This is a genomic window from Ferrimonas kyonanensis DSM 18153 (genome assembly GCF_000425405.1).
In the GTDB taxonomy this organism is placed as follows: domain Bacteria; phylum Pseudomonadota; class Gammaproteobacteria; order Enterobacterales; family Shewanellaceae; genus Ferrimonas; species Ferrimonas kyonanensis.
On the sequence record NZ_KE384364.1, the window covers coordinates 163,688 to 277,881 of the forward strand.

The following is a 114,194-nucleotide window of genomic DNA, read 5'->3' on the forward strand; positions in this document are numbered from 1 at the left end:
GCTGCGATGCCGACGTTATGGAGCGCTCCTCGAACACCGCCACAAAACTGCGCAACAATCGTACATCCATACAAAATTCCTATGTTAACCCTCAGTGATCAAGGACGAGTTTCGCCGCCGCAGCTGAACATCGCCCAGAATCAGGCCCCCCCGCGGCAAATCGGCTTGTCACCGATGATCGTCTTGCCATAAGTTTACCCTATGTCAGGCAGAGAAAATTAATATTTTAAGACTATGAATAGCCTCTCTATAGTAATCGCCATCGCAACGGCCATCGCCTTGCTACCCTTAGACACAGCTTTTATTGGAGAACCCCTATGTCTCAACCTCTGATCGTGATTACCGGCGCCAGCTCCGGCATCGGTGAAGCCACTGCCCGCACCCTGTCCGCCCAAGGCCATCCGCTGTTGCTGATCGCCCGCCGGGTCGACAAGCTGGAAGCCCTGAACCTGCCCAACACCCTGTGCCGCAAGGTGGACGTCACCGACCGTGACAGCTTTGCCGCCGCCATCGCCGACGCCGAAGCCCAGTACGGCCCGGTAGACTGCCTGGTCAACAACGCCGGCGTGATGCTGCTGGGCGACGCCGACTCCCAGGATCCGGCCGAGTGGCAGAAGATGCTGGACGTCAACGTGATGGGCCTGCTCAACGGCATTCACCTGGTGTTGGCCAAGATGCGTGAACGCAAGTGCGGCACCATCGTCAACATCAGCTCGGTGGCCGGTCGCAAGACCTTCCCCAACCACGTGGCCTACTGCGGCACCAAGTTTGCCGTTCACGGCCTGTCGGAAACCCTGCGCGAAGAGGTGTGTGGCGACGACGTACGGGTGATCACCATCGCCCCAGGCGCGGTGGAAACCGAACTGCTGGGTCACACCACCCGCCAGGACATCAAAGACGGTTACGGGGAGTGGAAAGACAGCATGGGCGGCGTGCTGGCCGCTCAGGACGTGGCCAACGCCATTGAATACGCCTATCGTCAGCCACAGAATGTGCACATTCGTGAAATCGTACTCACCACCACCCGCCAGCCGGCGTAACGTCCGCTCGCATTGGCGCCGCCGGCTGTTGGCGGCGCTGTTGCTGCTGTCACCGGGGTTGGCCTGCGCCGCCGGGGATCTGGACGCGGCTCGCCAACGCCTGACCCCGGCCCTGCAGCGCATGCCCGGCGGCCAGTTGCCACAACAACTGCTGCTGCTGGCGATTAAGCAGAGTTACCGACTGGAGCTGTGGGGCAGTGACGCCGACGGTCACTGGACCCGGCTGCGTACCTACCCGATCATGGCCTTCAGCGGCGGGCCTGGTCCCAAGCTACTCGAGGGTGACCTGCAGGTGCCCGAGGGCGTCTATCGGCCGGTGGCCTTCAACCCCAACAGCCGCTACCACCTGTCGCTGAAACTCAACTACCCCAACGCCTTCGACCGGCGCATGGCCCTGAACGATGGCCGCCGGGACCCCGGCAGCAACATCTTTATCCACGGCCAGGAGGCGTCCAGCGGCTGCCTGGCCATGGGCAATACCGTCATCGAAGAGCTGTACTGGCTGGTGTCGGTGGTGGGCCTTCGCGACACCCGAGTGGTGATCACCCCGGTGGATCCTCGCCGTACCCCACTGCGACGCTGGCCCTCCAGTCCGAGCTGGACCGACGACAAATACCGGCGCATCGAAGCGGCAGTGGCCGAACTGCAGCCACAAAAAAAGCAGCCATAGAGGCTGCTTCATTCCGCGGCAAGGCCGATCAGGCGGTGGTATCGACGCTGGGCTGCTCACTGCCTTTAGAGATCATCACCATCGCCGGGCGCAGCAGGCGGCCATTGAGTTCGTAGCCTTTCTGCATGACTGCCATCACGGTATTGGCGGCAAACTCTTCCGACGGTTGCATCGCCATCGCCTGGTGCTGATCTGGATTAAACGGCTGACCCAGTGGATCAATCTCTTTAATACCAAACTTATCCACGCTGCTCAGGAAACTCTTGCGAGTCAGTTCAACCCCTTCGATCAGAGGCTTAACCGCCTCATTGTCGCTATCGGCGGTCTGCAAGGCTCGCTCCAGGTTATCAATAACCGGCAGCAGTTCACCGGCAAACTTCTCCAGGGCAAATTTACGGGCTTTTTCCACATCCTGTGCACTGCGACGGCGAATGTTCTCCATTTCGGCATGGGCACGTACTACGCTGTCTTTCTGGCCATCGATGGTGGCTTTGGCGGCCGCCAGCTGTGATTCCAGTTCCTCAATGCGGGCGGCGTGTGGATCCTGCTCGGTTTCAACTTGCTCTTGTTCCAGTTCAACCTGTTCTGGCTGCTCCACTTTTTGCTGCTCGTCGCTCATTTCAACTCCGGCTAAAATACTCTGTTACCATTGGCTCTGAGCCTATTATGGGGACTGATTTTGTGACTTCAAGGGCTAACGGAGCAATATCCCGGTCGCGAAGGACAATCTGTGCCTGAGCGGCGGCCTCGGCAGTCCTGAGGTGACAAACCGGCAATCCCCGTATATCGTTGACCTAAGTAGAGTAACCCGTCCATGGGGCGCACCTGACCGCCCAATCCGACACGAGACCAACATGCAAACAGCATTTAAAACCATCGGCCTTATTGGCAAACCTCGCCACCAGGGCGCCAACCAGACTCTGGCGCAACTGTTTTACTGGCTAAATAAGCAAGGCTATGAAGTGCTGATCGAATCCGACATCTCCAGAGAGTTGGGCTGCGACAAGGCCGAAGCCGTGGAGATGACCGAGATTGGCGAGCGCTGCGATCTGGCCATCGTGGTCGGCGGTGACGGCAACATGCTGGGGGCGGCACGGGTACTGGCCCGCTATGACGTGGCGGTACTCGGGGTCAACCGCGGCAACCTGGGGTTTCTGACCGACGTCGACCCGGACCAGTTTAAAGAAACCCTGACCAAGGTCCTTGGCGGCGAGTTTGAGACCGAGCAGCGCTTTCTGCTGCACACCGAAGTCCATCGCCACGGCGAACAGAAGAGCCACAATGTGGCGGTCAACGAAGCGGTTCTGCACGCCGGTAAGGTGGCGCACATGATCGATTTCGAGGTCTACATCGACGGTCGTTTCATGTACAGCCAGCGCGCCGACGGCATGATTGTCGCCACCCCCACCGGTTCCACCGCCTACTCGCTGTCGGCGGGCGGCGCCATCCTGACCCCGAACCTCAACGCCAACATTCTGGTGCCGATGTTTCCCCACACCCTCTCCTGCCGCCCCATTGTGGTAGACGGCGACAGCGAGATTACCCTGCGCGCCTCCTGCAGCTCCAGCTCACCGGAGCTGGAGATCAGCTGCGACAGCCAGGTTACTCTGGCCTGCCTGCCCGGCGATGAGATTCGCATTCGCAAGTCCCCTTACGCCCTCAGGCTGATCCACCCCAAGGGCTATAACTACTTCGAAGTGCTGCGCAGCAAACTGGACTGGGGCAGCAAACTGTTCTGATCCCTCAAGCTCAAAACTCGATGGGCTGACCATCACGCAGGAAGGCGCCACTGGGGCCATGATCGTCCAGTGTCGCCGCCCAGGTGATCCAGCGGGCCGCGTCCGCCGGATCCCGGCTGGCCTGAGGCCCGCCCATGTCGGTACGGGCCCAGCCCGGACACACGGCATTGACCTTGATGCCGTCATCGGCGGTCTCTGCCGCCACCACCCGGGTCAAGGCATTCAAACCGGCCTTGGATACCCGGTAGGCGGCCTGATGCTGCCCCATCTCCGCCAGCGAGCCGTAACCGGAAGAGACATTGACGATGCGGCCATATTGGCTGGCTCGCATCAGCGGCAAAATCATCTGGCACATCAGCATCGCTCCGGTCAGGTTGGTGTCCAGAGTCCGCTGCCACTGTGACAAGGTAATGGCCGGCAATGGCAGCCCCTGATCCAGCATAATGCCGGCGTTATTGACCAGCACCTCGACCCCTCCGTACAGCTCGGTCAACCAGGCCGCCAACTCCTGCACCTGCTGTGGCCGGGTAACGTCGAGGGCAAACGGACTGGCCTCACCGCCCTGACCTCGAATCGACGCCGCCACCGCCATGGCGTCCTCATGCCGTCGGGCACAGGCCACCACATGGAACTCCTGATCGGCCAACTGATGGGCCACGTGCCAACCCAACCCCCGGTTACTGCCTGTCACCACCGCAATCATACGGACTCTCCCGTCAGTCACCGCCAGTGCGGCCCTTTGAAAACATAGGAAGAGTTACGGCGCTGTACAACTTTTTGCCATTGGTGCTTTACTGAACAGGGAAAATACATATACTGTTATTCCATACAGTATGTCTATTCATACAGGGCAGAGAGATGCTGACTCAACTTACGGTTTCCAATTTCGCCATCGTTAAATTCCTGGAGCTGGATTTTCGCCAGGGCATGACCACCATTACCGGGGAAACCGGTGCCGGTAAATCCATCGCCATCGATGCCCTGGGCCTGTGCCTGGGTGCGCGAGCCGAGGCGGCCATGGTTCGCCCCGGCGCCGGCAAAACCGAGATCAGCGCCTGCTTCGATGTTCGGCGCATCGATGCGGCCCGCCGCTGGCTGGCAGACAACGACCTCGATGACAACGACGAGTGCATTCTGCGTCGTAGCATCAGCAGCGAAGGCCGCTCCAAAGCCTGGATCAATGGCCAACCGGTCCCTCTGGCGCAGCTCAAAGCCCTGGGACAACGGCTGATCACCATCCACGGCCAGCACGCCCATCAGGGGCTGCTGCAGAGCCACACCCAGCTGTCACTGCTGGATCAATACGCTGGCCATCAGGCCTTGCTGCATAAGTGCAGCGACGGCTACCGGCGCTGGAAACACCTGGATAACGAGTTAGCTCGGCTGCAACAGGAGCAGCAGCAGCGCCAGGCCCGCCAACAGTTGCTGGAATATCAGGTACAGGAACTGGACGAGTTTGCCCTCGAACCCGGCGAGTTCGAAGCCATCGAATCTGAGCACCGTCGCCTGGCCAACTGCACCACGCTGATGGAACAAAGCCAGCGGGCGGTGTACCTGCTCAGCGAAGGCGAAGAGGTCAGTGCCGTCAGCTTGTTGCAGCAGGCCATTGCCGAGGTGGAAACCCTGGCCAGTGACGATAAGGCCCTGGAACCGGGGCTGGCGTTGTTGCACGAAGGCTTGATCCAGTTGCAGGAGGGCGCCAACGAACTGGCCCACTACCATCAATCGCTGGAGCTGGACCCACAACGTTTTGACGAACTGGAGCAGCGCCTGTCCAAAGCCATGACTCTGGCCCGCAAACATCAGGTCAAGGCCAGCGAACTGGCACAGCTGCATCAGACCCTGGCGGAAGAGCTGCAAAGCCTCAGCGCCAGCGAACAGCGGCTGGATGAACTCGACGGAGAGCGGCAACTGGCCATGGACGCCTATCTGCAGGCGGCCCAGCGCCTGAGCAAAAGCCGGCAACGCTACGCCAAAGAGCTGAACAAGTTGGTGACCGCCAACTTGCGTGAACTGGCCCTGCCCCACGCCAAATTCCAAATCGAGGTTCAGTTCGACGACGGCAGTGTGTCTCCTGCCGGTGGGGATCGCATTCAGTTTCAGGTCTCCACCAACCCGGGCCAACCACTGCAGCCTCTGGGTAAAGTGGCCTCCGGTGGTGAGCTGTCACGAATCAGCTTGGCGATTCAGGTGATCACCGCCAAGAAGGTCTCAACCCCGACCCTGATCTTTGACGAAGTGGACGTGGGGATCTCCGGCCCCACCGCCGCCGTGGTCGGTCGAATGCTGCGCACCCTGGGAGACGCCACTCAGGTGTTTTGCGTCACCCACCTGCCTCAGGTTGCGGGCAACGGCCATAATCACATGTTTGTCAGTAAGTCCACCAAGGGCCAGGTGACCGAAACTCAGATGGCGGCACTGTCGAACGACGATCGCCTCGACGAATTGGCACGCCTGCTGGGTGGGGACAGCATTACCGAAAATACCCTGGCCAATGCCCGCGAATTATTGATGGAACCTCAACCCCGGGCCTGAATGCCACTCGGCGCAACATCGTGCTGATCGAGCACTCACCCCGATCACACCCCATCCCGAAACCGCGATCCAGATCGCGGTATTTCCGCACGTTATTCTGAATTTTGCCACTCAAGTCGCCGATTTTGCTTCTTTTTTTACATAAGTAGTATTCTCGCCATTTTCTGTAATTTTCACACAAAAATAGGTGCCATATCACACAAAGCCTACCTATTTAGCGTTATTTTGGCCCCAGATAGAGATTTTATTTCACTTTGATAGGAGACTGGCCATGTCAGTTGCAAAGTTCTTCATCCCATCAGTTAACACTCTGGGCACCGGCGCGGTAGACTCCGCCGCCGACGATATCGCCGCACTGGGTTTTAAACGCGCTTTGGTCGTAACCGATAAGGTTCTGGTTGAAGTGGGCCTGGTTGCCAAGGTGACCGCCAAGTTGACTGCCAAAGGGGTGGAAACCGTAATTTTTGACGGTACTCAACCTAACCCAACCGTGGGCAACGTTAACGCCGGTCTGGCGCTGCTGAAAGAGCACGACTGTGATTTCGTTATCTCCCTGGGTGGCGGTTCCCCACACGACTGCGCCAAGGGCATCGCCCTGGTCGCCGCCAACGGTGGCAGCATTGCCGACTACGAAGGCGTGGATAAGTCTCCCAAGCCACAGATGCCTCTGGTAGCCATCAACACCACCGCCGGTACCGCCTCTGAAATGACTCGCTTCTGCATCATTACTGATGAAGAGCGTCACATTAAGATGGCCATCGTCGACAAGAACACCACTCCTCTGCTGTCGGTGAACGATCCTGAGCTGATGCTGGACAAGCCTAAGGCGCTGACCGCGGCAACCGGTATGGATGCACTGACTCACGCTGTGGAAGCCTACGTGTCCATCGCCGCCAACCCCATCACCGATGCCTGCGCGGAAAAAGCCTTTACCCTGATTTCCGACAACCTGCGTAATGCGGTTAATAACGGTCAGGACATCGCTGCCCGTGACCAGATGGCCTACGCCCAGTTCCTGGCCGGCATGGCCTTCAACAACGCCAGCCTGGGTTACGTGCACGCCATGGCGCACCAGTTGGGTGGATTCTACGACCTGCCACACGGTGTGTGTAACGCCATCCTGCTGCCTCACGTACAGGCATACAACGCTCAGGTTGTACCAGAGCGTCTGGCCAAAGTGGCTCAATTTATGGGTGTCGACATCAGCGGCATGACCGACGAGCAAGGCGCCGAAGCGGCCCTGGAAGCGATTCGCGCTCTGTCCAAGGACATCGGCATTCCAGCCAACCTGACCGAGCTGGGCGTGAAAGAGGAAGACATTCCGACTCTGGCAACCAACGCCCTGAACGACGCCTGTGGCCTGACTAACCCTAAGCAAGCCACCCACGAAGAGATTTCTGCCCTGTTTAAAGGCGCACTGTAATCCCACTCCCTCCTCATGAGTGAACCCAAGGGCCGGCATTGCCGGCCTTTTTTATATCTGTCTGCCGGCAACCAACGAACGGCAGGGAACCATAGCGACCTTTACGAGTCTCAGTTTGGTAACATTTTCCCTTTGTGCCACTTCAAGGCTGGGGTATCATCGGGGCTCACGTTTAGGGGACAAAAACAAACAGCATGAAGCAGTTCAAACACTTGTTACTGGCGGCAGTGGCCGCAGTAACCCTCAGCGGATGTTCGGTTTTCGACTGGATGGTGTACAAGATTGACATCCCGCAAGGCAACTTCATCGAAGACAATCAGGTTGAAAAACTGCGCATCGAAATGACCCGGGAGCAGGTTGAGTTCATTCTTGGCCGTCCGGTACTGCGCGACAGCTTTGCCGATGACACCTGGTACTATGTGTACCAATACAAAAATGGCCGCACCAACGAACTGACCCGCAAAGAGCTTGTGGTCAGCTTCCGCGACGACAAGGTGACCCAGATTACCGGTGACTACACCCTGTCGGAGCAATTCAATACGCCATTGAGCGACTCGGCGCTGACCACCCCAGAGGTCACCACGCCTTAACGAAAAAGCCGGCATCGCCGGCTTTTTTGATCCCGGTCTTTGCAATCCTTCGCCCAATTAATGAGAATAGTTCTCATGCTCAATTAATTGGACGCGATCATGACCCCCATCACCATCATTGGCTGCGGCTGGCTCGGCCTGCCTCTGGCCCGACATTTTGCCGATCTCGGCCACCCGGTGCTTGGCAGTACCACCCGCAGTGAAAAATTGCCCCTGCTGCGCCAGGCCGGCATCACTCCGCATCAACTGCAACTGACTCCAAGCAGCGACCTGGACGGGCACCCACTGCTCAATGCCCGAGTGGCGGTGATCACCATTCCCCCTTCCAAAGGGGATGGTAAACCTCAATTCTACCTGCGTCAGATGGCCCACCTGGCGGCCGCCATCGAGGCGTCGGCCATCGATAAGCTGGTGTTCATCAGTGCCACCTCGGTGTACCCGCAAAACAACAGCGAAGTCACCGAGGCGGATGCGGAGCGGATTGAGTCCCCCTTTAGCGACTGCCCCTGGCTGGACATCGAGGCCTGCTTTACCTCCCTTAAGCACGTCAGCACTACCGTGGTGCGGTTCTCGGGCCTGATTGGCGGCGAATACCAACCGGGGCGTTACTTTTCCGGGCGCGAACTCGGGGGGGCCGACGATCCGGTCAACATGATTCACCGCGATGACTGCATCGGCATCATCAGCGCCATCGTCGAACAGGGAGCCTGGGGCGAGGTGTTTAACGCCAGTGCCTGTGAACACCCCAGTCGCCGCGAGCTGTACAGCCGCTCCTGCGAACTGGCCGGACTGGCACCGCCAATCTTTATCGCCGATCCCCGCCCCTACCGGCTGGTGAACTGCGATAAGGTCAAGCGTCAACTCGGCTATCTGTTTCGCCACCCCAACCCGGTGGATGCCCTGGGACTGGACTGAGTCCCAAACACAAACAGGCTCCCGAGGGAGCCTGTTTTCATGCCATCGCAGCCAACCTAGCTGGCCTTGGGAGCTTTCGCCTGTTCGGCGCGACGTTTGCGCACCTCTTTAGGATCGGCAATCAGTGGCCGATAGATCTCGATGCGCTCACCGGGTTGTACCTGGTAATCGGCCTTAACCTGACGGCTGAACACCCCAAGCTTGTTCTTGGTTAAGTCGATTTCCGGATGACGAGCCAGCATGCCACTGTCACGCACTAATTGCTCGGCGCTGTTGTCCGCATGCGCCTGCACCGAAATCACCGTAGCCCCGTCCGGCAAGGCGTACACCACATCCACAGAAAACCCTTCAGCCACGGTAAACCTCCTTGGCACGTTCGGAAAACGCCATCACCATATTTTGAGCCAGGTCGTTAAAGATCTTACCAAAGGCTTTCTGCGCCACCGGATTGGCAAATTCAAACGACAGGCTCAACTCCACTTTGCAGGCGCTGTCGGTCAGCGCCTTAAAGCTCCAGTCGCCCTGCAGACTGCTGAACGGCCCCTCTTTTAACTTCATCGACACCTTTTCATTCAGGGTCAGGCTGTTAATGGTGGTAAAGCTCTGAGCGATGCCCGCTTTTTTCACCGCAACCGTGGCAACCATCTGCTCGGCTTCGTGGCTGTGTACCTCGCCCCCCACGCAACCGGGAAGAAACTGCGGGTAAGACGCCACGTCGTTGACCAGGTCGTACATCTGCTGCGCACTGAATCGAACCAGTGCGCTGCGGTTTATCTGCGGCATTCACTCAATCTCCCATCAATAATCTGCCGCCATTGTACCAATCCAACGTCTAAGGTCATACCAAATCTGTCTAAGACGGGTATAATGGTGCGCCTATGGCTAAGAAAAATTCAAAGAAATCCAAGCCCACCTCCTCAACCATCGCCCTGAACAAAAAGGCGCGACACGAGTACCACATTGAGGAGAAGATTGAGGCGGGTCTGTCCCTGCAGGGATGGGAAGTTAAGTCCCTTCGGATGGGCAAGGTAAACCTGACCGAAGGCTTCATTCAAATTAAAGATGGCGAGGCTTACCTTCACGCCTGCACCATCACGCCGCTGAACACCGCATCCACCCACGTGGTGGCGGATCCACTGCGCCTGCGCAAGCTGTTGCTCAAGCGCCGGGAACTGGATCGCCTCATGGGTCTGGTGGAACGTAAAGGCTACAGCATGATCCCGACCGCCATGTACTGGAAGAAGGCCTGGGTGAAGCTGGAGTTTGGTCTGGGCTTCGGTAAGAAGCAGCACGACAAGCGTGATGACGCCAAACAACGTGACTGGGACCGTGAAAAAGCCCGGGTCATGAAGGGTTCCAACCGCTAACCGCTTAAACCTTGCCCAGCCTGGGCTTGGAGCCAGCGCGCTTTCGGTGGTATACTGCAGTTTCCTGGGGTCGATTTTGGATTCGACGGGATTCTTGAAACCCAAGGTGCATGCCGAGGTGCGGTTGGCCTCGTAAAAAAGCCGCATTTAAATAGTCGCAAACGACGAAAACTACGCAATCGCCGCCTAAATAGCGGTTAGATCGCCTACCTCCAACCCCCCGCCTATTGGGTGAGGAATCAGGTAGTCAAGCCATATAGGATCGCGTGGCGTCTTCTCCAGTAGACAAAGCGTTAAAACTAATCTGGATCGCCCTAGCAAAGCCTGCCGCTCGGCGCTGCGAAGGGTTAACTAAAAGAGTCGGCTAAGCATGTAGTACCGAGGATGTAGGTTTTTCGGACGGGGGTTCAACTCCCCCCGACTCCACCAAACATCTGAAAAAGCCCACCGCAAGGTGGGCTTTTTTTATGTCAGATTCCCCCTATCCTGGCTGCCGTCACAGCGAAACAGCAGTGCATCCATCTCCATCCACGCCGCCAGCACCATCGGGCACTCAAACACCCGCTGCCCCTTTGGGTGACGCAAGCGGTGTTCGGTCAACAGGCCATAACTCAGTAACTCCTTCAAGGTGCCATCGGCCCGTTCGATGGGCCAGCGCTGCTGGCGCATCAGTTGCTGGTGAGTGGTGATCGGCTGCTGATACAGGGTAGCAATCAAGGTGGCGGCATCGGCACTGGGCAAGCGCATGGCCAACTGCTGTTGCACCTGACGGTGCGCGCTCAGCACACAGTCATCGAAACGCGCACTGATGGCCACGCTCCAGTCCAGCGCCCGCTGCCAGAAGGCAAATACCCCTTGCCACTGACCGTCTTCCAGAGCGGTAGTGGTGTCGAAATAGCCCTTATGACGCTGGCTGAGTCGATACAAAATCGGGCTGACAAACCGGCCCTCACTGGCCATCGACAACCGAAACAGGTGATCACACAGCACCCGGTTCACTCGCCCGTTGCCGTCGTTAAACGGGTGCAGGCAAATAAACTGTGTGGTGCAGGCGATGGCCTGACCGATGTTCCAGAGCGACACCTCTCGCACGTACTGGCACCAGTCCCCCACCAACCGATGTAGAGTTTCTGGCGACGGTGGCACCCAGTTAGCACTGTCCGGTGAATGACCACCAATCCAGTTTTGTACCTCACGAATGCGGCCGGAACGTGGGTGATGGGGATCCAGCGTATGGTGCAGCTGACACAGCAAGGTTTGAGAGAACGGCTGCCCCTGCAATAACTCGATGCCACGAAGGTAAGCCTCGGCCTGCTCATGCACCGATTCCGCCAGCGGATCGGCGGTGGCCAGCCCGGCGGCAATCAACCCCAACCGGCGTCGGGACACGGTGCGTCCCTGCTTCAGGCACACGCCGCCGCCCAGGTAACGGGCCAGAAAACGGCTGTAATCGAACGCCACCGGTAACGGCGCTTTGGCAAACATCGGCGCCTGGGGCGCCTGTTGAAACGGAATTCGTTGTTCACTCAATCCCGGCGGAATGAAGCACTGATACTCAGCGTGGGTTGCCGGCCAAATCTTGGTTAGGTACATAGTGTCTCAGGGTGCTAAAACGGGGCCGTGGTGGCGACCCCGTAAAGTGGTTATCCAATCACAGCGAGTAGCCCACCAGCCGACTCTCAAATCCGAACATCTGGTTGAAGGACTCGTAGCGACCGCCGGAGCCCCAACCGCCCTTGCCATACACCTGGGCATCGCTGTTCAGGCAGTAATGGCCGGCGCTGTTGCGACCCACCGAGTTGCGCACGTAATTCACATTCCAGGCACGATCCACCTCCACCACCATGCCGGCAACCGGCTTGGTGGGGTAGCTGTCGGTGATCACCTCATTGCGGGAGAAATCCGGTATTACCGTGTCGTTGCTAAAGCAGATCTGAGCACTGCGACTGCGTTTGCACGGGCCGATGGCACAGCCGCCCCGGGACACATCCAGGCGCACACTCTTGTACCTGGGGCCCTTGTAAGTGATGTGTTCGAGGCGATCCATGCACTGGCCGCCATTGATGCCATCGATGCAGGCCGAGTCGTTGGGCAGTTGGCACTTGCCCCACTCGCTCTGCTCGGCGCAGTAGCTGCTGTTCATCACCACCAGCGCCTTACCGGCATCGCACATGCCAGACTGGGTCTGGTTGTTGTAATAGAACTGCTCTCCCAGGGCATCGGCGGTCATCAGCGCCGGTTCGTCGCCCACGGTCTGGTTGTCCAGCATCCAGCAGCGTTCGCGAACCTGAGCATCCAGGCGACTCCAGGTGGCCAACTTGTCGCGGTAGACGGGATAATTGGCGAATACGTCGTAATGGCTGTCACCGCTAATGGGCGCCGGAATCGGGTATTCCCGGTCGGTACTCTTCACCACCACCAAATCGTTGTTGTCCGACTCGGAAAAGCGCTGCAAAACGTCCATCAAGGCGTTGGGGTGCTTGAGGTGCAAGATGTTGCTGCTGTCACTGCCCCCGAGCTGAGTCACCAGCACTTCGAAGCTGTACTTCTTGTACTCGTTGTTGATGCTGGTGCGCTCGCTGGTGTCAAAGTTACCGTCGGCGCCATAGGCGCTGAGCTTGGCTTTGAGGCCGGCGGTGGTGGTCTTGGTTTCGCTGTAGGTCTCGCTTTGATTGACGATGCGAATGGTCGCCAGCAGCTCCCGCCCAGTGGTAATGGAGTCGATGTAACGGTCACCGCAGCCTTTGCGGAACTCCAGCTTGCGGCCATCCACCAGCTGCTGCACATTGTGGCTGGCCATGCCCATCACCTGGGCTGGCTCGGCGCTGAATTGATTCTGATGATCGGTAAAGCGAGCCACAATCACCGAGGTTTCGGTAACCTTCTCGGTTTCCGAATACAGGGCTTTACGGCCTGAGGAACCAAAGCTAAAGCCGCCGAATTTCAGCCCCAGGCCACCGGACTTCTCCAGTCCCAGGCTGCGCTGCAGCTTCTCGTAGGTATCCACCTGGGTGAAACTGAAGTTCTGCTCATTGATGCGCAGCGGGTAGCCGTTAACCCGAGCGTCCCCCTGAGCCACCCAGCAGTTGCTGCTGACAATGGGCTCGCCCTTGAGGGCATCAATGCCCCGCCCCAACATACCTCGGGCCAGCGCCAGCTCACCGCCGCTGTAACCGGTACCGTTGGCGCTCTTCAGTCGCGTTTGCCTGGCCGCTATCGAGGCGCTGGCAAGCAATTGTCGGCTCAGCGCCACTGCCGGCAGCGTCTGAGTACTGCCACTGACGCTGGGGTTGACCACGTAATAGGGGCTGATCTGATCCCTAGAGCAACCGGCGCTGTTACAGGCTTCCACAATAAACCGCACCGGAGTGTCGCCATTCGGCCCCGGGTCACTGGTGCCGGTATCGGTGCTGGTGCTGGTGCTGGTGCTGGTGTCTTCGGCCGCCGCCAGTCGCTGCACCGAGGCAGCGCCCAGATTATGGCTAACACTGCCCGCCTGGCTGCGAGTGGCAATCAGTTGGCGCCCGTAGCCTTTGGACTGCTTATAGACTTTGTAGCTAAAGCCGTCACCAATGCCAACGCTGTTGGACGCTCCCCAGCTTAACGTCACCAGATCCGAGCTATCGGTCTGAGCCACATAGAGCTTTCGCGGCTCGCTGGGCGGCAGCGGATCCGGGTCCGGCTCGGGTTCATCACGAGTATCACTGTCGAGGCTGTACAAGCCGGCCTTGGAGGCCGGGCCCGACCAGCCCCAGCCCTGTTCGACGCCTTCGGCCAGTTGCTGAAAACCAGCCTGATCTTCATAAAAGCCGCTGTCGACGTCGCCGCCGTCGGGCAGCCCGGTTGCCTGAGCGCCGAGGCTGAGCCCCGCCAGAGCCAGGGCCAGTGCGTTCGTCCTAAACATAAATCCTGTCCTTGTGGTTGTTAGCGGCAGAAACCGTTCTGCCGACTCCCTTGGCGCACAGCGCCGGGCATTCAAAGACGAAACTTACCTGAGTGCCAGCGATGGCTGATGACAGCCCAGGCGCAGACCGCGGCCAAACCCAACCCGAATCCAATTCAATCGATACCGAAAGCACCGAGCTCCAGCCTCAGGGCAGTGTCTCACGACCACCGAAATAAATGTGGCACCTGGCGGTTAAAGGCAGTAGTTACAACCAGTTACATGCGATGGCGACTTTAAAGGTGGGAAAGAGACACAGCCCCTCTGCCAGGGGGCGGGGCACTGACAGTCAGCGATGTGAGCTAAAAACGAAGGTGCGGAACGGAAGATTGCCCTAGCAACAACGCTGCAATCGCTCCCGCCCAAGACGAAAAATGCCTACAGAATCGATGACCCATCGCTGCCACTGCGACACTGCCGATTCAATGCATCGAAAATTTCGTACCGACCAACGGCCAAAGAGAATGGAAATGCGGCCCAAAAACCGCAATAATGGATGCAAATGATAACTATTAGCGGAAGCAAATGTCGTCGTCGCTGAAAAAGTTGAAGAAGTTGGCCAAAGCCGGCCGCACTGCCACAGCCAAGCCAACTCGCATCTTGCCGGGCCCGTCGCCCCAGGTGCGCAGTGAACTGCTGGCCATCACCCAGGATGCCGGTCTTTCTGCCGCCCGGGAATTGATGAGCCCGCTAAATCCGCTGTTGTCGTGGTTTAATGAGGGCGGCAACCTCACCTTTCGACCGATGAACTCAACCGCCCAGGCGCCTCAATCCAGAGCCGTCACCAACAACCTGTCCCTGGCCCGCCTGCCACTGAAATCCCCGCCCTGCAAGCGCTGTCCAGCCAGGATGGGCGGCATCTGCAACTGCGCCCGTAAAAAATTCGCCCTGTAATCGGAAAATAGCGGTGAGAAAAAGGCATAGGCAGCGCCGGTCTACTGCCCGTCAATAGGAACAAGATCGACCTTTACGCCCCGGGGGCACAGCGATGCGACACTGAAGGTCGCAGGAAGAGTGACAATCAGGCAAACGCCAACGCGCGGACCATGGTGGGACCGATGGCTCGCTTCAGCGCCATCATTGCCACCCCTTTCACCAGGGTCTTAGAACCGTTTTTCACCGCATTTTCGACAAAGGCGCTGCGCTGCTGGCTGCGTAACCAGCCATGGCTCTCAACGGTCTCCAGTAATGAATCGGCATCGATCTCATTATGATCAAACACAATCGCCACCGAGCCAGCGTAACGCTTATGGGTTACACTCAGTACCGCGTCAATCTCTTTAAGTTGCTCAATCAGCTCAGCCACTTGCTCAGGGTGATTGAGAATGAACTCGGATCGAACCCGCAGGCGACGCTCTGTCTTGTGAATGTAGGTACTCATAACAACATCCTGAATGAGATTGATTACCATTTATACTAGCTTGTTTCTTACAGGAAAACAACGGAAATTCTTTGATCCAGGACAGGTTTTTGGATGCTTTTTCGTGTGAGAATCCGCTTTATTCTTCCTGCCACTAGTTGATTGATATTTATGACCGAATGGACTTCAGAAGTCTTAAAACTGAGACAGTGGGTGCACGTCGCCCACCACATCCCCGGGCGCATAAGACTGAAGTTCAACTCCACGCTGATCACCCAGATGGCGCGATTTAAAGCCGAAAAAGCGATGGAGCAGGCCACCCAGTTTCCGCCATTGAAACGCTACCAACTGAACACCAGCAGCAACAGCCTGATCCTGGAATACGATCACGGTGTGATTTGCCCTGATCTGCTGGATCAGCTGTTTAGCCCATGCGAGCAGCAGGCCAGCAATGCCTGCACCACACTGATCACCACCTTAACCCCAATTTATCAAGCCGGAGTCAATCACAATGAGTAACAAGGACGAGCAAAACATGGCGTACCCACCTTACGGTTACCCCCATATGCACCCCCATTATCAACACCCGGCGATGTACCCCTATCCGCCGCACATGCATCAGCCAATGTACCCACACATGCAGCAGCAGATGCCACCTCAAATGCAGCAGATGCACCAACAGATGCATCAGCAGCAGGTGCCCCACGGCCATCACCCCCACTACGCTCAACCGCCGCACCAGGGCCAGCAGCAAGACTCCGGCTTTGATCCACTGATGGCTCAAGGTCAGCAGATGCTGGAAGGACTGATGGGCGAACAAGCCGGTATTTTCAAAGACCTGATGCACAAGCTGGGTGTGGACGACAAAGAGTTCTGGAAAGGGGCGATGATCGGCGCGGCAGCGGCACTGATCCTCAGTAACGACAACGTCCGTGGCAACCTGATGAACCTGGTCAGCGGCGCCGGCGACATGCTGAAAACCGGTACCGATAAAGTCAAACAGACCGCCACTCAAACCGCCTCCAGCGTCAGCGACAACGTCTCCATGACCAGCGATGTGTTTAAGGATACTTTCGCCGCCGGTAAGGCCGGGTTCAAAGAATCCGTAGAGCGTCATCGTCAACCCGAGGCCGACAAGGCACCGCAAGCCGCCGCGCCACAGGCCGAGGCCCCGGTAGCCGAAGCGGACGCCGGTAATGAGTAATGGCTCCAACCAACTGAGCCCGGCCAGCCGCACCATGATTGCCAGCGCCTTGCTGGGAGGCACGGCATCGGCGGTATCACAGTGGTCTCAGTACCAGAATGGCGAACTGGCGGTGAACGACATGACCACCAAGGTGCTCAAGGACGCGGCCAAAGCCGGTCTGGCCGGTGGCGTGGCCACCGCCGTGGCCGGACAGATGGCCGGCAGGCCGGTGTTGTCTCTGGCCACCGTGCTGTGCGCCGGTGCCGCCAGCCTCTACCTTATTGACGAATTAATGGAAAATCGCAATGAACAAGACTCCTAATCCCTATTACTACCCTTACGCTCAGCAGCCTGTGCAGTCTCAGCCTGCGCCTTACCAGAGCCAGAACTCCCGCACCCACCTGCTGACCGGGTTGGTCGCCGGCGCGGCCGTGGCCTACCTGCTGTCCAACAAGAAAGTGCAGCAAGGCGTTGCCAACACCGGCACCAAGGTGTGGTCAACGGTTCGTGGTGAAGTGGAAGAGCTCAAGGAGCGCCTGGAAGACACCCAGGCCGAACTGGAGTACTACCGCAACCTGCATAAGGAAGACTGATGACTCACGTTGTGGTCAAACACCACATTCCCGGACGCGTTCGCTTCAGGCTCGGGGCTGCCCAGCCCTTAGAGGGTCTGTCGGAGTGGCTGCGACTGGGACTGCTGTCGGTGCAAGGCGTGCAATCGGTTCGGGTCAACGAAGCGGCCCAGTCACTGGTTGTGAGCTACGACGCCGACCTGATTCAATACCAGCAAATCAGCGAACGGCTGCAGCAACTGGACTGGCAACAGGCGGTTCAGGGCGACAGTGAGCACCAGTTTACCCGGGGTGACATTGCGCTCAATACCCTGGGTCTGCTGGCCGCCTGCTTCATTCCCAAAGGCTACGCCGCCGCCTCCACCCTGACCCTGATCGCACCGACCCTGAACGAAGGGGTCGAGCAGCTCAAGGACAAAAAGCTGGGCGTGGAGGTGCTGGATGCCATCGCCATTGGCCTGTCGGCCTGGCGCGGCGATTACAAGACCGCCATGCTGACCCAGACCCTGCTGTCCACCGGTGAGTACATGGAGCAGGAGACCAGTCGCAACAGCGATAACCTGCTGGCGGAGCTGATGCAGCCGAAGCACAGCACCGTATGGGTAGTCCGTGACGGCCAGGAGCAACAGATCAGTTCCGAGGCACTGGTGCTCAGCGACGAAGTGTTGCTGGGACCGGGTGACATGGTGCCCGCCGACGGTCACATTGTCGACGGCACGGCCCTGGTGAACCAGGCCAGCCTGACCGGTGAATCGGTCCCGGTGCGCCGGGAAGACGGCGCCTACCTCTATTCCGGCACCGCCATCCACGACGGTAAGGTCAGGATGCGCATCGACAAGGTCGGCAGTGAAACCACCACCGCCCAGATCGCCGCCATCATCGCCCAGTCCCTGGGCGAAAAGAGCCAAACCCAGCTGGCGACTCAGGAGATGGCCGAACGACGGGTGAAAATCACCCTGGCCATCGGTACCGCAGTCTTCGCCATGACCCGGGATCTGGAGCGACTGGCGTCGGTATTCCTGGTGGACTACTCCTGCGCCCTGAAGCTGTCCACACCGGTCACCTTCAAGTCGATGATGTACCGTGCCGCCAAGCAGGGGCTGCTGCTTAAAGGCGGCCGTGCCATGGAAAACCTGGCTCAGGTCGACACCTGTGTGTTCGATAAGACCGGTACCCTGACCTATGGCGATCTGGAAGTGACCGACGTGATCTGCCTGCGAGAGCAGGAGAACGCCAAGGAGTTGCTGGCCATGGCCGCCTCGGTGGAGGAGCACTGCAATCACCCGCTGGCCCAGGCCATCGTCAACGCCGCCAAGCACCACGCCCTGCCCCATATCGAGCACGGCGAAGTGGATTACGTCATCGCCCATGGACTGAAAAGCTCCATCAATGATCATCCGCTGGTGATTGGCAGCCGCCACTACCTGGAAGCCCATGAAGGGGTCGACTTCAGCAGCCTGGAGCAAACCATCGGCCAGTTGGAGTCGGAAGGGAAGCATCTGCTGTTCATGGCCAATGAACATCAGCCCATCGGGGTGATCGGTCTGCGGGATACCCTGCGCCAGGAGGTGCAGCAAACGCTGCAGCAACTTCGCGACAGTGGCATTCGCAACCTGGTGCTGCTCACCGGTGACACCGCCTCCAAGGCGCGTCAGTTGACCGAGGAACTGGGTTTCGACCTGTACTTCGCCGAAGCGACTCCGGACAGCAAAGCCGAAGTGGTGGACAAGCTGCAACAGCAGGGGCACAAGGTGCTGTTTGTCGGCGACGGCGTCAACGACGCCCCGGCCTTGTCTCAAGCGGACGTCGGCCTGGCCATGGCCACCGGTACCGACCTGGCCCACCTGGCGGCTGACGTGGTGCTGTTGCAGGACAACCTGTTGGGCATCGCCCAGGCACGGCAACTGGCACAGGAGGCGATGACGCTGATCAACAGCAACATTCGCCTGACCGAAGTGGTCAACAGCGGCATCATGCTGGCCGCCGCCATGGGCTGGCTCAATCCGGCAGCCAGTGCGCTGTTGCATAACGGCACCACCCTGGCGGTGCTGACCCGGGCCATGGCAGCCCGCAACGGCTAACCGAAAACCCGGATTCAAAAAGCGGCGCACAAGCGCCGCTTTTTTTTGCCGATTTTCCCCATCAGAACCGGCGCCGAGAAATTGCGCCATTCGAGCAATTTCCCACCACCCCTTCGGCGATGTGGCAGCGGGTTCTCGAGACGACTGGTCAGACCGCGAAAAACGCGAAATGTTGTTGCTTGATCATCTTTAAAATCCGGTTGTCGAGCACAAAAAGCCCGCCAAATGTCGCCACCATCACACAAACCTATGATTGAGAAGGGTAAAAGCGCTTATTCCTTAACAAATTGGATAAGCCGGCCACACTAATCTTGTAACTTTACAAGTAAAAACTTTCAATTTGAGTGCCAAAATGTGACATCTCTATCGGAAGTCTGTTCAAGTGTGATTTATCATTTTTCGTCCTATTTCTAACGGTTGATGTTTGCGATGGCGAGTTCCTCAGACCAGGTAAAAACAATAACGAAGGGCCTAGATGTGCCCATTGCCGGCCAGCCCCGGCAACTCATTGAATCCAGCCTGAGCCCATCCCACGTAGCCCTGCTTGGCGAAGAGTACGCCGGGCTCAAACCCACCATGATGGTGGAGGTGGGTGACGTGGTGAAGAAGGGCCAGCCTTTGTTCGAAGACAAAAAGAACAAAGGGGTGATCTACACTGCGCCCGCCAGTGGCGTGGTGACCGCCATCCACCGGGGGGCCCGCCGGGTGCTGCAGTCAGTGGTGATTCGCATCGAAGGCGACGAGGCGATGCAGTTCGATGCCTACGACGACCTGACCTCACTGTCCCGCACCCAGGCACAATCCAACCTGATTCGCAGTGGCCTGTGGACCGCCCTTCGCACGCGTCCGTTTTCCCGGGCTCCGCAGCCGGGCAGTGCCCCGGCGGGCATCTTTGTCACCGCCATGGACACCAACCCTCTGGCGGCGGATCCCCGAATCATCATCGACGAACAGGCACGCGCCTTTGCCGATGGCCTGGCGGTACTGACGGCACTCACCGACCACAGCGTTCATCTATGCCATGACGATCAAGGCAGCCTGCCTGGGCACGACCTGCCTCGGGTCGAGAGCCATCGTTTCGGTGGCGTCCACCCGGCCGGGCTGGTGGGCACCCACATTCACCATATCCTTCCGGTGAGCCTGGAGCGCCAGGTGTGGCACATCGGCTACCAGGACGTCATTGCCGTCGGCAAGCTGTTCACCACCGGTGAGCTGTACACCGACCGAGTGGTTTCCCTGGCCGGACCCAGCGTTGCCCAGCCGCGACTGGTTCGAGTACCTCAGGGGTCAGAGTTAACGCCACTGCTGCAGCAGGAATTGAAGCCGGGATTCTCCCGAGTGGTGTCCGGCTCACTGCTGTCTGGCCACACCGCCGCCGGCCCACGGGATTTTCTGGGGCGTTACCATAACCAGATTTCCGCCCTGACCGAGGACACTCAGCGCCAATTAATGCCCTGGGCCCGTCCCAGCCGTCAGCGGTTCTCCATCGCCCGGGCGGTTACCTCGCTGTTCACCCGCAACAAGAAGTTCGACCTGACCACCCACTCCGGCGGCTCCAAACGCGCCATCGTGGCCTATGGCCAGTTCGAAAAGGTGATGCCGCTGGACATTCTGCCGACCCTGCTGCTGCGTGACCTGATCTGTCAGGACACCGACGAAGCCCAGGCCCTGGGGGCATTGGAGCTGGACGAAGAAGATTTGGCCCTGTGCACCTTTATCTGCCCGAGTAAATACGACTTCGGCAAAGAGCTGCGCACCTGCCTGGACATTATTGAGAAGGAAGGGTAATGACTGATCACAACCAACGTGGCCAGGACGCCTACTACGCCCACGGTAACTCCATGAAGGATTACCTGCGCTCGCTGTTCATCACCTATGCCCGGCCGACGTCGGGTAAGGTGCACGTTCGCGATGGCATCGACGTAAAACGCACCATGCACGTGGTGATGCTGTGCCTGATGCCAGCGATGCTGTTTGGCATGTACAACCAGGGGCTGCAGGCTCAACTGGCGCTGCAAGCCGGTGCGACCGCCGCCGATGCCTGGCAACTGGGCGTGTTTAACGCCCTGTTCGGCCCCCTCGGCCAGGACAGCTCCGCCGTGGCACTGTTTGGCTACGGCGCCAGCTTCTACCTGCCCATCTACGCCACTGCACTTCTGGTTAACCTGTTCTGGGAAGTGGTGTTTGCCCGGGTCCGTAACCAGGAGCTGCACGAAGGCTTCTTCGTCACCTCCATGCTGTTCGCCCTGGTGGTGCCAATCTCCACCCCGTTGTGGATGGTCGCCATGGGCATCAGCTTTGGTGTGGTGATGGCCAAAGAGGTGTTTGGTGGCATGGGCTGCAACTTCCTCAACCCCACTCTGGCCGGCCTGGCGTTCCTGTACTTCGCCTACCCCACTGTCTTTGGTGCCAGCGGTCAACTGGTGGCCGTGGATGGCTTCAGCGGCGCCACCACTCTGGCCCAGGCGGCAGCGGGCAAAGTCCCCTTTGCCGACTACCCCTGGTATCAGGCTTTCAGTGACGCCGCCTGGTGGGATGCCTTCCTCGGCTTCACCCCCGGCGCCGTCGGTGAAACCAGCACCCTGGCCCTGCTGATTGGCGGCAGCCTGTTGATGCTGTCGAGCCTGGCCTCCTGGCGCATTGTCGGCGGGGTGTTCATCGGCATGGTCGCCACCGCCACCCTGTTCAACCTGATTGGCTCCACCACCAACCCCATGTTCGCCATGCCGTGGACCTGGCACCTGGTTAGCGGTGGTTTTGCCATCGGCATGCTGTTTATGGCCACCGACCCGGTCACCAGCACTTACACCCGTAAAGGCCGCTGGGCCTACGGTGTACTGATCGGGGTGATGGCGGTATTGATTCGGGTTATCAACCCCAAGATGGCCGAAGGCATGATGCTGGCGATCCTGTTCAGCAACCTGTGGGCACCGATTTTCGATTACCTGGTGGCGCGAGCCAACATCAAACGGAGGCAGGCACGCAATGGCCTTTAATAAAGATTCTGTGCTCGGCACCATGACCTTCAGTGTGGTGTTGTGCCTGCTGTGTTCCTTTATGATTACCGGCACCGCCGAAGTCTTGAAAGAGCGCAAGCTGGTCAAAAAACGCAGTGAGCTGAAGCGCTACGTACTGGTGGCCGCCAACATTGAGGGCGACGTCGAAGAGATGTTCGACAAGCACGTCACCCCGGTGCTGGTGAACCTGGACAGCGGCAAGGCCGCCGACCTGAGCGAAAAAGAGATTCTCGACTTCGATGACCGCATGGCAGCCATCAACCCGGATACCTCGATCAAACCCAAAAAAGATCTGGCCCGCATCAAGCGCCGCGCCAATCAGGCCCGAGTATTTAAAGTCGTCGACGATAACGGCCAGTTGACCAGCGTGGTAATGCCGATTCACGGCAAAGGGCTGTGGTCTGTGGTGTATGGCTTTGTGGCGATTCAGCCCGATCTCAACACCATCGAAGGGCTGGTGATCTCCGAGCATGGCGAAACCCCCGGCCTGACCGATTTCCTCAAGGATCCGCAGTGGCTTAAGGGCTGGCACGACAAGCAGATCTTCGACGACAGCGGCAAGCCGGTACTGGCAGTGGTCAAAGGCGGCGCCAAAGCCGGCGACAGCCACGGCATCGATGGCGTCAGTGGCGCCACCAAAACCGGACGCGGTTTGCAAAAAGCCGTGCGCTTCTGGTTCGGCCCCGAAGGCTACCAGACCTTCCTGAACACCTTGAACAAGGAGGCCTGAGGTGAGTAACGCAACCAAACAGGTTCTGACAACCCCGATTTTTGCCAACAACCCGGTCGCCATGCAGGTGCTGGGGGTGTGCTCCGCCCTGGCGGTCAGTAACTCCATGGAAACCGCCGTGGTAATGACCCTGGCGGTAACCTTTGTACTGGTGTTCTCCAACCTGATTATCTCGCTGATCCGCAAGATGATCCCCAACAGCGTGCGCATCATCGCCCAGATGACCGTCATCGCCTCGCTGGTGATTGTGGTCGACATGGTGATGCAGGATGTGGCCTATGAACTGTCGCAGAAACTGTCGGTGTTTGTTGGTCTGATCATCACCAACTGCATCGTCATGGGGCGGGCGGAAGCCTTCGCCATGAAACACGGCCCACTGATGTCAGTGGTGGACGCCCTGGGTAACTCCATGGGGTACGGCGTGATCCTGATCGGCGTCGGCTTTGTCCGCGAACTGCTGGGCAGCGGCACCCTGTTCGGCTACGAGGTGATCACCACCGCCGAAAACGGTGGCCTGTACCTGGCCAACGAGATGTTCAAGATGCCCCCCAGCGCCTTCTTCCTGATCGGACTGATGATCTGGGCCATCCACGTCATTCAGCGCAAAAAAGGCTAAGGAATCTCCATGGAACATTACATTAGCCTGTTTATGCAGGCGGTCTTCATCGACAACATGGCGCTGTCGTTCTTTATGGGCATGTGCACCTTCCTGGCCGTGTCCAAGAAGGTGTCCACCTCCTTTGGCCTTGGCGTCGCAGTCATCGTGGTTATGGCGCTGGCGGTGCCGGTAAACCAGCTGATCTACGTTAACTTTCTGAAACCAGGCGCCCTGGCCTGGGCCGGCCTGCCCAACCTGGATCTGAGCTACCTGAAGCTGATCACCTTCATCGGCGTGATTGCCGCCCTGGTGCAGATTCTGGAGATGGTACTGGATAAGTACGCGCCGGCCCTGTACCAGACCCTAGGGATCTTCCTGCCGCTGCTGACGGTCAACTGCGCCATCTTTGCCGGCGTGATCTTCATGGCCAACCGCGACTACAACATGACCGAATCGGTGGTGTTTGCCCTGGGTTCCGGCACCGGCTGGGCCATGGCCATTGTGCTGCTGGCGGGCTTGCGCGAGCGGATGAAGTTCTCTGCCATCCCTGAGGGGCTGCAGGGGATTGGCATCACCTTTATTTCCACCGGATTGATGGCGCTGGGCTTTATGGCCTTTGCCGGCGTCTCTCTGTAACCGAATCACCAGATTAAGAAGGTAACGCAATGGAAATGGCAATCGGCATCAGCATGTTCACCGTGGTGGTGTGCCTGCTGGTCGCGGTGATTCTGTTCGCCAAAAGCAAACTGGTCGCCAGTGGCGACGTCACCATCGGCATCAACGACGATCCGGACAAAACCGTCACCACCCCTGCCGGCGATAAACTGCTGGGCGCCTTGGCGGGCCAGGACATCTTTATCCCCTCCGCCTGTGGCGGCGGCGGTACCTGTGGTCAATGCCGGGTGCACGTGAAAAGTGGCGGTGGTGAGATTCTGCCCACCGAACGCGATCACATCACCAAGAAAGAGGCCAAAGAGGGCTGTCGTCTCGCCTGCCAGGTGGCCGTGAAAGGCGACATGGAGCTGGAGCTGGAGGAGGAGATCTTCGGCGTTAAGAAGTGGGAGTGCGAGGTGGTCTCCAACGACAACACCGCCACCTTCATCAAAGAGCTGCGTCTGAAGATTCCGGAAGGGGAAGAGGTGCCATTTAAAGCCGGTGGCTACATTCAGATTGAAGCCCCGGCGCACCACGTCAAGTACAGCGATTTCGACATTCCGGATGAGTACCGTGATGACTGGGACAAGTACAACCTGTTCGAGCTGGAGTCTCGGGTCGACGAAGACGTACTGCGAGCCTACTCCATGGCCAACTACCCGGATGAGAAAGGCCTGATCATGCTCAACGTGCGCATCGCTACGCCGCCGAGCAACGACCTGCCTCCGGGCAAGATGTCGTCGTTCATCTTTAACCTCAAGGCCGGCGACAAGGTCACCATCTCCGGACCCTTTGGCGAGTTCTTCGTGAAAGAGGACAGCGATGCAGAGATGATCTTCATCGGCGGCGGCGCCGGTATGGCACCGATGCGCTCGCACATCTTCGATCAACTCAAGGGCAAGCACACCAAGCGCAAAATGAGCTTCTGGTACGGTGCCCGCTCCACTCGGGAGATCTTCTATCAGGAGGATTTCGATACCCTGGCGGCCGAAAACGACAACTTCGAGTGGCATGTGGCGCTGTCGGATCCGCTGCCGACCGATAACTGGGACGGCTACACCGGCTTCATTCATACTGTGCTGCTGGAAAACTACCTGAAGAACCACAAAGCCCCCGAGGATTGTGAATTCTACATGTGTGGACCGCCAATCATGAACTCCTCGGTGATCACCATGCTTAAAGAGCTGGGTGTCGAGGATGAGAATATCCTGCTGGATGACTTCGGCGATTGATCTTCGTGGGCAGCCTTTTCGGCTGCCCCTTTGTCTGTTAAGGAGCAGTTATGACGGCCTTTATTGCCACCTTTTGTCTGATGTTGCTGGTGATTCTGATCATGTCGGTGGGGTACCTGTTTCGGCGCAAATCCATTGCGGGATCCTGCGGTGGCCTGGCCGGAGTCGGCATCGACAAAGCCTGCGACTGCCCCGAGCCCTGCGACAAGCGCAAAGCCAGGATGGCCGCCGAAGCGGAGCAGCAGCGCCGCCAACAGTACCTGCAACAACGAATTTTGTAACCCCTCGAGGGCTTGCATAAAGATTCAGTTAATTCAGCCGCTTGGCCTATACTCCCACGGGCCTTTTTTTGCTAACATTCCGGCCATCTTTGTTCGCTGTTGCTCACCCTGACGTCAACAGCGTTACCAGCCGGGAGTCGAAATGAAACCCTTGTTTGCCCTGATGCTGGCCGCCCTGGCCGCTCAGGCATCTGCCGCCACCGTTGATCTCAGCATCGAGCTGTCCCTGCCAGGCAGCGACCCTATGACCCTAAAGGTCAGCCCCGAAACCAACGAGTGGGCCCATTACCCACTGGGCGACTACCAACTCTCCATTCGCCCCAGTACCGATGCAGAACAGGCCGAAGACATCATTACCGTCGACGCCATCCTGACCCAGGGCGCGGGCAACAACACCAACCAACTGTTAATGCCAGCCATTACCGTGCTGTCTGGCGACAAGGGCGCCATCGAATTAGGCCAGCCTCCCCGCTCGGTCAATTTTGCCGTCAGCGCCACTCTGGCAGACTGAGCCCCCGTCTCTGTAGGAGCGCCGACCATGGCCAAACCCAACAAAAAGGCCCCGGGTCGCTCGGTCGACGTGGTGTGCAGCAACTGCAACCACAAGCTGTACCGCTACAAAAAGGGCGGCAATGGTGCCCTGGTAAAGTGCTTTAAAGAGCGCATCAGCGAGGACTACACGGTCACGCCCTGTGTGTGCCCGGGCTGCGGCGCTACTTTTGCCCGAGACACCCTGATCCGGGGGACCCCGGCGTTTAAGATGATCGGCGGCAAGGTACGAATGAAATAGGACGGCAAAGACGACTTTGCCATGGCTGAATCTCACTCAAGCAACCGCACCCCCTAATAATCACTTCCCCGTCTGCGCTGCCGCCGCCCTTGGCATAAACCATTGCCCCTTAATGACGACTGAGGACAATTCGAAGACAATGAGAGCCAGATCTCACTTCGCAACAATTGTTTTCATTTTATTACCTGATTGTATTTCTTTTTCTTGTTTACCTTTGCCTAAATGATTCATTGGTGATAGCGTTTCGCGTCCAATATTAACTTCATGGCGAAACTTTAGAGCCGACTAATTTACAAAAATATAATTGTAATAGGCCTAAAAAAGGTAAACACAATGAGAACTGGCTTACTTTTAGTCGCTCCCATTTTATGGGCTGCGTCTTTTTTGGTGCATGCCGAAAATATTCAGGACCGGTGGGTTACCCCTGAGAAAAGCCGCTGGTCTGGCTTTATTAGCTTCGACTACACACAAAACAAATACAGCGCAAACGCATATCTATCTGAGCGGATATATTCTGGAACCGCCATTATTAGATACGCGCTTAATAAAGACTCTCGGCTCCAGGCGGTAATCTCCGGCTATCATTCAGACGACGGTGACGACTACGGCAGCCAGGGTGACTTCTGGAATGACACCTCCCTGTCATGGTCAGAAAATAATGTATGGAATCCGACAGATAGCGTAACAATGAGCACCGAACTGCGGGCTATATTCCCCACTTCCAGGCTGTCGCAACGGCAGGATCTGGAGTTTTCTGTGCGGGGTGGAGTGCGATTCAGTTTCGATCTCAGCGAATACGTAAAGGGGCTTTATATAGGCAACAATATAAGGCTAAGAAAGAACTTCCATGAATACGAAAGCGCGGGTGGTCAGCCGATGACCGAATATCAACTCAGCGACTTAATCACCATGGATTACTTTTTTGCAAAACGATTCAATTTCAGTGCTTACATTATCGTTCGCCAGAGCTGGAATTACGACGGTGGAGATTTCTACCCTGACCTGATTCACGGGGAAGAGTTCGGTTATCAGTTATCCGACAACATCGACCTCGCTTTAGGTATGACCAATGGCATTACCTATTACAACCAAGCACGCGGCACGAATCCAATTCACGATCTGATCGACTTGGACAAAATGAACTTTTATTTCGTCGCCAACTACCAGTTTTAAATGAACAGGAACTCACTCATGTTTAAAAGGATAGCGATTGCCGTCGCCATCAGTGCCGCATTGGCGGGCTGTGGCACCGAAGAGCGGCCCTATGACGTCTATGAACGACCGGCGGAAGAGATCACCACCGCCTCTCTGGATACCGAATCACTGTGGCTGTTTATGCCCTCCACCGGCGCCGCCCCTCGCTACGCGATGACTCAGCGTGGCTTCTTCCAGGGCGACCCAAAACTGGTCACCCTACGTTTCGATGAAGACAATGGTATCTACGCCGAAGAGGTGGATCGCGATAAGCTGACCATGGATGGCAAAAGCCGCTGGGGTGACGACATCAACCTTGCCCCGGTGCTGAAGATTCCCGGAAAGTTCCGAAGCTATCGCTGTGCCCTCAACGCCTATGATGAGTGCACCAACAAGGAAGAGGTCAACGAGGACGAAAACGTCGAGTGGGACGAAAAAACCCACTTCGTTCCAAAATACTCACAAGTTAAGGCTTTAGCCCAGGACAGCCTGACCTGGTACACCTCCAGCAATGTGGAAGAGTCCGCTGACCCGCGCCTGATTTCCTACGAATACGATCCAGAAAAAGGCGTTATCAACATTGAAGTTGAGCGTACCTTTACCGCCGATCCTGAAGATCAGTATGAGTTTGGCTACGACTTAGAAAATCTGTCTTTCAAGACCCGCTTCTTCTACTCCCTGGTGAAGCTGGACAAGCTGATCACCCCGGATTACCAGCCAGTCTACTATCAGGGTCGGGATCGCGCCTACTACGGTTTTTTCAACGACGCCAAAGAGCAGCGTACCGACACCGGCGAGACCAATGTTCAGGGCAGCGTTTACAGCTTGCTGAACCGCTTCGCGCCTAACCAGGACAGCATCGACTACTACCTGAGTGACAACTACCACGAAGAGGGCAACGAGCTGTACAAGCGCGTTACCATGGAGAGCATTACTGACATCAATAAGTCGCTGGAAGGTACCGGTGTGCCACCCATCCGCATCGTTAACCCTAACAGCAAGGCTGGTATCCACACAGGCGATCTGCGCTACAACGTGCTGAACCTGATCACCGACCCGGTGGACAACGGTCTGCTGGGTTACGGCCCATCCGCCACCAACCCGCTGACCGGCGAAATTGTTCACGCCCACGTCAACCAGTACGCCGGTGTAATCCGCAGTGCCACTCGCTCTGTATGGACCCAGTTGGTGATGCGCTACAACCGCCAGGAGATTGTCCGTCCTGATGAGTACAAGCCAGAGCCAGAGACTTCAGAGGGCGGAACCGATACCTCAGGGATCACTCCAGAGATCGTAGCGCCTAAGATTGGTGATGACGTAGTGGTGCGCAGTGTTAGCACAGATGAGATCGAGCAGCTTCTGAATCGAGGTGATGATCACGGCCTGCACCTGCACGAGCACAAGCATGACTGGAACACTGCCAATCCGGATCTGGCCACTCAATCCTTTAACAAGCATCAAGAGCGTCTGCAGAAACTCTCCGAGCAAAACGCTTTTGCCGTCGAGTTTATGTGGCTGAGCACCCAACAGAAAGGCCTGATCAAGGGCATCAACTACCTGGAAGGTGGCTACTTTGCCAACGAAGAGAACACTCAGCTGAAAGCCTGGGACGATCTGACTTCCGCACAGCAGACCGAAGTCAGCGACGCCATTGCCGAGCACATGTTCCGCTCCACCCTGGTTCACGAGCTGGGTCACAACCTGGGTCTGCGCCATAACTTTATGGGCTCCGTAGATAAGGCCAACTTCTACTCTGAAGAGGAAGCCAAGGCCAAGGGCATGGACAAAGTCCCCGCTTACAGCTCCATCATGGACTATGCGGGCTCCGTTTTCGATGAACTGCCTACCTATGGTAAGTACGACATCGCAACCCTGCGCTTTGGCTATGGCCGTCAGGTAGAGACTGAACTGGCTACCACTGTCGACAACGAAGAGACCGGCCTTCCAGAAGTAAAAACTGAGAAGAAATACCTCTCTGTAGCAGACCTGGATGCCAACCTGGCTAAGGACTTCAACGCCTACCCAACCGGTATTGTTCAGCATATGCGGGACAACTACATGGAAACGGACCAGGTCAAAGATCTGGAGCTCGGCGATAACCAGACTCTGAAACTGGCTCAATTTAACTACTGTACCGACGAGCACACCACCACCTCAGTGCTGTGTAACCGCTTTGACGAAGGTACAGATATCAATGAGATAACCGAGTTTCGAATCCAGCGTTACCACGACAGCTATGACACCATGAACAAGCGTAATGGTCGTCAAAGTTTCCATCAGTTCCACCAGTACAACTATTTCCTCAGCCGCTGGGATCAGTTCCTGCAGATTCGTGATGTTATTGAAAACGTAGAAGAGATCGACTATCTGTTTGCACGTTATCTGGGCATCAGTGAAGAGCGTAACTCCCAGGGTCAGTCCATGAAACAGATCTACAACGCCAGCTGCCGTTGGAAGGACTTCGACACCCTGTCTCCTGGGCTGAAGAACCTCTGCACCACCTATGAGGCGTCTCGAACTGCGGCCCAGTTCTTCATCGATGTGATGACTGAAACCGACAAGGTGTGTGAGATCGAAGAGATTGCCACTGGCGTAGAAAACCGGGTGACCTTCCGGACTCTGTCAGATCTGTGGAAGGACTACCGTGGCCACCCCGCTGTCTCCAAGAACCGCGACATTCCTACCAGCTGTTTTGATCCTGAACTGGTGACTGCCCTCGAGGGTGAAAGCAACCCCATTAAGGTGCGCTCCGAAACCAAAGATGGTCGTATTGAAGCCAGCCTGCAGGCCAACAACCCTCACCAGAGCTCTGTGACCTCTGTTGATCTGCTGGGTACCTGGCCTGACAAGTTGCTGGCCGCCCAGATGCTGGTCCGTCGTGACAGCCCCTATGTGGATACAGAGAACTCCAGCCTGGCACTGCTGGATATCGACTATGACTCCCGTGATTCTTATGCTCAGCTGATCTACAACCACCTGTCTTACCTGACTGGTGCCGAGCAGTTCCATCCACCCAAGTTTATTGATAAAGATGGCAAAACCGTTGAAACCGTTCAGCGCTATGTGCCTAAGCTCACCAAGCTGATGGACAACTCGCCCTCCTACCTGTGGCCCATGAAGCGCTTCTTCCGCCTGACCGCTGGTGATGAGCTGCAACACTGGTTCGACCCATCCATGCCGGATGTACCGACTCCAGCATTCAATGCTCTGCTGAAGAACCTGAGTGACTATGGCCGCATGCCTGGCCTGGGCATCAACGACAGTGCCGAGCACCTGGTTGAATCCCTGGGCATCTATCAGGCATCTCCTGCCATTGACGACTCCAATACCATCAGCTTCTCCTGGAAAGCGAAGAAGTACGTGATCATTCCACGTCGTAATGAGCTGGCTAAAGCGATGGCTCGTCGTGCCCTCTATGGTGAACTTGAACCTAAAGAGCAGTACCTGAATGACGGGCTGCCGTCCGAGCTTGAAACTGCCATGAGAACCATGTTTAAGGACACCCAAAGCACAGCGGAAGCGTCTGTTGTCGCAGTTGGTGACAGCGACGCCTTGACCGCTTTGAAAGAAGATGGCCTGGACGCAATTGCCGGACGAACTACATGGACTGGTGCCGTAATCACCCCAGCCAGATTCCAGTCTTACAAGGAAAATGGCAGCACCTGTTACCGGGTCCTGGTTGATGGCGAAAGCGACGAGCAGCGCCTAACTCGCAAGTGCAACACCAATGGTGGTCTACGCTTGGCCAGTGCCGCCATGGATAACCTAGCAGACGACCGCGTTACTATGCTGTCCCAGTGGTCCGGTGTATATGGAGGCAACCTTGCCTTCTGCCGCGCCGATGACAAACTGAAGAACTACATCGATGTCTTTGACTACGAGCCCGAGGTTCTTCACTTGTGGGCTACCAAGAAGTACGAAGCTCTGCGCCCCGCATTCTTGCAGTTGCCAGTGCTTAACCCTTAAGAGTTAACACTCCAAGCCGGCCCCTCTGGGCCGGCTTTTTTTTGCTCAATGATCCGCGCTCGACTCAGCCCGACTTTGTTGCCCGCACCAATAGGTTTCTTGGGGTCATCTGCCTGTCGCAGAAGGTGCTGATGTCCACCTCATAGCCCTGCTCTTCCAGGAAACAGACCCGATCCAACACCAGCCACAGCTCCAGGGGACGGCGGAACAGCTGACGCACCGTCTCCATCTGCTCCAGCACAGGCAGCCGTGACTGCCCCTGGCTCAGATAAGGCTCGAGCTCAGGCCCCTCCATAGGCAACACCAGCCCTTTGCGCTGCGCCGCCCACTGGCAAAACGCCTCAAACCCCTCTCCGAGCAGCGACTTGGGCACGTTGGGCAATGGCAGGTATTGGTCCTGGCCCGTCAACTGACGCTGCAGGCAATCAAAGCCGAGGCGATAACTCAGCTCCAGCTGCCGCTGGCGCTTTACATGCCCCGGGGCGGTGACGGTTTCCTGCAACGGCATTTTCAGATCCAGCTTACTCAGGTTCAGATCCCGCGCCTGGGCCGCTTGCGATAACGGCCGATAACGATCGCTGCGGATCAGGTGATAACAGCAGGGGGAGAAGGAGATGGCTTCGGTTCCGGCCCTGGCTCCGTGGCGCAACAATGCCACATGAAGATCGCCGCAGGCGTGCAGCGCCACCGCATGCTGGTGTTGCTTAAGATGGTTGGCCGCCGAGTCGTCAAAGGCGTCGCCATTAACGAAGGTCATCGGCAAACCAAACCGGGTCGCCAGCGCCTGGCCCTCTTCACACAGACCGGCTTGCCACTCCAGGCTGACCACAGGCTGATCGCTGGTGGCGGCCAGGGCGCGGCCAAGATGGCCCTTGCCGGCACACCACTCCAGCCACGGCCGGTGACGTTCGGCCAAGGCATCGGAAAACGCGGTGATCTGCTGCCACTTGCGACCGGGGATCTGCCAGTCGAGACGGGCCGGATAGGCCTGGGCAGCCCCTTGAACCGGGTTGGCCTCAGCCAGCTCGGTCAGTTCCGCCAGCCAGGGTAGCACCGGCGATAGCTGAGCCTGCAACTGCGCGGCATCCTGACGCAGCGCCGTTAACTCCGACAACGAGTGCTGCTGCAACCATTGACACAATGCCGGCTCCTGCCAAGGCAGTTCCAGGCAATCGAAGGGCACAAATTGCCAATAGGGTTTAAGCTCCGCCAGCAGTTGGCTCAGGCGCGTAAAGCGATCAGAGTGAGACATATTCAGGGTTCGGTGACTAAGAGGGCGACGATTGTAATGGCTTAGGAGGCAAAGATCCCCTGTTACCTTCGCCGGTATTGAGCCGGGTCACCCTCAACCACCGACGGCTCAGGCCGCCTGACCGTAGCGCTGCTCCAGGTAGGCAATGATGTCACCGGACTCCAGCATCCACTGGCTTCCCTGGGCATCATCGATGCGCAGGCAGGGCACCTTGACCTTACCGGCGTTTTGCTCCAGCTCCTGACGGAACTGCGGGTGACGATTCACATCCCGGGTTTCGATGGGCAGGTTGAGGCGATGCATGGCCCGGCGCACCTTGATGCAGAAGGGGCAAGCATAAAACTGATACAGAGACAGCGACCGCAACTCTTCGGCAATTCGGGCCTGCTGCTCCTCGGAGCGTTTCATTTTACTGCCACGGGTAACGATGTCCCCAAGGGCAATGGCCCGTCCCAATCCTTCGCGTACAATCTTAACCAGCATGAATGAGTCCTATTCGGGTTTTAACTGGCGCCATTGTACCCCGAACCCAAACAAAAGGGCAGAGATCACAAAATCCATAAAAACCAAACGGGGCGCACAAGGCGCCCCGATTCTGATTTCGAACCTCACAATGCCGGCGGCCGCTCCGGCAATTGCTGAACATGCAGATCCATCTGCGGAAAGGGGATGCCGATGCCGGCGTCATCCAGCGCCTGCTTGATGTTGGCCATCAACTGGAAATAAGCGTCCCAGTAGTCTTCGCTCTTCACCCAGGGACGAACCACAAAGTTGACACTGGAATCCGCCAACTCAGACACCTCCACTCGATAGGCAGGGTCCTTGAGCACGTAGTCACTGGCTTCCACCACCTGACTCAGCACCTCTCGAGTCTGACGCAGGTCGGCGTCATAGGCCACCCCAATCACCAGGTCGATGCGGCGAGTGTCCTTGGCGCTGTAGTTGACGATGACCCCGTTAATCACCGCGGCGTTGGGAGCAATGATCTTCTTGTTGTCCGGAGTAATCAGAGTGGTGGAGAAGATGGAGATCTCCTCAACCACACCGGCAGCGCCAGCAGCCTCGACGTAATCGCCCGCCCGGCAGGGGCGGAACACCACCAGCAGTACTCCGGCGGCAAAGTTGGACAACGACCCCTGCAATGCCAGACCGACCGCCAGGCCGGCGGCACCCAATACCGCCACCAGCGACGCGGTCTGCACCCCGAGCTGCGCCAACGCGGCGATGAAGGTGAAGGCCATGATAATGGTGGACACCAGCGCACCGACAAAGCCAACCGCAGTGGCTTCCACCTTGCGCCTTTCCATCATCTTGCGAACCATCGAGGCCACTATTTTGCTGACCCAGCGACCCACCACCAGAATCAGCAGTGCTATCAGGATTCGCATCCCGTAGGCCATCGCCAGTGCCGGCAACTGCTCTAACCATTGTTCCATATCATCACTCTCCTTTGACTAATTGCAGCCGAATTGGCCGTGCCACCACTTCCACGCGGCGGTTCTCGGCCAAACCGGATTCGGTTTCCAATTGGGATACGGGGTCGGTCTCCCCCAGGGCATGAAGGGTCAGGCGGCGGCGACTGATGCTGTAACGCAGGGCCAGCACATTGGCCACCTCGTCGGCGCGGGCCTGGGACAGCGCCAGGTTAACCTCGCCACTGCCACGCTCATCGGCGTGGCCCTTGATCAGCAACTCATGGCCTTGCCACTTAGCCAGCCAGGGCTCCAGCTTTTGCAGCTGAGCGTCCGACAGACGTGCGGACTGGCTGTCGAACAACAGCACCAGGATTCGATCGGCAGACACGGCGTCGGAGGGGCAGCCATTGCCGCTGCCCAGAGTCGCAGGCTCACGCGGACAGGCATCCTTACCATCCGGGATGCCATCTTCGTCTCTGTCCGCCGCCCAGGCTCCGGCACTCAATACGAGGCCAAAACACAAGTATTTGAAATTGATTGTCATCTTTTCCTCCACGTCCCTGCAGAAAAGATAGCTCATGGTAACACTGTTTGGGTTAAAACAACCGCCTTTGAATGGGTTGGCCCTTGGGGTGGTAAGCACTGACCGAGATGGGATCCGCCAGTGGCGGCGGCATCTGCCCCTGCTGCAGCCAGTTGCGGGCGGCAGCGCCGCGAACCAACACCGGCATTCGATGGTGGTAGGCCTGCAAGGATTCGGTGGCAGCCTGAGTCACCAGCACCAGCGCCCCCTGTGGCCGAGTGGGGGTCACCGGCCACCACAGTCCGGCAAAACTGAACAGGGGTCGCCCGGTGGCAAAGCGATAGGGCTGCTTGCGGGCCCCTTCGGTTCGCCATTCATACCAACCTGAAGCCGGTACCAGGCAACGACGGTGGGCGTAGGCCTCTTTGAACAGCGGCTTCTGTGCCAGAGTTTCACTGCGAGCATTGATCACCGGTCGCGACAACGACGGGTGAGACAGGCCCCACTGCAGTTGCCGCAACTGCAGCCGGTCCTGGTCCAGAGTCACGCCTGCCAGCAACTGAGAGGGGCGAATGTCGTCGCGCGCATCCAGTTGGAAGCTCAGACCATCCATCCCCAACTGTTCGCGGCTGTCAAAGCCGGTGGCCTGACTGAAAAAGCGGCCACACATGAGGTTACTGACCGAACCTGGGGCCACCATCGGCCAGGTACAGAGATTCAGCGGCGGTGTTTTGCCGCTTCAGCACCCGGTTTCGATGGGGAAAGCGGCCAAAGCGTTCGATGATGTCCCGATGCAATTGCTGAAACTTCAGGGTGCCCTGAGCTTCCTGCAGCGCCACTCCCTCGAGCCCTTCACACATCGCCGTCAGCAGGGCTACGCCATCGGTTTGGTCCTGCAACGACTCGGAGTGTTGCAATGGCATATAGAAGAACTGTTTCTCGGACAACGCCAGGGCGCGATCCTGCCCGGCCTCGATTCCGCTTTTACACAGAGCCAACGCCATCTCGTCTCCGGCAAAGGCCAGTGACGAGCCGCGGTACAGGTTTCGGCTGAACTGATCCAGCAGGATGATCAACGCCAGCCGTCCTCGGGGCTCCTCGGCCCAATGGTCCAGTTCGCCCTGCAGGGCCCGAGCATGCAGATCGCCGAAATGGGTGCGAATCTCTTCGTCAATCACCTCGCCGGCACCAAACCAAAGCTTGCCTTTCGGCTGCTTCGGCAACCCCGCTTCCAACTCCCCAAACCAAAAAAACAGCACCTGACTGATCTCAGGATTCATGCGGCCTCCTTTGTTTGCCGTTCAATACTGCCTACTTTTAAAGCAAAAAACGGGCCGATTATCGCGGCCCGTTTTCGGAGTTACTTGTCTTTGCCCGGTGGGTAGCCTTCGAGGATCGCCATCACCACTTTGTTGACCTGCTCGGTACGTTTTTCCGGAGTCAGGTTCTTTTTCACCGTATCGGTACCACTGCCACGCCACAGCAACTGCTTACTCTTGGCGTCGATGATGTCGACGATCAGAGTGCCCTCTTTGTACTCCCGTACCCGAGTATCCGCCTGAACGCCGGTGCCCCAGTAAGAGCCGCGACCGTGGTAGTAAGGGTAATAGCCGAAGTTGGTGTAGAAGGTATCCACATCGATCTTCTTCTCCACCTGGGTCAGGTAGTTCACCAGCACCTGGGCATCACTGACCGCCACCTGCTGCAACCCAACACCACTCAGTTGATCCGCCAACGCCTTGCGAATGCGGCGGTCATTCAGGCCGTCCATCTGGTACTTAGCCGCACCGGTATCGGCACTGGCTTCCACCCAGGCCCAGCGGGTGTAATCGGCAAAATTCACCTGCTCATCGTAATCGTACTCTGTACTGACCGAGCTACAGCCCGCCAGAACCACGACCGCCAGCATCGCACTCAGTTTTTTCAGCATACAGGGCTCCGTTTCATTACTGTCCTATGTAACAGACCTTAACACACTCAATCCAGTTCCCTAAACCCGTCTCATTCAGCGGCAAGTTCAGGTTCAGCTTATTGCAACTACACTAAGCTGTAGTTGCTGATACGGCCACAGCAACGATGCCGCCAAACGGCGCCATTCAGTATGAATTCGATTAGTAATCAACACCATCGTTGGAGAGCCCACCATGACCCGACTCCTGATCTGGCTGACCGCCAGCCTGACTCTGATCTTCAGCCTGGGCGCCAGCGCCGCCTCCAAGACCGAAATTGACGCCAAGGTCGCCGGCGCCTTGCAACAGCTGTACGCCGACTCACCGGCCGCCAAGGAGCTGGCCGGCAAAGCCCATGGCATTCTGGTGATGCCAGAGGTATTAAAGGCGGGGTTTGGCATCGGTGGCGAGTATGGGGAAGGGGCGCTGCTGATCAACGGCAGCACCCACAGTTACTACTCCACCGCTGCCGCATCATTTGGGCTGCAGATTGGCGCCCAGATTAAGAGTCAGGTGGTGATGTTCATGACCGCCGATGCCCTGGCCGGCTTTCAGGACAGCAGCGGCTGGAAGGCCGGTGTCGATGGCAGCGTCGCCCTGGCCACCTTAGGAGCCGGGGGCACCTTTGACAGCAACACCCTGCGCCAACCGATTATCGGTTTCATCTTTTCCAACAAGGGCCTGATGTACAACCTGACCTTTGAGGGGGCCAAGTTTACCCGGATTGAACGCTAGTCCAGCAGTAACTGGTTCAGGTGCCTCGGCAGGTTCGCCACCAGCTCCGGCGTCAACAACAGCCGCTCCCGATCACCGCTCTCCGCCAGAATCCGGCTGACGGCGGCGGCCATTCCCCGGCCGGTGCGAGTCACCTCCGCGTGCAGGTAAACGCCATCGCTGGCCGGCACCAGGGCCAGCTCCATCTCCTCGATGCGACCGCTGAACTCGCCGCTGATAGGACGGTAATGAAGCATCTGCAGGTACGGAGCCGAAACCCGGGCCATGGAGGAGACCGCTTCGGTATGAACCAGCGTTTGCTCAAACCCCAGTTGTTCCACCTTATGCAGTAACTCTGCCGCCAGCGGCTGCGGCACCACCTGCAGGTAATCCCGATCTTTCGGGTCCACCGCCTGTCGAATATCCAGCCCGGTGGCCAACCACACCTTGGTCTTTCCCTGAGTCAGCGGAGTGAACTCCGGCAGCACAAACTCAATGGGCAACTCCCACTCTTCACCCGCCGCCACCTTATAGGCATCCGCCAGTTGAAAGTGAGCCAGTTCCACCTCCAGGGTTTGAGCCTGTCCCTCCTCCACCTGCTCATAACTGCAATGCAGAGAAAAATAGACACCGTGGATTCGTTGACCGACGTTTCCGGCCTTGATTCGAACCCGGGCGGACACGGTTTCGCCAGGAAAATACTGCGCTTTTTGCAGCAAGGTATCCACCTCGCAAGAGCCCATTCCAATGGCAGAGAGCAAACGATTGAACAACGACATGGGCGAGGTTTTTCCTTTTTTAGCAATGAATTTGTTAAACTGGCAGACCCGTAGCTGATAAGCCGCAAGATATGATCTCTAATCAAGACTCGCAACTGGTATATAGCACCGACATCGGCCGCATCGACCAGGAACAAACCAAAACCGCCCCACCCGCCGGCGATGGCTGGGTGCGCATTCACCTGGATCGCAAAGGCCGCAAGGGCAAAGGAATGATGATCGTAAAGGGACTAGGCTTAGAGGATAAAAAACTCAAGAAGCTGGCCGCGACTCTGAAGAAAAAGCTGGGTGTCGGCGGCGCCGTCAAGGAGTTCGATATCGAGATTCAGGGTGATAAACGGGAACAGTTGAAGCAGCTGCTGGAACAGCAGGGTTTCAAGGTCAAACTGGCCGGAGGTTAAGGAGCAGTCCATGAACAGTCTGAAAAACCACCTGTTGATCGCCATGCCTTCGCTGCAGGACAAGTATTTTAAGCGCTCGGTCACCTACCTGTGTGAGCACGATGAAGAGGGCGCCATGGGATTGATCATCAATCAGCCCATCGGCCTGGATCTGGATGACCTGCTGAAAAAGATGAAGCTGCAACAGGACGATTTCGTGTTGCCCACCAACCTGGCCAATCAGGTGCTGTTGGGGGGACCGGTCACCCCGGATCGAGGCTTTGTGCTTCACAGTGGCCCCACCCAATATGCCAACAGCCGCCGCATCAACGACCAGCTGACCGTTACCTGCTCCAAGGACGTCCTCGACAGCTTTGGCAGCGACCAGGCCCCCGAGCAATACCTGGTGGCGCTGGGCTACGCTGGCTGGGAAGCGGGCCAGCTGGAACAGGAGATTCAGCAAGGTTCGTGGCTGACCATTCCGGCGGAACCCGAATTGCTGTTTGAGGTGCCCCATAAGCAGCGCTGGGAGACCGCCACCAAGCGGCTGGGCATCGACATCTGGCAGCTGTCCGGGGAGATTGGCCACGCATGAATCAGACCATCCTCGGCTTCGATTTCGGCACCAAGGCCATCGGCCTGGCCATTGGCCAGAGCATTACCGGTACCGCCCAACCTCTGTGCGGCATCAAGGCCAACGACGGCATTCCCAACTGGGATGAGATCGGCAAGATCATCAAGGAGTGGCAACCACAGCTGATCGTGGTCGGCCTGCCGCTGAACATGGACGGCTCCGAGCAGGAGATGACCCTGAGGGCGCGCAAGTTTGCCAACCGCCTCCATGGCCGCTTCGGCATCGAAGTAGTGACTCAGGATGAACGCCTGACCACCACCGACGCCAAGGCGCACCTGTTTGAGCGTCGTGGCTTTAAAGGGCTGAAAAAAGACAGCATCGATGCCACCTCGGCGGCGCTGATCGTCGAAGACTATTTCGAGTCTCAGTACCAGTAACCGTCAACAGCAAAGGGGCCAAATGGCCCCTTTTCACATCTTAGCCTCAACCTTACTCGGGCTTGAGCAGATAGCTCCGTAGTTGACCATAGTCTGCCTCCATGGCATCACTCAGCAGCGGCTTCACCGCCGCCTCGGCCAGGGCCTGAGGCAACGGCAGCTCCAGACCCAGCAACTCGTCCACCGACTCTTTGAACTTGGCCGGATGGGCGGTGCCAAGGAACACGCCCACCTCGTCCCCCTTCAGCGAGCAAGACAACGCCCGGCTGGCGATGGCCGCGTGGGGCTCAGACAGATAACCCTGCTGATGCAGCGCCTGCAGCTGCAGTTCACACTCGCGCTCGGACACCGCCGCCCCCTCGATGGTCGCCAGCGGCCAGCTATTGGCGCGGCACAGCGCTTCGACCCGGGGCCAGTTATTGGGTGCCGATACGTCCATGGCGTTGGAGCGGGTAGCCACGGTGGGGTTCACCTGCCAGTGGCCGGAGCACAGATAGCGAGGCACGGTGTCGTTGCTGTTGGTGGCGGCGATAAAGCGCTTCACCGGCAAGCCCATGGACTTGGCCAGCAGACCGGCGGTGAGGTTGCCGAAGTTGCCACTGGGCACTGCCACTACCGCCTGGCGTCGTTTGGCGGCGGGCAACTGGGCGATGGCCTCGAAGTAGTAACAGATCTGCGCCAGCAACCGAGCGATGTTGATGGAGTTGGCGGAGTTCAGACCGATGGCCTGCTTGAGTTGTTCGTCCTCAAACGCCTGCTTCACCAACGCCTGACAATCATCGAAGCTGCCCTGCACCGCCACGGTACGAATGTTGCCACCCAGGGTACAGAACATCTTCTCCTGCAGCGGGCTGATGCGCCCCTGAGGATAGAGAATCACCACGTCGATGTTGTCCAGGCCGAAGAAGGCATCGGCCACCGCCGCGCCGGTGTCACCGGAGGTGGCGGTTAAGATGGTCAGTTTCTCATCACCGGCCAGCTGCGACAGCGCCCGGGCCAGGAAACGGGCCCCAAAATCCTTAAACGCCAGGGTCGGACCATGGTACAGCTCCAGGCAATACTGGTGGTCGCTGGCGGCCACCAGGGGGCAAGCAAAGGTAAAGGCGTCCCGCACCAGCGACTCGACATTCTCCTGGCCCAGTTCGTCCGCCAGCCAGGCGCTGAGAATGGCGACGCTGCGGTCGACAAAATCCATCTCCAGCACGGCGTCAATGTCATCAAACGCAGGCAACTGAGACGGGAAAAACAGCCCCCGGTCACGACCCAGCCCCTGGCGCACGGCCTGGGAAAAGCTGACCTTCTGCTGCGGGTGTTTCAGGTTATACAGTTCCATTTCAATTCTCGCTTGTGTAGATGACGCCATCGGATGCCAATCGGCACACATGGGCAAAACCCCGGGCATTGGCCAGGTAGCAGTGATTCAGGTAGTGGTGTGCCCGTTCGGCACTGTGGCGGTCGCGGCACACCGCGAACAGGGTCGGGCCGGAGCCGGAGATGCCCACCGCCTCGGCGCCCAGATCCGCCAGCGCCGCCTTAGCCGCCAGAAACCCGGGAATGTGTGGCGCCCGGTAGGGCTCAGCCAGTTCGTCCGTCAGCACCGACAGCGCCTGCTGCTCATCCTGCCGGTAACAGGCATCCACGAAGGCGGCCAGATTCTGGCCAAAGGCGATGCTGGTGGCCTTGTCGTACTGATCTGGCAGCAACGCCCGCATCTTGGCGGTCGACAGGCTGATGCCGGAGTAGGCCACCACCCAATACCAGTTGCTGAATTCCGGCAGCTTGCGAGCGTAGTCCGCCACCATCAGCTGCAGCCCGCCCAGGTAGCTGGGTGCCACGTTGTCGTAGTGCACCGAGCCGGAGATCTTGCCTTCCAGTTGCCCCATCAGATGCAGCAGCGCCTTGGGCTCGAGGGCATCGTCGAAATAGCGATTGAGGGCGGCACAGGCCGCCACCACCGAACTGGCACTGGAACCCAGCCCGCTGCCCACCGGCAGGTTCTTCTCCAGCGTCAGCTTCAGCGGCACCGGTGCCAGGCCACTGGCCTCGAAATAGGCGGCCATGGCCTGGTAGACGATGTTGTCCCGCTCATCGGCAGGCAAGACATCGGCGTAGGGGCCCCGACATTCCAGGCTGGCCTCCGCGGCCGCCTCGACACTGACCCGATCCCCCAGCACGCTGCCGTCCACCGGCAACAGCGCTGCCCCAAGCAGGTCAAAGCCGACGCTGACATTGCCCATGGAAGCCGGCGCGTATGCAGTGATTCTGGCCATATTACGCCTCCTTCTGCCAAGCTTGAGTGCGCAGGATGTCGGCAAACACCCCTGCGGCGGTCACCGCAGTACCGGCGCCGTAGCCACGGAGTACGAACGGCAGCGGCTGATAGTAGCGACTGTAGAACGCCAGCGCATTTTCCCCCCCCTTGATGGCATACAGCGGGTGCTCCGGCCCCACCGCCTGAACCGAGACCTTGCAGCCGCCGTCATCGTCGATGGCCCCCACGTAGCGCAGCACCTTGCCTTCGGCGCGGGCGGCAGCAACCCGGGCGGCCACATCGGCATCGGCCTTGGGCAGGTTAGCCATAAAGGTGTCGGTATCGCCGCTGGCATCGAACGCCGCCGGCAGCACACTGTCCACCTGTATCTGATCCATCTCCAGCTCAAGGCCGGCTTCCCGGGCCAGGATCAATACCTTTCTGGCCACATCCAGGCCGGAAAGGTCCTCGCGGGGATCCGGCTCGGTAAAGCCCTTGTCACGAGCCTGGGCCGTGGCCTGAGACAGGCTGATCCCCTCCTCCAGCAGTCCGAAGATGTAGGACAACGAGCCAGACAGGATGCCGCCGAAGCTGTGCAGCTGATCACCGGCCCGAATCAACCCCTGCAGGTTGTCGATCACCGGCAGACCGGCACCGACATTGGTTTCATACAGGAACTGGCGCCGCTGCTTGCGGGCCACCTGACGCAGTTGCTGGTAATACGCCATGGACGCGGTATTGGCTTTTTTGTTGGGGGTCACCACATGCAGTCCGGCGTTCATGGCATCCAGATAGCGCTCCGCCAGGGCGTCACTGGCACTGCAGTCCACCAACACCGGGTTAGTGAGTTTGGCGTGATGGGCAAAATCAAACAGCGCCTGCAGCGCCATCGGTTCGTCACAGCGACCCAGTTGATCGCGCCAATCCTTCAGATCCAGGCCTCGAGCATTGAGCAACATGGTGCGGGAGTTGGCGATGCCACAGACTCGCAGGGCCACATGCTGGTCACTGAGCACCTGCTGCTGTTGCTGAATCTGGCTCAGTAACTCGGCCCCCACCTGACCACAGCCCACCAGCAACACATCCACAAACAACCGGCTGTCGAAGAAGTTCTGATGACAGATGCGCATGGCAGCCGCCGCATCTTCATTGGCCACCACCGCCGAAATGGCTCGCTCGGAGCTGCCCTGAGCAATGGCGGCAATGTTGATGCTGGCCTGCGCCAGGGAGCGAAAGAACCGCGCCGCCACCCCTTTGCGGGTCTTCATGCCATCGCCCACCAGGGTAATGATGGCGTGGTGGGGCATCAGCTCCAGCGGATCGAGCATGTCGCTCTTCAGCTCCAGGGCAAAGGTCTCTTCCAGGGCCTGCACCGCCCGCTCTTGATCCGCCTGCTCGACGCAGAAGGAGATGGAATACTCGGATGAGCTCTGAGTGATCAGGCTCACGGACACTCCCGCCAGGCTCATGGCCTCAAACACTCGGGAAGCCATGCCAACCATGCCCTTCATCCCCGGGCCGGAGACGCTGATCATGGTCTGATCCGCCAAGTGGCTGACCGCCTTGACCGCATCACTGCCGGCGCCATCCTGATGGATCAGGGTGCCCGGAGCTTGAGGATTGAGGGTGTTGCGAATGCGACAGGGGATCTGATGTTGAGCGATGGGAGAAATGGTTCGGGGGTGAAGGACCTTGGCGCCGAAGTAGGACAGCTCCATCGCCTCCTTGTAACTCATTTCGGTGAGCAGGCGGGCATCGGGCACCAAGCGGGGATCGACGCTGTAGACACCGTCGACGTCGGTCCAGATCTCGCAACTGTCGGCGTGCAAACAGGCCGCCAGTGCCGCCGCAGAGTAATCGGAGCCGTTACGCCCCAGGGTTACGGTCTGCCCCAGCTCGTTGCAGGCGGTGAAGCCAGGCATCACCCAGAAGCGGTACTCCCCCACCGGCAACGACGCCAGTCGCTGACGGCTGGCTTCGATGTCCACCTGGGCATCCAGCGCCTCACCGCGGGCCACCAGGTAACGACGGGGCTCCAGCAGGGCACAGCGCTCACCGGCCCCCTCGAGCAGCGCCATCATCAGGTGCACCGACAGGCGTTCGCCCACCACCATCACCTCGGCGACCACCTCATCCGGGCAGCGACCCAGCAATGACACCCCCTGCAGCTTCTGCGCCACCAGCTCCAACTCCTGTTTCCACAGTTGCTGCAGTGCTTCACGGGCATCCAGGCTCAGTTCGGCTCCCTGGCTCAGCTGATTCAGTTTGTCCTCTACCGGTGCCAGCAACTGGTCATCAAAACCGGCTACCGCCTGACGAACCGCTTTCTCCAGGGCGTTGGTCACCCCCTGAGGAGCCGACAGCACCAATGCCAGGGAAAACCCTTCGACGCTGTCTCGTGCCAGTTGTGCCACTTGAGCAAACCGCTCTGCATTGGCCAGGGAGGAACCCCCAAACTTCATCACCTTCATCGTGCCTCTCCTGTATGCCCTAACCCTGAAACGAAGAAAGCCCGCTCAGGGAGCGGGCTTTCTAATATTCGGATGGTGTCTATCCAGATACTATCAGCCCGTCCCGCCACCGGTACCGGTGCCAGTAATCACAGTAATGGTTGTGATTAGAGCTGCGTGAATTAGCATAGTATTCTGAATAAACTCCTAAAACTTGTCCTTTTAACTTGGCTCAGATGGCCCCCTTGAGTCAAGGGTTATTTTTTCAGCGCCTTGTTGATGTCGCCGATCAAGGTGTGGGCCATGGCCACATCCCGTTGATTCGCCAGCCCCAGTGTGTCCTGAAGCCACAGCCGCAGTGGATCATCGTCATCGAGACTCAAGTCATTCATCAGGGTTATGGCCCGGCGTTTCAGTGCCGACAGTTGTGGCACTTCCGCCTGCCCCTGCGGCTCGGGCAGCGCCAGCTGAGAAAATTCATAGGCGTACAACATCGCCGCCTGGGCCAGGTTTAACGACGGATAGGTATTGACCAGCGGAATGGTGGTCAGGCGATCCGCCAGCGCCAGATCCGCATTGCTGAGGCCGGATTCCTCGCAGCCAAACACCAGCCCGACCCGGGATACTGCCGCTCCCAGTTGCTGCACCTGAGTGACCGCTTGGGCCGGGGCGTACAACGGCCGCTTATCCCCACGACGACGGGCAGTACTGGCGATCACCAGATCCAGATCCGCCACCGCCTCGGCCAGCGTTTGGTGCTGGGTGGCATTGCTCAGAATCTCCTGACTGCCATGGGCCACCCAACTGGCCTCGTCACTCAGGTGGGCCTGTGAGGCCACCACTCTCAGGCGCTCAAAGCCCATGGTTTTCATCGCCCGGGCCACCGCCCCGACGTTTTCGCCCCTGGCGGGCGCCACCAGAATAAAAGTCAGTTCCACAATCTCTCCTCGCGTTTGCCGCCAGAGTAGCGAAATCCTCACCATAGGCAAGCCCTAAGCTCGATGGCATCGCCACAAATACCCATCTGGCGCAGAGTACAGCCGAATAGTCATCAACGAATGAATGAGTTAGGTTAAAGAGTGGACGATGGACAGCGCCATCTTTGAGTGGGTTACAGGAGTACCAGCATGGATCAGGGAACGCCCAAACGGATCGCCTATCGAATTTTAACCGGCTTTGACCAGCATTACCGGCTGTTTTCCCGCATCAACGCCGGGGCACCGGAACGCTTTCTCAATGCCGACTGGCATGGGGTTCAGCGGGCTCAGAAAGAGCGAATACGCTACTACAGCCGCCGAGTCTCGGAAACCGTGGCGGTGCTGATGCGGCAGTTGGACAGCCCCACCATCTCCACCGAATTGTGGCGGGCCACCAAGACCGAATACAGCCAGCTGCTGCAGGGGCACCCACAAGCGGAACTGGCTGAGACCTTCTTTAACTCGGTGTTTGCCCGGCTGTTCCGGCACCGGGGCCTGGACAACCAACACCTGTATATCCACACCAGTTGCGCCCGCCGTGCCCCCTTCGCCCCCCACCTGCTGTGCTATCGGTTTGCCCTGCGCCACGACCCCACAGCCGCATTCAGAAAGGCCATTGGCTATGCCCGGCTGCAGCTGAAATTTGCCGATCTGGACGCCGATCTGACTCGACTCGAGCGACGGCTGGCGACCCTGCTGCAACGCATCGACGCCCACGACGTCGAGTTTCTGAAACCGGTGTTCTACCGCAACAAGGGCGCCTACCTGATTGGCCGTCTCATCGGTCGGCGCGGTGAATCGCCGCTGATTCTGCCGATTCGCCATGGCGACGGCGGTCTCAGCATCGATGCCGCCATTACGCGCCAGGACGACTGCTCGGTGATTTTCAGCTTCACCCGCGCCTACTTCATGGTCGACACCGATCGACCGGCGGCGCTGCTGCGCTACCTGCGCCACCTGATGCCCAACAAATCCTGGGCCGAACTGTACAGTGCCATCGGCCTGCAGAAACACGGCAAGACCGAGTTCTATCGGGACTTCCTCAGCCACCTCAATCACAGCAGTGATCAGTTTGTCATTGCCCCCGGGATCAAAGGGATGGTGATGAGCGTCTTCACCCTGCCCTCCTACGACGTGGTGTTCAAGCTGATCAAGGATCGGTTTGCCCCACCGAAGGAGAGCAACAAGGAGGAGGTGCAGCAGAAATACAACCTGGTTAAAGAGCACGACCGGGTCGGTCGCATGGCCGACACTCAGGAGTTTCGCAATTTTGCCTTTCCCCGCCACCGCTTCAGTCCGGCGCTGCTGGAGGAGTTGCTGGAAGTGGCGCCGTCCGAGGTGGAGCTCGATGGCGACCGGGTGATCATTCGCCACCTGTACATCGAGCGACGCATGACCCCTCTCAACCTGTTTCTGGACGGTGCCGAAGACCTGGAGATTCATCACGCCATTGGCGAGTACGGCCACGCCATCAAGCAACTGGCGGCGGCCAACATCTTTCCCGGTGACATGCTGTTTAAGAATTTCGGTGTCACCCGCCACGGCCGGGTGGTGTTCTACGATTACGATGAAATCGATTACATGACCGATTGCAACTTTCGAGTCATCCCCGAACCCCGCTACCCGGAAGATGAGATGGCGGCCGAACCCTGGTATTCCATCGGCCCCAAGGACATCTTTCCGGAGGAGTTCGGCCGCTTCCTTCTGGGGCGGCCAGCCATTCGCAAGAGCTTTATGGCCCAACACCGGGATCTGCTGGATGCCCGCTACTGGCAGACTCTGCAACAACAGATTCGCGACGGCCAATACCCGGAGATCCGCCCCTATCGAGAGTCCTGTCGACTGTAAATGCCAGCCACAGCGGGCTCAAAGGCAAAAATGTTGGCTCAATCATGGTGCCGGGACGGTGAAATCCGTATGATTTGGGCCTTTCACACCGAATTGTTTTGGAGACCCGGATGAAAATTGCTGCGAATACCGTAGTAACCATGCACTACCGCCTGCGTGATGGTGACGGTGAACTGATCGAAGATTCCTTTGATGGCCAGCCTATGCAGTACATGCACGGCACCAATAACCTGATCCCGGGTTTGGAAGCGGAACTCAACGACAAAGCCGCTGGCGACAAGATGAGCGTTAGCGTCGCCCCTGAACAAGCCTATGGTCCTTACCAGGACGGCCTGAAGCAGGAAGTGCCTATGGCCGCCTTTGCCGGTGTCGAAGACATCGCTCCTGGCATGCGCTTTATGGCAGAAACCGATCAGGGCCCGACTCCGGTCACCGTGACCGAAGTCAAGGACGACACCGTTGTGGTTGATGGTAACCACCCTCTGGCTGGCGTTACCCTGAACTTCGATGTCGAAGTGGTTGAGGTTCGCGCCGCCACCGAAGAGGAGATCGCTCACGGTCACCTGCACGCCGAAGGCGGTTGCTGTGGCGGTGGTTGCTCCGGTGAAGACAAGGGCGACGACCACGAATGCTGCGGCGGCACCGGCGAGTGCGGCGGCGAAGGCCATCACGGCAAGGGCGGTTGTGGCTGTCACTAAGCCCAACTGACCTGAAAAAAACGGCAGCCTCGGCTGCCGTTTTTTATGGCTGCTTCAGCGTCATTCAGCCCTCGGTACCGGGCACCACCAGCAGATGACTGCGCATGCGGTGCAAAATCGCTTCGGCGGTATTTCCGATAACAAATCCCAGCAAGCCCCGGCGCTGCCTGGCACCGATGGCAAAATAGCCGACGCCCAGTGTCGCCGCCAACTGCGGCAGACACTCACTGGCGTCCCCCACCTGCACATGAATCTGCTCCTTGGGCAATGCCAGGGACTCCAGCAGCAACCCATGCTTGCGATACACCTCCTTGAGCAGGTGGCGAGTGTCGATGATCTCCAGATCCCGAACCACCCTGGACAGGCGAATCACATAGGCCACGTGCAGTTTGCCGCCAGTCGCCTTAACCAACTCTCTGGCCGCATGCAATACCTGCTGATTCAGCCGTTGCTTGGCCTCACTCCCGGATCCCAAATCCAACGCCGCCAGCACATCCTGGCCCTGAGCCGGCTGGTGATCGGTCAGCAGCATCAGCGGCACCCGGGTTCGACGAATCAGGTGCCAATCGGTGGGCAGCAGATGGTCACTTTGCCGGTAGGCCTTCACCACCATGGTAAAGCCGTTGTTCACCAGCTCACAGATGTCATCGGCGATGCCCTTGGCCCAGCGCACCGTGGTCGGTACGCTCTGCCCCAGGGCGGTCACCCTGTGCCTGAGAGCGGCACTGCGGCTGGCCATCAATTCAGACTTAATGCCATTGACCACCTCTTCGGGCGTGCCTTCCATGACCGACAAAGGTTCATAGCAATAGCCCACCACCTCGGCCTTAGCGCTCAGGGCCTGGGCTAGCTCCAGCCCCTTGTTGATGGCATCAAACTGCTGTTCCTTTTCCGGTGCAACAATCAATAACTTCTGCATAGTGACCCCCCATTGATTCAGACCAAAAGAGCAATTCCCTCTCTTTAGCCTACATGGCTGGGTTTCAACTTGCAGAATTTTTGATGTTTTTTCCACCGAACGAGGTCTGGCACCAACTCAGAGGAGCATGACAAGGCGCCCCCGAAGCGGGGGCGCGCGCAGACGGCTTACTCGCCGCGAAGGGTTTTGGCAACCTTCTGCACCGCCTCGTGGGCGTGCTGTTCACTGGCTTGCTCACCGGGCTTCAACTCCAGATCGGCGCGCTTGTGCAGGCCGGTCATGTCTTCGGCAATGTGCAGCCAGTCCGGATGCCAGTACAGGGTGGTTTTCTCATCCACCTGCCAACGATGAACACCGCTGTCCTTACCCTGATAGTTGATGTTGCCCGGTTCATAATCCATGGTATTGCTCTCCGATTAAAAAGACTCGAAATAAGCGTAGCGCCATTTTTCGCCCTTAAGCCAGATCCAGCTCATGAATACCGATACCGCGGTCATCCGTGCACGGCCATAAAAACGACACAACCCGGCACCAGGGCCGGGTTGTGTGCAGACTCATCGCCGTTACGGGAAGGCGGGCAACATCCCCAGCAACGCCAACGATTCGCATACCATCACCAGCACCCCGAAGCCCAGTACTCCGTACAGACGGCCGTTGCCGCCTGCCACCCGGAATGACTGACTCTGGCCACGTCGACGCAGCACCAAAGCAATGGCGCAAGGCAGAATCAATACGAAGATGCTGGCCAGCAGAGAGGCATAGCCAATGGCGACAATAAAGCCATCGGGAATGGCCACCCCAAGAATCATTGGCGGCAAAAAGGTGATGGCACCGGCGATGGCGGTATCCCGACGGCTGTCCCCCAGGCCACACTGATCTTTAACGAAATCCAGCAGACCCAGAGCCACCCCGAGGAAGGAACTGGCCAGGGCAAACTTGGCGAAGAAACTCAGCAGGGTATCGATGAGGTTGCCATCGACCGCATCGCCCACGGCCGCAATCAGCGCACCGACGTTACCGCCATTGGACACCACTTCACCAAAGTCATCCCGGGAGACGGTCCCCAGAATCGCCAACTGCCACACCGCGTAGATGGACAAGGCCAGCACACTGCCCACCAGGATGGCAGAACGGGATTTGACGATGTCCTTGTTGTAGTGCTTCACAATGCTCGGCACGGTGCTGTGATAACCAAAGCTGATGGCCAGCACCGGAATGCCCAGCCAGATGTAGGGCAGAGTGTCTGCCATACCCGCCGCCGGAAACAGCTTGTCGGCGCTGACTTCGGAGGCCAGCATGCCGGTGGAGGTGATAAAGGCGATGACCATGGCCCCAATCATGATGGTGCTGACCCGGTCTACCGCCCGGGAACCCAGCAACACAATGCCACCGAGCACGATGCCGAAAATCAACCCCGCCTGCCAGTTGGCCAGAGACAAGCCAAAGCCGGCGTTGAGGCTGGAGGCCAGAACCGACGATCCGCCGGAGATGTAGGCGTAACAAAGGATGTAGCTGACGAACCCCACAGAGCACAGGGAGGCAATCACTCCGGGCTTACCCAGAGTATCCTGAGCCATGGTGGCGTAACTGGCACCACTGCGGTAGTTCATATTGGCCTCCGCCAGATACATGGCGGAGCTGTAAGAGCAGAAGCAACAGATGGCCAGGATGATCATCGACCAGCCAAACCACATGCCGGCACTCATCACTGGCAGGGACAGCATGCCTGCCCCAATCGCCGTACCGGCAATGATCATCGCCCCACCCAGAACACTGGGTGAAGCCGATTTCGTTGATGTCTCTAATACAACTTCTGACATCGGTTACTCCACTTCTTTAATTGTTATGGTGCCGAGAGAATCAGGCTTTGCAGCCTATCCCGCTCCGCGTCGGATAAATTTTTTAATGTGTTTGAGCAACGAGTGATGGTGGCAATGCTGACGTTCAATGTTGCGGCGATCTGACGTTGAGTCAACTCCCCGGCCAGTAATGCCCGGAACACCGCCAATCGGGCACCGATGGCTTCACGTTCATCCAGGGTTAACAGCAACAAAAACAACGGCGCCAGAGATTCCTTTCGGCCTTGCTCAGCGATAAGTTCCAGCGCCTTATCCCAATACTCAGATTCCATAAAATGTTTACTCCACATGTAATGCCGTAGCATTACACCGTTACAGCAGGACAAAAGCGAACGCCATTCCGAAAATCTGCGAAGTCGACGACACTTTCAGACACAAACGAGAACTTGGTCACGGGGGCGGTTTGGCGTTATTATTCACAGCGGAACAACATACTTAGGGAAAACATAACAATGACAAGATGTTCAATGCTGTTGGCCGCCCTGCTCGTCTCCACCAGTGGCAGCGCCATTGCCGAAGGTGCTTTTAACAGCGCCGACGACGCCATCGCCTACCGGCAACACGCCTTTGGGCTGATCAAAGAGAACTTTGGTGACATGTACGCCATGGTCAAAGGGAAAAAAGAGATGGACGCCGACGCGTTTCAGCGCCGGGCTCAGCACCTGTCTCTGTTGAGCCAGATCCCCTTTGAGGCGTTCAAAGTACCGGGATCCAACAAAGGGGATACCGAAGCCCTGGCCTCCGTCTGGAGCGACAGCGCCAAGTTCGATCAGATCGCCAAAGAGTTCCAGAGCGCGTCTGCCAACCTGGCCAAAGTCAGTGGCAGCGGCGACGCCAAGGCGATCAAACAAGCCTTTGGCGCCACCGGCAAGGCCTGTAAAAGCTGCCACGATCAGTTCAAGCAGGACTGATAACCACAAAGGGCTGCCCATGGCAGCCCTTTGTCGGTAAGTGATTGCTTCACCATAACGGCAGTATCAGCCAATACAGCACGGTTCCCCCCACCAACACCAAGGGCACCAGCCAACAGATGGGCGCCACCGCATTCGAGCGTCGACCGCCGGCGGTCATGCCGTAACCGGTGATCATCGCCTCCACCAGATTGACCCCATTGATTCGATAAAACACGATGGCACACAGGTGCATCAGCACGGTCACCACAATCAGGTCAAAGAACCAGTGATGCAGGCTGGTCATGGTCCCGGCCAACGCGCCACTGACCGATGACGACAACGGCCCCTCCGCCAGAATGTCATCGGTGGCGAACAAACCGGTCATCACCTGTGCCATCAGCAACAGCATCATCACCACCACCATATAGCCTCCGGCCGGATTATGACCAAAGTAGGGGCGTTCATGGGCATGCCAATTAAAGAGGTAGTGCAGAACCGCGCCAGGACGGCGGACGAAATGATTGAATCGGGCAGTGGTGGTACCGATGAATCCCCACAACAGGCGCACCATCAACAGCACCATCAGCAGGTATGCACAGGTCATGTGCCACTCCATCATCCCCTGTTCGGCAGTGAACCAACACAGAGGCAGGAGCGCAACCGAGCCCCAGTGGAACAGCCTAACCATGCCATCCCAGATCTTAACCTTCACCATAAACTCCTTGGAATCCGGTCAGGCAAGGAGATTCAAAAATGCGGTCAATTAACAGTCAAACCGCGGCACTCCTTCGCCCTAAATCCCACCCATAATGCGCTTGTTTCGGTTATCCCTCAAGCAGAAAAGTGGGTTTTTTTAACCTAAGTTGAACCGGTTGGATAAGTTTGCAGCATTCACCAAAAAGGTGATCGAGATCACTTTACCCGCGCCCAGTGGTAGGGGTAGTCTGAAGTTGAACCTGATTTTGGGTTAACAGAAGGGGAACTCTATGAGAATTGAAATTACCAGCAAACACCTCACCGTTACCGACCCCATTCGTGAGCGCATCGAGAGCCGGTTTGAGAAACTGGAGCGTCATGAAGTCAACCTGATTACCCCCCATGTCATCATCACCCAAGAAGGACCCGAGTTTCAGATTGAAGCCTCTATGGGCATTCCCAGCGGTAAACTGTTTGCCAAAGCGTCTCATGAGAACCTGTACAACGCCATCAACCAGATGGGACAACGCCTGGAACGTCAACTGAATCGACACACTCACAAAGACCAGTCCAAGCGTCATATCAAGCCTGCCGCCATCGAAATCGAGGTAGAGGCAGAAGAGGCGGAATCCGCCGCCTGAACGACCCCGGGTTGAGGTTTCGACCCACATAGGAAAGGAGTGGCGCCGGCAAACAGCTGGCGCTTTTGGTTTATTGACAACCGCACCAACAAGCCGCTAGTGTAAGCCCATGCAAACTCTGCCACAGCACGACCTGTTTATTTTCTTTTTTACACCCCCCAAATAGGGAGGCGGGACTCGGGTGTCAAAAAGAAAGTAACCAACCCAAGCAAGCCTCCCCAGCCGGGGAGGCTTTTTTGTATCAGCCGCGCCATGGGCTCACTAAACCGAGGATGAGATGGACCTAAATAAAATCAGAACCGACATCAACAACGTCGATGGCGAACTGCTGTCCCTGTTGGCCAAGCGTCGCCAGCTGACACTGAATGTGGCCCGCAGCAAAGAGATTGACCTGAAACCGGTACGGGATCAGGAGCGGGAGCAACAACTGCTGGAGAAACTGGTCGCCCTGGGCAAAGAGCAGGGGCTGGACGCCCAGTACGTAGTGCGGCTATTTCAAACCATTATTGAAGACTCGGTATTGCGCCAACAAGCCTGGTTGCAGGGACAACAGAACACCTCTCAGGATCTGGTCACCGTCGCCTACCTTGGGGCCAAAGGCAGCTACAGCTACATTGCCGCCCACGGCTATTTTGCCCGCCGCGACCATTCACTGGTGGAGCTGGGCTGCCCCAACTTTGATGACGTTGTGCAAGCGGTGGAGCGCGGCAATGCGGACTACGGCATTCTGCCCATCGAAAACACCTCTTCCGGCTCCATCAACGAGGTCTATGACCTGCTCCAGCAGACCCACCTGCAGATCGTCGGCGAAACCACCGAAACCATCGGCCACTGTCTGCTGACCCTGCCTGGCGCCGATCTGTCGGCCATCTCCACCATCTATGCCCACCCCCAGGTGATCTCCCAGTGCAGCAATCACCTGCGGCAGTATCATGGCGTCAAGCTGGAGTACTGCGCCAGCTCCGCCCACGCCATGGCGCAGGTGAAAGACAGCCAGGACCCCACCCGCGCCGCCATTGCCAGCAAGGCCGGCGGCGAACTGTATGGCCTGGAACCCCGCCAGGAGAAACTGGCCAACCAGGCGGAAAATGAGAGTCGCTTCATTCTGGTGTCCCGTAAAGCCAAAGACGTACCGGTTCAGGTACCGGCTAAAACCACCCTGATTATGGCCACCGGCCAGAAAGCCGGTGCCCTGGTGGACGCGCTGCTGGTGCTGAAAAACAACGGCCTGATCATGAGCAAACTCACCAGCCGGCCGATTCCTGGCAACCCCTGGGAGGAGATGTTCTACCTGGACATTGAGGCCAACATCAACAGCGACAATATGAAGCAAGCCCTGGCAGAGCTGGTGCCCATCACCCGCTTCATCAAGATTCTCGGCTGTTATCAGAGCGAGCGCATCATGCCCACCGAGCTGGAGTGACTCAGCATGTAAACACAGGCCGCCATCTGGCGGCTTTTTTTATTCAAAACATTCATTTCAATGAAATAGCCAGCCCAGGTTACCGGTCTATTCAACACTGACAGTTTTCCAAGGACGGCATGCCATGTTTGCTCTGGCCGAGCGCCTGATGGCGCAACTTACCTTTCGATTCAAGATCCTGCTACTGACTCTACTGCTGCTGCTGCCGTTACTGGCACTGCTGCTGCCCTTTGCCACCCAAAAACTGGCTCAGCTTGAGCACATTCAACAAGCACAGAGCACCCGCCAACAGCTGTTGGCACTGCAGCCGTACTGGCAGCAGCGGTGGCGGTTCGATGAGGCTCGCCAACTGGCGCGCTTCGGTGACGCCCCTCTGCCCGCCACACCCGCCGCAGCCGCGTCGATGCCTGAGCCGCTTAACACCGAGCTCAGCAGTGACCAGATCACCGACGTGGACACCGTCGTTCAATGGCTGTCTGGCCAGACCAACCAAGCCGGCCTCGCCACCTTTATCGACGACCCCATGGCCCTGGCACTGTGGTCCCACGGCCACGTTAGCTGGCAACTGGAGTTGGCGCAGCTGAACGGTCTGATACGGGCACTGCAGCAACAGGGGCGCTTTACCCCAGAGCTGTACCTGGCTCTCAGTGCCCAGCTCGAACGCCTGAACCGCAAGTTCAAAGGACTGAACGGCGCCATGGTGTTCGCCGCCGAGGCCAGGCCCGATCGCTGGCAACACCTGGATCCCTCGGTGCAGATACGCCAATACCTGGACTGGGTGCAACGCCATTTCATCGATGCCGATGAAGTTGACCCCAGCCTATCGGCGCCGCAACAACAAACGGCGTTACTGCAACGCCTGAGTGCCACCCACGAGCAGCTCGATGGCCTTATCGCACGGCAATTAACCGACGCCAGAGCTGCCATTCAACACAGCCTGTGGCTGCAATCCGGCCTGCTGGCGCTGTCACTGCTGATGGCGGTATGGCTGATGACAGGCTTCTATCGACAGATGACCGCCATGGTGGAGGCCACCCGTGACGCCGCCACCGAGTTCGCCCAGGGCAACCTCAGCGCCCGCATCACGCTGAGCGGTCGGGATGAACTCAACGAAATTGGCCGTCAGTTTAACGCCCTGGCACAGGCCACCCGAACCCTGGTGACCGACACCCATCACGCCACCGGCGCCGTTCGTCAGCAGAGTGAGCAGATGCAGCAAGCCGCGACCGATGCCTGTCAGGCTACCGGCCGCCAGGATGCGATGCTGGCCAACATTCAGGATGCCAATGGCCACCTGGCGCACCACGCCCGGCAGATGGCCGATGAGACTCGTCACGATGTGGATCGAGTCCAGACGTTGAAACATCAGATGCAACAGGGGCTGTCGCTGATGACCGATGCCCGTCTCGAGGTCGAGGGAGTGAGTGCGCGTATCCATCAGGCTCACAGCATCACCGACCAGCTGGATAAGACCACCGAACAGATCGACTCGGTGGTCAGTGAGATTGCCCAAATTGCCGAACAAACCAATCTATTGGCCCTCAATGCCGCCATCGAAGCCGCCCGGGCCGGCGAACAGGGGCGAGGATTTGCGGTGGTCGCCGATGAGGTTCGCACCCTGGCCACTCGCACCGCCGGCTCAACCTCGGAGATTCGGCGGATGATCGAAAACGTCACCTCCACCACTGCCGAGGTGGTCACCGCCATGGGACTGTCTACCGCTCAGGCCAACAGCGCCGATGAGCGGGTTCGGCGATTGGCCGACGCCCTGCAAAGCCTGGAGCAGGGCCTGACCGGCATTCTCAACAGCAGCGATCGAGTGGCGGAGCGCTGCCGGAGCCAAGTCAGTCTCACCGAGCAGGTGCAGCAATTGGTGAACGACAGCCAGCAGCAGTTGCACAGCGCCATCGCCGCCGGTGAGCAAAGCAGTGACAATAGCCGCTCGCTGCAGCAATTGGCCGCGGCGCTGGATCAGCAGCTGCGGCACTACCGGCTGTAACGGCAGAAACAAAAACACCGGGCCAGGGCCCGGTGTTGATTCGGTGACTTTGGATCTTTTGGGCCTCAGCCCTCGGAGCGGTTGTCGTTGGCGCTGAGCAACATGTTGCCACTTTCACTCTGAAACTGATTGGCGAAGTCACCAAACCAGTCGGCGATGTCGTTGAACTGAGCCTCAAAGCCGGCTTTATCGCCATGCTCCAGCATCTTCAACGCCTCCTGATAGCGGTCCATATAGTGCCGGGCCCGGGCCAGGGTATCTGGCTGAGAGAAGATGATGTCGCCATACAGCTTGGCGTCCTGTGCAAACAAGCGACCGACCATCGCCAGCTCCAGGCGGTAGATCGGCGAACTGAATTGCAACAGCTGATCCAGATCCGCCCGCTCCCGGCGCAGGTGAGCGCCATACACAAAGGCGGTAAAGTGGCGCATCGCCTGCACCAGTTGCATCGCCTGATCGTGTTCCGCCGCCGACGCTTCATGGATGCGGGCGCCCCAGATGCGAATCTGCTCCAGCAACCACTGATAGCGGGCTTCGTCGCGGCCATGACAAACCACCACCACCTGTTTGGCCAGGCTGGACAAGTCCGGGCCAAACATCGGGTGTAAGCCGACCACCGGCCCCTGATGCTTACCGAGCATGGCCGCCAGCGGCGCTTGTTTGATGCTGGTGAGATCCAGCAGCACGCACTCCGGTGGCAATTCAGGCAATTGTGCAATCACCGCATTGGTATGGTGAATCGGCACACTGACCACCACCACTCCGGCACCATCGAGAATGGCATCGGCGTTGGGCCAGTCGTCCTTATCCAGAATCCGCACTTCGTAGCCGGACAGGCGGAACAGCTGGCTGAACAGGGTTCCCAGCTTACCGGCACCGCCGACGATGACGATGGGGCCGACATCGGGGTTGATGCATTTAAAGCCGACGTCATTCTCGCTGGCATAAGACTCGCGCATGATGCGCCGCAGCAGATCTTCGATCAACTGCGGAGGCACCCCCATCAGGGTGGCCTCCTCACGACGCTTCATCAACATCGCCGCTTCCCGCTTCGGCGCGTAGATGGGCAGGCCCTGCTCGTGCTTGATGCTGCCCACCTCGCCCACCAGATCGAGGCGGCGACGCAACAACGTCAGCAGCTCTTTATCGACCTCGTCGATGCGGTCCCGCAACCGGTCCAGTTCCTGACTGCTTCGTTCTGCCATCATTGACCTCCAAAGCGCGTCGGCAAGATTGGCGCCAGTTCCCGGGCCCCTTGGCGCAGCAGCTGCTCGGTGTCGTCCCAATCGATGCAGGCATCGGTAATGGATACCCCATATTCCATCTCCTCCTTCGGCAGCTCCGAGGATTGATTGCCCGCCTTCAGGTGGCTCTCCAGCATGATGCCGATGATCGAGGTATTGCCCTCTTGAATCTGGTTGAAGACGTTTTGTGCCACCAAGGGCTGGCGACGGTGATCTTTGGAAGAGTTACCGTGACTGCAATCCACCATCAGGCGGGAAGTGAGCCCCGCCTCATGCAGTTGGCGGGTACACAGCTCGACATTGACCGAGTCGTAATTCGGCTGTTTGCCGCCCCGCAGAATCACGTGACCGTCCGGGTTGCCCTGAGTCTGCATCAATGCCACCTGCCCGGCCTGGTTGATGCCCATAAAACGGTGGCCGCTGGCGGCGGACTGCAACGCATTCATGGCCACGTCCAGCTTGCCGTCGGTGCCATTTTTAAAGCCCACCGGCATCGACAGCCCCGAGGCCATCTCCCGGTGAGTCTGAGATTCGGTGGTGCGGGCACCAATGGCCGACCAGGAGAACAACTCCCCCAGGTACTGAGGGCTGATGGGATCCAGGGCTTCGGTGGCCACCGGCAATCCCAGCTCCGCCAGCCAGATCAGCAATTCACGAGCATTGCGCAGCCCCTTCTCGACATCGAAGGAGTTGTCCATGTCCGGATCGTTGATCAGCCCTTTCCAACCCACGGTGGTACGCGGCTTTTCGAAATACACTCGCATCAGGATGTACATCTGATCGCTGAGCTCGTCGTGCAGGGTCTTCAGCTTCAGGGCGTACTCTTTGGCCGAGGCCACATCGTGAATGGAACAGGGGCCGGTTACCACCAGCAGTCGGTTGTCCCGCTTGTGTACGATGTCGGCGACCTTGGCGCGGGCGCCGTTAATATATCGATAAGCCTGCTCGGAGAGGGGCAGCTGCTGTTTCAACTGCTCAGGGGTAGTCAGGACCTGTTCGGACTGAATGTGGATATTGTAAATACTGTCCTTTTGCATTACTGCTTCTCCAAGTAGTACCTATCTGTGGCTTATTAACGATAGGTTTGTGAACCCAACCGGTGCTGCCGGCCTGAGTTCAATGTGCCTTGTCTACTGTGAAGATGCAAGTAAATGCTCATCTGTGAGCAAATTCGTGTTCAAAGGGTTATAAAACGAAAAAAGCCCGCCATAAAGGCGGGCTTTTCCTGCTTCGAGACTAAATAAAATTTAGCCCAGACGCTCGCGGATACGAGCCGCCTTACCAGTACGTGTACGCAAGTAGTACAGTTTGGCACGACGAACGCGACCACGACGCTCCAGTTTGATGCTTTCTACCAGCGGAGAGTGAGTCTGGAACGCACGCTCTACGCCTTCACCATTAGAGATTTTGCGAACTGTGAACGCAGAGTGCAGGCCACGGTTACGCTTAGCGATAACTACGCCCTGGAAAGCCTGAAGACGGGTTTTGTTACCTTCGGTTACGCGAACCTGTACGGTAACGGTGTCACCAGGGCCAAATGCAGGTACGTCCTGCTTCATCTGCTCTTGTTCAAGCTGCTTGATGATATTGCTCATAATGTCTCTCTTCCTAGATTAAACTGAAAACTCTAACGCTCGTCCTGCCCCTGTTGGGCGGCAAACTCTGCAAGCAACTGGGCTTGCTCGTCAGTCAGAGCTAGGTTGTCAAGTAACTCGGGTCGTCGCTGCCAAGTGCGTCCAAGGGACTGCTGCAGGCGCCAACGCCGAATTGATTCATGATTGCCGCTTAATAACACTTGCGGAACCTGCTGACCGTCCAGAACTTCCGGACGGGTGTAATGAGGGCAATCCAGCAGACCTTCCGAAAAAGAGTCCTGCTCTGCCGAAGCTTGCTTGCCCAACACCCCAGGCACCAGCCTGGATACGGCGTCGATCAAGTTCATCGCCGGCAGCTCACCACCACTGAGAACGTAGTCACCAACGGACCACTCCTCATCAACTTCCGATTGGATGATGCGTTCATCGACACCTTCGTATCGACCACACACCAGCACCAGACGTTTGTTGCCGGCCAACTCCTCTACACCCGACTGGGTAAGGGGGCGACCCTGAGGCGACAGGTAGATCACCTTGGCCTCATCACCCGCTTCGGCTTTCGCCGCACGGATGGCATCACGCAGGGGCTGCACCATCATCAACATCCCAGGACCACCGCCGTAAGGCCGGTCATCCACAGTGCGATGTTTATCATGGGTGAAATCGCGAGGATTCCACGTCTGCACTCCAAGCAAGCCGTTTTTCACGGCGCGACCAGTAACACCAAACTCGGTTACGGCACGAAACATCTCGGGAAACAGGGTCACGACCCCTAACCACAGTGCGTTCGGTTGTGCCATTAAAAGTTGGGATCCCAGTCAACGGTAATGTGTTTTTCGGATGTGTTCACCTCAATGATGAACTGTTCCGGGACAAAGGGGACCATACGTTCCCGTTTGCCAAAGGCGTCTTTTGCGTTCGCCTTGATCTCCAGCACGTCATTGGCGCCGGTTTCCAGAATGCCGGAAACGGTTCCCATGTCGTAGCCTTGCTGGTTAACAACTTTACAGCCAATCAGATCGCGCCAGTAGAACTCGTCTTCCGGCAGCTCAGCCAATTGGTGAGCGAAGATAGAGACGTCGTTGTTGGTGTACAACGCGGCCGCATCGCGGTCTTCAATCCCTTCCAAGCGGACAATCAGGCCGTTATTCTGACGACGCCAATCCACCACTTTTACTTCTTGTTGTTGACCACCATGGTTGATCAACCAAGGACGGTACTCAAAGATACCCTCTTTATCATCGGTAAAGGAGGTGATCTTCAACCAGCCCCGAATGCCATGAGGTGCGCCAAGGCGCCCGACTAACATTAGTTCTTGCTGACTCATCAACTTACCCTACCAATACCCATTAAGCCGCAGCTTTACGGGCGTCCTTAACCAGAGTAGCAACACGGTCAGACAGAGACGCGCCCTGTGCAACCCAGTGATCTACACGGGCCAGGTCCAGACGCAGCTTTTCAGCTTGGCCGGTTGCAACTGGGTTGAAGAAACCAACTTTCTCGATGAAGCGGCCATCGCGCTTCATACGGCTGTCGGCAACAACCACTTGGTAAAACGGACGCTTTTTGGCGCCGCCACGAGCTAAACGAATGGTTACCATACGGTAATTCCTCTAATGGTGTTTATAGCAATAGAATTGGGGCCGCAGGGGCCCCAAGGTAGAAAGCCCGCCGATTTTACCTGAATGCATCCGCAATGCAACCATTTCGACGGGTTTGTAGCCACCACACTGGAGTGTAGCAGCTGTTAAGACGGCAATTATCAGCGAGGCATCTTCATTCCAGGGGGCAACATGCCGCCCATACCGCGCATCATCTTCTTCAGGCCGCCGCCTTTCATCTTCTTCATCATCTTCTGCATCTGGGTAAACTGCTTCAGCAACCGGTTGACGTCCTGCAACTGAGTGCCAGAGCCGGCGGCGATGCGACGCTTACGGGATCCCTTGATGATATCGGGGCGAGCGCGCTCCCCCGGCGTCATGGAGTTGATGATCGCCTCCATCCGCTTGGTCATCTTGTCGTCCTGCACCTGAGACAGGGCTTCGGTAGGCAGTTGGCCGACACCGGGCATCTTCTCGAGCATGCCCATCATGCCACCCATGTTGTGCATCTGGCGCAGTTGATCACGAAAATCAGTCAGGTCAAAACCCTCCCCTTTCTTGATCTTCTTGGCCAGTTTTTCTGCCTGGGATTTATCAACCTTACGCTCCACCTCTTCGATCAGAGACAGCACGTCCCCCATCCCCAAGATGCGCGAAGCCACCCGGTCCGGGTGGAAAGGTTCCAGAGCGTCGGTCTTTTCACCCACCCCGAGGAATTTAATCGGCTTGCCGGTAATGTGGCGAATGGACAAGGCCGCACCGCCACGGGCGTCACCGTCCACCTTGGTGAGGATCACCCCGGTCAACGGCAGCGCTTCATCAAACGCCTTGGCAGTGTTGGCCGCATCCTGACCGGTCATGGAATCAACCGTAAACAGGGTCTCCACCGGATCGATGGCAGCATGCAACGCCTTGATCTCGTCCATCATGTCGGCATCGACGTGCAGACGACCAGCGGTATCGACGATCACCACGTCGATGAATTTCTTACGGGCGTGATCCACCGCGGCATTGGCGATGGCGACCGGCTTCTGGCTGACGTCGGACGGGAAGAATTCCACCCCGATGTCGGTGGCCAGAGTCTCCAACTGTTTGATCGCCGCCGGACGATAGACGTCGGCACTGACCACCAGTACCGATTTCTTTTCCCGCTCTTTCAGCAGCTTGGCCAGTTTACCCACGCTGGTGGTTTTACCGGCACCCTGCAGGCCTGCCATCATTACCACCGCCGGTGGCTGACTGGCCAGGTTGAGGGCTTCGTTGGACTGGCCCATGGCCGCTTCCAGTTCACCCTGAACAATTTTAATGAAAGCCTGGCCTGGACTCAGGCTCTTGGACACCTCGGTGCCCACGGCCCGTTCGCGCACCTTGGCAACGAAATCGCGGACCACGGGCAGGGCCACGTCGGCCTCCAGCAACGCCATGCGCACTTCGCGCAGGGTGTCTTTAATGTTGTCTTCGGTAAGACGACCACGGCCGCTGATATTTTTCAGCGTCTGGCCTAAGCGTTCGGATAGATTCTGGAACATCGCCTGCTGCATCGGTTAATGGGGAGTCACCGCATTATAACGGCGTGCCGATTACAAACACAAACCCACCCCGGCGCACGGGTCTACCACTCACCGAGGTCAGGGCCGAGTTTGATCCGGGCCAAACAAAATGCAATTCAGCACCGAAAATGCGATTTCAACCGCTGCCCAAACTTAATAGTGCATGATAAGCTTGAGAAAATAGGGTAATTACCCACTGAATTAACGATGCAATAGGTGAGGAACAAGGCATTATGGAGTTTTTTGCCATCAGCGCGATTTTGGGTTACGGCGTGGCCTTTTATCTGGTTGCCAGCAAGCTGCTGCACTCAGACGGCCCCAACCGTAAGCTGGCAACCATTGCCGGCGCCGTCGGGGTCCTCAGTCATGGCGCCGCCCTGACGCCCATGATTCTCGAGAGCGGCGGCCAACACTACAGCTTGGTGAACACCGCCTCTCTGGTGATGCTGATGATCACAACCGCCATTACCCTGATGCTGCCACGCATCAAGGTGATTGTGGTGGTGCCTGCAGTATACATCTGTGGCATTTTCGGGGCCGCCGGCATGGTGCTGCTGCCGCAAAATGAAGGCTACCTGTTTAACGATCCGGCGCTGTTCACTCACGTGGGCACCTCGTTGTTGTCCTACGCGGTGTTCTTCATCGCCGCCCTGTACGCCATTCAGCTGGCCAGCATCAACCGCCGCCTCAAGGATCGTAAGCTGATGCTGGAGTCACCACTGCCGCCGCTAATGACGGTAGAGAAGCAGCTGTATCACCTGATCATGATCGGCTTTGCCTTGCTGACCTTCGCCCTGGCCACCGGGTTTATCTTCCTGGAGGGGTTCTTCGGCAGCGGTCAGGCCCACAAAGCGGTGTTCGCCTCGGCGGCCTGGCTGGTGTACGGCACCATGCTGTATCGCCACCGTACCCGCGGCATGCGCATCCGTAGCGCCATCATCTACAGCATGACCGGCGTGGTCCTGCTGACCCTGGCCTACTTCGGCAACCGCCTGGTGCGAGAACTGCTCATCGGTTAATGCCCGCGGCCGCCCTTGACACGGGGCGGCCATTTCCTAATTCTAGGACCTTAACCGACATAAAGGATTGCCACCTCTTGGACGACATATCCACCGACAGCCTGCTGATAGTGCTGGCTGTCCTACTCTTCCTCTCCGCCTTCTTCTCGGGCACCGAAACGGCGATGATGTCGCTGAATCGGTACCGGCTGCGACACCTGAGCCAACAGGGGCACAAGGGAGCCCGACGGGCAGAACGTCTACTGGAAAGGCCGGATCGACTCATCGGCCTGATCCTGATCGGCAACAACATCGTCAACCTGGCCGCGGCCTCGCTGGCCACCATCGTATGTCAGCGCTGGTTCGGTGCCTGGGGCCCAGCGGTCGCCACCGGGGCCCTGACCTTCATCGTACTGATCTTCGCCGAAGTCACCCCCAAGACCCTGGCAGCCCTGTACCCGGAAAAACTGGCCTACCCCAACAGTGTGATACTGCGGCCATTGATGACCCTGTTCTACCCTCTGGTGTGGTTGGTGAACAGCATCAGCAATGCCCTGCTCTCCGTCGCCGGGGTCCGCACCCTGCGTGGCGATGGCGACGACCTGTCTGCCGACGAGTTGCGCTCGGTCCTCAATGAAGCCAGCGCCATGATCCCACGCCGCCACCGGGAGATGCTGGTGTCGATTCTGGATCTGGAAAAAGTCACCGTCGAGGATGTGATGGTGCCGCGCAATGAGCTGTATGCCATCGACATCAACGATGACTTTAAGACCATGATGAAGCAACTGACCCACAGCCCCCACAGCAAGGTGTTGCTGTATCGGGATAACATCGACGATGTGGTCGGGTTCCTGCATCTGTCCGATCTGTTGCGACTGATGGCCAGGGAGCAGGGGGTAACGGACAAGGCCACCCTGCTGCGAGAAGTACGAGAGATCTATTACGTCCCCGAAGGTACGCCGCTGAATGTACAACTGCTGAAGTTTCAGCGTGCCAAGGAGCGACTGGGGCTGGTGGTGGATGAGTACGGTGACATTCAGGGGCTGGTATCGCTGGAGGACATTCTCGAAGAGATCGTCGGTGACTTCACCACCGGTCTGCAGCCCGCCATCAGCGATGAGATCAGCAAACAGGACGACGGCAGCTACCAGGTGGACGCCAGCATCAACATTCGTGACATGAACCGGGAAATGAACTGGCACTTCCCTACCGATGGCCCTAAGACCCTCAATGGCCTGGTGCTGGAAGCACTGGAAGACATCCCTAAAGAGCACACCAGCCTGTCCATCGGCCCCTACCAAATCGAGGTACTGGAGGCCAACGAGAGTATGGTCACCACAGTCCGAATAGAACCTAAATAGCCATTAGGGCAAGACCCTCAAAAATCTGAACTATACTAAAAGGCCGGCGTCCCGAAAGACGCCGGCCTTTTGACTGTCAGGGAGGATAGGCGATGCAAGGGTGTTTATGGTTGGGCCGCTGTGGCCTGCTCGGGCTGGCACTGATGACAGCACCGCTGCACGCCGACAGCCAATGGGTCACGGCGCCGACCCTGGCCTACCAGGATCCCAATTTCACTCAAATTCCCCTGACTCTTGAGCAGCGCTGGGGCGGCGGGCCCTGGTATACCCAAACCTCGGTCAGCCTGACCGAATCCCACCTGCCCCAACTGAATCAGCCCACCGAAAACGGCCTCGGCGCTCGCATCGGCGGCGGCCTCAAACTGGGACCCGTCAACATCTCTGTCGACCTTCAGTACCAGCAACAACGGCAGCAAAGCCTGACCGTATTGGGGTTTCGAACCGAAGTGAATTTCTAACCCGCGCCCCGGCTAACTGAGCACCACCGTTGCCACCGCATAGCGGCGCTCATCCGCCAGGCTGATGTGGGCATCGGTCGCCCCCAACGCCTGCATCCGAGCCAGGGCACCGCCGCTCAGGTGCAGCTTTGGCGCACCATCGTCGTTGTGTCCCAGCTCGATGTGCTGAAACGATACGCCTCGTCCAATGCCGGTACCCAGCGCCTTACCCACCGCTTCCTTGACCGCAAAGCGTTTGGCCAACAACCGAGCCGGCGCCTTGCTGGCCGCCAGTTCGCCCCGCTCGTTGGCGGTAAGAATGCGATCGGCAAAACGCTGACCGAGGCGCTGAAATTGCGCCTCGACCCGCTCGATTTCGACAATGTCGGTGCCCAGCCCCTTAATGGTCATCAGATCCCCTGACGGCCTTCAAGCATCAACCGGCGCATGTCTCGCACCGCGATCTCCAGGCCGTCGATGGCCGCCCGGGCGATGATGGCATGGCCGATATTCAGCTCATAGATCTCGGCAATGGCGGCGATCGGCTTCACATTGTGGTAGTTCAGGCCATGACCGGCGTTCACCACCAGCCCCTGGGCGGCGGCATAGCGGGCGCCTTCGGCAATGCGGGCCAGTTCCTGCTGCTGGGCCTCTTCGCTTTCTGCATCGGCATAGGCGCCGGTATGAATCTCAATGTAAGGCGCCCCCACCTTAACCGCCGCATCGATCTGCGCTTTGTCGGCATCGATGAACAGCGACACCTTGATGCCCGCGGCTTTAAGACGCGATACCGCGTCCAGCATCTTATCCAGCTGACCGGCCACATCCAGGCCACCTTCGGTGGTCAGCTCTTCCCGTTTCTCTGGCACCAGGCACACGTAGACCGGCTGTACACCGATGGCGATGTCCAGCATCTCCTCGGTCACCGCCATCTCCAGATTCATGCGGGTCTTCAGGGTCTGAGCCAACACCTGCACATCGCGATCGACAATGTGACGGCGGTCTTCTCGAAGATGGATGGTGATGCCGTCGGCACCGGCGTGCTCCGCCACCGCCGCCGCATGCACAGGATCGGGGTAGTCGGTGCCCCGAGCCTGACGCAGAGTCGCAATGTGGTCGATATTGACACCCAGTAAAATGCTCATGATGTGCTTGTCCTTGGTCTGGTTTTTCTTTGAAACAATTCCCGGCTGCGCAGTGGTTTGTTGCCCAGCAGTGGCTTCAGCAGGGTACGCGCCAGATGCTTGGCTTGGTGCAGGTGCTGGGAATCACTCAGTTGCTGCTGCTGCAGTGCCAGCAACATCGCCCCCAAATAGCCGCGGTCGCCCGCCACCGGCATAAAGCCGTGCTCAGCCACCAGGCTGTAGCGACCTTCGGCCTGCAGCGGCTCGCCACAGGCATCCTGGCTCAGCAAGGGAGCCACCCCGAGGTAGTCCAGTAGCATCCATTCAAAATACCGCAGCACCGCTTCGTTGCTGTCGGTGGTGGCCAGAGTTAACAGGCTCTGATGGTAACCTTGGTACAACGACGGGCACGCTTGTAACTCAGACAGTAACCGGACTGTCAGCTCGTTACAATACAAGCCGCAAAACAACTTCTGCCCCTGCAGTGGTACAGGCAGGCTCAGGGTTTCGACACTTTTAAGAGTTTTCAGTGACCCGGTGCCGGAAAGAAGAATTTTGAGAGGTTGAAACGGTTGCAGGGCGGCTTTGGTCAGGCCGCCCTGTTTTCCGCTGCTGCGAGCCACCGCCGCCACCTTGCCATCCTGCTCGGTCAGCAAGGTGATCAGCTGGCTGCGCTCACGATAAGGGCGGGCGTGCAGCAGATAGGCAGACTGCCAACCCGCGTCCAATCAGTCGTCCCCGTACCCCAGGCTGCGCAGCGCCCGTTCGTCGTCCGCCCAACCGGATTTCACCTTGACCCAGGTCTCCAGGTACACCTTGGTCTCGAACATGTTTTCCATCTCGATCCGCGCTTCGCGGCCGATGGTACGCAGCTTGTCGCCCTTGTTGCCGATCACCATCCGTTTCTGGCCTTCCCGCTCCACCAGAATCAACGCGTGAATGTGGAAGGTGCCCTTTTCGTCGACCTTGAACTGCTCGATCTCCACCGTGGCGGCATAGGGCAGTTCATCGCCAAGGAATCGCATCAGCTTTTCACGCAGAATCTCCGAGGCCATAAAGCGCTGGCTGCGATCGGTGACGTAATCTTCAGGGAAGTAATGAATCGACTCCTGGATGCTGTCCAGAGACAGCGCCATGATCGGATCCACATTACCGCCCTTGCCGGCGGCCACCGGGAACACCGCATCAAAGTCAAACTTGCTCTGCAACTCCTGCAGGTGCGGCAACAGCTCCTCTTTGTCTTTGATCTGATCAACCTTGTTGATCACCAGGGCCACTTTGCGCCCCTCGTTGCCTTCCCGGCCAAGCTTCTTCAGCACCATCTCGTCGTCCGGGGTCCACTTGGTGCCCTCGACCACAAACAGCACCAACTCGACGTCGGCCAGCGAGGTGGCCGCCGCCCGGTTCATCAACCGGTTGATGGTGCGCTTCTCTTCGATGTGCAGCCCGGGGGTGTCCACAAAGATCACCTGGCGAGGGCCTTCGGTGTGAATGCCCATGATTCGGTGCCGGGTGGTCTGCGGCTTACGGGAGGTAATGCTGATCTTCTGCTTCAGCAGACGATTCAGCAGGGTCGACTTGCCCACATTGGGGCGGCCGACGATGGCAACGAAACCGCAGTAGGTGGTATCGGTCATACTTTCAATAACTCCAGGACCTTACCGGCTGCGTCCTGCTCCGCCTTGCGTCGCGAGCTGCCTTTGCCCAGTACCGGGTCGGTCACCTCGCTTACCAGGCAATGCACGGTAAACTGTTGGTTGTGGGCATCACCGGTTACGGTGACCACTTCGTAGTTAGGCAGCGGCTTCTTACGCGCCTGCAGCCACTCCTGCAATCGGGTCTTAGGATCTTTCTGCCCGGCACCGGGCACAATGGTATCCAGTCGCTGCTTCCACAGGCTCAGCAGCAGCGGCTTGCACACCTCAATGCCGTCGTCGAGGAACACCGCCCCGAGAATGGCCTCCACTGCGTCGGCCAGGATAGAATCCCGACGGAATCCGCCGGATTTCAGTTCACCGGCACCGAGGCGAATGTAATCGCCCAGGTTCAGCTCACGGGCGATTTCGGCCAGGGTTACCCCCCGTACCAGCGTAGCCCGCATGCGGGTCATGTCGCCTTCCGCCGCTTGCGGAAAACGATGGTACAACTCCTCGGCAATCACCATGGACAGCACGGCATCACCCAGGTACTCCAGTCGTTCATTATGACGACTGCCGGCGCTACGATGCGTCAGAGCCTGTTGCAACAATTGAGGCTGCTTGAACTCATAGCCAAGCAGTCTCTGTAAACGATTTAAATCAGCCACAGCTAACCTTTATTGTAATCCGCCGATGCGATTAAAGCGCACGCCGGTAGGCACCCATCCGGGCAGGACACTGCTGCTATCGCGGTCAAACTCAAAGGAGATCCAGATTCCGGTGGCCTGGCCAACCAGGTTTTCCTCGGGCACAAAGCCCCAGAAACGGCCATCGGTACTGTTGTCTCGGTTATCACCCATCACAAAGTAGTGGCCTTCAGGCACTACCCACTCGCCGGTGCGGCGACCCTGCTGCTGATAATAGTAGCGCAGCGGTTCCGGCCGGCGGGGATTGATCAGAGTATCGTGGGTAATGCCCATCAGATCTTCTTTCAGGCGCAGCAACGGCGTGCCGTTTTGCGAAAACTCACCACTGTTGACCTTGGCACTATTGATGGCGGTCAACTCGGGACAAGGAGACACCCCAGCCTCACATTTAGGCTGGACGAACAACTGCTTGTTGCGATACACCACCTTGTCGCCCGGCAAGCCGATCACCCGCTTGATGTAATCAATGCGAGTGTCTTTCGGGTATTTGAACACCACAATGTCGCCGCGTTGCGGCTCATTGTTGTCCCAGAACTTGTAGCGGAAAACCGGATCGCGCAGACCGTATTCGTGCTTGTTCACCAGAATGAAGTCCCCCACCAGCAGCGTCGGCATCATCGAGCCGGACGGAATCTGGAAGGGTTCCCACAGGAACGAACGCAAAATCAGCACGAAGGCGATAACCGGGAAAATGGACTTGGAAGTTTCCACCAACCAAGGTTCCTGGACCAGCTTTTCCTGGGCGTCCTCCGGCAGTTCGCCAGAAGTTTGCTGGCTGGCAAAAGCCAGTTTTTCCTGGCGCTTTGGCGCCAGGTAAAAATGATCGAGTAGCCAAACCAGACCAGACCCGAGGGTGATCAACACCAGGATCAGTGAAAACATTGCCGCCATCTGCGCTTATTCTCCTACTTTCAGTACGGCCAGGAAGGCCTCCTGGGGAACCTCTACGTTACCCAGTTGCTTCATCCGCTTCTTGCCCTCTTTCTGCTTCTGCAGCAGCTTCTTCTTACGGCTCACGTCACCGCCATAACACTTGGCGGTCACGTCTTTGCGCAGCGCTTTCACGTTGCTGCGAGCCACAATCATGCTGCCGATGGAAGCCTGAATGGCAATGTCGAACATCTGCCGCGGAATCAGTTCCCGCATCTTTTCCACCAGCTGGCGGCCGCGGAACTGGGCGTTCTCTTTATGGGTGATCATCGCCAACGCATCGATACGCTCGCCGTTGATCATCACATCCAGACGCACCATCTCCTCTTCCTGGAAGCGGGTGAAGTTGTAATCCAGCGAGGCAAAGCCACGGCTGGTGGACTTGAGTCGATCGAAGAAGTCCAATACCACTTCCGCCATCGGCAGTTCATAGGTCACTGCCACCTGGTTACCGTGGTAGGCCATCTTAGTCTGAACCCCGCGCTTTTCGATACACAGGGTTATCACATTACCGAGATATTCCTGTGGAACCAGAATGTTGGCTTCGACAATCGGCTCGGCAATGGTTTCAATGTTGTTCAGTGGTGGCAACTCAGAGGGGTTATCCACCAACAGGGTTTCTCCCTTGGTGGTCGTCACCTTGTACACCACCGTCGGCGCGGTGGTGATCAGATCCAGGTTGTACTCCCGCTCCAGCCGCTCCTGAATGATCTCCATGTGCAGCATACCCAGGAAGCCGACCCGGAAGCCGAAGCCCAGTGCCGATGAAGTTTCTGGCTCGAAGAACAGCGATGCGTCATTCAGTGACAGCTTGTTCAGGGCGTCACGGAAAGACTCATAATCCTCACTGGAGATCGGAAACAGACCGGCGTACACCTGCGGTTTCACTTTCTGGAAGCCCGGCAACACCTCTTCGGTGCCGTGCTTGGCGGTGGTCAAGGTATCGCCCACCGGCGCACCGTGAATCTCTTTGATGCCACACACCACCCAGCCTACCTCGCCGGTATTGAGGACGGTGGTGTCTTTCTGCTTCGGGGTAAAGATGCCGAGACGATCGACGCCCCACACCTGGCCGGTACTCATCACCTTGATCTTGTCGTTCTTCTTCAGAACGCCATTTTTAATCCGCACCAGCGACACCACCCCCAGGTAGTTGTCGAACCAGGAGTCGATGATCAGCGCCTGCAGCGGCGCCTCCGGATCCCCTTCCGGTGGTGGAATCTTGTCGACGATGCACTCGAGCACCTCATCGACACCGATGCCGGTCTTGGCCGAACAGCGCACCGCTTCGATGGCGTCGATGCCGACGATGTCTTCAATCTCTTCCGCGACCCGCTCCGGATCCGCCTGCGGCAGATCGATCTTGTTGAGGATCGGCTGCACCTCAAGATCCATCTCGATGGCGGTGTAGCAGTTCGCCAGAGTCTGGGCTTCTACCCCCTGACCGGCGTCCACCACCAGCAGGGCGCCTTCACAAGCCGCCAGCGACCGCGATACTTCATAGCTGAAGTCCACGTGCCCGGGAGTGTCGATGAAGTTCAGCTGATAGGTTTCACCGTCCTTCGCCGTGTAATCCAGAGTCACACTCTGTGCTTTAATGGTAATGCCGCGCTCACGCTCAATGTCCATGGAATCGAGCACCTGGGCTGCCATCTCACGCTCTGACAAACCACCGCAAACCTGGATCAATCGATCGGAAAGGGTCGATTTACCGTGGTCGATGTGGGCGATGATACTGAAATTTCGAATATGCTTCATCTAGTCCGCTTCTTGCAAAAACTACAGGAATAAATTATCTACGATAGCTATAGGGGGGGGATTTTAACGGATTTTGTGCCCGGCGGCTATGCATCCGGGCATTGCAGGCACAGCGCAGCGGAAAAACCGTCACCGAGCACGGGGTCGCAGACTAACCGGGCGTTGTCGACACCCCCAGCACCCTGAGAATCCGCGGGGTCGGCGTGAAACGATGCGACAATCCCCGGGCCAGCAAAAAGCCTCCGATGGCCAGTCCGATCCCGGCTAACAGCGACAGCCACTCAGGCCCGCCCCACACGGCCCCCAACCCGGCCCCTAACAATAAGCCTAGCAGGGGCAGCAGATACACCAAGGCGGCGGCCGTAATCAGTTGCTGCTCAGGAATACCGAGGCTGACCTGAGTGCCCACCGACAGCGGTTTGCCGTACGTCAGGGTCAGGCGCTGGGCTTTCGCGGCCACCGCTTTGGCCACCACACCGGAGCCACAGGTGTCCGCTTCGTGGCAGTGGCCACAGGCACTCTGACTCTGCCAACTGACGGTTACCCGGCCATCGGCACAGGCTTCCACCCGGGCCAGAGCCTCGATCATTGCTCCCCCTTGGCGGGGTAGATGGAGTTGGCCACGTTACTGAGGCTTTCCACCGGTAGCTTGCCCACCGCCACCACTTCAACCTCACCATGACGGGCCGACGCCAGGGATAAGCCGCTGCCGGTCGACAGGTTTTCCGGCATCTCAATCTGGCCGGCCAGGCCGATGTACACCGACATTTCAGTCAGACCATCGCTGAGGGACAAGTATTGAACCGGATCATTGACGCCAAACAGCCGGTGCTGATCCACATGGGTGACTTCGAAACCTTGAGGCAACCAACCGAAACGCCACTGGGGTGCGTCTGTCGCCGATGCCGATGCCAGTACTGGTGGCCACACCTGTCCCGCCAGCTCCGACAAAATCGGCGGTGGCTCACTGAAGGTCACCAGTTCGATCACCAGATACTGCTCCAGCAACTGGCCGTCGGCATTGATGGTGTCGATACGCAGTGGCAGACCGGATTTCACATCCAGCCACAATTGATAGCTGTAACGAAAACGGTCGGTAGAAACAATCCGAATCACCTGAGAGGTGCGACCGGCAATGCGATCACGACCGCCCATGGCCAGTTGATAGAACGGCGTAAACGCTTCCACGCCGGTACCAAAGGCCGGTGGAATAAAACCACTGATGCGGGCGCTGCGCACCGAATAGGGTTTGACTTCATGCTCGAGGTAAGTCACCTGGTCGTCCACCCGCACCACGTTTTTCAGCGGGCCGTTGAGGTGCTCCAGGTAAGCCACCTGATGATCATCCACCACCCCATGCAAGTAACGCAGGGGCCGGATGTGATCCATCTGCAGGTGAATAAGAGAGTATTGAAAATGGGATTGAGAGAGTGCTTGCTGCATCCGCTGCAGCCAGCTAATGGCGGAGTCGCCAGTCGCGGCATGGGCTGGCAGTACCAGCAACCATGCCATCAGGAACCATATTTTACGCAAGCCTTGCCTCGTTACTGTTGGCCTTGGTCATTATCCGCCACATTATGCCCTTTCAGGCGCTGCTGCAACAGGTGGTCACGCAGATAGGCATTGACCCGGCGACGCTGTTCCTGTGCCTGCTGCTCCGTGCTTTGAGCCTGACGGGCGGATGGGGTATTCGCCTGGTAGCTGGCCGGAGTCGGCGCTCCCATTACCGGCAGAGTATTTAGTACCGGCAGCGGGTTGTTTTGCTGCTCTGCACCGTACTGCTGCACCCCAACGACGGCAATGGCTGCCACGGTGGCGGCAATGGCGTACTGACCGAAACGACGGGACAGCTCCACCACCTTGCCCTGCAGGGCCTGAGTCCGCTTAGTCTTGGATTTCGGAGCCAATACCGTTGGCTCCTGCTCCAGAGCCGCGGCCACATTGGCGGCGATGTTCAGATCCATTTGCTGAGGCAGTTCGTTTCGCATCGCATCCCCGATGAGATGGTAACGATCCCAGCTCTGTTGCATCGGTTCATCGTTCAGCCATTGCTCAAGTTCCCGATCGCTTCCCTGACCGTCCACCCAAGCCGATACTGCTTCTTTACGTTCTGTACCCATGGTTCACCCTGATTGATGCTACCGTTCTAATAACGGTTGAATACGCTTATCAATTGCTTCCCGCGCCCTGAAGATTCGGCTTCGCACCGTCCCCACGGGACACTCCATTACAGTGGCAATCTCTTCGTAACTCATCCCTTCGAGCTCCCGAAGGGTAATCGCCACTCTTAACTCTTCAGGCAGTGTTTCGATGGTATTGAACACTACCTTCTTAATCTCTTCTGACAGCAGCTGGCGTTCTGGCGACGCGTCTTCTCGCAGTGCATCGGCACCGTCATAGAACTCCGCTTCCTCGGCATCCACATCACTCGCTGGTGGACGCCGCCCCTGGGATACCAGATAATTTTTAGCGGTGTTGACCGCAATCCGGTACAGCCAGGTGTAAAACGCACTCTCGCCACGAAAATTGGGCAAAGCCCGATACGCCTTAATAAACGCTTCTTGTGCTACGTCGGCGACATCGCCCTGATTCTTCACGTAGCGGCTTATTAAGTTGGCCACCTTATGCTGATACTTCATTACCAGCAGGTTAAAAGCTTGCTTATCACCTTGTTGAACGCGTTCGACTAGCTGCTGGTCGCTGTTTGGCTCACTCACTTAAGAGCTCTCTCCCATAACTAAACTGCTGATTTTGCTTTTACTCGTCTCCGCGCACTTTAATAGACTGCGTCTTTTGGTAAAAGTTCGTAAAAAATTGTGATCCATTTTAAATTTACACTCTCTGGGACCGATTCTTTGGCCCTGGCCCCCGAAACGAGTAACATAGTGGCCAAATTTCCAAACCCCATGATACCTAATGAAAGCCGGGATTGAACACAGCACAGACGTTTTGGTAATTGGCAGCGGCGCCGCCGGACTGACGCTGGCCCTGAAACTGGCCAAGCAATGCCAGGTAACGGTCGTTGCCAAAGGCAACCTCGCCGAGGGCTCCACTTATTACGCCCAGGGTGGAATCGCTGCCGTATTTGACGAAGATGATACCGTTGAATCCCATGTAGAAGATACCCTTATTGCCGGTGCGGGGTTATGCGACCGGCAGGCGGTGCAGTTTACCGCCCAAGAAGCGCGGGCGGCCCTGGAATGGTTGATTCGCAAAGGCGTCGACTTCGACGAAGAGGAACACGACGGTGAATCCCGTTACCACCTGACCCGCGAAGGGGGCCACAGCCACCGCCGAATTCTGCATGCCGCCGATGCCACCGGCAAAGAGGTGCAGTTGACGCTGGAGGAGCAGGCCCATCGCCATCCCAACATTTCGCTGCTGGAACGCTACAACGCCGTCGACCTGATCACCACCACCAAGTTAGGGCTGGCCGGCGACACGCGAGTGGTGGGCGCCTATGTCTGGAATCGCCAGCAGGAACACGTCGAAACCATTCGTGCCCGTTTCGTGGTGCTGGCCACCGGTGGTGCCTCCAAGGTTTATCAGTATACCTCCAATCCGGACGTCGCCTCCGGGGACGGCATCGCCATGGCCTGGCGCGCCGGCTGCCGAGTGGCCAACATGGAGTTTAACCAGTTTCACCCCACCTGCCTGTACCACACCGAAGCGCGCAATTTTCTGCTGACCGAAGCGCTGCGCGGAGAAGGCGCGCTATTGAAGCGCCCCGATGGCAGCCGCTTTATGCCCGACTTTGATCCCCGAGAAGAGTTGGCCCCGCGGGATGTGGTGGCCAGGGCCATCGACTTCGAGATGAAGCGACTGGGCGCCGACTGCATGTTCCTGGACATCAGCCACAAAGACCCCGCCTTCGTCACCAAGCATTTTCCGACCATTTACCAACGCTGCCTGGACCTGGGCATTGACATCACCCGCCAACCGATCCCCGTGGTTCCGGCGGCGCACTACACGTGCGGCGGCGTGATGACCGATCTGGATGGCAAAACCGATATCGACGGCCTGTATGCCGTTGGTGAAGTGGCTTACACCGGCCTGCACGGCGCCAACCGCATGGCCAGCAACTCCCTGTTGGAATGCCTGGTGTTTGCCCGTGCCGCCGCCCGGTCAATCTTTGCGAAACTGGACAGCACCGACCTGCTGGACAACATTCCCCACTGGGATGAAAGCCAGGTCACGGACTCCGATGAGCACGTGGTCATCGCCCACAACTGGCATGAGCTGCGACTGTTTATGTGGGATTACGTCGGCATCGTTCGAACCGACAAACGACTGCAGCGGGCGCTGCGCCGGGTGGAGATGCTCAAAACCGAGATTCACGATTACTACTCGGACTTTAAGATCAGTAACGATCTGTTGGAACTGCGCAACCTGGTGCAGATTGCCGAGTTGATCATCCGCTGTGCCATGAGCCGCAAAGAGAGTCGCGGTCTGCATTACACCCTGGATTACCCCGAGCAACAATCGCAACCGACGCCCTCTATTCTGACTCCGGACGCCTGAGCCGGGACGCCAACACAATGCGACACAACCGGCGCCAGTCGGTTGTGTCCAACTGCGACCGCCGCAGCCACCACAGCCGGCGGTCCGGGCCAATCACCAGCATCACCGCTCCGGGTAACACCAGGCTCCAGCTGCTGACGACGATGGCCTCACCGTTATCCAGCCGGACGCCCTGCCCCAGTTCATTCAACGCAAAGCTCGGCGGTCGCTCTTTGGGTTTGAACAGCGGCAACGCCAGCGCCAGCATGGCCACCAGCCCCTGCCACAGGATCTGGGCCGGCAGGCGGTTGTCCGGCCACCAGAACAGGCTGAGCAGCACCAACAAACTCAGGCACCACGGCAGCGGCGCCCATTGGTAACCGGGGGCGGGAAACAGATAGCGGGGAAGGTCGTCCATGACCGGCTCGTCGCTGAGAACCCGGACTGCACACAGGCCGGGGCCAGGGATCAGCGTAGCAGTTCGCGGTTACGCTCAAGGATCAGCGCCACCATGGCGGCCAACGCCGGATCGTCACAGCGTTCGTGGCCCATGAACCAGGCAAACAGCTCGGGATCATCACAGGTCAGCAGCCGTTCGAAATCCGCCTGCTGCTGCGGCGCCAAGTCACTAAAATGCTGTTCAACAAAGGGTTCCAGCAACACATCCAGCTCCAACATGCCCCGGCGACAGGCCCATTTCAGGCGCGCCACGTATTCCCTGTTCTCGGTCATTTTTTATCCTTAACGGCTTTGGGTACCACATTTAATGTGTACCAATAATACCCCAAGGCCGCCAGTGAACATACCGCCATGCCGATCAACATCGGCATCGGCGATTGCGGATGACTCAGGCTAAGCAACACACCGGACAGGGCCCCTGAAATAAAGCGAATGGCGCCTCCCAGGGCCGACACCGATCCGGCCGCACCGTCAAAGGAGTCCAGTGACAACGAGGTGGCGTTGGCCGACACCATCCCCAGAGGACCGACCATCAACATCACCGGCAGCACCACCAACCACAGTGGCGGGGCGCTGAGCGACGCCGCCAGCAGCGCCAGCACCGCGCCAACACCACTGATGGACAAACCGGTGGCCAGCATCTTCAGGGTGCCAAACCGGGCCACGTAACGGGCATTGAAAGAAGTCAGCAGCATCATCAGGATGATATTGAGTCCGAACAGGTAGCCAAAGTGCTCCGGTGCCACGTCGAAATAACGAATGTAGACGTAGGAAGAGCCGGTGATAAATACGAACAACGAACCGGACACCAGGGCGCCGATCCCCAGGTACATCATGGTTTGTCGGGTCAGGATGATGCGCCGATACAGCCCCAGTGCCGAACTCAGATTGAGGCGGTGGCGCTTCGATGCCGGCAGGGTTTCGCCGATGCGGGTGGCGATCAACACCACCAGCAACAGTGACAACAGCGCCAGCAAATAGAAAATCGCCCGCCAGCCACTGTGGGCCAGCAGGTAACCGCCAACGATGGGCGCCGCCAGCGGCGCCAGGTTCATCACCAGCATGACGAAAGACATGGCCCGAGCGAACTGTTCCCGCTGAAACAGATCCCTCAGGATGGCCATCACCACCACCGACCCGCCGGCGCCTCCCAAGGCCTGCAGCACCCGAGCGGCGATCAGTCCCTCCACCGAACTGGTAAAGGTGGCCAGTATGCTGGCCAGGGCAAACACCCCCAGGCCCCCAATCAGCACCGGAATGCGCCCCAGCGCATCGGTGACCGGACCATAGAACAGCTGACCGACGGCAAAGCCCACCAGAAAGAAGCTGACACTCATCTGGGTCAGGGACACGGTGGCATGGAGTTCATCGGCAATGGCCGGGATGGCCGGCAGGTACATGTCGATGGCCAGCGGAGTCATGCCGGCCAGGGCGCCCAGCAGTACAATCAAGGCCAGGCCGGTGGTTTTAGAAGTTTGGGTCATCGATACAGTCTTAGGGCCGGGCCCGGGGAGGGCCCGGCCATCATTTAAAACGGCTGAAGGCAGGCTCTTTGCCGGAGAACAGCGCGGTAAAGTCGGTTTCCAGGATCCGCTTCACCGCCGGATGCTGAATCATCCGTTCGGCAAACATCACGTGGTATTGTTCGGTGACATCGACCGTCTCGCCGATCAACTTGACTCCCTGGGCCAGGATCTCTTCCCGGTACAGCGTCGGTGCGACGAAAATCCCCTGACGGTACATGCCAAAGGCCTTCATCATGGCAGCATCGTCGAACTCGCCCAGAATCACCGGTGACACCCCTACCTCGTCGAACCAGCGCAGCAACTGCTGACCCAGAGCGGTTTTACGATGGGGCATCAGAATGCGGGATCCATCCAGGTTGGCCGGGAAGCGGCCCTCGACTTCGTCGACGGAGAAGAAGCTAATGCCGGTTTCCCCTAACTTCTTACTGAGGATTTCCGGGTACTTCAGCGACTCAGAGTCACTGCCGGACACCACCATATCGAGCTTGTGCTGCGACAAGCGCTCCATCAGGTTCTCATCGGTGGACTCGTAACAGCACAGATGGATGGAACCGTCATCGGGGATCACCGACAACAACAGTCGGCTGGCCAACGCCTTCGACAGGGCATCGGAGTTGCCCACCTCAAACAAAATGGAGCTGTCCTGATTGTAATTCAGCAGGTCCAGCATCTCGTAGCTGAGGCTGAACATCTTGTCCGCATAACGAAACACCAACTCACCGAGGTCTGAGGCCACCAGTTGACGCCCCTGACGGCGAAACAGCTTGCCCCCCAGGCGGTGCTCCAGGTGACGGATCTGGCCGGTAACGGTCTGCGGCGTCAAAAACAGCGCCTCGGCGGCTTTAGTGACCGAGCCCTTCTTGCGGACCATCCAGAAGTAGTACAAGTGGTTGTAATTAAGATGCGCCATAACAATCGATTCTGCCCCAACAGGGAGAATCACTCCTTAAATAGAAAAACATGTCGAGGAAACGACTCTATATCCAGGCCAGGTACCGTCGGGCACCATGGTAAATCAGGCAGCCTTAACCGGGAGTTAAGGACTCATTAATGCGTACGTCAGCCTAACACAAAGCCTGAAGCAACAAAGAGCTAAATTTGTAAGTTCCGGTTATCAATCGATACTCGAATACACCAGAGTCTGGCACAGATTCAGCGTCCCAAAAGCCGGGCAGATAAAAAAACGCCCGGCTAGGCCAAGCCGGGCGTCGCGCTGTAACTGGGACTATACCGAGAACGGATAGGCGATGGGGTCGTGGTGCTGATAGCCCTCAACCTGAAAGTCATCCAGGGTGACCCAGGTTTCCAGATCCTCCAGCGACTGAATCGCCGGGTTGATGATCAGCCGGGGCGAATCGTAGGGCTGACGTTTCAACTGCACGTCGGTCATCGGTCCCAACTGATCCTCATAGATGTGGGCATTGACGATCTTGTGGTAGGCCTTACCCGGCTTATGGCCGGTGATTTGCGCCACCAGCGCCAACAGGGTAAACACCTGCACCTGGTTGAAATTCAACCCCAGCGGCACATCGCAGGAGCGCTGATAGGACGTCAGGAACAGCCGATCTCCCACCAGTGAAAAGGTGTGGGTATGCATGCAGGGACGAAGGCAGCCGAGGTGAAACTCACCCGGGTTATAAAACGTCAGAATCTCACCGCGATCGTCCACACCTCGACGCAGATCATCGATGATCTTGCGCAGCTGATCGATGCTGCGACCGTCCGGCCCCTGCCAGGCCCGGCCTTGAACGCCATAGACCCGGCCCATGTCGTCCTCGCCTTGGCGATGCGGATTAGCCAGCCAGTCCGCATTGTCATTGGCGTTGGCGTTCCAGGTATTGCAGCCGATGGCCCGAAACTCGGCGGCGCTGCTGTAGCCTCTCAGATAACCCAGAAGTTCGGCGATGGCCGCCTTCCAGTAGCTCTTCCTGGTGGTGATCAGTGGAAAGGCATTGCCACCGACGTCGTACTCCAGATCGGCATTAATCAGCGTCAGACACCGTTTGCCGGTACGGGCGTTTTCCACCCAGGTGCCCTCATCGACTATTCGCTGACACAATTGCAGATACTGCTTCATGAATCGACTCGCCCCTCGTGGTTGTATGGGTCAAAAAAGATGGAGATCACTGGCTTTGCTTTACTGGCCGAAGAATCAGGTACAGGCCATAGGCCAACATCGGCAGCGTCAGCAGTTGCCCCATGGAGAAGCCCCAATACAGGCTCATATGGGCATCGGGCTGGCGAACGTACTCGATCAGGAAGCGAGCACAACCATAACCGATGAGGAACATCCCGGCGACCGCGCCCGGCTTGTCGGTACGACGCTTATACCAGGCCAACAGCAGGAACAGCACCAGTCCTTCCAGAATCGCTTCATACAGCTGCGACGGGTGCCGCGGCAGCGGTCCGGCCCCGGGGAAGATCATCGCCCAGGGCACATCGGTCACCCGGCCCCACAGCTCGCCGTTGATGAAGTTGCCGATCCGACCCGCTCCCAAGCCGATGGGAATGGTGGGCGCCACCAAATCCGCCACCTGCCAGAAGGTACGCTTCTGGCGCTTGGCGATGAAGATCATCGCCGCAATGACCCCCAACAGGCCACCGTGGAACGACATGCCCCCTTCGGTAATGCGGAACAGGTACAACGGGTCTTCCAGCAGCCATTGCCAGCCATAGAAGAATACGTAACCCAGCCGGCCCCCGAGCACCACCCCCAGAAACGCGTAAAACAGCAGGTCGGAGACCTGATCGCGGCTCCAGGTGGAACCGGGTTTGTCGGCATGGCGGTTCAACATCGCCATGGCCCCTAAAAAACCCACCAGGTACATCAGACCGTACCAGCGCAACGCCAGCGGGCCGATCTCAACGATCACCGGATCGATGTGGGGGAAAATGAAGTAAGACTCAGTCATGATGGGTTCTTCTGTTCGTTCGTCGCCCGGCTAAACCGGAAAAGTGGTCGTTAGAATAAAGGGATGTGCCGGACTTTGCCATGCCCGGCCTGAAAAACAGCGCCCAGAGGCCGGCGCTCGTCAGAGGTCCTGATACAGCTCCGCCAGGCCGTGGTCGTCCATCCATTGACGGGCCAGCAGTCTCACTTCGGTGCACTCTCTGGCCTGCAACAGGGCCACTTTCAGCGACTCCAACTGCGGCGCGTGCAGATGCCGAACCAGGTGGTGAATGCGCCCCAGGCTGCGGCGGTTCATGCTTAACTGACGCAGCCCCAGAGCCATCAGAATCAAGGCTCCCTCCGGCTCACCGGCCATCTCGCCACAGACACTGAGCTCACTGTCGCCCACATTGATCGCCACCTGCGCCAATGCCTGAATCACCGCCGGATGGTAGTGGCTGAACCGATCTGCTACCTGGGCGTTGTTTCTATCCACCGCCAGCAGGTATTGGGTCAAATCGTTGCTGCCAACGGAGAAAAAGTCCACCAGCGGCCGCAGTTGTGGCAGCAAATAGATGCTGGCCGGAACCTCAATCATCACTCCCACCTGCACCGGTGTCAGGGATCGATCCAGCTCCTCCTCCAGCTCCTGTCGCGCCTGCTCAATCAGCTTGCGACTCTGGATGACCTCATCCAGGTTCGACACCATCGGCAGCAAAATGCGCAGATTGTTGGTGCCGACGTTGGCCCGTTGCATCGCCTTGACCTGCACCAGGAACAATTCGGGATGATCCAGGGTCAGCCGAATGCCGCGCCAGCCCAGAAACGGGTTGTCCTCACGAATGGGGAAATAGGGCAACGGCTTGTCACCACCGATGTCCAGGGTGCGAATGGTCACCGGCTTATTGCCCAGCGCCCGTAGCACCCGCTGATACGCCCGCTCCTGGGTCTGCTCGGTAGGGAAATGGTTTTGCACCATAAACAGAGTTTCGGAGCGATACAGGCCGATTCCACCGACGTAGGCGGGGTCCAGCTGCTCTCCTTCCGCCACCAGGCCAGCATTGACCTGCAGGCAGACCGCGATGCCGTCCTGAGTCTGACAGGGCTGGCTGAGGCCACGCTCATAGCGAGCGTCTTTCTTAGCCAGAGACGACTGAAAACGGTGAAACTCCTGCACCACGGTCTCCGCCGGCTCCACCAACAGTTGACCCCGGACCGCATCGAGGATGGCCCGTTTGCCCGCCAATGCCTGCATCGGCAGGCCCTCGAGACCAAACAGGGCTGGAATCGACATCGCCCGCGCCAAAATGGCAGCGTGAGAACTGGCCCCCCCCTCGACGCTGATGATGCCGGCAAGCTTACTGCGCGGAACCTCTGCCAGCATGGTAGCGGTGATCTCATTGGCCATCAGAATCACCGGCTTCACCGGCGGCTTGCCGCTCTGGCCGGGGCGGGCCAACTGGCCAAGAATGCGCTGACCGAGATCCTTGAGATCCGAGGCCCGCTCTTTCAGGTAGTGATCGGTCATGGCCTCGAATCGAGCCACGTAGCTGACAAAGGTATTGGCCACCACGGTTTCTGCCGACCAGCCCTCGTCACAGCCGGCCATCAGATCCTGCTGCAGCACCGGGTCGGCGATCAAATACTGGTAGATATCGAAGATGGCGCTGATCTGAGACTCCATTTCGCCGCTGAGGCGCCCACTCAGCGCGGTCATGTCATCCTGAGTGGCCAACAGCGCCCGCTCCAGACGCAACCACTCTTTGTCACTGCCCTGGCCCTGCATGGGTTTGACGTCCAGTGACAGCCGCGGCCTGGCCAGCAAAATCTCGGCATCGGCGATACCGGGACTGGCGACGGTCGCCCCCCAGCGTTTGGGGGTGGAACTGGCCAACTCCGTGGCTTCGCGGCTTTGGCGCAACTCAGGCACCAACTGCGAAGCCAGGGTCACCAGAAACGCCTCTTCCTCTTCATTGAACTGGCGGGCCACCTTCTGCTGCACCACCAACACCCCCAGCACCTTGCTGCGATGGGTAATGGGCGTGGCCAGAAAAGCACGAAACTCGTCCTCTTCGACCTCGGGCAGGCGCTTAAAAGCAGGGTGGGAGGGCGCATCCGCCAGGTTGATGGGTTCCTCTCTGCGCATCACCATGCCGACGATGCCTTCACCGGCATTGAGGCGGGCACGACCAATGGCCTGGGCCGCCAGTCCATCGCTGGCTTGCAGGATCAATCCTTCGCCGTCCACCAGATACAGGGAGCAACAATCGGTGTTCATGGCACCACGGGTCTGCCGAACCAGTTCCGCCATCGATTGCTCGATGGAGTCGGCATCCGCTACCCGCTGCACGATAGTACGCAGAGTGGTTATCATCGGTTTCTTCTTCGCCGTCTTGCCCTAAAATTTCCATCCCGGTTGCGCTTAGTATGGTCGCTGCGCTCCTGAAATGGCATGGCGACAGGTGAAAATTCCTTCATCACCTTTCTGTACACGTCTCGCTTGAAAGAGACAACCTGCCGTACTGGATACCAATAGCTTACCCAGCGCCAGTCATCAAATTCCGGGTGGCCGCTGCGACGCAAGTCAATGCGCTTTTCATCGGCAACCAACTGCAAAAGGAACCATTTCTGTTTCTGGCCAATGCACACAGGCTTGGAGTCCTGCCGCACCAGGCGCTTGGGTAGCCGATACCTTAACCAGGAACGGCTGCTTGCCAGCACCTTTACATCCTCTTTCTGCAACCCGACCTCTTCAAAAAGTTCCCGGTACATTGCTTGTTCCGGAGACTCTCCCTGGTCGACTCCTCCCTGAGGAAATTGCCACGAATGTTGGCCAAAACGACGAGCCCACAAAACCTGACCACGTCGGTTGCAGATGATGATCCCGACATTGGCCCTGTAGCCTTCATTGTCGATCACGTTGTCATCCGATTGAATTTTAACTTGATGTGATTGTTCCACAGATTACCCCATGGGAGCAAACCGGAAGCCGCCAGCACTGACAGTGGGTAACTTGTAAAATTATTCACAGTTATAAACAACCCAAACCAGTGAGCAAGCCGACAGACAAAAGTTATCAACCGCATCTGTGGATAAAGCTGTTTGTAAATCGGTATGCGGTGGAGATATCCTCGAAAGACGCACAAATCTTGCACCAGCGATTTGGATTGAATTAAATTTATTCCATTTAAAAACAAACGCTTACGCACCATCAAAAACGATCCCACGGTAATTGGCGAACGATCGCTTAAAATTTGCACCGCCGCACTATTGACGGCAGTTACCCGATTATGGGTCGGCTTTCGATCCTCAAAGCGGCCCTGCCTCGCCAGTTCATTCCACTGCCTGTGGATCAATCTTGGAAAGTTATCCCACCAATCTGTGCATAACTCTGTTAAGAAAAAACGAGTAACTCAGGGATAACCTGAATAACTTGATTCATAAGCCCTCGAACCTCCTTGCTATTATTTTTTATTTTCATGAACTTAGCCTCATTTGCCGCGAGTTTGTGGCCCCGGTATTGGTAACCCCAAAAAATCTGTACAAAAAGTCACCAGCCACAATTATCCACACCATCAACCTCAATTGAGAGCCTCTGCCATTAAGGGTACAATCCGGCCATGATTACCGTTCCCTTTGTTCCCGAAACCGAATCCCAACTGCTGGAGCGCGCCGAAGCCATTGCCGGCTGGTCCCTGGGTGAACTTGCCGACGCCCTCGGTGTGGCGGTTCCCGCCAACTTGCTGCACCACAAAGGCTGGGGCGGGCAGCTGCTGGAGCGCTACCTGGGGGCCGATGCGGGCTCAAAGCCAGAGCCGGATTTCTCCCACCTGGCCATTGAGCTGAAAACCATTCCGGTCAACAGCAGTGGCAAACCGCTGGAAACCACCTTCATCAGCGTCTGTCCACTGACCCGCCTGCAGGGCTTGCGTTGGCAACAGAGTCCAGTTTTCCACAAGCTGCAGGCCATTCTGTGGATACCCATCCTGGGGGAGCGGCAGATTCCGGTGGCCAACCGCTTGATCGGCATGCCGGTACTGTGGCGCCCCTCGCCGTCTGAATGGCAACTGCTGCAGCAGGACTGGGAGGAGATCATCGAGCGGGTCGCACTCGGCGAAGTGGAATCGATCACCGCCCGCCACGGCGAAGTGCTGCAGCTGCGCCCCAAGGCCGCCAACAGCAAGGTACTGACCCAGGCCATCGGTCCGGGCGGCAGCCGCATAGAGACCCTGCCACGGGGCTTCTACCTTAAGATTCCCTTTACCCACGCACTGCTGCAACGGCACTTTTCTGAACCGGAATGAAAAAGCAGCGGGAAAGTTGACACAGGTTTGGGTTAAAGGGGTAAAACTTGTATAATGTCTCGTTATTACAAATATAAACAGTTTTGCTGGGAACCTTTCGGCAAGGCCATCTCGTTTTTACACAGAGTAAATTGAGCTAGAGTGCAGTCGCGGCAACAACTTCAAAAACTGATCTTTGCAATCATCGCCTGGTCACTGGCGATGATGGCTTACGTCACTTTCCGCTATGCCCAGGGCGATGAACGCCCCTATTGGGCCATCACTGCGGCCGATCTGACCACACTTTCCATCTACATGGGATTGATTTTCGGCTGCCTGCACTGGCTGTCGAACCTGATCACCGACGTCAGTGGCATCCGCCGCCTGCCCTACGCCTTTATTGTCGCCTTCAAAGGCCTGTTTCTGCTACTTGGCGCCCTGACCCTGGCCTACATCACCAACTGGTTGAACTCCTGGGACAACTCGGAACAGTTCGCCGCCACCAGCCAGATTCTGACCGCCCATGTGCTTAACGCCCCGTCCGCGCAAACGCTGATCGCCTACCTGGTGCTGGTGCGCACCGGGCTGGCCTTCATCGAGCAGATGGGACTGTTGGTGGGTCCCCGGGTACTGCTGAACATCGGCATGGGCAAATACCACAAGCCGCGTTACGAAGACCGAACCTTTCTGTTTCTCGACATGGTGGGTTCCACCGCCCACGCCGAAGCACTGGGCGACTACCGTTTCAGCCGCCTGATTCAGGATTGCTTCGATCTGCTGTCCGATGTGGTGACTAAAAACCAGGGCGAGATCTACCGCTACGTCGGCGACGCCGTGCTGATCAGTTGGCCGCAGCGTCATCGCTCTCGCGCCCGCCTGTGTCTGAATGTGTATTTTGACTTCGTCCAGACCCTGTACTGGAACCGGCACTATTTCCAAAAAGAGTACGGCTTTATGCCCAGGTTCAAAGCCGCGGCCCACGGTGGGCAAGTGGTGGCAGCGCTGGTTGGGGTGTACAAGCAGGAGATCAGTTTCTTCTCCGACGTAATCAACACCCTGGCACGGCTGCAGGATCAGTGCGGTCCCCTCGGCTGCCAGATGCTGATCTCGGATCAGGTCAAAGAGTCTCTCGATGACGAACACAGCTATGAACTGCTGTCGCTGGGGCCGATTCGCCTCAAAGGCAAACAGCACGAAGTGGAGGTGTTCTCGGTGACTCGAACGTACGCCACCGACGACTCAGACTGCCCATCCGAGCAGTTCTGAGTCCCGGTTCAGGCACCCAAGGGGCGCCCTTGCCTAATGGTTACTCGCCCTTGCTGGGCAGCAGATCCCCGATCATCTCTCCCAGGGTGCGGAACGTTTTCAGACGGCTGGTGGTCTGTCGCCACACCAGGCCAATTTCCCGAAACGCCTGCTGATCCTCCAGGGCATAGGTCGCCAGTTCCGTTCCCTTAAGAATGCCGGAGTCGATGGCCATCTGTGGCAGGAAGGTACTGCCCAGACCGGAGTCCACCATCTGCACCAGAGTATGCAGACTGGTCGCAGCAAACGGATTGATCTTTTCCCGGTTCTGCAGGTTGCAGGCGCTGATAGCATGACCAGTAATGCAATGTTCCCGCTGCAGCAGGAAGATGCTTTCATCGGGCCAGTCTTCGTATTCCAGCTTAACCTGATCGGCAGCGTCTTTGTGAATCACCACCTGAAAGGGATCGATGCCCACCGCCATGGTATGGAAGCCCGAGGTGTCCACCGGCAATGCCAATAGCAGCAAATCCAGTTCGCCATTACCCAGCATCGACAACAGGTTCTCGGTGGTGTCTTCCCGCAACAACAGGGTCAGATCCGGGTACCGCTGCTGCGATTCCTTGACCACCCGGTTAAGCAGAAACGGGGCAATGGTGGGGATGCAGCCCAGCCTCAAGGTCCCGCTCATCGCCTCACCGGCACTCTGAGCCAGATCCGTCAGTTCCTGAACCTGAGCCAGCAACTCACGGGCACGGCCCACCACCTCTTCACCGGTGGCGGTGAACAGGAAGGACTTGTGGTCCCGCTCAATCAGCTGGCACCCCATCTGCTCCTCCAGGTTCTGGATTCCGCTACTTAGGGTGGATTGACTGACATGGCACGCCTTGGCGGCACGATTAAAGTTCTGGGCCTTGTGCAGGTGAACCAGATAATATAGGTTTTTAAGACTCGGCAGTCTGCGCATCGTTCGCTCCGGAACAATCGATTGGTTTAATCTATTTTATTCGATTCTATTATGGAACACACCCCTTATAATGTGCTCAGTTTCACACGACAACCGCATTAAAACTGGGTGGCATCGAGACACTTAGCACTGATTGCCGTCCAATTTAACCGTTTTAAAAAGGAAAGAAACCATGTCTGTATTAGTTGGCCGTCCTGCTCCTGACTTTACCGCCGCCGCTGTTCTGGGTAACGGTGAAATCGTTGAGAACTTCAACCTGAAAACCGAAATCGAAGGCTCTGCAGCCGTGGTGTTCTTCTACCCACTGGACTTCACTTTTGTATGCCCATCCGAACTGATCGCCTTCGACAAGCGTTTTGAAGAGTTCCAGAAGCGCGGCGTGAAGGTGATTGGTGTGTCCATCGACTCTCAGTTCAGCCACAACGCCTGGCGTAACACCGCCATCGAAGACGGCGGCATCGGCCAGGTGAAGTACCCACTGATCGCCGACGTTAAGCATGAAATCTGCCAGGCCTACGACGTAGAGCACCCAGAAGCCGGTGTGGCCTTCCGCGGTTCTTTCCTGATTGATACCCAGGGTGTGGTTCGTCACCAAGTCATCAACGACCTGCCTCTGGGTCGTAACATCGACGAGATGCTGCGCATGGTCGACGCCCTGAACTTCCACGAGACCCACGGCGAAGTGTGCCCGGCTCAATGGGAAGAAGGCAAGAAAGGCATGGACGCATCACCGAAAGGGGTAGCCGCGTTCCTGTCCGAGAATGCCGACGACTTGTAAGCTGATGCCTTAGTCGCACCTCTAAGCGCGACCTAAGACAGAAACGGGGCCCTCAATGAGGGCCCCGTTGTCGTTTCTTCACCATCACGCAATGACTAATCGGCGTCCCCCACTAAGGCGGCATCCACCAGGTCGTCGATGGTCATCTGAAACGCCGGTACACACTGCTCCATAAACCAGGACACCTCGGGCATGGTGTCGATAAAGGGCGCTAAAGCGGCCAACACCTTGCGCTCGGTCCCTTCAAACTCCATATTGCCGGCCCGCAATTCCGCCAACGCCTTGGTGTACGCCGACAGCAGGTCCGCCGCCTTGACGAAACGGGCGGTCTCGGCATCGTCTTCGTGCTCGATAAGCCCCTTGTAGGTGGACTGAAGCGGCTTGGGCACCGTCGTCACCAGCATGTGCGAGGCGATGGCTTCCATCTCCCGACACAGTGCCAGCATCCGTTTGTCGCTGTATTTGATGCCGCTGTTAACGTCCTCGGTCAGCACCTCCGCCGAGTCGTGAAACATCGCCACCACCGCCAGGTGGTTGGCATCCACCTTAGGCTGCTCGGTAAACACCTGGTTACGAACCTCCCCCAGGGCGTGAGCAAACATCGCCACCTGAAAGCTGTGTTCTGCCACGTTCTCCGCCCGGGTCGGATTAGACTTACCCCAGCGGTGAACGTTCTGCATGCGTGACATCAACGCAAAAAAGACCGGCTGCACAGTGACTCTCCCTCACAAAAAAGGCCATTCCCTGCCCATGCTAGGGGCGGCTACCCACGGGCGCAAGTATTTCCCGATTCAGCGAGGGACCGCTCCCCCACATCATCGGCATCGTACAGGGTAAAACGGCATCGAATCTGACCGCCTCCCAGCAACTGACTGCGGCCAATACTCAGCTCTCCCTGATACTTACTGACGATGCTTCGGACGATCAATAGGCCCATGCCCACTTCGAAGCGATTGCTCTTGGCGACGGTGGCCGCGTCGTTGAACTTGTCCCGATCCAACCCCGGCCCGGAGTCGGCCACGGTCAATGACACCTTGCCCGGTCCAGCTTCCCGAACGGAAACGATGATTTCACCGTCGTCTGGGCTGGCTTTTAAGGCATTGTCGATCAAGTTGTCCAACAGCGCCTCGACCATGGTGCAAGGCAGAGCCACCACCCCTTCACGGGACAGGCCCCGGAGTGTCAGACTCTGACCGCGGGCCACCGCCGCCTGATAGTGGCGCGCACAACTGAGGGCAGCCTCCCGGTAGAGGTTGCTGTACGCCACCTCCGCTTCCAGCGGTCGATCCAGATCGTTCAGGGCACTGCCATTGGCCATCAGTCGCTCGGCTCGCTTGAGCTGCACTCTGGCCTGATGGTTTTCCTGACCGGTACCGGCCAGATGATCCTGAATCGAATGCAGATATTGAATCATTCTCTGCGACAGCTGGGCAATGGTGGAATGGCGCTGCAACTCAGCCTGTACCAGCGACGTCTGACTCTTAGTCAGTGCGGTAACGGTGGAGTGCAGTTCCTTAGGCATGCTGGAGGTGGCTGGCAGGGTAATGTTCGGCCAGCTCTGTAAACGTCGACTAAAGCGCCTCAGCGGGCTCATGTTGATGCCGACCACCACACTGCACATCAGAATAGTCAATGGCGTCAGCAGCATCATCTGCGTGCCCCAACTGGCCCACATGGCACTTTGCAACACATCCCTGCCGAGGGAGTTGGGGTAGCCGACCGTCAGATACAGCTGCTGCTTGACGCTGTAGATGGTAAAGGTCCGCCACTGTTCCTGATGATAACTTTGATCGGAAAACCCGGCATTGATGTTGTGAAACGCTCCGCCATCCTCACAGGGAAGGCCGTTAACACTGACGCACTGACCCTGTTGCCAGACCTGATACTGAACCAGGGGGGTATCTGCGTAGTCACTGTGCTCCGATAACAACCAGCCCTGGCGCGCGGTCAAGTCGAGCTGTACGAAGCGCTCTCGAGCTTGACGCACAGTAGCCTGCACGTCTCCGGATGGGGTCTCGTTGATCAACTGCAGCATGATTCTGGCCCGCTGCGCCAGGTTGCCATCATAGACTTTCTGGTAGTAGCCCTTGGCGGTCCACAGGGCATTGATAAACCCCAGGCCGTTGGTGACCAACAGCAATATAGCCAACCAGACAATCAGGTTACTGCGAATTGAATTCATCCTTGACCACTTTAGTTAGGTTCCCCGCTAAGGGTAAACGGTAACGCACCAACTTTCTGTTGATAAGCGGCGCATTCTGCCAGTAATTGATGCAGAAATCGTCGAAATAGATCACAAATCACCGCTTTGTGTGAATTGGGTTCAGAAAACTTTTCCTAATTCCTGGCTCTACTGAGAGCAAAAAAAATTTGCTCCCGTTCAAACCCTTTGCCAACTTACGCCTGTCTTACTTATCACTACTCACTCAATTCAAGGAGCGCCGGTGAACCAAACAGCCCCCACGCTTGATGCGGCCACAGACAGCCTGAACCAGGATGTTCGTCTGGCCCAGCAAGGCGACAAGCGCGCGTTTGCCAGGCTGTACCAGCAACTGAGCCCCAGGGTCTATGCCCTGTGTTTACGACTCAGCGGCCGGGTAGCCTGTGCCGAAGAGGCAACCCAGGAGGTGTTTATCCGCCTGTGGCAAAAACTGCCTCAATATCGGTTCGAAGCCCGCTTTACCACCTGGTTGCACCGGCTGACTCTGAACCACACCCTCAACTACCTGAAGGCCCAGCCTCAGCTCACCGAGCTGACCGAAGCCGAACAGGAAGACCATCAGGGGATGGAATCACTGAACCTGGTGGACCGGCTGCTACCCCGGCTGCCGGCCCGCGCCCGACAAGTGTTTGTGCTCCACGCCATCGAAGGCTACCACCACCATGAGGTCGCCGAACTGCTGGAGATCAAACCGGGCACCAGCAAAGCCCAATACCACCGGGCCCGCCAACTGTTACAGGAGATGCTGTCATGAGCCACAAACTGGATGACTTGCTGGACGATCTGCAACCGGAGATCACGCCGCAGCGCGACTTGTGGGCCGGTATCGAGCGACAGCTGGACCGGGCACCACTGGAACCGAAGGCCCCGAAGCCGACCGCCCGACCATGGCTGCCCTGGGCCATGGCGGCCAGCTTGCTGGTGACCAGCCTCGGCAGCTTCTGGCTGGGCCAACAGCAGGGCGGCAATCAGGATCAGCAGTTTCAGATGATGCTGCAATTAATGGCCAATCAGCATCAGCAGCAGCGGCAACGACTGCAAAGCCGGTTTGAGCTGAGTCAGTTCGAAACCGTCAACGACAGCCAGTCCGATGCCGAAGGTTCTGGCATTCAAACCCTGAGAGACGCCGCAGAACAACTGATCGCTGCCCTCAAACAAGACCCCTACAACCCCGACCTGCTGGAGCTGTGGCTCTGGGTACAACAGCGGGAACTGGAACTGATGCAAAAACAGCAGCAGCGCCAACAACGACTTCACCACCTTTAGGAGAACTCCATGAAACACATTATTTTGGGTGCCACCCTGTTCGCCACCTCAGTCTCCGCTCTGGCTGGGGAAGCCATTGATAGCCGCATGGATGCAGACGGAATCCGCACCCTGAACCTGATCGTTCCCCGCGGCGACGTGACCCTGACCGGAGGCGACCACAACCAGATCAGCATTCGCGGTGAACTGGATGACCAAGCCGAGCATTGGGTGTTTGAGCGAGACGGCGACACCCTGGTGGCTGAGGTCAAAATGCCACGCAACTGGCGGGGCAACAACGACGGCAGCCGCCTGACCGTGACACTGCCCAGTTCCATTCGCTTCAAAGGCGAAGGGGTCAGTACCGACTTCAATCTCGCCAATCTGCAGCGCGGCCTCAAGATCAACAACGTCAGCGGTGATATCTCTCTGGAACGCATCCAGGGCGAGATCGACGTCGAGGTGGTCAGCGGTGACATCAAGGCGCACGAACTCTCCGGCGAAATTGAGCTGGAAACCGTCAGCGGCGACATCGATGCCAGTGGCCATCAAGGCAGCGGCAGTTACGAATCGGTCAGCGGTAACGTCACCCTGGCGCGCGGCGGCCACGAAGTGGAAGTGGAAAACGTTTCCGGCGACATTCAACTGAGCCTGGACCGGGTTCGCGAGTTGGACGTGACCAGCGTCAGCGGTGACATTCAGGTCACCGTCGCCGCTCTCGACACCGGTGCCGAACTGGAGTTTGAGACCGTCAATGGTGACACCTCCCTGGCCTTGCCCGGCGATGCCTCGGTACGAGTACGCCTGGAAACCGGCCCAGGTGGCGACATCAGCAACAGCCTGACCCAGGACCAGCCAAACCGCGGCAAGCACGTGGCCACGGAGAAATTGCACTTTGACCACAACGGCGGCAACGCCAAGGTGGAGATGCAAACCGTCAATGGCAGCCTGAGCCTGTCGCCACTGTCCCTGAAATAACCCACAAAAATCGGTGATGGCGGCAGAATCTGGTATTCTTGCCGCCATGAACCTATCCCCCCCTGACACCGCCGCTCCACGGCCAGATTGGACCAAGCTGGCTGCTCAGATTAAATCCTGGGCCCGGGAACTGGGCTTTGCCGATGTCGGCATCACCCGCCTGGACCTGGCCGATCAGCAGCCCGCCCTGTCCTCCTGGCTCAACAACCACTATCACGGCGACATGGAATACATGGCCCGCAACGTGGCGATGCGCACTCAGCCTGAGTTATTGCATCCCGGCAGCATCACCGCCATTGTGGTCCGCCTCGATTACCTGCCCCCCAACGCCGGTTTTGCCGATGCACTCAGGGAGGGGGAGCGAGCTTACATCAGCCGCTACGCCGGCGGTCGCGACTATCACAAGCTGATGCGCAATCGTCTCAAGCAGTTAGGCAACCGCATTCGCGAGCAGATTCAGGACTACGATGGTCGCCCCTTCGTGGACTCGGCGCCGATCCTGGAGCGACCGCTGGCCAACCAGGCCGGGCTTGGCTGGGTCGGTAAGCACTCACTGCTGTTGAGTCAGGGCGCGGGCAGTTGGTTCTTCATCGGTGAGTTATTGACCAACCTGCCGCTGCCTGAAGATGCCCCTCATCAGGGCGACTGTGGCAACTGCAAAGCCTGCATGACCCTGTGCCCCACCCATGCCATCGTCGAGCCCTATGTGGTGGATGCCAAGCGCTGCATCTCCTACCTGACCATCGAATCGGACTCGGCCATTCCCGAACCCTTGCGCCCGGCGCTGGGCAACCGCATCTACGGCTGCGACGACTGTCAGCTGGCCTGTCCCTATAACCGCGACGCTCCGCTGACCCAAGAACCGGACTTCCACACCCGTGGCCCGCTGACGCACCCTAAATTGCTGACCTTGTGGCACTGGAGCGAAAGTGAGTTTCTCAGCGCCACCGAAGGCTCTCCCATCCGCCGCATCGGTTATCGACGCTGGCAGCGCAATCTGGCCGTGGCACTGGGCAACGCCCCGGCAGCAACGACCATCATCGAGGCGCTGACTCAAGGCTTGGGGCGGGTAGACAGCCTGGTGGATGAACACATTCGCTGGGCCATCGATCGTCAACAGCAGCAACTGGGGCAATTAAGCAAACAGCAACAACGGTTAATTCGAGTGGTGGAAAAAGGCTTGCCCCGCGACGCCTGAACGCAAGCCGTCGGCTCGGCTATGCTAGAGTGTTCAATCAGTTTCGACTGAAATCCGCTGAATCGGGACCCCATTATGAATGCCCTGAATGACCACCCTCGCCTGCTGGTGCAGCAGGTGCACGAATTGGCAGAGTTCATCGGCTTCGAAAGCCGCAACAAGTATCAGATTCTGACCGGCGATCAACAGCCGTTGGCCTACGCTGCCGAGCAGAGCAGCGGTTTGCTGGGAACCCTGGCCCGCCAGGCGTTGGGCCACTGGCGCCGCTTCGACCTGGTCTTTTTCGATAGCCGACGTCAGCCTTTCATGCGTGCCCATCACCCCTTTCGCTGGCTGTTTCAGCGGCTGGAGATCAGCGACCATCAGGGGGTCTTCCTCGGGGCGATTCAGCAACGCTTCTCGCTGCTGCATAAAAAGTTTGATCTGCTGGATGCCCAGGGTCAGGTGGTGTTACAGGTGGCGTCGCCGCTGTGGAAGCTGTGGACCTTCCCCTTTATGGATGGCCAGCAGCGACAACAAGCCCAGGTGGCCAAACGCTGGTCCGGCGCATTCTCGGAACTGATGACCGACAGAGACAACTTTCTGGTGGAGTATGAGGCCAGCCTGCCGCTACATCTGCGCCAACTGGTACTGGCGGCGGCGCTGTTCATTGACCTGCAGTATTTTGAGGCCAAGGCGGGAAACTGACCCTAACGGCTACAACAGCATGCTGTCACCGATGGGCACAAACTCAGACGCCGACTCCATCAGAGAGTGGGCGGTCAGAGACGGCACCCCGAACACCATGGCCTGCACCCCGTAATCTTTGCGGATCTTGTTCAGCAGCATGTCAAAATCGCCATCACCGGAAAGCAACACCACGGTATCGACCTTGGGCGCAGTTTCCATCACATCGATGGTAATGCCCACGTCCCAGTCTCCCTTGGCCGACCCGTCGGCACGCTGAATAAAGGGCTTGAGTTTGACATCAAAACCGATGTGTTTGAGGGCATCCTGAAATTTGCGCTGACCGTCGTCCCCCTTATGGGTCGCGTACGCCGTCGCCGATACGATGTTGCCCAACTGGCTCAGGTGTTGCCACAGTCCACGGTAGTTAAACTGACGACCAAATGCCTGACGACAGGTGTAGTAGATGTTTTGTACATCCACGAAAACAGCGATGCGGTTCAAAGGCGCTCTCAACGATTCAGGAGATAAGTCACTAGACTAACGAATATTCTCCATTGGTGACAGCACCCTTGGGCAAAATTCAGACACCACCACGACAAATGGCCCCCGGCACTGCTTAAACTCTGTCCAAACAGTGCTTCGGGGGGGTTGCCGTTTCGGCAATGGCGATAAATACTGGTTCGGTGCAATACCAAATTGACTGCCCACTGTTGCCGCAATGGCCACGGCTCAGTGCGCAATCACATTGGCATTCAAAGGAGGCCCCCGTGGAGATGAACCTGACCCTCAATGAGACTCGCATCATTGGCTGTTTATTGGAAAAAGAGACCACCACCCCAGACCTCTACCCGCTGTCATTAAACGCCCTCAAAGGCGCCTGCAACCAGAAAAGCAATCGCGATCCGGTGCTGTCCCTCAGCGACAGTGAAGTCAGCCAGACCCTGAATCAACTGATGGATCGCCGCCTGGTCAGTGAAGAGGGTGGCAGCCGCACCAGTAAATACAAACACCGATTCTGCAACACCGCCTTTGGCGGCCTGTCACTGACCGATAAGGAGCGGGCATTGGTGTGCGTGCTGCTGCTGCGGGGGCCACAAACGCCGGGTGAACTGCGCAGTCGTACCAACCGCTTGGCGAGCTTCAACGACGTCAACGACGCCGACGCCGTATTAAAAGGGCTGGCGGAAAAACAGATGGTGGTGCAACTGCCCAGAGAAGCCGGCAAACGGGAAGCCCGCTATGCCCACCTGTTCTCTGGCGACGTCTCGATGACCACCACCGCCGAGGTGATTGCCGACGACAAGGCTCGCATTGACGATCTGGAGCATCAGGTGATGGTACTCAAGGCCGAGATCGAACGGCTCAATGGCGAACTGGCCCGGCGCTGATGGCAGCGCCGACAGATTAATCCAGTACCGAGTGGCGCCCCCAGGGAATTCGGCGCCGCTTCTGATCCCGAGTCAGTAACCACAGCACCCAGCCAATCAACACCACATTGGACAAGGGCACCGCCAACCACACCCCCTGTACGCCCAGCCACAGCGGCAGCAACAGCAAGAAGGGCAGCTGAATCCCCATGTTGGCGAAGGTCACCCAACTGGCCCGACGGCCGTCGTTCACCGACTGAAAGTACGCCGCAATCACAAAGATCACCCCATCGAGGTACAGTGCCCAGGTGTGCCACCTCAGCCCCTGTGTCGTGGCCTGCAGCAACGTCTGGTCATCGCGGTTAAAGGCATGGGTAAACAGCGCCGGGAACAACAGAAAGCCGATGGAAAACACCAGGCCACTGAACAGCGTCAGGGCCAGCGCCCACACCAGCGCCCGTTGCATCTGTTTCAGCCGACCGGCCCCGAACAGGTAACTGAGCAGAGGCTGAACGCCGTTGGCCACCCCCTCCGCCAGCAGGTAATACAGGGTGCACAGGTAACCGACAATGGCGAACGCCCCCAGTTCGGTGGCTCCGCCATAGCTCAGAAACTGGCTGTTGTGCACGGCGGTGATAAAACTGAAATAGAGGTACATGGCCCAGCTTGCCAGCCCCAGGCCCAGAATCTGTTTGGTCTCCCGCCAGCTGAGGCTCAGCCGGGTCAACGACAACCGCACTCGACACAGCGGCGAGTGAAAATAGCCCAGTCCCAGCACCAACACCACCGCCTGAGCCAGGGCGGTTGCCAGCGCGGCGCCGGTTAACTGCCAGCCCCACAGAACGATAAACAGATAATCCAGGCCGATGTTGATCAGCGCACCGACACCGATCAGCACCGTGGCCAGGTTGGGAGCATCGTCATTACGAATCAAAAACGGTAAGGCAATGCCACCCAGCGCCACCGGGCTGGCCCAGATCAGCACCTGCAGGTAGTCTTCGGCCAGGGCCAGCACCGGCCCCTGAGCTTGCTGGAGCCGAAACAGCGCCTCCCCCAACCCGGCCAGCATCACCCCGCAGGCGATCCCCATGAGCAGCAATAACCACACCCCCGCGGCCAGCCACTGGCTGGCGGCGGGCAGATCGCCTTCGCCACGAGCAATGGAGCTCAGGGCACCGGCGCCAATGCCCACCATGATGGCCACCCCATAGGTAATGCCGATCACCGGCCAGGCGATGTTGATGGCACCGAGGCCGTCGGCACCGATGATCTGGCCGACAAAGATGCCGTCCACCAGTTGATAGAGGCCACTCACCAGCATGGCGGCGACCGTAGGAATAACAAACCGCCAGAACTGGCGGCCTAATGCATGGGTCATCAAGGACTCAATGGTGTGGCGCTAGGGTGGCACCAGTCTACCAGTCGACGCCTTTACGTGCCTTAATTCCCGCCTCAAACGCGTGTTTCACCGGTCGCACTTCAGACACCGTGTCCGCCAACTCCTCCAAACGACGGTGCACCGCCCGGCCGGTAATGACCACGCTCTGCTCCGGCGGCCGGTTGGCAATGGCCTCCACCACCTCGTCCAGATCCAGGTAATCGTAATTGGTCATGTAGGTCAGCTCATCCAGCAGCACCAGATCGACGCTGGCATCGGCCAGGGCCGGTTTCAGTTGTTGCCACACCGCCTGGGCCGCCTTCGTGTCCGCTTCCCGATCCTGCGTCTCCCAGGTGAAGCCGGTGGCCATCACATGGAAATCCACGCCATGCTGCTCCAGCAGTGACCGCTCACCGCAGTCCCAGGTACCCTTAATGAACTGGCCAACGACGCAGCGTTGGCCGTGGCCCACTGCGCGGGCGACGGTGCCAAATCCGGCGGTCGACTTGCCTTTACCGTTACCGGTCAGCACCAGTACGATGCCTCGCTCCTCCTGAGCACTCTCCACCTTGGCATCGACTTTCTGCTTCACTTTCTGCTGTCGCTGCTGGTGACGTTCGTCTTTGGTGGTCATCCTTTCTCTCGCATAATCTAGGGGAACAGGCCCGTCAGTGTGGCGCGAACCTGTCGGGGTTTCAAGGTAGGTTCCCACAGTCATTTCCAGCGAATTGATCGATGGGCTACAGGGTGCAGCACTCCGCCTTCAGGTAGTCGATCACTTCATCCAGGGCATCCATGTCCACCTGACAACGCAGGATTCGACCTTCACGGGTCTGCTGCACCAACCCGGCCTGGATCAACCGGCTCAGGTGGTGACTCAGTGTTGAACCGGGAATGCCCAGCTGCTGTTGAACATCACCGACGGTCATGCCGGTCTTACTGCCTTTGACCAACAACCGATACACCGCCAACCGAGTCGGGTGCCCCAGCTCCGACAACCGTTGAGCCACCGCTTCATCACTGATCATATTTGCTCTCCTGTGGTTTTGAACAATTCTATAGTCGTCGAAATTGATAGCCAAGTCCCCAGTGAACGATTTACTTGCCCGGTCATCGCTATCGGCTATGAATCGATAACAGCGGCCAAAAAAGTTGCAACAGGGGCTATTCAGTGGCCGCCGCCTTAGCTAAGATAGACGTCTAAACGGATAAATGTCTATTTGAAGTAAATAGGGACGGCATCATGGCGACAACACTGCAACACCTCCTCGAGCAACGCATTCTGATTCTCGATGGCGCCATGGGGACCATGATTCAGGGCCATCAACTCGAGGAGGACGACTTCCGGGGCGATCGCTTCGCCCAGTGGCCCTGTCAGCTGAAGGGCAACAACGATCTGTTGTCACTGACCCAACCGGAGATTATTCACGGCATTCATCGCCAGTACTTGCTGGCCGGCGCCGACATCATCGAAACCAACACCTTCAACAGCACCACCATCGCCATGGCCGATTACCAGATGGAATCGCTGTCGAAGGAGATCAACTACGAATCTGCCAGGCTGGCGCGCCGAGCCGCCGATGAGGTGGCCGCCGAGACCGGCCAGCCTCGCTTCGTGGCCGGGGTACTGGGCCCCACCAACCGAACCTGCTCCATCAGCCCGGACGTCAACGACCCCGGCTACCGCAACGTCAGCTTCGATCAACTGGTGGACGCCTTCAGCGAGTCCGCCCGGGCGCTGATCGACGGCGGCGCCGACCTGCTGCTGGTGGAGACCGTGTTCGACACCCTCAATGCCAAGGCGGCCCTGTTTGCCATCGATACGCTGTTTGAGTCACTGGGACGCTCCCTGCCGGTAATGATCTCCGGCACCATTACCGATGCCTCCGGCCGCACCCTGACCGGCCAAACCACCGAGGCGTTCTATAACTCCCTGAATCACATAAAGCCCGTCGCCATCGGTCTCAACTGTGCCCTGGGCCCCAAGGAGCTGACCCCCTACGTCGAAGAGCTGTCCCGCATCGCCGACTGCCCGGTATCGGCCCACCCTAACGCCGGCTTGCCCAACGAGTTTGGCGAGTACGATGAAACGCCGCAGCAGATGGCCGACATCATTGGACAATGGGCTGCGGAAGGTTGGCTCAACATCGTCGGTGGCTGCTGTGGTACCACGCCGGAGCACATTCGAGCGATTCGCGACGCGGTGTCGGCACATCCGCCCCGGGCATTGCCGCAGATTCCGGTAGCCTGTCGGCTGGCGGGGCTGGAGCCCTGCACCATCGGCGCCGACTCGCTGTTCGTCAACGTGGGCGAGCGTACCAATGTCACCGGCTCGGCCCGGTTCCTGCGGCTGATCAAGGAGGGGGACTACGAAACCGCCCTGTCGGTCGCTCGCCAACAGGTAGAGAACGGCGCCCAGATCATCGACATCAATATGGACGAAGGGATGCTGGATGGCGTCGCCGCCATGGAGCGTTTCCTGAAATTGATCGCATCGGAACCGGAGATCGCCCGAGTACCGATCATGATCGACTCTTCCAAGTGGGAGGTACTGGAAGCGGGACTCAAGTGCATTCAGGGCAAGGGGGTCGTCAACTCCATCTCCATGAAAGAGGGGGAAGCGGAGTTTATTCGCCAGGCGACGCTGATTCGCCGCTATGGTGCCGCCGCCATCGTGATGGCCTTTGATGAACAGGGCCAGGCCGACACCTACCAGCGAAAAGTGGAGATCTGCACCCGCGCCTACCGAGTGCTGACCGAACAGGTGGGGTTCCCCCCTCAGGACATCATCTTCGATCCCAACATCTTTGCCATCGCCACCGGCATCGAGGAGCACGACAACTACGCCGTCGACTTCATCGAAGCCTGTCGTACCATCAAGCAGACCCTGCCTCATGCCCTGCTGTCTGGCGGCGTCTCCAACGTGTCGTTCTCTTTCAGGGGCAACAACCCGGTCAGGGAAGCGATTCATGCGGTGTTCCTCTATCACGCCATCCACGCCGGGCTGACCATGGGCATCGTCAACGCCGGTCAGTTGGCGATCTTCGACGACATTCCCGAAGCGCTGCGACAGCGGGTGGAAGACATCGTCCTCAACCGGCGCCCCGATGGTACCGAGCGGCTGCTGGCGGTGGCCGATGACTACCGCGGCGACGGCAAGCAGCAGCAGGACCCCAAGGATGCTCAGTGGCGCAGCCTGCCGGTGAATAAGCGGCTGGAACATGCCCTGGTTAAGGGCATCACCGAGTTCATCATCGAGGACACCGAACAGGCACGGCTGCAGGCCAAAGAGCCCATCGAAGTCATTGAGGGCCCGCTGATGGACGGCATGAATGTGGTGGGGGATCTGTTCGGCGACGGCCGCATGTTTCTGCCTCAGGTGGTTAAATCTGCCCGAGTGATGAAGCAGGCAGTGGCCCACCTGACGCCCTTCATTGAAGCCTCCAAGAAAGAGGTCAGTTCCGCCGGCAAGGTGGTGATGGCCACGGTCAAAGGGGACGTGCACGACATTGGCAAGAACATCGTTGCGGTGGTGCTGCAATGTAATGGCTACGAGGTGGTGGACTTAGGGGTGATGGTGCCGGTGGAAAAGATCATCGAAACCGCCATCGCCGAAAACGCCGACGCCATCGGCATGTCCGGGCTGATCACCCCGTCCCTGGACGAGATGATTCACAACGTCAAAGCCTATCAGAAGGCCGGGCTGGATATTCCCTGCTTTATTGGCGGGGCCACCACCTCCAAGATCCATACCGCGGTAAAAATTCATCAGCACTACCCGGCCGGGGCGGTGTACGTCCCTGACGCCTCCCGAACGGTGCCGGTGGTGGCCAAACTGATCGACCAGAGCCAGCGCCGGGCCTTCGTGGAGGAGGTCTATGCCGATTACGCCGAGCTGAAGGCCAAACGCGAGGCCCAGGGACGACGCAAAACCCTGGTCAGCCTGCAGCAGGCCAGGGACAACCGCAATCAGATTGACTGGGATAAGTACACCCCGTTTGCCCCTCAGCAAACCGGCATTCGCGTCTTTAAGGACTACCCGCTGGAGGATCTGATTGAGCGCATCGACTGGACACCGTTTTTCCGCAGCTGGGGCCTGCATGGCCGTTACCCCGAGATCTTTGATCACCCCAAGGTGGGTCAGGAAGCCCGGGAGTTGTACGACAACGGCCGCACCATGCTGACGAGCCTGATGGAGGAGAAGTGGCTGAGCGCCGCCGCGGTCATCGGCCTGTTCCCAGCCAACAGCGTCGATCACGATGACATCGAGATCTATGAGGATGAATCGCGGCAATCCACCCTGACCACCCTGCATATGCTGCGCCAGCAGATCGAACGGGCAGGCAACAACAACTTTGCCCTGTCCGACTTTGTGGCCCCCAAAACCAGCGGCAAACGGGACTTCATGGGCGCCTTTGCCGTCACCGCCGGCATTGGCATCGAGCCTCACATCGCCCGCTTTGAAGCCGCCGGCGACGACTACAGTGCCATCATGCTCAAGGCGCTGGCGGATCGGCTGGCCGAGGCCTTTGCCGAGCGAATGCACGAGCGGGTCCGCAAAGAGTTCTGGGGCTATGCCGCCGACGAGCAGTTGGACAACGGCGATCTGATCCGTGAGCGTTACAAGGGCATCCGTCCGGCGCCCGGCTACGCCGCCTGCCCGGATCACACCGAAAAAGGGCTATTGTGGCAATTATTGCAACCGGAGCAGCGCATCGGCTTGGCGATCACCGAAAGCTACGCCATGTACCCGACGGCAGCGGTGTCAGGCTGGTACTTCGCCCATCCTGAATCCCGCTATTTTGGCGTCACCGACATCGGCGAGGATCAGCTCGAAGACTACGCCCGCCGCAAAGGCTGGAGTCTGGAGCAGGCTAAAAAATGGCTGGCGCCGCTGCTGCATGGCTAGAATCGGTTTTGCCTCAGCGCCAAACTGTCCAGGTAGAAGTCGAGGGGGCCATTCAGGTCCTCCAGGCTGAGACCTTCAGGACCGGCATGCAGCGCCAAGGCAAAACCATGCAGGTAATCCACCAACAGACACAGCGCCTGCTGTTGCTGGTCTGGCGTCAGTGCCAATGGGGCCAACGCCTGCTCAAAGCGCTCACCAAAGACCTGTGCCGGACCGGTACTGGTCATGGACAGCAGGGTCTGCAGCAGGCCACTGTGATCGGCAAGCAGCTGCAGATAACTTTGGCTCAGGCGGGTCAACTCCTGCCGCCAGTTCTGGCCCTGTTCGGGTTGATAGACACTCGACACCAGAGTGCAACACAACGACTCCAGCAGCGCTGCCTTGTTGGGAAAGTAATGGTATAACGCCATGACATCCACCTGAAGCTGCGCCGCCAAGGCGCGCAGACTGGGGACCTTGCCCTCGCTCAACAACAGCCGGTGTGCCTGTTCGATGATCCGCTCTGCCGACAACCCCGACTGACTCGACAGCGGCCGGCCGCGCCGTTTGCCCTTGACAACCATTGATGCTCCTCTCTATGCTTCACCCAACAATTCTACATTGTAGAATTAGTGTCATTGAGTTGCAAATGGGTAAGGAGCATTTATGAATACCGTCTATCTCGGAGTCAGCCTCGATGGTTACATCGCCGATCGTCAGGGAGGCCTGGAGTGGCTGCACAGCCCCCCTAATCCGAATCACGATGACTTCGGCTTTGCCGACTTCATGGCCCGTGTGGACGCGCTGGTGATGGGCCGAAACACCTTTGATACGGTGCTTGGATTTAACTGCCCCTGGCCATACAACAAACCGGTCTTCGTCGTCAGCCGCACCCTGACCTCGGTGCCTGACCACCTCAGCGACCGGGTGCAGTTGATTCAGGGGGAGCCGGTTCAGATCTGCAACGAACTCAAAACGCTGGGATACAGCAACCTCTATATCGATGGCGGCGTCACCGTACAGCGCTTCCTGCAGGCGGGGCTGATCGATGAGCTGATTCTGACTCAGGTGCCGGTGTTGCTTGGAGGCGGCGTGCCCCTGTTCAATGAACTGGAAACGCCACAGCAGTTTGAGTTGGTCGACTCCGAAGTGCTGCTCAATGCCCTGGTAAAAAGCCACTATCGACGCAAACAGCCCCCTGTTGACACCAGCACCGAATAACCTCGGCACAGCAAGCGCTACGACTTCGGCAACAGCCCTTCCAGCAGGGCCGCCGCCGGAATCGCCCGACAGCCACTGGCATTCTGCCCACACCACAAGGGTGAAAAATCGCTGCTGTGCTGAGCTTCAGCCAGTTGCCTCAGGGCAGTAATGGCCCCACTGGCATGGGGAAACGCCGGCACTCCCTCCGGTCGGGGCCCCAATTCCCGAATCACCCGATTGACAATGCCGCGGGCCGGGCGACCGGAAAACAGCGTAGTCAACGTGGTATGACCGGCCGCTGGGCTCTGCAGGGCCTGACGGTGGAGTTCACTGGTTTTCGCTTCATCACAGAGCAAAAATGCGGTGCCTACCTGCACCGCCGAGGCCCCCAGCTTCAGGGCAGCAGCCACACCCTGGCGATCGGCAATGCCACCGGCGGCGATCACCGGCAGTGACACCGCCGCCACCACCTGAGGCAGCAGCGCCATCAAACCGGATTGCAGGCTGAGATCTGAGCGAAGGAAGTGGCCCCGGTGACCTCCGGCTTCCAGTCCCTGAACAATGATGCCATCGGCACCGTGAGCCTGCAGCCACAGCGCCTCCTCCACCGTGGTGGCTGACGCGATGACCTTGGTGCCCCAGCTCTGCACCCGCGACAACAGCGCCTCATTCGGTAGCCCGAAATGAAAACTGACCACCGCCGGTCGGTACTCGGCTATCACCGCCGCCATCTCGGCACTGAACGGCTGCCTGGCGGGTCCCGCGGCAAGCCCGTCGGTGCTGCCGCCAAACTGCTCAAAATAAGGTTGCAATCGATGGCGCCAACGCCGCTCGGCCGAAGCCGACGCTGCCGACGGTGAGTGGCAGAAAAAATTCAGATTGACCGGCGCGTCGCAGACCTCGGCCAGGCGTGCCAACTGCTCACTCAATGCGGCAGGCGTTAACATGGCACACGGCAGAGACCCCAAGCCACCGGCGTTGCTGACCGCCGCCGCCAGTTGGTAATCCTGAACACCGGCCATCGGCGCCTGAATGATGGGATAACGGGTGTGAAACAATGCAGCGCTCGACATACTCACTCCTTGTTGTCGACAAAGCGAAGGGCCTTCCTGCCCCAGCGGGTGCACCACCAGAAAACGGTGCACGCAATCTAGAGTGATGGAATTGCAGGAAAAATTCACTAAATCAGGAAAAAAAGTCCGCGTTGGTGCCAATGTTGCTGAATTTGTCAGCCCGGTCGGCAATAGGTTGCAGCAGTGTTTTTTAAAATCTGCTAGTCTGCGGCAAGAATCATTTCAAGGACACCCCTATGCGAAGCAAGCTTGCCCTCGCCGCCATGGCGCTGCTAATGGCCATCAGCGCTCAGGCCGCCGATCAAATTCTGACTCTTGAGGATGGCCGCCAGGTCATTCTGCGAGACGACTTTACCTGGCAATACCTGGCCCCGGCCAAAGAGCCTCAGCTCGACAGCCCCCCGAAGGCCGGCAACAGCGCCCCCGTGGCGGCCATTCCGGTGAGCAGCGCGCCGCCTAAAGTCGCCACCAGCATACCGGCTAAACCCATGTCCAGTGGCGTAAAGGTGGTACCAGGGCAAGACAAAGACGTGATGCAGCTGTCGGACTCAGGCGCAGACATCCTCCTGGGCCACGCCAGCTACGAAGGCGGTGAACTGGTGATCTTCACTGCCATTACCAACCAAGGGCGGCAATCGATCGTTGAGATTGACCTCAGCATTCGAGTCATGGATGAACATGGCCAGATTCTGGCCGATGATACGGTTCCGGTATGGCGCTCCATCAAACGGATGGCCGATACCTACCTGCGTCCTGGCAGCAGCAAACCCGGGCTGGTGATTCGAATTCCGGTGGAACAACGGGAAGTCTACCAACTGAAAGTGGAAGTGGACGATCTGTCCACCCGCTAACCCGCCATCGCAACAACGGCGCCTCGGGCGCCGTTGTTGCTGTCCTTTAGCAAGATCAAAACCGCTTCACCACGCTGAAGGCACCCCGAACCTGTCCCAGCTCATAGCCTCGAGCGTGGTCATCGGGATAGAGGCTGTCGATGGCCTCTGCCAGCTGCGGTGCCACATTGGCGCCATGACACGTCAGGCAAGGCCCCTGAATGGCGATGGCTTTCATCAGCCGATACTGCTGTTCATCGTACTGGCTGGCCAGTAATTCAGATACCGGTTCACCGTCGGCATGGCGCCGTTCAAACGCGAGCAGACTCTGACGCTCCCAGCCATCGGCCGCGCCCGCCTGCGGGTTTCTCGGCTTCAGGCTGAGGCGTTTAATCTGCCAGCCGCTGCGCGCCTCCAGTTCGGCGGCCATCTGCGGCGCCTGCTCCGCGCACACCGACACCGCGGCAACCGGCCCTCCTTGCTGCATCGCTTGCATCAGTGCCGGTTTCAGGGTGCCGGCAAACTCGGCAATCAGTGCCAGGCCTTTCTCCTGCAATGCCTGCTGTTCCAGCGGCTCTGCCTGCCCCTGCAGTGGCAGCAGGGTTGCAGCCAACACTACCCAGGCGCACCTTACACATTCCTTCGCTGTCATCGTCCCTTTCCTTGGTCATTGGCTCACAGAGCCTGTTTAATTAATTTAGATATATCTTATCAAGAAATTTCTAATTAACAATCTTCACCGGGAGGATATCGATGCCAGAGAATCAGCGCCGCTGCCAGCAACAACTGGTCTTTCAGAATAAACACCCCGGTTCCATTCAGCAGCGGAAACTGATCCTCCGGGTTCCAGCCTGGCACGGAAAACAGAAAACTGAGCGTCCCCAAGGCCGTCGCGGCGATGCCAGCCACGCCGAGACACCCCAGCACCCGACTGACGGGGAAGCAAACAATCAACCCCATAAACAGTAACTCCACGCTGCCAATGAAATTGGAGGCCCCCTGGACATCCCACAGATCGTAGGTCCAACTGAACAACAGATTCGACTCCATCAGTCGAACGATGCCCTCCGCTTCGTAGCTGTGAAATTTAAGAAAGCCGATCCACCCCATCACCAGCACAATGCCCATCATGGCCAGGTGGGTCATCAGCCCTTTGCCAGCTTCAACCCAGGCGAACCGTCCGGACTGATGCCCCAGATCCACAAACAGATACCCAGCCACCGCCAACATCGACAGGTATTTGATCAGCCCCTGACCGGCCCCAAGGTAGGGAAAGCCCCAGCCCTCGACAAAAATCGGATTGGTAAACAGATACAGCAGATTCAAGCCAAAAATCACCATCGCCATCGCTGCCCCAAGGAAGGCCTGACGCCCGCCCCACAATCCCGTCAACACCAGCACGCCTGCCAGCACCTCCGCCACCATCATCAACAGCGCCAGAGTCTTCAGCGGCAGCCACTGCAACAACGGCGCAAACAGGCTGCTGTTGGACAACCAGTAGTCGCTCATTTTCAGCTCGGAGGGGGTCAACTTCAGCCCCCCCAGCCAGATTAAATACACAGACAGCACCAGTACCAGGTAGCGCCGAAGGGCCTGCTCACTCAGGCGGAGACGGGAAAACGCAGCAATCACATTCATCAATATCAGTCCATGGGTCACAATTTCAGCGCGCCAGCGGCCCGCTCGTTGCGATAACAGACCGCACTCGAACCGCGGCCATTTCATCGCTGCCGCGGCTTTTTTTGCTGCGGGTCAGAGCGACGAAATGAAAACCGTTCAACTTCAGTGTAACAATCTGAAAATTAAGCTAATTAAGCGTTTATCTCCTTGAGGAAAAATGCCGATTAATTGAGCATTATAAAAACCAGCGCGGGTGACATGCTTTTTTCTTATCCGAGTAGCATTTTCGTATCCTCCCGTTTGAAAAACCGATACAAAGAGAGTAAAACCAAAACCGAAAACAACAGAAGTGACCACCACAGAGTCACTCAGCAAGATAAAAACCCAAATATTCCAACATTTTCGCAACAAAGGTGTTACCCGTGCAAAAGACGAAAGGCCTGTTAGGCAACATTGGCATTCAGGTGGTCATCGCCATGATCATCGGTACCCTGGTGGGTATCGCCATGGGAGAAAGTGCAGCGGTATTTGCCCCGCTGGGTAGTATCTTTATTCATCTGATCAAGATGCTGGTGATCCCCCTGGTGGCCGTGGCCATCATCAGTGGCGCCGCCGGACTGGGTAACAGCCACGCCGCCGGTCGCGTCGGCCTGACCACCCTGGGCTTCTTCGGCCTCACCTCCGCCGTGGCGGTAGCCCTGGCCCTGGCCATGGGTGAGATCTTTCAGCCGGGCATCGGCATCGACTTCTCCTCCGTCAGTGCCATGTACGAAGGCAACCTGGCTGCGAAGGGTGAACTGCCGACCTTCTGGGCCACCATGGTGGGCATGATTCCCACCAACGTCTTCTCCTCCCTCAATGACGGCAACATCCTGCAGATTCTGGTGTTCTGCCTGTTCTTCGGCATTGGCCTGTCTAAAGTGGAAGCCGACCGCTCCCAGCCGCTGATCGACGGCATCAATACTGTTGTCGATGCCTTCGTATGGATGATCAACGTGGTCATGAAGATCGCTCCCATCGGCGTCTTTGGCCTAATGGCAGAAGCGGTAGGCACGTTCGGCTTTGCCGCCTTGAGCACGGTCATGAACCTATTCCTGGTGTACGTGGCCACCATCCTGATTTACGGCTTCCTGTTCTACCCGGCAATGATCAAAACCCTGACCCGAATCCCGGTCAACAAGTTCATCTCCGCCATGAAGAAGCCACAGGCCGTGGCTCTGTCCACCGCGTCCTCCATGGCAACGCTACCGGTCACCATGGATGTGTGTGAAAAAGAGCTGGGCATTCGCAACTCGACATCCAGCTTCGTGCTGCCTCTGGGCGCCACCATCAACATGAGCGGCAATGCCATCTACTACGGCTTGGTGGCGGTATTCTTCGCCCAGGCATTCCATGTCGACCTGGGCTTGGGGGCGTATGTCGCCATCATCCTGACCTCCACCCTGGGTGCGGTCGGTCAAGCCGGTGTACCTGGCCCCTCCTTCCTGGTGGTGGCCGTACTGCTGGCTGCCGGCATTCCAATCGAAGGCCTGCCGCTGCTGTTCGCCCTGGATCGTATCTTTGACATGATCCGTACCGCCCTCAACATCACCGGCGATGCGGTCTGTGCCGCCATTGTCGATGAGATGGCCGGTGAAGCCCCCCAGAGTCAGCAACAGGATGCCATCGACCTGAGGTAATCCAACTACCGGTTAGACTCTGTTCAGGCCACCCTTGCGGTGGCCTGTTTGTTTTTTATGCGAGCGATGATAAAGTGAAACACTCATTCTAAACAGGTGTTTTAAAAGTATGGACGCTTTCAAACGGGACTTTCCCATTCACACCCCCATTCGCGTTGCCTGGGGTGAAATGGACGCCCTTCAGCACGTCAACAACGTGGTCTACTTCCGCTATTTCGAAACTGCACGTATCGATTTTTTTCATCAAATCGGCCTGATGAAAGAGATGCAGGCGACCGGCATCGGTCCCATTCTGGCCCAGACCCAGTGTCGCTTTAAGCGCCCGGTGACCTTCCCCGACACCCTGCACGTTGGCACCCTGATCAAGGATCTTCAGGATGACCGTTTCACCATGGAGTACCACATCTTCAGTGAATCGCAGCAATGCATCACCACCATCGGCAGTGCCGAGGTAGTGGTGTTCGACTTCAAAAACCAGTGCAAAGCCACGCTGCCCGCCGCCATTCGGGCGCAACTGGAACAATACAGCGCCGGCTGACCCGGCCCAGTCAGGTGGCCGCCGGCTGCCTGACTGCCCAGCGACGACTCCAGCTCCTCGGTCTCCCTCCCCTCGGCAGCCAAGTATTTCCGTCATCGACTTCATCATTGGCCGCTGGCGGTCGCCTTACACTATTCCTGCATCGAAAAAACATGTTAACCAGTTGAAATACAGCAAAAAAATACCAATAAATTGGTGGTAAGCCGCGTCATAGTTGATACCATTCATCGCGCAAATTCACCTCGCCGTATCGACATTGAGCCAGCAGGGACTCCATGAAGCAGTTTGATAAACAGATCCTTATACCTCTCTCTCCCACCCAGCCCGCCAGCCTCAAAGCCGCCCTTGAGCGCTATCAGGAACTGCTGGCGTCCGAACAGGCATTTCGGCAAGAGATGGGGTTGATGCACAACGTCGAATTTGTGGCCAGTCAACCGCAGGGCCATCGACGCTTACAACCGGACGATGCCGGCAAGATGGAGCGGCTGCTGGCCTACGCCATGACCTGCGTGCGGGGCGGGATGCCTGCCCTGGTGAGCGACGACGACGAGGTTTATTTCAGCGAGGCGATCCTGTTTGCCGCCGCCCTGGGCCACCCGGAGCTCAAACCAACCCTGATAGCCACCGCCGAGGCGATGGTGGCCTTTGCCCGCCGCCGTAACGACAGCAGCGACATGTGGCTGGACGACTGCCACCTGTTCGGCCTGGAAGCCCTGTACATGCTGGCGGTGGAGCACGACGAATGCGCCTGGCTGCTGGCCGGCTTCTTCATCCCCTACTGGGACAGCGAACATGAGGACTCCCACGACACCCTGATGGCCCTGCTGGTTCAGGCCTGCGGCTGGAGCCGCGACCTGCTCAACGCCTATATCTACTGTGACAACCCCCAGGTGCGCCGCTCCTTCAACCAGCCGGATAACCATGGGGATCTGGCCGATTACCTGCAACAACATCCGCAGGAGTACCAGTGGTTCTGCGACCAGTTGAGTCAACGCCTGATCACCCGGCCACTGCTGGCCTATCATGACGAACACAGCCTGGATGAGACCCAGCCGGTATTGGGCTTCTTCCATACCATGAGGGCCGAGTGGCCGGTGGCGGCCGACCCCTACGACCAGGACCAGTGGCAGGATGAGGTCAACCTGCAACCCTTTTTGAACGGCAACATTGAAACGGCGGCGCTGGCCCTGCATCAGAACATCGAGCAGAACGCCAACGGCCCGTTGGTGGTGGTGGCCGAGGCGCACCAGGACAACGGTGATGACAGCAGTCAAGGCCCACTGTTTGATGACCAGTTTGGCAATGCCCTCAACTTTATCGGCGGCCTCGACCAGGGACCGATGCTGCGCGCCTATGTTCAGGGCGAGTTGGATCAGGACAGCGGCGAGCGCTTGCTGGCACAAGTGCCTGAATTCGATTTTGGCCGCATCGGCCGCTATGAGTACGGCGGCGCCGAGGCCTTTCAGGAAAACCTGGCCCTGTGGCTGAGCCGCCCCTTCGCTCAGGACGATGTGGTACCGACGTTCCCCTACTACTTCGAACGGTTGCTGAGTGAACGGCGCGGTGTCGACAACGAACTGCGTTTGTTGGATCTGTTTTGGCGGCTGCTGGGGCGGCCGCAATTCCCCCGGCGAATGGCAGATACCCTGATTCAGGAGTTCGGTCACCTCAGCGAAACCGAGTATTGCGACCGTTACCGGCAGGATCTCAATAGCGAACAACAGCAGCACCAGGCACTCCACGAAGACCTCGAGTGCCTGTGGTGCGACGAGCTGGAACTGAGCGAGTTTACCGCGCTGGACCAACGCACTCGAGCTCACCCCAGCCTGCTGGCGCCGGAACAATGGCCACAGACCCTGGGTGCCGCCACCTATGCCGCCTGGTGTGCCCAGGACATTGCCGTCGCCGACGGCGCCGCCGGCCGAATGACCGCCTGGCTGGATCAGCAGTTGATGCCGCTGCTGTGCCAACAGTTAGCCGAATACAGCAAAGACGACACCCTGCCAGCGGAACTGCAACTCTACCTCACCGACAACGAGCCACAGCCGTTTGACCCGGCTCGACACACCCTAATGGCAGAACGGCTGGCCGCCATTCTGCACCATGACGGCGGCACCCTCGGAGATCGAATCACCGATCGGCAGCCCGCCTACGCCCTGCTAATGCACGATGACGGCTTTCAGTTTGGCCTCCATTGCCTATTCTGGCTGCAAATTGCCAGCTGGCTGGACCGAGTCCCGCTTCGGCTCGAACGCCTGAGCCAACGACTGCTGCAACTGCTGCTGACCCTGGCGCCGCAAAAAGTCATCGGCCTGCTCAGCAAACCCCACTCCGACTACCCCCTCTACCAGGGCATCAACGATGTCGAAGAGGAGCACACGCTGCACCGTCAGCTGAGCAAGTGTGGCGTCAGTGACTGCGAGCTGGAGGTGTTCCGTCTGTGCAGTGACCAGCAGCTGGCCTGCTACCGGCCGGCCGATGCGCGCTTCTGGCAACGCTATGTGGCGATGCTGGACCACTATGGTGAGGCACGCCCCGATGACAGTTCCATGCTGGGCGCCAGTGCCTGGAACCAGTATCAACAGATGCTGCAGGTACTGCGCAGGCGCGAGGATCGGGAGCGACTGCAGTTCTACCAGGACCTGATGAGCCGCCACCCCGAGGCGGTTCTGCCCCAATGGCTGGAGGAGGAGTTCACCCAGGCCCTCAACGGCTACCTGATCAGCAACACCGAGGTGGAGGAGGATCTGGACTGGCTGGAGCAACCGGCCCGTCGTCGCCAGATCGCCAACGACACTGCCGTAGAGGTGCTGGCCTACCTCAATGGCGACCGGGAGCGACAACAGGTGCAGGCAAAACTGGCCGCCACCCTCAGCCGGGAACTCAACGCCAGGACCGATGCCGAGAGCCGGCTGGGGCCGCAGTTCTATTTATGGGGGCTGCTGGACCAGGATCGCAGCGACCGCCTATTGACCCTGCTACTCAACCACCATGTCTCTGCCCTGAAGCTGCTGGCACCAGAGCCGCTGACCGACCTGTACGTGGCCCAGTTGATCCGTCAGGGCGAGCTGCCCCTGGAGCAGCGCTGGCAGCATCCGCAGGTGGGCCACATCACCATCCGTGACCCTCAGGCTCGCAAGGCGTTGATCCACAGGGCCGCCGAATGGGCACTGCAACGGTTGTCCACGCTGGATATCCCCGAAGGGGTGCGAGTGGCCTTTGCCTTCCAGTACCAGGTCGATGACTACCTGAAGACGATCGCCAGCCAACAGGCTCTGCCGCCAATGAGCCCCTACCTGTGCGGCAAAGATCGGCTGGCTCTGGCTGAGCGACTCGGGCAGCTGGGTCACTCCCGCCCTGGAATCAAGGGGCTGCTTCAAGACACCTCGGTGCGGGTTCGGGCGCTGGCCCAACGCCTGCTGGACAAAGAATGACAGGACCATCAATGACATCCCCTGTGATTGCCATTTATCGAGATGGCGGCTGCAACCAGCTGCGGGTGCTGACGCCGGTCGATCACAACCGCCAGCGGCTCATTTGGCAGGCGGAGCTGCTTGGTTCCGAGCACAAGGTCCTGCTCGCCGAGCTGCTGGACACCGATCATCTCGTAGTGGCCGACGAATCCGGACGGCTGTTTTTCGGCGATATGAGAACTCAGCAACTAAAACCAGTTCAGGCCCTGCCGGTTCGGGGCCTGAGCGGTGGCTGCTGGCTGGATCGCGACCAACGGCAGTTGTGGTATGCCGCCGATATGGAGCGGGAGCCGGACGCGTTTGAGTCGCCGCGATTAATGGGCTGGTCGCTGCCCGACTGGCAGCTGATCGCCGATCTGCCTCTGCCGGACTACATCAATACTCAAAGCCTGACTCGGCGCAATGACGGCCGTTTTCTGTTCTACAACCGCGGCCGTGGCGGCGATCCGGCTCGCCGCCACGGTTTCTACTGCTGCAACCCCGACAGTGGCGACACCGAGTTTCACCCTCTGGATTCCCGCCCCTTTCCCGAGGTGATGTATCACCACCGGGTGATGACCGTCCATCCGGGACTGGAACTGGCGCTGATGCCCTGCATGGATACCCTGCCTCTCAACGCCCATCGCCTCGGCTACGGAATGCAACTGGTGGATCTGATGGAGTTCACCATCCTGTGGCGCCAGCCGGTGCGTTACCTGAGCCAGCCGCAGTGCGACTGCGACGCCGAGGAGTTTGCCACCCTGATAGCCCACGCCAGGGGAGAGACCGTGGATGCCGATGACCTGGAGCAGGCGCTGGAGAGCTTCACCGAAGCCCTGGGGGACCTGAGGCTCAGCCAGGATGGTCGCACCCTGTGGCTGCAGTGGCTGGATGGAGCCGTGCAACAGCTCAGCCTGAACACCGGCCAACAGTTTGCCCTGGGTGACAGCCGGCTTTACCGTCCGAAACCGCAGCCAGACCATTTTCATGACCTTAACAACCCATTGACCCATCTCAGTTACCCGGCCTGGTCCCAGGCCCTAACGCCACTGGACGACGGCACCCTGATGACGGTGAACATGGACTACCAACAGCTGGATATCGGCAACCCGATAACCGACCCTGTTAGCGGCACTGTGTCGGTTCCCTGCCGCGTCTGCCCCCAGCCAGAGCTGGTGATGAGCGATGAGCAAAGGTTGGCCCATACTCAGGCGGGCAAACTGATCATCGAAGTCGGCTACCTGGCCCTGGCCGAAGATCGGCTGCAAGGGGCCAGGGAGTGGGCGCACCAGGTCAGTCAACTGCCTGACAGTGCAAAGGGAGCCCGACTGGAGCCCAGCTTTCGCGACGCCGACGGCAATCAGGCCAACGAGCTTGAATTTGCCCGCGCGGCAATTCAGGCACCCGGCGGTGCCCAGTGCCTGGCCCAGGCAGTCGAACACCTCTGCCACAGCCCTCAGGCCGCCAGGCTGCGCAGCGGCGACAGCAAGCCCGCCCTGGCCGATACCGTATTGGCTTTGGCAGAGCACAGCATCGACCATCTGCCGCTGTTGGCAGCGTACTTCAATGTCATCGACGGCGAGCATTGTGCCCAATTCCATATGGAACACACCCTGCCGGTGATCGACAGCCTCTACAACCGCGGCTTATTCAAGCGACGTCACTATCGCCGTTTCATTCAGGCTTTGCCCTGGCCATTCAACGG

Annotated in this window: 115 protein-coding genes, 1 other RNA gene, 2 pseudogenes and 1 other annotated feature (2 of these 119 running past the window's edge); of the genes and pseudogenes, 56 read left to right on the forward strand and 62 right to left on the reverse strand. The window is 58.3% G+C overall.

Annotated features, from left to right (window positions below; genetic code table 11):
- Positions 1–70 carry the 5' portion of a LysR family transcriptional regulator gene (locus tag H598_RS0116205; protein WP_028113931.1) on the reverse strand. It extends 770 nt beyond the left edge of the window, so only the first 70 of its 840 coding nucleotides appear in the window; the start codon lies at positions 68–70; the stop codon falls past the left edge of the window.
- A gap of 247 nt (positions 71–317) precedes the next feature.
- Here H598_RS0116205 and H598_RS0116210 point away from each other — a divergent pair, with 247 nt between their 5' ends.
- Positions 318–1,040 (forward strand): SDR family oxidoreductase, encoded by a 723-nt coding sequence (locus H598_RS0116210; RefSeq protein ID WP_028113932.1) that lies wholly within the window; start codon positions 318–320, stop codon positions 1,038–1,040.
- Positions 1,003–1,710 carry a L,D-transpeptidase family protein gene (locus H598_RS24705; RefSeq protein ID WP_245595613.1) on the forward strand — a complete coding sequence of 236 codons (708 nt, stop codon included), beginning with the start codon at positions 1,003–1,005 and terminating at the stop codon, positions 1,708–1,710. The genes H598_RS0116210 and H598_RS24705 overlap by 38 nt, the downstream gene beginning before the upstream one ends.
- A gap of 28 nt (positions 1,711–1,738) precedes the next feature.
- Here H598_RS24705 and grpE read toward each other — a convergent pair whose 3' ends face one another.
- The gene (grpE, locus tag H598_RS0116220; protein WP_028113933.1) at positions 1,739–2,329 is read right to left on the reverse strand and encodes a nucleotide exchange factor GrpE; all 591 of its coding nucleotides are present in this window, start codon (positions 2,327–2,329) and stop codon (positions 1,739–1,741) included.
- 235 nt (positions 2,330–2,564) lie between these two features.
- Between grpE and nadK the strand changes: the two genes are divergently transcribed.
- Positions 2,565–3,449 carry an NAD(+) kinase gene (nadK, locus tag H598_RS0116225; RefSeq protein WP_051252794.1) on the forward strand — a complete coding sequence of 295 codons (885 nt, stop codon included), beginning with the start codon at positions 2,565–2,567 and terminating at the stop codon, positions 3,447–3,449.
- 10 nt (positions 3,450–3,459) lie between these two features.
- Here nadK and H598_RS0116230 read toward each other — a convergent pair whose 3' ends face one another.
- Positions 3,460–4,152 carry an SDR family oxidoreductase gene (locus H598_RS0116230; protein ID WP_035416049.1) on the reverse strand — a complete coding sequence of 231 codons (693 nt, stop codon included), beginning with the start codon at positions 4,150–4,152 and terminating at the stop codon, positions 3,460–3,462.
- Between the two features lie 155 nt (positions 4,153–4,307).
- Between H598_RS0116230 and recN the strand changes: the two genes are divergently transcribed.
- The 4 genes and pseudogenes from recN (at position 4,308) to H598_RS0116250 (ending at position 8,912) form a co-directional block, all read left to right on the forward strand.
- Entirely contained in the window at positions 4,308–5,984 is a 1,677-nt protein-coding gene (recN, locus tag H598_RS0116235; RefSeq protein WP_028113936.1) for a DNA repair protein RecN, read from the forward strand.
- Positions 5,985–6,255: 271 nt separating this feature from the next.
- Positions 6,256–7,407 (forward strand): L-threonine dehydrogenase, encoded by a 1,152-nt coding sequence (gene yiaY / locus H598_RS0116240; protein WP_028113937.1) that lies wholly within the window; start codon positions 6,256–6,258, stop codon positions 7,405–7,407.
- Between the two features lie 194 nt (positions 7,408–7,601).
- Positions 7,602–7,988: pseudogene (locus H598_RS24710) on the forward strand (outer membrane protein assembly factor BamE); the annotation flags it as partial.
- A gap of 108 nt (positions 7,989–8,096) precedes the next feature.
- Positions 8,097–8,912: a Rossmann-fold NAD(P)-binding domain-containing protein gene (locus H598_RS0116250; RefSeq protein ID WP_028113938.1), complete on the forward strand. Its 816-nt coding sequence runs from the start codon at positions 8,097–8,099 to the stop codon at positions 8,910–8,912.
- Positions 8,913–8,968: 56 nt separating this feature from the next.
- Here the strand turns inward: H598_RS0116250 and H598_RS0116255 are convergent, their stop codons facing one another.
- Both H598_RS0116255 and H598_RS0116260 read right to left on the reverse strand, forming a co-directional pair.
- Positions 8,969–9,268, reverse strand: coding sequence for an RnfH family protein (locus tag H598_RS0116255; RefSeq protein ID WP_028113939.1), 300 nt, complete (start codon positions 9,266–9,268; stop codon positions 8,969–8,971).
- Positions 9,261–9,695 carry a type II toxin-antitoxin system RatA family toxin gene (locus H598_RS0116260; protein ID WP_028113940.1) on the reverse strand — a complete coding sequence of 145 codons (435 nt, stop codon included), beginning with the start codon at positions 9,693–9,695 and terminating at the stop codon, positions 9,261–9,263. Before H598_RS0116260 ends, H598_RS0116255 begins: the two co-directional genes overlap by 8 nt.
- A gap of 95 nt (positions 9,696–9,790) precedes the next feature.
- On the opposite strand from H598_RS0116260, the gene smpB reads away from it, so the two are divergent.
- Together smpB and ssrA are read left to right on the forward strand one after the other, a co-directional pair.
- Complete coding sequence (gene smpB, locus H598_RS0116265; protein WP_028113941.1) at positions 9,791–10,279, forward strand: SsrA-binding protein SmpB; 489 nt, start codon at positions 9,791–9,793, stop codon at positions 10,277–10,279.
- 66 nt (positions 10,280–10,345) lie between these two features.
- Positions 10,346–10,708: a transfer-messenger RNA gene (ssrA, locus tag H598_RS26145) on the forward strand.
- 36 nt (positions 10,709–10,744) lie between these two features.
- Here ssrA and H598_RS24715 read toward each other — a convergent pair.
- Together H598_RS24715 and H598_RS0116275 are read right to left on the reverse strand one after the other, a co-directional pair.
- Positions 10,745–11,872, reverse strand: a complete 1,128-nt coding sequence (locus H598_RS24715) for a Fic family protein (RefSeq protein ID WP_051252795.1) — start codon at positions 11,870–11,872, stop codon at positions 10,745–10,747.
- A gap of 58 nt (positions 11,873–11,930) precedes the next feature.
- Positions 11,931–14,183, reverse strand: a complete 2,253-nt coding sequence (locus H598_RS0116275; RefSeq protein WP_028113942.1) for a hypothetical protein — start codon at positions 14,181–14,183, stop codon at positions 11,931–11,933.
- 564 nt (positions 14,184–14,747) lie between these two features.
- Here H598_RS0116275 and H598_RS24720 point away from each other — a divergent pair.
- Entirely contained in the window at positions 14,748–15,116 is a 369-nt protein-coding gene (locus tag H598_RS24720) for a hypothetical protein (protein WP_051252796.1), read from the forward strand.
- Between the two features lie 127 nt (positions 15,117–15,243).
- Here H598_RS24720 and H598_RS0116285 read toward each other — a convergent pair whose 3' ends face one another.
- On the reverse strand, positions 15,244–15,603 hold the full coding sequence (locus H598_RS0116285) for an HMA2 domain-containing protein (protein WP_156897076.1): 360 nt from the start codon (positions 15,601–15,603) through the stop codon (positions 15,244–15,246).
- Between the two features lie 150 nt (positions 15,604–15,753).
- Between H598_RS0116285 and H598_RS24725 the strand changes: the two genes are divergently transcribed.
- The 16 genes from H598_RS24725 to H598_RS0116370 all read left to right on the forward strand — a co-directional run bounded on the left by H598_RS24725 (position 15,754) and on the right by H598_RS0116370 (position 31,883).
- On the forward strand, positions 15,754–16,101 hold the full coding sequence (locus H598_RS24725; protein ID WP_051252797.1) for an HMA2 domain-containing protein: 348 nt from the start codon (positions 15,754–15,756) through the stop codon (positions 16,099–16,101).
- Positions 16,094–16,786 (forward strand): hypothetical protein, encoded by a 693-nt coding sequence (locus H598_RS24730; protein WP_051252798.1) that lies wholly within the window; start codon positions 16,094–16,096, stop codon positions 16,784–16,786. Before H598_RS24725 ends, H598_RS24730 begins: the two co-directional genes overlap by 8 nt.
- Positions 16,779–17,090 (forward strand): magnetosome protein MamC family protein, encoded by a 312-nt coding sequence (locus H598_RS0116300; protein WP_028113944.1) that lies wholly within the window; start codon positions 16,779–16,781, stop codon positions 17,088–17,090. Before H598_RS24730 ends, H598_RS0116300 begins: the two co-directional genes overlap by 8 nt.
- The gene (locus H598_RS0116305) at positions 17,074–17,361 is read left to right on the forward strand and encodes a YtxH domain-containing protein (RefSeq protein WP_028113945.1); all 288 of its coding nucleotides are present in this window, start codon (positions 17,074–17,076) and stop codon (positions 17,359–17,361) included. Before H598_RS0116300 ends, H598_RS0116305 begins: the two co-directional genes overlap by 17 nt.
- A complete protein-coding gene (locus H598_RS0116310; protein WP_028113946.1) occupies positions 17,361–19,421 on the forward strand; it encodes a heavy metal translocating P-type ATPase in 2,061 nt (686 codons plus the stop codon). The genes H598_RS0116305 and H598_RS0116310 overlap by 1 nt, the downstream gene beginning before the upstream one ends.
- 429 nt (positions 19,422–19,850) lie before the next feature.
- Positions 19,851–21,209, forward strand: a complete 1,359-nt coding sequence (locus tag H598_RS0116320) for a Na(+)-translocating NADH-quinone reductase subunit A (protein WP_028113947.1) — start codon at positions 19,851–19,853, stop codon at positions 21,207–21,209.
- Positions 21,209–22,417 carry an NADH:ubiquinone reductase (Na(+)-transporting) subunit B gene (locus tag H598_RS0116325; RefSeq protein WP_028113948.1) on the forward strand — a complete coding sequence of 403 codons (1,209 nt, stop codon included), beginning with the start codon at positions 21,209–21,211 and terminating at the stop codon, positions 22,415–22,417. The genes H598_RS0116320 and H598_RS0116325 overlap by 1 nt, the downstream gene beginning before the upstream one ends.
- A complete protein-coding gene (locus H598_RS0116330; RefSeq protein WP_028113949.1) occupies positions 22,407–23,168 on the forward strand; it encodes a Na(+)-translocating NADH-quinone reductase subunit C in 762 nt (253 codons plus the stop codon). Before H598_RS0116325 ends, H598_RS0116330 begins: the two co-directional genes overlap by 11 nt.
- Position 23,169: 1 nt before the next feature.
- Complete coding sequence (locus tag H598_RS0116335) at positions 23,170–23,784, forward strand: NADH:ubiquinone reductase (Na(+)-transporting) subunit D (protein WP_028113950.1); 615 nt, start codon at positions 23,170–23,172, stop codon at positions 23,782–23,784.
- Positions 23,785–23,793: 9 nt separating this feature from the next.
- On the forward strand, positions 23,794–24,402 hold the full coding sequence (gene nqrE, locus H598_RS0116340; RefSeq protein WP_028113951.1) for an NADH:ubiquinone reductase (Na(+)-transporting) subunit E: 609 nt from the start codon (positions 23,794–23,796) through the stop codon (positions 24,400–24,402).
- Between the two features lie 29 nt (positions 24,403–24,431).
- Positions 24,432–25,652: an NADH:ubiquinone reductase (Na(+)-transporting) subunit F gene (gene nqrF / locus H598_RS0116345; protein WP_028113952.1), complete on the forward strand. Its 1,221-nt coding sequence runs from the start codon at positions 24,432–24,434 to the stop codon at positions 25,650–25,652.
- A 50-nt stretch (positions 25,653–25,702) separates the two neighbouring features.
- Positions 25,703–25,933: a (Na+)-NQR maturation NqrM gene (gene nqrM / locus H598_RS0116350; RefSeq protein WP_028113953.1), complete on the forward strand. Its 231-nt coding sequence runs from the start codon at positions 25,703–25,705 to the stop codon at positions 25,931–25,933.
- Positions 25,934–26,075: 142 nt separating this feature from the next.
- Complete coding sequence (locus H598_RS0116355; protein ID WP_028113954.1) at positions 26,076–26,444, forward strand: hypothetical protein; 369 nt, start codon at positions 26,076–26,078, stop codon at positions 26,442–26,444.
- 27 nt (positions 26,445–26,471) lie between these two features.
- Positions 26,472–26,723 (forward strand): hypothetical protein, encoded by a 252-nt coding sequence (locus H598_RS0116360; protein WP_028113955.1) that lies wholly within the window; start codon positions 26,472–26,474, stop codon positions 26,721–26,723.
- A 333-nt stretch (positions 26,724–27,056) separates the two neighbouring features.
- Positions 27,057–27,896, forward strand: a complete 840-nt coding sequence (locus tag H598_RS0116365; RefSeq protein WP_028113956.1) for a hypothetical protein — start codon at positions 27,057–27,059, stop codon at positions 27,894–27,896.
- 18 nt (positions 27,897–27,914) lie between these two features.
- On the forward strand, positions 27,915–31,883 hold the full coding sequence (locus H598_RS0116370; RefSeq protein WP_028113957.1) for a zinc-dependent metalloprotease: 3,969 nt from the start codon (positions 27,915–27,917) through the stop codon (positions 31,881–31,883).
- 64 nt (positions 31,884–31,947) lie between these two features.
- Here the strand turns inward: H598_RS0116370 and H598_RS0116375 are convergent, their stop codons facing one another.
- The 7 genes from H598_RS0116375 to H598_RS0116405 form a co-directional block, all read right to left on the reverse strand.
- Positions 31,948–33,135 carry a methyltransferase gene (locus H598_RS0116375; RefSeq protein ID WP_028113958.1) on the reverse strand — a complete coding sequence of 396 codons (1,188 nt, stop codon included), beginning with the start codon at positions 33,133–33,135 and terminating at the stop codon, positions 31,948–31,950.
- A gap of 108 nt (positions 33,136–33,243) precedes the next feature.
- Positions 33,244–33,618, reverse strand: coding sequence for a glutathione S-transferase N-terminal domain-containing protein (locus H598_RS0116380; protein ID WP_028113959.1), 375 nt, complete (start codon positions 33,616–33,618; stop codon positions 33,244–33,246).
- A gap of 125 nt (positions 33,619–33,743) precedes the next feature.
- The gene (locus tag H598_RS0116385; RefSeq protein WP_028113960.1) at positions 33,744–34,571 is read right to left on the reverse strand and encodes a mechanosensitive ion channel family protein; all 828 of its coding nucleotides are present in this window, start codon (positions 34,569–34,571) and stop codon (positions 33,744–33,746) included.
- A gap of 4 nt (positions 34,572–34,575) precedes the next feature.
- Positions 34,576–35,094, reverse strand: a complete 519-nt coding sequence (locus H598_RS24735) for an OmpA family protein (RefSeq protein WP_051252799.1) — start codon at positions 35,092–35,094, stop codon at positions 34,576–34,578.
- A 52-nt stretch (positions 35,095–35,146) separates the two neighbouring features.
- Complete coding sequence (locus H598_RS24740; protein WP_169629304.1) at positions 35,147–35,743, reverse strand: SOS response-associated peptidase; 597 nt, start codon at positions 35,741–35,743, stop codon at positions 35,147–35,149.
- A 4-nt stretch (positions 35,744–35,747) separates the two neighbouring features.
- Entirely contained in the window at positions 35,748–36,353 is a 606-nt protein-coding gene (locus H598_RS0116400; protein ID WP_028113961.1) for a DUF924 family protein, read from the reverse strand.
- Positions 36,354–36,433: 80 nt separating this feature from the next.
- Complete coding sequence (locus H598_RS0116405; protein WP_211227315.1) at positions 36,434–37,003, reverse strand: DUF4136 domain-containing protein; 570 nt, start codon at positions 37,001–37,003, stop codon at positions 36,434–36,436.
- 214 nt (positions 37,004–37,217) lie between these two features.
- Here H598_RS0116405 and H598_RS0116410 point away from each other — a divergent pair, with 214 nt between their 5' ends.
- On the forward strand, positions 37,218–37,757 hold the full coding sequence (locus H598_RS0116410) for a BPSL1445 family SYLF domain-containing lipoprotein (RefSeq protein WP_028113963.1): 540 nt from the start codon (positions 37,218–37,220) through the stop codon (positions 37,755–37,757).
- On the opposite strand, the gene H598_RS0116415 is transcribed toward H598_RS0116410, so the two are convergent.
- The gene (locus H598_RS0116415; protein ID WP_028113964.1) at positions 37,754–38,515 is read right to left on the reverse strand and encodes a sporulation protein; all 762 of its coding nucleotides are present in this window, start codon (positions 38,513–38,515) and stop codon (positions 37,754–37,756) included. The two genes, H598_RS0116410 and H598_RS0116415, sit on opposite strands and share 4 nt — an antisense overlap.
- 71 nt (positions 38,516–38,586) lie before the next feature.
- On the opposite strand from H598_RS0116415, the gene yciH reads away from it, so the two are divergent.
- The 3 genes from yciH to ruvX are packed head-to-tail and all read left to right on the forward strand — an operon-like array spanning position 38,587 to position 39,906.
- Entirely contained in the window at positions 38,587–38,916 is a 330-nt protein-coding gene (gene yciH / locus H598_RS0116420) for a stress response translation initiation inhibitor YciH (RefSeq protein ID WP_176819219.1), read from the forward strand.
- Positions 38,917–38,926: 10 nt separating this feature from the next.
- On the forward strand, positions 38,927–39,490 hold the full coding sequence (locus tag H598_RS0116425; protein ID WP_028113966.1) for a YqgE/AlgH family protein: 564 nt from the start codon (positions 38,927–38,929) through the stop codon (positions 39,488–39,490).
- Positions 39,487–39,906, forward strand: a complete 420-nt coding sequence (gene ruvX, locus H598_RS0116430) for a Holliday junction resolvase RuvX (RefSeq protein ID WP_028113967.1) — start codon at positions 39,487–39,489, stop codon at positions 39,904–39,906. The genes H598_RS0116425 and ruvX overlap by 4 nt, the downstream gene beginning before the upstream one ends.
- Before the next feature lie 52 nt (positions 39,907–39,958).
- Here ruvX and thrC read toward each other — a convergent pair whose 3' ends face one another.
- From thrC to H598_RS0116450, 4 genes are all read right to left on the reverse strand, one after another.
- A complete protein-coding gene (gene thrC, locus H598_RS0116435; protein WP_028113968.1) occupies positions 39,959–41,239 on the reverse strand; it encodes a threonine synthase in 1,281 nt (426 codons plus the stop codon).
- A 1-nt stretch (position 41,240) separates the two neighbouring features.
- On the reverse strand, positions 41,241–42,176 hold the full coding sequence (gene thrB / locus H598_RS0116440) for a homoserine kinase (protein WP_028113969.1): 936 nt from the start codon (positions 42,174–42,176) through the stop codon (positions 41,241–41,243).
- A 1-nt stretch (position 42,177) separates the two neighbouring features.
- Positions 42,178–44,628: a bifunctional aspartate kinase/homoserine dehydrogenase I gene (gene thrA / locus H598_RS0116445; protein ID WP_028113970.1), complete on the reverse strand. Its 2,451-nt coding sequence runs from the start codon at positions 44,626–44,628 to the stop codon at positions 42,178–42,180.
- 236 nt (positions 44,629–44,864) lie between these two features.
- Positions 44,865–45,545, reverse strand: a complete 681-nt coding sequence (locus tag H598_RS0116450; RefSeq protein WP_028113971.1) for a tRNA/rRNA methyltransferase — start codon at positions 45,543–45,545, stop codon at positions 44,865–44,867.
- A gap of 189 nt (positions 45,546–45,734) precedes the next feature.
- Here H598_RS0116450 and aceK point away from each other — a divergent pair, with 189 nt between their 5' ends.
- Together aceK and slyD are read left to right on the forward strand one after the other, a co-directional pair.
- Positions 45,735–47,432 (forward strand): bifunctional isocitrate dehydrogenase kinase/phosphatase, encoded by a 1,698-nt coding sequence (gene aceK, locus H598_RS0116455; protein WP_028113972.1) that lies wholly within the window; start codon positions 45,735–45,737, stop codon positions 47,430–47,432.
- Positions 47,433–47,542: 110 nt separating this feature from the next.
- Positions 47,543–48,130 (forward strand): peptidylprolyl isomerase, encoded by a 588-nt coding sequence (gene slyD / locus H598_RS24745; RefSeq protein ID WP_035416051.1) that lies wholly within the window; start codon positions 47,543–47,545, stop codon positions 48,128–48,130.
- Between the two features lie 64 nt (positions 48,131–48,194).
- Here the strand turns inward: slyD and H598_RS0116465 are convergent, their stop codons facing one another.
- The 4 genes from H598_RS0116465 to trpR form a co-directional block, all read right to left on the reverse strand.
- On the reverse strand, positions 48,195–49,049 hold the full coding sequence (locus H598_RS0116465; RefSeq protein WP_028113973.1) for a universal stress protein: 855 nt from the start codon (positions 49,047–49,049) through the stop codon (positions 48,195–48,197).
- Positions 49,050–49,216: 167 nt separating this feature from the next.
- Complete coding sequence (locus H598_RS0116470) at positions 49,217–49,450, reverse strand: hypothetical protein (protein WP_028113974.1); 234 nt, start codon at positions 49,448–49,450, stop codon at positions 49,217–49,219.
- Between the two features lie 162 nt (positions 49,451–49,612).
- Positions 49,613–50,869: an amino acid permease gene (locus H598_RS0116475; protein WP_028113975.1), complete on the reverse strand. Its 1,257-nt coding sequence runs from the start codon at positions 50,867–50,869 to the stop codon at positions 49,613–49,615.
- Positions 50,870–50,892: 23 nt separating this feature from the next.
- Complete coding sequence (gene trpR, locus H598_RS0116480) at positions 50,893–51,180, reverse strand: trp operon repressor (RefSeq protein WP_028113976.1); 288 nt, start codon at positions 51,178–51,180, stop codon at positions 50,893–50,895.
- A gap of 180 nt (positions 51,181–51,360) precedes the next feature.
- On the opposite strand from trpR, the gene H598_RS0116485 reads away from it, so the two are divergent.
- On the forward strand, positions 51,361–51,819 hold the full coding sequence (locus tag H598_RS0116485) for a c-type cytochrome (protein ID WP_028113977.1): 459 nt from the start codon (positions 51,361–51,363) through the stop codon (positions 51,817–51,819).
- 49 nt (positions 51,820–51,868) lie between these two features.
- Here H598_RS0116485 and H598_RS0116490 read toward each other — a convergent pair whose 3' ends face one another.
- Positions 51,869–52,516 (reverse strand): cytochrome b/b6 domain-containing protein, encoded by a 648-nt coding sequence (locus H598_RS0116490; RefSeq protein ID WP_035416054.1) that lies wholly within the window; start codon positions 52,514–52,516, stop codon positions 51,869–51,871.
- Positions 52,517–52,787: 271 nt separating this feature from the next.
- Between H598_RS0116490 and hpf the strand changes: the two genes are divergently transcribed.
- The 3 genes and pseudogenes from hpf (at position 52,788) to H598_RS0116505 (ending at position 56,560) form a co-directional block, all read left to right on the forward strand.
- Positions 52,788–53,138 (forward strand): ribosome hibernation-promoting factor, HPF/YfiA family, encoded by a 351-nt coding sequence (gene hpf, locus H598_RS0116495; protein ID WP_028113979.1) that lies wholly within the window; start codon positions 52,788–52,790, stop codon positions 53,136–53,138.
- 114 nt (positions 53,139–53,252) lie between these two features.
- Positions 53,253–53,378, forward strand: a sequence feature (Phe leader region).
- Positions 53,379–53,415: 37 nt separating this feature from the next.
- A pseudogene (locus H598_RS24750) lies at positions 53,416–54,555 on the forward strand (chorismate mutase); the annotation flags it as partial.
- Between the two features lie 130 nt (positions 54,556–54,685).
- Complete coding sequence (locus tag H598_RS0116505; RefSeq protein ID WP_028113980.1) at positions 54,686–56,560, forward strand: methyl-accepting chemotaxis protein; 1,875 nt, start codon at positions 54,686–54,688, stop codon at positions 56,558–56,560.
- Between the two features lie 65 nt (positions 56,561–56,625).
- On the opposite strand, the gene tyrA is transcribed toward H598_RS0116505, so the two are convergent.
- From tyrA to ffh, 7 genes are all read right to left on the reverse strand, one after another.
- Positions 56,626–57,765, reverse strand: coding sequence for a bifunctional chorismate mutase/prephenate dehydrogenase (tyrA, locus tag H598_RS0116510; RefSeq protein ID WP_028113981.1), 1,140 nt, complete (start codon positions 57,763–57,765; stop codon positions 56,626–56,628).
- Positions 57,765–58,841: a 3-deoxy-7-phosphoheptulonate synthase gene (locus tag H598_RS0116515; protein ID WP_028113982.1), complete on the reverse strand. Its 1,077-nt coding sequence runs from the start codon at positions 58,839–58,841 to the stop codon at positions 57,765–57,767. The genes tyrA and H598_RS0116515 overlap by 1 nt, the downstream gene beginning before the upstream one ends.
- Positions 58,842–59,051: 210 nt before the next feature.
- Positions 59,052–59,399 carry a 50S ribosomal protein L19 gene (gene rplS / locus H598_RS0116520; RefSeq protein ID WP_028113983.1) on the reverse strand — a complete coding sequence of 116 codons (348 nt, stop codon included), beginning with the start codon at positions 59,397–59,399 and terminating at the stop codon, positions 59,052–59,054.
- 32 nt (positions 59,400–59,431) lie between these two features.
- Positions 59,432–60,181 (reverse strand): tRNA (guanosine(37)-N1)-methyltransferase TrmD, encoded by a 750-nt coding sequence (gene trmD / locus H598_RS0116525; protein WP_028113984.1) that lies wholly within the window; start codon positions 60,179–60,181, stop codon positions 59,432–59,434.
- 17 nt (positions 60,182–60,198) lie between these two features.
- On the reverse strand, positions 60,199–60,729 hold the full coding sequence (gene rimM, locus H598_RS0116530) for a ribosome maturation factor RimM (RefSeq protein ID WP_028113985.1): 531 nt from the start codon (positions 60,727–60,729) through the stop codon (positions 60,199–60,201).
- A gap of 19 nt (positions 60,730–60,748) precedes the next feature.
- Positions 60,749–61,000 (reverse strand): 30S ribosomal protein S16, encoded by a 252-nt coding sequence (rpsP, locus tag H598_RS0116535; protein WP_028113986.1) that lies wholly within the window; start codon positions 60,998–61,000, stop codon positions 60,749–60,751.
- A 161-nt stretch (positions 61,001–61,161) separates the two neighbouring features.
- Positions 61,162–62,529, reverse strand: coding sequence for a signal recognition particle protein (gene ffh / locus H598_RS0116540; protein ID WP_028113987.1), 1,368 nt, complete (start codon positions 62,527–62,529; stop codon positions 61,162–61,164).
- 254 nt (positions 62,530–62,783) lie between these two features.
- Between ffh and H598_RS0116545 the strand changes: the two genes are divergently transcribed.
- The 3 genes from H598_RS0116545 (at position 62,784) to H598_RS0116555 (ending at position 65,367) form a co-directional block, all read left to right on the forward strand.
- A complete protein-coding gene (locus tag H598_RS0116545) occupies positions 62,784–63,569 on the forward strand; it encodes a cytochrome C assembly family protein (protein WP_028113988.1) in 786 nt (261 codons plus the stop codon).
- Positions 63,570–63,646: 77 nt separating this feature from the next.
- Positions 63,647–64,909: an HlyC/CorC family transporter gene (locus H598_RS0116550; RefSeq protein WP_028113989.1), complete on the forward strand. Its 1,263-nt coding sequence runs from the start codon at positions 63,647–63,649 to the stop codon at positions 64,907–64,909.
- A gap of 92 nt (positions 64,910–65,001) precedes the next feature.
- Positions 65,002–65,367, forward strand: coding sequence for a hypothetical protein (locus H598_RS0116555; RefSeq protein ID WP_028113990.1), 366 nt, complete (start codon positions 65,002–65,004; stop codon positions 65,365–65,367).
- 12 nt (positions 65,368–65,379) lie between these two features.
- On the opposite strand, the gene acpS is transcribed toward H598_RS0116555, so the two are convergent.
- The 11 genes from acpS to rpoE form a co-directional block, all read right to left on the reverse strand.
- Positions 65,380–65,757: a holo-ACP synthase gene (gene acpS / locus H598_RS0116560; RefSeq protein ID WP_028113991.1), complete on the reverse strand. Its 378-nt coding sequence runs from the start codon at positions 65,755–65,757 to the stop codon at positions 65,380–65,382.
- Positions 65,757–66,494, reverse strand: coding sequence for a pyridoxine 5'-phosphate synthase (gene pdxJ / locus H598_RS0116565; RefSeq protein ID WP_156897077.1), 738 nt, complete (start codon positions 66,492–66,494; stop codon positions 65,757–65,759). The genes acpS and pdxJ overlap by 1 nt, the downstream gene beginning before the upstream one ends.
- Positions 66,488–67,198, reverse strand: a complete 711-nt coding sequence (gene recO / locus H598_RS0116570) for a DNA repair protein RecO (protein WP_028113993.1) — start codon at positions 67,196–67,198, stop codon at positions 66,488–66,490. Before recO ends, pdxJ begins: the two co-directional genes overlap by 7 nt.
- Entirely contained in the window at positions 67,199–68,107 is a 909-nt protein-coding gene (era, locus tag H598_RS0116575; protein ID WP_035416056.1) for a GTPase Era, read from the reverse strand.
- Positions 68,104–68,775 (reverse strand): ribonuclease III, encoded by a 672-nt coding sequence (gene rnc, locus H598_RS0116580; RefSeq protein ID WP_028113995.1) that lies wholly within the window; start codon positions 68,773–68,775, stop codon positions 68,104–68,106. Before rnc ends, era begins: the two co-directional genes overlap by 4 nt.
- A 9-nt stretch (positions 68,776–68,784) precedes the next feature.
- Positions 68,785–69,705 (reverse strand): signal peptidase I, encoded by a 921-nt coding sequence (lepB, locus tag H598_RS0116585; RefSeq protein ID WP_028113996.1) that lies wholly within the window; start codon positions 69,703–69,705, stop codon positions 68,785–68,787.
- Between the two features lie 6 nt (positions 69,706–69,711).
- Complete coding sequence (gene lepA / locus H598_RS0116590; RefSeq protein ID WP_028113997.1) at positions 69,712–71,502, reverse strand: translation elongation factor 4; 1,791 nt, start codon at positions 71,500–71,502, stop codon at positions 69,712–69,714.
- A gap of 151 nt (positions 71,503–71,653) precedes the next feature.
- Entirely contained in the window at positions 71,654–72,091 is a 438-nt protein-coding gene (locus tag H598_RS24755) for a SoxR reducing system RseC family protein (RefSeq protein ID WP_035416058.1), read from the reverse strand.
- Positions 72,088–73,035: a MucB/RseB C-terminal domain-containing protein gene (locus H598_RS0116600; protein ID WP_245595614.1), complete on the reverse strand. Its 948-nt coding sequence runs from the start codon at positions 73,033–73,035 to the stop codon at positions 72,088–72,090. Before H598_RS0116600 ends, H598_RS24755 begins: the two co-directional genes overlap by 4 nt.
- A gap of 11 nt (positions 73,036–73,046) precedes the next feature.
- Positions 73,047–73,622: a sigma-E factor negative regulatory protein gene (locus H598_RS0116605; RefSeq protein WP_028113999.1), complete on the reverse strand. Its 576-nt coding sequence runs from the start codon at positions 73,620–73,622 to the stop codon at positions 73,047–73,049.
- Between the two features lie 18 nt (positions 73,623–73,640).
- The gene (rpoE, locus tag H598_RS0116610; protein ID WP_028114000.1) at positions 73,641–74,219 is read right to left on the reverse strand and encodes an RNA polymerase sigma factor RpoE; all 579 of its coding nucleotides are present in this window, start codon (positions 74,217–74,219) and stop codon (positions 73,641–73,643) included.
- A gap of 199 nt (positions 74,220–74,418) precedes the next feature.
- Here rpoE and nadB point away from each other — a divergent pair, with 199 nt between their 5' ends.
- Positions 74,419–76,023: an L-aspartate oxidase gene (gene nadB, locus H598_RS0116615; RefSeq protein ID WP_028114001.1), complete on the forward strand. Its 1,605-nt coding sequence runs from the start codon at positions 74,419–74,421 to the stop codon at positions 76,021–76,023.
- Here nadB and H598_RS0116620 read toward each other — a convergent pair.
- From H598_RS0116620 to rppH, 8 genes are all read right to left on the reverse strand, one after another.
- Positions 76,001–76,420, reverse strand: a complete 420-nt coding sequence (locus tag H598_RS0116620; RefSeq protein ID WP_028114002.1) for a hypothetical protein — start codon at positions 76,418–76,420, stop codon at positions 76,001–76,003. The genes nadB and H598_RS0116620 overlap by 23 nt on opposite strands.
- 50 nt (positions 76,421–76,470) lie before the next feature.
- Positions 76,471–76,734 carry an FAD assembly factor SdhE gene (locus tag H598_RS0116625; protein ID WP_028114003.1) on the reverse strand — a complete coding sequence of 88 codons (264 nt, stop codon included), beginning with the start codon at positions 76,732–76,734 and terminating at the stop codon, positions 76,471–76,473.
- Positions 76,731–77,945, reverse strand: coding sequence for a Bcr/CflA family multidrug efflux MFS transporter (locus H598_RS24760; protein ID WP_084144512.1), 1,215 nt, complete (start codon positions 77,943–77,945; stop codon positions 76,731–76,733). Before H598_RS24760 ends, H598_RS0116625 begins: the two co-directional genes overlap by 4 nt.
- A gap of 40 nt (positions 77,946–77,985) precedes the next feature.
- Positions 77,986–78,897 (reverse strand): transcriptional activator NhaR, encoded by a 912-nt coding sequence (gene nhaR / locus H598_RS0116635; protein ID WP_028114004.1) that lies wholly within the window; start codon positions 78,895–78,897, stop codon positions 77,986–77,988.
- 315 nt (positions 78,898–79,212) lie between these two features.
- A complete protein-coding gene (locus H598_RS0116640; protein ID WP_028114005.1) occupies positions 79,213–80,064 on the reverse strand; it encodes a thymidylate synthase in 852 nt (283 codons plus the stop codon).
- 46 nt (positions 80,065–80,110) lie between these two features.
- The gene (gene lgt, locus H598_RS0116645) at positions 80,111–80,899 is read right to left on the reverse strand and encodes a prolipoprotein diacylglyceryl transferase (protein WP_028114006.1); all 789 of its coding nucleotides are present in this window, start codon (positions 80,897–80,899) and stop codon (positions 80,111–80,113) included.
- 120 nt (positions 80,900–81,019) lie between these two features.
- Positions 81,020–83,251: a phosphoenolpyruvate--protein phosphotransferase gene (ptsP, locus tag H598_RS0116650; RefSeq protein WP_028114007.1), complete on the reverse strand. Its 2,232-nt coding sequence runs from the start codon at positions 83,249–83,251 to the stop codon at positions 81,020–81,022.
- Positions 83,248–83,796 (reverse strand): RNA pyrophosphohydrolase, encoded by a 549-nt coding sequence (rppH, locus tag H598_RS0116655; protein ID WP_028114008.1) that lies wholly within the window; start codon positions 83,794–83,796, stop codon positions 83,248–83,250. Before rppH ends, ptsP begins: the two co-directional genes overlap by 4 nt.
- Before the next feature lie 701 nt (positions 83,797–84,497).
- Between rppH and mutH the strand changes: the two genes are divergently transcribed.
- Both mutH and H598_RS24765 read left to right on the forward strand, forming a co-directional pair.
- A complete protein-coding gene (mutH, locus tag H598_RS0116665) occupies positions 84,498–85,181 on the forward strand; it encodes a DNA mismatch repair endonuclease MutH (protein ID WP_035416061.1) in 684 nt (227 codons plus the stop codon).
- Between the two features lie 141 nt (positions 85,182–85,322).
- Entirely contained in the window at positions 85,323–86,426 is a 1,104-nt protein-coding gene (locus H598_RS24765; RefSeq protein ID WP_051252804.1) for an adenylate/guanylate cyclase domain-containing protein, read from the forward strand.
- A 40-nt stretch (positions 86,427–86,466) separates the two neighbouring features.
- Here the strand turns inward: H598_RS24765 and H598_RS0116675 are convergent, their stop codons facing one another.
- A complete protein-coding gene (locus H598_RS0116675; RefSeq protein WP_028114010.1) occupies positions 86,467–87,372 on the reverse strand; it encodes a hydrogen peroxide-inducible genes activator in 906 nt (301 codons plus the stop codon).
- A 172-nt stretch (positions 87,373–87,544) separates the two neighbouring features.
- Here H598_RS0116675 and H598_RS0116680 point away from each other — a divergent pair, with 172 nt between their 5' ends.
- Positions 87,545–88,150: a peroxiredoxin C gene (locus H598_RS0116680; protein ID WP_028114011.1), complete on the forward strand. Its 606-nt coding sequence runs from the start codon at positions 87,545–87,547 to the stop codon at positions 88,148–88,150.
- A gap of 95 nt (positions 88,151–88,245) precedes the next feature.
- Here the strand turns inward: H598_RS0116680 and yfbR are convergent, their stop codons facing one another.
- Both yfbR and H598_RS0116690 read right to left on the reverse strand, forming a co-directional pair.
- Complete coding sequence (gene yfbR / locus H598_RS0116685) at positions 88,246–88,863, reverse strand: 5'-deoxynucleotidase (protein ID WP_028114012.1); 618 nt, start codon at positions 88,861–88,863, stop codon at positions 88,246–88,248.
- Positions 88,864–88,913: 50 nt separating this feature from the next.
- Positions 88,914–90,332 carry a sensor histidine kinase gene (locus H598_RS0116690; protein ID WP_028114013.1) on the reverse strand — a complete coding sequence of 473 codons (1,419 nt, stop codon included), beginning with the start codon at positions 90,330–90,332 and terminating at the stop codon, positions 88,914–88,916.
- 262 nt (positions 90,333–90,594) lie between these two features.
- Between H598_RS0116690 and H598_RS0116695 the strand changes: the two genes are divergently transcribed.
- Genes H598_RS0116695 through H598_RS0116715 form a run of 5 tightly spaced genes read left to right on the forward strand, consistent with a single transcriptional unit; the run spans position 90,595 to position 94,479 of the window.
- On the forward strand, positions 90,595–91,125 hold the full coding sequence (locus H598_RS0116695; RefSeq protein WP_028114014.1) for an RNA polymerase sigma factor: 531 nt from the start codon (positions 90,595–90,597) through the stop codon (positions 91,123–91,125).
- Positions 91,122–91,637, forward strand: coding sequence for a hypothetical protein (locus H598_RS0116700; protein WP_028114015.1), 516 nt, complete (start codon positions 91,122–91,124; stop codon positions 91,635–91,637). The genes H598_RS0116695 and H598_RS0116700 overlap by 4 nt, the downstream gene beginning before the upstream one ends.
- A 9-nt stretch (positions 91,638–91,646) precedes the next feature.
- Positions 91,647–92,594, forward strand: coding sequence for a DUF4097 family beta strand repeat-containing protein (locus H598_RS0116705; protein WP_028114016.1), 948 nt, complete (start codon positions 91,647–91,649; stop codon positions 92,592–92,594).
- A gap of 46 nt (positions 92,595–92,640) precedes the next feature.
- On the forward strand, positions 92,641–93,792 hold the full coding sequence (gene queG, locus H598_RS0116710) for a tRNA epoxyqueuosine(34) reductase QueG (protein ID WP_051252805.1): 1,152 nt from the start codon (positions 92,641–92,643) through the stop codon (positions 93,790–93,792).
- Between the two features lie 57 nt (positions 93,793–93,849).
- Entirely contained in the window at positions 93,850–94,479 is a 630-nt protein-coding gene (locus H598_RS0116715; RefSeq protein ID WP_342663241.1) for a phospholipid scramblase-related protein, read from the forward strand.
- Positions 94,480–94,488: 9 nt separating this feature from the next.
- On the opposite strand, the gene H598_RS0116720 is transcribed toward H598_RS0116715, so the two are convergent.
- Positions 94,489–94,962 (reverse strand): NYN domain-containing protein, encoded by a 474-nt coding sequence (locus H598_RS0116720; protein ID WP_028114019.1) that lies wholly within the window; start codon positions 94,960–94,962, stop codon positions 94,489–94,491.
- Positions 94,963–95,234: 272 nt separating this feature from the next.
- Between H598_RS0116720 and H598_RS0116725 the strand changes: the two genes are divergently transcribed.
- A complete protein-coding gene (locus H598_RS0116725; protein WP_035416122.1) occupies positions 95,235–95,849 on the forward strand; it encodes a YceH family protein in 615 nt (204 codons plus the stop codon).
- Between the two features lie 16 nt (positions 95,850–95,865).
- Here H598_RS0116725 and H598_RS0116730 read toward each other — a convergent pair whose 3' ends face one another.
- The 3 genes from H598_RS0116730 to H598_RS0116740 all read right to left on the reverse strand — a co-directional run bounded on the left by H598_RS0116730 (position 95,866) and on the right by H598_RS0116740 (position 98,234).
- On the reverse strand, positions 95,866–97,206 hold the full coding sequence (locus H598_RS0116730) for an MATE family efflux transporter (protein ID WP_028114021.1): 1,341 nt from the start codon (positions 97,204–97,206) through the stop codon (positions 95,866–95,868).
- 37 nt (positions 97,207–97,243) lie between these two features.
- Positions 97,244–97,840: a cob(I)yrinic acid a,c-diamide adenosyltransferase gene (cobO, locus tag H598_RS0116735; RefSeq protein ID WP_028114022.1), complete on the reverse strand. Its 597-nt coding sequence runs from the start codon at positions 97,838–97,840 to the stop codon at positions 97,244–97,246.
- A 106-nt stretch (positions 97,841–97,946) separates the two neighbouring features.
- On the reverse strand, positions 97,947–98,234 hold the full coding sequence (locus tag H598_RS0116740; RefSeq protein WP_028114023.1) for an ArsR/SmtB family transcription factor: 288 nt from the start codon (positions 98,232–98,234) through the stop codon (positions 97,947–97,949).
- Between the two features lie 215 nt (positions 98,235–98,449).
- Between H598_RS0116740 and metH the strand changes: the two genes are divergently transcribed.
- Positions 98,450–102,115, forward strand: coding sequence for a methionine synthase (gene metH, locus H598_RS0116745; RefSeq protein ID WP_028114024.1), 3,666 nt, complete (start codon positions 98,450–98,452; stop codon positions 102,113–102,115).
- Here the strand turns inward: metH and H598_RS0116750 are convergent.
- On the reverse strand, positions 102,112–102,678 hold the full coding sequence (locus H598_RS0116750; RefSeq protein WP_028114025.1) for a TetR/AcrR family transcriptional regulator: 567 nt from the start codon (positions 102,676–102,678) through the stop codon (positions 102,112–102,114). The two genes, metH and H598_RS0116750, sit on opposite strands and share 4 nt — an antisense overlap.
- Before the next feature lie 82 nt (positions 102,679–102,760).
- Between H598_RS0116750 and H598_RS0116755 the strand changes: the two genes are divergently transcribed.
- Positions 102,761–103,315 (forward strand): dihydrofolate reductase family protein, encoded by a 555-nt coding sequence (locus H598_RS0116755; protein ID WP_028114026.1) that lies wholly within the window; start codon positions 102,761–102,763, stop codon positions 103,313–103,315.
- A gap of 17 nt (positions 103,316–103,332) precedes the next feature.
- Here the strand turns inward: H598_RS0116755 and H598_RS0116760 are convergent, their stop codons facing one another.
- Positions 103,333–104,370 carry an NAD(P)H-dependent flavin oxidoreductase gene (locus H598_RS0116760; protein ID WP_028114027.1) on the reverse strand — a complete coding sequence of 346 codons (1,038 nt, stop codon included), beginning with the start codon at positions 104,368–104,370 and terminating at the stop codon, positions 103,333–103,335.
- A gap of 236 nt (positions 104,371–104,606) precedes the next feature.
- On the opposite strand from H598_RS0116760, the gene H598_RS0116765 reads away from it, so the two are divergent.
- A complete protein-coding gene (locus H598_RS0116765; protein WP_028114028.1) occupies positions 104,607–105,221 on the forward strand; it encodes a DUF3157 family protein in 615 nt (204 codons plus the stop codon).
- A gap of 55 nt (positions 105,222–105,276) precedes the next feature.
- On the opposite strand, the gene H598_RS0116770 is transcribed toward H598_RS0116765, so the two are convergent.
- Positions 105,277–105,852, reverse strand: coding sequence for a Tll0287-like domain-containing protein (locus H598_RS0116770; protein ID WP_035416062.1), 576 nt, complete (start codon positions 105,850–105,852; stop codon positions 105,277–105,279).
- A gap of 74 nt (positions 105,853–105,926) precedes the next feature.
- Positions 105,927–106,838 carry a DUF417 family protein gene (locus H598_RS0116775; RefSeq protein WP_035416063.1) on the reverse strand — a complete coding sequence of 304 codons (912 nt, stop codon included), beginning with the start codon at positions 106,836–106,838 and terminating at the stop codon, positions 105,927–105,929.
- A 404-nt stretch (positions 106,839–107,242) separates the two neighbouring features.
- Here H598_RS0116775 and H598_RS0116780 point away from each other — a divergent pair, with 404 nt between their 5' ends.
- From H598_RS0116780 to H598_RS0116795, 4 genes are all read left to right on the forward strand, one after another.
- Positions 107,243–108,499, forward strand: coding sequence for a dicarboxylate/amino acid:cation symporter (locus tag H598_RS0116780; protein WP_028114031.1), 1,257 nt, complete (start codon positions 107,243–107,245; stop codon positions 108,497–108,499).
- A 109-nt stretch (positions 108,500–108,608) separates the two neighbouring features.
- Complete coding sequence (locus tag H598_RS0116785; protein WP_028114032.1) at positions 108,609–109,037, forward strand: acyl-CoA thioesterase; 429 nt, start codon at positions 108,609–108,611, stop codon at positions 109,035–109,037.
- Between the two features lie 275 nt (positions 109,038–109,312).
- Complete coding sequence (locus H598_RS0116790) at positions 109,313–112,471, forward strand: hypothetical protein (protein ID WP_028114033.1); 3,159 nt, start codon at positions 109,313–109,315, stop codon at positions 112,469–112,471.
- A gap of 11 nt (positions 112,472–112,482) precedes the next feature.
- Positions 112,483–114,194: the 5' portion of a hypothetical protein gene (locus H598_RS0116795; protein WP_156897078.1), read on the forward strand. It continues 13 nt past the right edge of the window; 1,712 of the gene's 1,725 nt are visible here — the first part of the coding sequence; it begins with the start codon at positions 112,483–112,485; its stop codon lies beyond the right edge, outside the window.

Coding starts and splice junctions, on each gene's coding strand:
- H598_RS0116210 (WP_028113932.1), top strand. CDS start 318: ATGTCTCAACCTCTGATCGTGATTACCGGCGCCAGCTCCGGCATCGGT.
- grpE (WP_028113933.1), bottom strand. CDS start 2,329: ATGAGCGACGAGCAGCAAAAAGTGGAGCAGCCAGAACAGGTTGAACTG.
- nadK (WP_051252794.1), top strand. CDS start 2,565: ATGCAAACAGCATTTAAAACCATCGGCCTTATTGGCAAACCTCGCCAC.
- H598_RS0116230 (WP_035416049.1), bottom strand. CDS start 4,152: ATGATTGCGGTGGTGACAGGCAGTAACCGGGGGTTGGGTTGGCACGTG.
- recN (WP_028113936.1), top strand. CDS start 4,308: ATGCTGACTCAACTTACGGTTTCCAATTTCGCCATCGTTAAATTCCTG.
- yiaY (WP_028113937.1), top strand. CDS start 6,256: ATGTCAGTTGCAAAGTTCTTCATCCCATCAGTTAACACTCTGGGCACC.
- H598_RS0116250 (WP_028113938.1), top strand. CDS start 8,097: ATGACCCCCATCACCATCATTGGCTGCGGCTGGCTCGGCCTGCCTCTG.
- H598_RS0116260 (WP_028113940.1), bottom strand. CDS start 9,695: ATGCCGCAGATAAACCGCAGCGCACTGGTTCGATTCAGTGCGCAGCAG.
- smpB (WP_028113941.1), top strand. CDS start 9,791: ATGGCTAAGAAAAATTCAAAGAAATCCAAGCCCACCTCCTCAACCATC.
- H598_RS24715 (WP_051252795.1), bottom strand. CDS start 11,872: ATGTACCTAACCAAGATTTGGCCGGCAACCCACGCTGAGTATCAGTGC.
- H598_RS0116275 (WP_028113942.1), bottom strand. CDS start 14,183: ATGTTTAGGACGAACGCACTGGCCCTGGCTCTGGCGGGGCTCAGCCTC.
- H598_RS24720 (WP_051252796.1), top strand. CDS start 14,748: ATGTCGTCGTCGCTGAAAAAGTTGAAGAAGTTGGCCAAAGCCGGCCGC.
- H598_RS0116285 (WP_156897076.1), bottom strand. CDS start 15,603: ATGAGTACCTACATTCACAAGACAGAGCGTCGCCTGCGGGTTCGATCC.
- H598_RS24725 (WP_051252797.1), top strand. CDS start 15,754: ATGACCGAATGGACTTCAGAAGTCTTAAAACTGAGACAGTGGGTGCAC.
- H598_RS24730 (WP_051252798.1), top strand. CDS start 16,094: ATGAGTAACAAGGACGAGCAAAACATGGCGTACCCACCTTACGGTTAC.
- H598_RS0116300 (WP_028113944.1), top strand. CDS start 16,779: ATGAGTAATGGCTCCAACCAACTGAGCCCGGCCAGCCGCACCATGATT.
- H598_RS0116305 (WP_028113945.1), top strand. CDS start 17,074: ATGAACAAGACTCCTAATCCCTATTACTACCCTTACGCTCAGCAGCCT.
- H598_RS0116310 (WP_028113946.1), top strand. CDS start 17,361: ATGACTCACGTTGTGGTCAAACACCACATTCCCGGACGCGTTCGCTTC.
- H598_RS0116320 (WP_028113947.1), top strand. CDS start 19,851: ATGGCGAGTTCCTCAGACCAGGTAAAAACAATAACGAAGGGCCTAGAT.
- H598_RS0116325 (WP_028113948.1), top strand. CDS start 21,209: ATGACTGATCACAACCAACGTGGCCAGGACGCCTACTACGCCCACGGT.
- H598_RS0116330 (WP_028113949.1), top strand. CDS start 22,407: ATGGCCTTTAATAAAGATTCTGTGCTCGGCACCATGACCTTCAGTGTG.
- nqrE (WP_028113951.1), top strand. CDS start 23,794: ATGGAACATTACATTAGCCTGTTTATGCAGGCGGTCTTCATCGACAAC.
- nqrF (WP_028113952.1), top strand. CDS start 24,432: ATGGAAATGGCAATCGGCATCAGCATGTTCACCGTGGTGGTGTGCCTG.
- nqrM (WP_028113953.1), top strand. CDS start 25,703: ATGACGGCCTTTATTGCCACCTTTTGTCTGATGTTGCTGGTGATTCTG.
- H598_RS0116355 (WP_028113954.1), top strand. CDS start 26,076: ATGAAACCCTTGTTTGCCCTGATGCTGGCCGCCCTGGCCGCTCAGGCA.
- H598_RS0116360 (WP_028113955.1), top strand. CDS start 26,472: ATGGCCAAACCCAACAAAAAGGCCCCGGGTCGCTCGGTCGACGTGGTG.
- H598_RS0116365 (WP_028113956.1), top strand. CDS start 27,057: ATGAGAACTGGCTTACTTTTAGTCGCTCCCATTTTATGGGCTGCGTCT.
- H598_RS0116370 (WP_028113957.1), top strand. CDS start 27,915: ATGTTTAAAAGGATAGCGATTGCCGTCGCCATCAGTGCCGCATTGGCG.
- H598_RS0116375 (WP_028113958.1), bottom strand. CDS start 33,135: ATGTCTCACTCTGATCGCTTTACGCGCCTGAGCCAACTGCTGGCGGAG.
- H598_RS0116380 (WP_028113959.1), bottom strand. CDS start 33,618: ATGCTGGTTAAGATTGTACGCGAAGGATTGGGACGGGCCATTGCCCTT.
- H598_RS0116385 (WP_028113960.1), bottom strand. CDS start 34,571: ATGGAACAATGGTTAGAGCAGTTGCCGGCACTGGCGATGGCCTACGGG.
- H598_RS24735 (WP_051252799.1), bottom strand. CDS start 35,094: ATGACAATCAATTTCAAATACTTGTGTTTTGGCCTCGTATTGAGTGCC.
- H598_RS24740 (WP_169629304.1), bottom strand. CDS start 35,743: ATGTGTGGCCGCTTTTTCAGTCAGGCCACCGGCTTTGACAGCCGCGAA.
- H598_RS0116400 (WP_028113961.1), bottom strand. CDS start 36,353: ATGAATCCTGAGATCAGTCAGGTGCTGTTTTTTTGGTTTGGGGAGTTG.
- H598_RS0116405 (WP_211227315.1), bottom strand. CDS start 37,003: ATGCTGAAAAAACTGAGTGCGATGCTGGCGGTCGTGGTTCTGGCGGGC.
- H598_RS0116410 (WP_028113963.1), top strand. CDS start 37,218: ATGACCCGACTCCTGATCTGGCTGACCGCCAGCCTGACTCTGATCTTC.
- H598_RS0116415 (WP_028113964.1), bottom strand. CDS start 38,515: ATGTCGTTGTTCAATCGTTTGCTCTCTGCCATTGGAATGGGCTCTTGC.
- yciH (WP_176819219.1), top strand. CDS start 38,587: ATGATCTCTAATCAAGACTCGCAACTGGTATATAGCACCGACATCGGC.
- H598_RS0116425 (WP_028113966.1), top strand. CDS start 38,927: ATGAACAGTCTGAAAAACCACCTGTTGATCGCCATGCCTTCGCTGCAG.
- ruvX (WP_028113967.1), top strand. CDS start 39,487: ATGAATCAGACCATCCTCGGCTTCGATTTCGGCACCAAGGCCATCGGC.
- thrC (WP_028113968.1), bottom strand. CDS start 41,239: ATGGAACTGTATAACCTGAAACACCCGCAGCAGAAGGTCAGCTTTTCC.
- thrB (WP_028113969.1), bottom strand. CDS start 42,176: ATGGCCAGAATCACTGCATACGCGCCGGCTTCCATGGGCAATGTCAGC.
- thrA (WP_028113970.1), bottom strand. CDS start 44,628: ATGAAGGTGATGAAGTTTGGGGGTTCCTCCCTGGCCAATGCAGAGCGG.
- aceK (WP_028113972.1), top strand. CDS start 45,735: ATGGATCAGGGAACGCCCAAACGGATCGCCTATCGAATTTTAACCGGC.
- slyD (WP_035416051.1), top strand. CDS start 47,543: ATGAAAATTGCTGCGAATACCGTAGTAACCATGCACTACCGCCTGCGT.
- H598_RS0116465 (WP_028113973.1), bottom strand. CDS start 49,049: ATGCAGAAGTTATTGATTGTTGCACCGGAAAAGGAACAGCAGTTTGAT.
- H598_RS0116470 (WP_028113974.1), bottom strand. CDS start 49,450: ATGGATTATGAACCGGGCAACATCAACTATCAGGGTAAGGACAGCGGT.
- H598_RS0116475 (WP_028113975.1), bottom strand. CDS start 50,869: ATGTCAGAAGTTGTATTAGAGACATCAACGAAATCGGCTTCACCCAGT.
- trpR (WP_028113976.1), bottom strand. CDS start 51,180: ATGGAATCTGAGTATTGGGATAAGGCGCTGGAACTTATCGCTGAGCAA.
- H598_RS0116485 (WP_028113977.1), top strand. CDS start 51,361: ATGACAAGATGTTCAATGCTGTTGGCCGCCCTGCTCGTCTCCACCAGT.
- H598_RS0116490 (WP_035416054.1), bottom strand. CDS start 52,516: ATGGTGAAGGTTAAGATCTGGGATGGCATGGTTAGGCTGTTCCACTGG.
- hpf (WP_028113979.1), top strand. CDS start 52,788: ATGAGAATTGAAATTACCAGCAAACACCTCACCGTTACCGACCCCATT.
- H598_RS0116505 (WP_028113980.1), top strand. CDS start 54,686: ATGTTTGCTCTGGCCGAGCGCCTGATGGCGCAACTTACCTTTCGATTC.
- tyrA (WP_028113981.1), bottom strand. CDS start 57,765: ATGGCAGAACGAAGCAGTCAGGAACTGGACCGGTTGCGGGACCGCATC.
- H598_RS0116515 (WP_028113982.1), bottom strand. CDS start 58,841: ATGCAAAAGGACAGTATTTACAATATCCACATTCAGTCCGAACAGGTC.
- rplS (WP_028113983.1), bottom strand. CDS start 59,399: ATGAGCAATATCATCAAGCAGCTTGAACAAGAGCAGATGAAGCAGGAC.
- rpsP (WP_028113986.1), bottom strand. CDS start 61,000: ATGGTAACCATTCGTTTAGCTCGTGGCGGCGCCAAAAAGCGTCCGTTT.
- ffh (WP_028113987.1), bottom strand. CDS start 62,529: ATGTTCCAGAATCTATCCGAACGCTTAGGCCAGACGCTGAAAAATATC.
- H598_RS0116545 (WP_028113988.1), top strand. CDS start 62,784: ATGGAGTTTTTTGCCATCAGCGCGATTTTGGGTTACGGCGTGGCCTTT.
- H598_RS0116555 (WP_028113990.1), top strand. CDS start 65,002: ATGCAAGGGTGTTTATGGTTGGGCCGCTGTGGCCTGCTCGGGCTGGCA.
- acpS (WP_028113991.1), bottom strand. CDS start 65,757: ATGACCATTAAGGGGCTGGGCACCGACATTGTCGAAATCGAGCGGGTC.
- era (WP_035416056.1), bottom strand. CDS start 68,107: ATGACCGATACCACCTACTGCGGTTTCGTTGCCATCGTCGGCCGCCCC.
- lepB (WP_028113996.1), bottom strand. CDS start 69,705: ATGGCGGCAATGTTTTCACTGATCCTGGTGTTGATCACCCTCGGGTCT.
- lepA (WP_028113997.1), bottom strand. CDS start 71,502: ATGAAGCATATTCGAAATTTCAGTATCATCGCCCACATCGACCACGGT.
- H598_RS24755 (WP_035416058.1), bottom strand. CDS start 72,091: ATGATCGAGGCTCTGGCCCGGGTGGAAGCCTGTGCCGATGGCCGGGTA.
- H598_RS0116605 (WP_028113999.1), bottom strand. CDS start 73,622: ATGGGTACAGAACGTAAAGAAGCAGTATCGGCTTGGGTGGACGGTCAG.
- nadB (WP_028114001.1), top strand. CDS start 74,419: ATGAAAGCCGGGATTGAACACAGCACAGACGTTTTGGTAATTGGCAGC.
- H598_RS0116620 (WP_028114002.1), bottom strand. CDS start 76,420: ATGGACGACCTTCCCCGCTATCTGTTTCCCGCCCCCGGTTACCAATGG.
- H598_RS0116625 (WP_028114003.1), bottom strand. CDS start 76,734: ATGACCGAGAACAGGGAATACGTGGCGCGCCTGAAATGGGCCTGTCGC.
- H598_RS24760 (WP_084144512.1), bottom strand. CDS start 77,945: ATGACCCAAACTTCTAAAACCACCGGCCTGGCCTTGATTGTACTGCTG.
- nhaR (WP_028114004.1), bottom strand. CDS start 78,897: ATGGCGCATCTTAATTACAACCACTTGTACTACTTCTGGATGGTCCGC.
- H598_RS0116640 (WP_028114005.1), bottom strand. CDS start 80,064: ATGAAGCAGTATCTGCAATTGTGTCAGCGAATAGTCGATGAGGGCACC.
- lgt (WP_028114006.1), bottom strand. CDS start 80,899: ATGACTGAGTCTTACTTCATTTTCCCCCACATCGATCCGGTGATCGTT.
- ptsP (WP_028114007.1), bottom strand. CDS start 83,251: ATGATAACCACTCTGCGTACTATCGTGCAGCGGGTAGCGGATGCCGAC.
- mutH (WP_035416061.1), top strand. CDS start 84,498: ATGATTACCGTTCCCTTTGTTCCCGAAACCGAATCCCAACTGCTGGAG.
- H598_RS0116675 (WP_028114010.1), bottom strand. CDS start 87,372: ATGCGCAGACTGCCGAGTCTTAAAAACCTATATTATCTGGTTCACCTG.
- H598_RS0116680 (WP_028114011.1), top strand. CDS start 87,545: ATGTCTGTATTAGTTGGCCGTCCTGCTCCTGACTTTACCGCCGCCGCT.
- H598_RS0116690 (WP_028114013.1), bottom strand. CDS start 90,332: ATGAATTCAATTCGCAGTAACCTGATTGTCTGGTTGGCTATATTGCTG.
- H598_RS0116700 (WP_028114015.1), top strand. CDS start 91,122: ATGAGCCACAAACTGGATGACTTGCTGGACGATCTGCAACCGGAGATC.
- H598_RS0116705 (WP_028114016.1), top strand. CDS start 91,647: ATGAAACACATTATTTTGGGTGCCACCCTGTTCGCCACCTCAGTCTCC.
- queG (WP_051252805.1), top strand. CDS start 92,641: ATGAACCTATCCCCCCCTGACACCGCCGCTCCACGGCCAGATTGGACC.
- H598_RS0116725 (WP_035416122.1), top strand. CDS start 95,235: ATGAACCTGACCCTCAATGAGACTCGCATCATTGGCTGTTTATTGGAA.
- H598_RS0116730 (WP_028114021.1), bottom strand. CDS start 97,206: ATGACCCATGCATTAGGCCGCCAGTTCTGGCGGTTTGTTATTCCTACG.
- cobO (WP_028114022.1), bottom strand. CDS start 97,840: ATGACCACCAAAGACGAACGTCACCAGCAGCGACAGCAGAAAGTGAAG.
- H598_RS0116740 (WP_028114023.1), bottom strand. CDS start 98,234: ATGATCAGTGATGAAGCGGTGGCTCAACGGTTGTCGGAGCTGGGGCAC.
- metH (WP_028114024.1), top strand. CDS start 98,450: ATGGCGACAACACTGCAACACCTCCTCGAGCAACGCATTCTGATTCTC.
- H598_RS0116750 (WP_028114025.1), bottom strand. CDS start 102,678: ATGGTTGTCAAGGGCAAACGGCGCGGCCGGCCGCTGTCGAGTCAGTCG.
- H598_RS0116755 (WP_028114026.1), top strand. CDS start 102,761: ATGAATACCGTCTATCTCGGAGTCAGCCTCGATGGTTACATCGCCGAT.
- H598_RS0116760 (WP_028114027.1), bottom strand. CDS start 104,370: ATGTCGAGCGCTGCATTGTTTCACACCCGTTATCCCATCATTCAGGCG.
- H598_RS0116765 (WP_028114028.1), top strand. CDS start 104,607: ATGCGAAGCAAGCTTGCCCTCGCCGCCATGGCGCTGCTAATGGCCATC.
- H598_RS0116770 (WP_035416062.1), bottom strand. CDS start 105,852: ATGACAGCGAAGGAATGTGTAAGGTGCGCCTGGGTAGTGTTGGCTGCA.
- H598_RS0116775 (WP_035416063.1), bottom strand. CDS start 106,838: ATGAATGTGATTGCTGCGTTTTCCCGTCTCCGCCTGAGTGAGCAGGCC.
- H598_RS0116785 (WP_028114032.1), top strand. CDS start 108,609: ATGGACGCTTTCAAACGGGACTTTCCCATTCACACCCCCATTCGCGTT.
- H598_RS0116790 (WP_028114033.1), top strand. CDS start 109,313: ATGAAGCAGTTTGATAAACAGATCCTTATACCTCTCTCTCCCACCCAG.